Annotated in this window: 113 protein-coding genes and 11 tRNA genes (2 of these 124 only partly in view); 34 read left to right on the top strand and 90 right to left on the bottom strand. The window is 35.6% G+C overall.

Annotated elements, in window-relative coordinates:
• The 8 genes from DW114_RS02010 to DW114_RS01975 form a co-directional block, all read right to left on the bottom strand.
• Positions 1-972: the 5' portion of an AI-2E family transporter gene (locus tag DW114_RS02010; protein ID WP_117451871.1), read on the bottom strand. It extends 234 nt beyond the left edge of the window; 972 of the gene's 1,206 nt are visible here — the first part of the coding sequence; the start codon lies at positions 970-972; the stop codon falls past the left edge of the window.
• 66 nt (positions 973-1,038) lie between these two features.
• Positions 1,039-2,319 (bottom strand): patatin-like phospholipase family protein, encoded by a 1,281-nt coding sequence (locus DW114_RS02005; protein WP_117451869.1) that lies wholly within the window; start codon positions 2,317-2,319, stop codon positions 1,039-1,041.
• A complete protein-coding gene (locus DW114_RS02000; protein ID WP_117451867.1) occupies positions 2,316-2,873 on the bottom strand; it encodes a glycerol-3-phosphate responsive antiterminator in 558 nt (185 codons plus the stop codon). The genes DW114_RS02005 and DW114_RS02000 overlap by 4 nt, the downstream gene beginning before the upstream one ends.
• A 4-nt stretch (positions 2,874-2,877) precedes the next feature.
• Positions 2,878-3,240, bottom strand: coding sequence for a DUF1667 domain-containing protein (locus DW114_RS01995; RefSeq protein ID WP_117451865.1), 363 nt, complete (start codon positions 3,238-3,240; stop codon positions 2,878-2,880).
• Positions 3,237-4,487, bottom strand: a complete 1,251-nt coding sequence (locus DW114_RS01990; RefSeq protein WP_117451863.1) for an NAD(P)/FAD-dependent oxidoreductase — start codon at positions 4,485-4,487, stop codon at positions 3,237-3,239. Before DW114_RS01990 ends, DW114_RS01995 begins: the two co-directional genes overlap by 4 nt.
• On the bottom strand, positions 4,487-5,911 hold the full coding sequence (locus DW114_RS01985) for an NAD(P)/FAD-dependent oxidoreductase (protein WP_117451861.1): 1,425 nt from the start codon (positions 5,909-5,911) through the stop codon (positions 4,487-4,489). The genes DW114_RS01990 and DW114_RS01985 overlap by 1 nt, the downstream gene beginning before the upstream one ends.
• 113 nt (positions 5,912-6,024) lie before the next feature.
• A complete protein-coding gene (locus DW114_RS01980; RefSeq protein WP_117451859.1) occupies positions 6,025-7,746 on the bottom strand; it encodes an ABC transporter ATP-binding protein in 1,722 nt (573 codons plus the stop codon).
• Positions 7,743-9,464, bottom strand: coding sequence for an ABC transporter ATP-binding protein (locus tag DW114_RS01975; RefSeq protein ID WP_117451857.1), 1,722 nt, complete (start codon positions 9,462-9,464; stop codon positions 7,743-7,745). Before DW114_RS01975 ends, DW114_RS01980 begins: the two co-directional genes overlap by 4 nt.
• A 101-nt stretch (positions 9,465-9,565) precedes the next feature.
• Here DW114_RS01975 and DW114_RS01970 point away from each other — a divergent pair, with 101 nt between their 5' ends.
• On the top strand, positions 9,566-10,426 hold the full coding sequence (locus tag DW114_RS01970; protein WP_117452020.1) for a LysR family transcriptional regulator: 861 nt from the start codon (positions 9,566-9,568) through the stop codon (positions 10,424-10,426).
• 288 nt (positions 10,427-10,714) lie between these two features.
• On the opposite strand, the gene DW114_RS01965 is transcribed toward DW114_RS01970, so the two are convergent.
• The 18 genes from DW114_RS01965 to DW114_RS01880 all read right to left on the bottom strand — a co-directional run bounded on the left by DW114_RS01965 (position 10,715) and on the right by DW114_RS01880 (position 22,674).
• A tRNA-Phe gene (locus DW114_RS01965) sits at positions 10,715-10,790 on the bottom strand.
• 3 nt (positions 10,791-10,793) lie between these two features.
• A tRNA-Met gene (locus DW114_RS01960) sits at positions 10,794-10,870 on the bottom strand.
• A 37-nt stretch (positions 10,871-10,907) separates the two neighbouring features.
• Positions 10,908-10,998 (bottom strand) — tRNA-Ser (locus DW114_RS01955).
• A gap of 16 nt (positions 10,999-11,014) precedes the next feature.
• A tRNA-Ile gene (locus tag DW114_RS01950) sits at positions 11,015-11,091 on the bottom strand.
• Positions 11,092-11,103: 12 nt separating this feature from the next.
• Positions 11,104-11,180, bottom strand: a tRNA-Met gene (locus tag DW114_RS01945).
• A gap of 10 nt (positions 11,181-11,190) precedes the next feature.
• Positions 11,191-11,267: transfer RNA gene (locus tag DW114_RS01940), tRNA-Pro, on the bottom strand.
• An 8-nt stretch (positions 11,268-11,275) separates the two neighbouring features.
• Positions 11,276-11,352 (bottom strand) — tRNA-Arg (locus DW114_RS01935).
• A 158-nt stretch (positions 11,353-11,510) separates the two neighbouring features.
• Complete coding sequence (locus tag DW114_RS01930; protein WP_117451855.1) at positions 11,511-12,146, bottom strand: V-type ATP synthase subunit D; 636 nt, start codon at positions 12,144-12,146, stop codon at positions 11,511-11,513.
• A 2-nt stretch (positions 12,147-12,148) separates the two neighbouring features.
• Positions 12,149-13,591, bottom strand: coding sequence for a V-type ATP synthase subunit B (locus tag DW114_RS01925; protein ID WP_117451853.1), 1,443 nt, complete (start codon positions 13,589-13,591; stop codon positions 12,149-12,151).
• Positions 13,592-13,608: 17 nt separating this feature from the next.
• Positions 13,609-15,366: a V-type ATP synthase subunit A gene (locus DW114_RS01920; RefSeq protein WP_117451851.1), complete on the bottom strand. Its 1,758-nt coding sequence runs from the start codon at positions 15,364-15,366 to the stop codon at positions 13,609-13,611.
• Positions 15,367-15,406: 40 nt separating this feature from the next.
• Positions 15,407-16,003, bottom strand: coding sequence for a V-type ATP synthase subunit E (locus DW114_RS01915; RefSeq protein ID WP_117451849.1), 597 nt, complete (start codon positions 16,001-16,003; stop codon positions 15,407-15,409).
• A 10-nt stretch (positions 16,004-16,013) separates the two neighbouring features.
• A complete protein-coding gene (locus DW114_RS01910) occupies positions 16,014-16,322 on the bottom strand; it encodes a V-type ATP synthase subunit F (RefSeq protein WP_117451847.1) in 309 nt (102 codons plus the stop codon).
• 20 nt (positions 16,323-16,342) lie between these two features.
• Positions 16,343-16,786 (bottom strand): ATP synthase subunit C, encoded by a 444-nt coding sequence (locus DW114_RS01905; protein WP_117451845.1) that lies wholly within the window; start codon positions 16,784-16,786, stop codon positions 16,343-16,345.
• 16 nt (positions 16,787-16,802) lie between these two features.
• Complete coding sequence (locus DW114_RS01900) at positions 16,803-18,731, bottom strand: V-type ATP synthase subunit I (protein WP_117451843.1); 1,929 nt, start codon at positions 18,729-18,731, stop codon at positions 16,803-16,805.
• 15 nt (positions 18,732-18,746) lie between these two features.
• Positions 18,747-19,787, bottom strand: coding sequence for a V-type ATPase subunit (locus DW114_RS01895; protein ID WP_117451841.1), 1,041 nt, complete (start codon positions 19,785-19,787; stop codon positions 18,747-18,749).
• Between the two features lie 31 nt (positions 19,788-19,818).
• The gene (locus DW114_RS01890) at positions 19,819-20,130 is read right to left on the bottom strand and encodes a stress protein (RefSeq protein WP_117451839.1); all 312 of its coding nucleotides are present in this window, start codon (positions 20,128-20,130) and stop codon (positions 19,819-19,821) included.
• Positions 20,131-20,351: 221 nt separating this feature from the next.
• Entirely contained in the window at positions 20,352-21,629 is a 1,278-nt protein-coding gene (locus tag DW114_RS01885; protein ID WP_117451837.1) for a cation:proton antiporter, read from the bottom strand.
• Between the two features lie 115 nt (positions 21,630-21,744).
• Positions 21,745-22,674, bottom strand: a complete 930-nt coding sequence (locus DW114_RS01880) for an RluA family pseudouridine synthase (protein ID WP_117451835.1) — start codon at positions 22,672-22,674, stop codon at positions 21,745-21,747.
• Positions 22,675-22,816: 142 nt separating this feature from the next.
• Here DW114_RS01880 and DW114_RS01875 point away from each other — a divergent pair, with 142 nt between their 5' ends.
• Both DW114_RS01875 and DW114_RS01870 read left to right on the top strand, forming a co-directional pair.
• The gene (locus tag DW114_RS01875) at positions 22,817-25,150 is read left to right on the top strand and encodes a helicase C-terminal domain-containing protein (protein ID WP_117451833.1); all 2,334 of its coding nucleotides are present in this window, start codon (positions 22,817-22,819) and stop codon (positions 25,148-25,150) included.
• Positions 25,147-25,914 (top strand): YdcF family protein, encoded by a 768-nt coding sequence (locus DW114_RS01870; protein WP_117451831.1) that lies wholly within the window; start codon positions 25,147-25,149, stop codon positions 25,912-25,914. The genes DW114_RS01875 and DW114_RS01870 overlap by 4 nt, the downstream gene beginning before the upstream one ends.
• On the opposite strand, the gene DW114_RS01865 is transcribed toward DW114_RS01870, so the two are convergent.
• The 6 genes from DW114_RS01865 to DW114_RS01840 all read right to left on the bottom strand — a co-directional run bounded on the left by DW114_RS01865 (position 25,897) and on the right by DW114_RS01840 (position 30,703).
• Positions 25,897-26,547, bottom strand: coding sequence for an HAD family hydrolase (locus DW114_RS01865; protein ID WP_117451829.1), 651 nt, complete (start codon positions 26,545-26,547; stop codon positions 25,897-25,899). The genes DW114_RS01870 and DW114_RS01865 overlap by 18 nt on opposite strands.
• A 58-nt stretch (positions 26,548-26,605) precedes the next feature.
• Positions 26,606-27,139 (bottom strand): hypothetical protein, encoded by a 534-nt coding sequence (locus DW114_RS01860; protein ID WP_117451827.1) that lies wholly within the window; start codon positions 27,137-27,139, stop codon positions 26,606-26,608.
• A gap of 75 nt (positions 27,140-27,214) precedes the next feature.
• The gene (locus DW114_RS01855) at positions 27,215-27,640 is read right to left on the bottom strand and encodes a hypothetical protein (RefSeq protein ID WP_117451825.1); all 426 of its coding nucleotides are present in this window, start codon (positions 27,638-27,640) and stop codon (positions 27,215-27,217) included.
• A 111-nt stretch (positions 27,641-27,751) separates the two neighbouring features.
• On the bottom strand, positions 27,752-28,552 hold the full coding sequence (locus DW114_RS01850) for an acyltransferase domain-containing protein (RefSeq protein ID WP_117451823.1): 801 nt from the start codon (positions 28,550-28,552) through the stop codon (positions 27,752-27,754).
• A gap of 1 nt (position 28,553) precedes the next feature.
• On the bottom strand, positions 28,554-29,336 hold the full coding sequence (locus DW114_RS01845) for a polysaccharide deacetylase family protein (RefSeq protein WP_233511515.1): 783 nt from the start codon (positions 29,334-29,336) through the stop codon (positions 28,554-28,556).
• The gene (locus DW114_RS01840; protein WP_117451821.1) at positions 29,333-30,703 is read right to left on the bottom strand and encodes an aldehyde dehydrogenase; all 1,371 of its coding nucleotides are present in this window, start codon (positions 30,701-30,703) and stop codon (positions 29,333-29,335) included. Before DW114_RS01840 ends, DW114_RS01845 begins: the two co-directional genes overlap by 4 nt.
• Positions 30,704-30,864: 161 nt before the next feature.
• Between DW114_RS01840 and DW114_RS01835 the strand changes: the two genes are divergently transcribed.
• Both DW114_RS01835 and DW114_RS01830 read left to right on the top strand, forming a co-directional pair.
• Positions 30,865-32,379: a 4Fe-4S dicluster domain-containing protein gene (locus DW114_RS01835; protein ID WP_117452016.1), complete on the top strand. Its 1,515-nt coding sequence runs from the start codon at positions 30,865-30,867 to the stop codon at positions 32,377-32,379.
• A gap of 106 nt (positions 32,380-32,485) precedes the next feature.
• Entirely contained in the window at positions 32,486-34,414 is a 1,929-nt protein-coding gene (locus DW114_RS01830; protein ID WP_117451819.1) for an NAD(+) synthase, read from the top strand.
• A 58-nt stretch (positions 34,415-34,472) separates the two neighbouring features.
• On the opposite strand, the gene DW114_RS01825 is transcribed toward DW114_RS01830, so the two are convergent.
• The 5 genes from DW114_RS01825 to DW114_RS01805 form a co-directional block, all read right to left on the bottom strand.
• Positions 34,473-36,701 (bottom strand): EAL domain-containing protein, encoded by a 2,229-nt coding sequence (locus tag DW114_RS01825; protein ID WP_117451817.1) that lies wholly within the window; start codon positions 36,699-36,701, stop codon positions 34,473-34,475.
• A 160-nt stretch (positions 36,702-36,861) separates the two neighbouring features.
• On the bottom strand, positions 36,862-38,133 hold the full coding sequence (locus DW114_RS01820) for a diguanylate cyclase (protein ID WP_117451815.1): 1,272 nt from the start codon (positions 38,131-38,133) through the stop codon (positions 36,862-36,864).
• A gap of 162 nt (positions 38,134-38,295) precedes the next feature.
• A complete protein-coding gene (locus tag DW114_RS01815) occupies positions 38,296-38,709 on the bottom strand; it encodes a peptide deformylase (protein WP_117451813.1) in 414 nt (137 codons plus the stop codon).
• A gap of 165 nt (positions 38,710-38,874) precedes the next feature.
• Positions 38,875-40,962, bottom strand: coding sequence for an SdrD B-like domain-containing protein (locus DW114_RS01810; RefSeq protein ID WP_117451811.1), 2,088 nt, complete (start codon positions 40,960-40,962; stop codon positions 38,875-38,877).
• Positions 40,943-41,260, bottom strand: coding sequence for a hypothetical protein (locus tag DW114_RS01805; protein WP_233509537.1), 318 nt, complete (start codon positions 41,258-41,260; stop codon positions 40,943-40,945). Before DW114_RS01805 ends, DW114_RS01810 begins: the two co-directional genes overlap by 20 nt.
• Before the next feature lie 137 nt (positions 41,261-41,397).
• Between DW114_RS01805 and DW114_RS01800 the strand changes: the two genes are divergently transcribed.
• Positions 41,398-42,381, top strand: a complete 984-nt coding sequence (locus DW114_RS01800) for a hypothetical protein (protein WP_117451809.1) — start codon at positions 41,398-41,400, stop codon at positions 42,379-42,381.
• Positions 42,382-42,403: 22 nt separating this feature from the next.
• On the opposite strand, the gene DW114_RS01795 is transcribed toward DW114_RS01800, so the two are convergent.
• From DW114_RS01795 to htpG, 10 genes are all read right to left on the bottom strand, one after another.
• Positions 42,404-43,108: a class I SAM-dependent methyltransferase gene (locus DW114_RS01795; RefSeq protein WP_117451807.1), complete on the bottom strand. Its 705-nt coding sequence runs from the start codon at positions 43,106-43,108 to the stop codon at positions 42,404-42,406.
• A 91-nt stretch (positions 43,109-43,199) separates the two neighbouring features.
• Complete coding sequence (locus tag DW114_RS01790; RefSeq protein WP_117451805.1) at positions 43,200-43,856, bottom strand: SIMPL domain-containing protein; 657 nt, start codon at positions 43,854-43,856, stop codon at positions 43,200-43,202.
• A gap of 388 nt (positions 43,857-44,244) precedes the next feature.
• Positions 44,245-44,790 carry a shikimate kinase gene (locus DW114_RS01785; RefSeq protein WP_117451803.1) on the bottom strand — a complete coding sequence of 182 codons (546 nt, stop codon included), beginning with the start codon at positions 44,788-44,790 and terminating at the stop codon, positions 44,245-44,247.
• A gap of 236 nt (positions 44,791-45,026) precedes the next feature.
• The gene (locus DW114_RS01780) at positions 45,027-45,869 is read right to left on the bottom strand and encodes an ATP-binding protein (protein ID WP_233509538.1); all 843 of its coding nucleotides are present in this window, start codon (positions 45,867-45,869) and stop codon (positions 45,027-45,029) included.
• A gap of 119 nt (positions 45,870-45,988) precedes the next feature.
• Complete coding sequence (locus tag DW114_RS21565; RefSeq protein ID WP_233509539.1) at positions 45,989-46,267, bottom strand: AAA family ATPase; 279 nt, start codon at positions 46,265-46,267, stop codon at positions 45,989-45,991.
• Positions 46,268-46,544: 277 nt separating this feature from the next.
• Positions 46,545-47,285, bottom strand: a complete 741-nt coding sequence (locus DW114_RS01775) for a hypothetical protein (RefSeq protein WP_117451801.1) — start codon at positions 47,283-47,285, stop codon at positions 46,545-46,547.
• 212 nt (positions 47,286-47,497) lie between these two features.
• Positions 47,498-48,856: a 23S rRNA (uracil(1939)-C(5))-methyltransferase RlmD gene (gene rlmD / locus DW114_RS01770; protein ID WP_117451799.1), complete on the bottom strand. Its 1,359-nt coding sequence runs from the start codon at positions 48,854-48,856 to the stop codon at positions 47,498-47,500.
• Complete coding sequence (locus DW114_RS01765) at positions 48,850-49,461, bottom strand: HAD family hydrolase (protein WP_117451797.1); 612 nt, start codon at positions 49,459-49,461, stop codon at positions 48,850-48,852. Before DW114_RS01765 ends, rlmD begins: the two co-directional genes overlap by 7 nt.
• Positions 49,462-49,519: 58 nt before the next feature.
• Entirely contained in the window at positions 49,520-49,759 is a 240-nt protein-coding gene (locus DW114_RS01760; protein ID WP_117451795.1) for a hypothetical protein, read from the bottom strand.
• Between the two features lie 283 nt (positions 49,760-50,042).
• Positions 50,043-51,980, bottom strand: a complete 1,938-nt coding sequence (gene htpG, locus DW114_RS01755; protein ID WP_117451793.1) for a molecular chaperone HtpG — start codon at positions 51,978-51,980, stop codon at positions 50,043-50,045.
• A gap of 184 nt (positions 51,981-52,164) precedes the next feature.
• Here htpG and proB point away from each other — a divergent pair, with 184 nt between their 5' ends.
• Both proB and DW114_RS01745 read left to right on the top strand, forming a co-directional pair.
• Positions 52,165-52,968 carry a glutamate 5-kinase gene (gene proB / locus DW114_RS01750; protein ID WP_117451791.1) on the top strand — a complete coding sequence of 268 codons (804 nt, stop codon included), beginning with the start codon at positions 52,165-52,167 and terminating at the stop codon, positions 52,966-52,968.
• The gene (locus DW114_RS01745; RefSeq protein WP_117451789.1) at positions 52,955-54,199 is read left to right on the top strand and encodes a glutamate-5-semialdehyde dehydrogenase; all 1,245 of its coding nucleotides are present in this window, start codon (positions 52,955-52,957) and stop codon (positions 54,197-54,199) included. Before proB ends, DW114_RS01745 begins: the two co-directional genes overlap by 14 nt.
• Before the next feature lie 73 nt (positions 54,200-54,272).
• Here DW114_RS01745 and DW114_RS01740 read toward each other — a convergent pair whose 3' ends face one another.
• Both DW114_RS01740 and DW114_RS01735 read right to left on the bottom strand, forming a co-directional pair.
• Positions 54,273-55,274, bottom strand: coding sequence for an isocitrate/isopropylmalate dehydrogenase family protein (locus DW114_RS01740; protein ID WP_117451787.1), 1,002 nt, complete (start codon positions 55,272-55,274; stop codon positions 54,273-54,275).
• A 2-nt stretch (positions 55,275-55,276) separates the two neighbouring features.
• Positions 55,277-56,611: a citrate synthase gene (locus DW114_RS01735; RefSeq protein WP_117451785.1), complete on the bottom strand. Its 1,335-nt coding sequence runs from the start codon at positions 56,609-56,611 to the stop codon at positions 55,277-55,279.
• Between the two features lie 141 nt (positions 56,612-56,752).
• Here DW114_RS01735 and DW114_RS01730 point away from each other — a divergent pair, with 141 nt between their 5' ends.
• From DW114_RS01730 to DW114_RS01720, 3 genes are all read left to right on the top strand, one after another.
• Positions 56,753-58,675 carry an aconitate hydratase gene (locus DW114_RS01730; protein WP_117451783.1) on the top strand — a complete coding sequence of 641 codons (1,923 nt, stop codon included), beginning with the start codon at positions 56,753-56,755 and terminating at the stop codon, positions 58,673-58,675.
• Between the two features lie 64 nt (positions 58,676-58,739).
• Positions 58,740-59,273, top strand: a complete 534-nt coding sequence (locus DW114_RS01725) for an adenylate kinase (protein WP_117451781.1) — start codon at positions 58,740-58,742, stop codon at positions 59,271-59,273.
• Positions 59,274-59,310: 37 nt separating this feature from the next.
• A complete protein-coding gene (locus tag DW114_RS01720) occupies positions 59,311-60,501 on the top strand; it encodes a serpin family protein (RefSeq protein ID WP_158552193.1) in 1,191 nt (396 codons plus the stop codon).
• Positions 60,502-60,537: 36 nt separating this feature from the next.
• On the opposite strand, the gene DW114_RS01715 is transcribed toward DW114_RS01720, so the two are convergent.
• The 3 genes from DW114_RS01715 to DW114_RS01705 form a co-directional block, all read right to left on the bottom strand.
• Entirely contained in the window at positions 60,538-61,851 is a 1,314-nt protein-coding gene (locus DW114_RS01715; RefSeq protein ID WP_117451777.1) for an MFS transporter, read from the bottom strand.
• A 91-nt stretch (positions 61,852-61,942) separates the two neighbouring features.
• The gene (locus DW114_RS01710) at positions 61,943-62,902 is read right to left on the bottom strand and encodes a 2-hydroxyacid dehydrogenase (protein ID WP_117451775.1); all 960 of its coding nucleotides are present in this window, start codon (positions 62,900-62,902) and stop codon (positions 61,943-61,945) included.
• Positions 62,899-63,441 (bottom strand): metallophosphoesterase family protein, encoded by a 543-nt coding sequence (locus DW114_RS01705; protein ID WP_117451773.1) that lies wholly within the window; start codon positions 63,439-63,441, stop codon positions 62,899-62,901. The genes DW114_RS01710 and DW114_RS01705 overlap by 4 nt, the downstream gene beginning before the upstream one ends.
• Before the next feature lie 223 nt (positions 63,442-63,664).
• On the opposite strand from DW114_RS01705, the gene DW114_RS01700 reads away from it, so the two are divergent.
• Positions 63,665-63,747, top strand: a tRNA-Leu gene (locus DW114_RS01700).
• 262 nt (positions 63,748-64,009) lie between these two features.
• Here the strand turns inward: DW114_RS01700 and DW114_RS01695 are convergent.
• From DW114_RS01695 to DW114_RS01630, 15 genes are all read right to left on the bottom strand, one after another.
• A complete protein-coding gene (locus tag DW114_RS01695; protein WP_117451771.1) occupies positions 64,010-64,492 on the bottom strand; it encodes a prolyl-tRNA synthetase associated domain-containing protein in 483 nt (160 codons plus the stop codon).
• A 167-nt stretch (positions 64,493-64,659) separates the two neighbouring features.
• A complete protein-coding gene (locus tag DW114_RS01690) occupies positions 64,660-65,322 on the bottom strand; it encodes a DUF1648 domain-containing protein (protein WP_117451769.1) in 663 nt (220 codons plus the stop codon).
• Between the two features lie 321 nt (positions 65,323-65,643).
• On the bottom strand, positions 65,644-65,841 hold the full coding sequence (locus tag DW114_RS01685; protein ID WP_117451767.1) for a hypothetical protein: 198 nt from the start codon (positions 65,839-65,841) through the stop codon (positions 65,644-65,646).
• Positions 65,842-65,898: 57 nt separating this feature from the next.
• A complete protein-coding gene (locus DW114_RS01680) occupies positions 65,899-66,291 on the bottom strand; it encodes an SRPBCC family protein (protein WP_117451765.1) in 393 nt (130 codons plus the stop codon).
• A gap of 102 nt (positions 66,292-66,393) precedes the next feature.
• Entirely contained in the window at positions 66,394-66,702 is a 309-nt protein-coding gene (locus DW114_RS01675) for a DUF6881 domain-containing protein (protein ID WP_117451763.1), read from the bottom strand.
• A gap of 65 nt (positions 66,703-66,767) precedes the next feature.
• Positions 66,768-68,339: a ribosomal protection-like ABC-F family protein gene (abc-f, locus tag DW114_RS01670; protein WP_117451761.1), complete on the bottom strand. Its 1,572-nt coding sequence runs from the start codon at positions 68,337-68,339 to the stop codon at positions 66,768-66,770.
• Between the two features lie 105 nt (positions 68,340-68,444).
• A complete protein-coding gene (locus tag DW114_RS21940) occupies positions 68,445-68,576 on the bottom strand; it encodes a hypothetical protein (RefSeq protein WP_255411977.1) in 132 nt (43 codons plus the stop codon).
• Between the two features lie 65 nt (positions 68,577-68,641).
• Positions 68,642-68,932, bottom strand: a complete 291-nt coding sequence (locus DW114_RS01665; RefSeq protein WP_117451760.1) for a hypothetical protein — start codon at positions 68,930-68,932, stop codon at positions 68,642-68,644.
• Positions 68,933-68,944: 12 nt separating this feature from the next.
• The gene (locus DW114_RS01660) at positions 68,945-69,712 is read right to left on the bottom strand and encodes an ABC transporter permease (protein ID WP_117451758.1); all 768 of its coding nucleotides are present in this window, start codon (positions 69,710-69,712) and stop codon (positions 68,945-68,947) included.
• Complete coding sequence (locus DW114_RS01655; protein WP_117451756.1) at positions 69,709-70,641, bottom strand: ATP-binding cassette domain-containing protein; 933 nt, start codon at positions 70,639-70,641, stop codon at positions 69,709-69,711. Before DW114_RS01655 ends, DW114_RS01660 begins: the two co-directional genes overlap by 4 nt.
• A gap of 57 nt (positions 70,642-70,698) precedes the next feature.
• Positions 70,699-71,364, bottom strand: a complete 666-nt coding sequence (locus tag DW114_RS01650; protein ID WP_117451754.1) for a TetR/AcrR family transcriptional regulator — start codon at positions 71,362-71,364, stop codon at positions 70,699-70,701.
• A gap of 70 nt (positions 71,365-71,434) precedes the next feature.
• Positions 71,435-71,800, bottom strand: a complete 366-nt coding sequence (locus DW114_RS01645; protein WP_117451752.1) for a VOC family protein — start codon at positions 71,798-71,800, stop codon at positions 71,435-71,437.
• 97 nt (positions 71,801-71,897) lie between these two features.
• Complete coding sequence (locus DW114_RS01640; RefSeq protein ID WP_117451750.1) at positions 71,898-73,292, bottom strand: family 1 glycosylhydrolase; 1,395 nt, start codon at positions 73,290-73,292, stop codon at positions 71,898-71,900.
• 33 nt (positions 73,293-73,325) lie between these two features.
• The gene (locus DW114_RS01635) at positions 73,326-74,585 is read right to left on the bottom strand and encodes a PTS sugar transporter subunit IIC (protein WP_117451748.1); all 1,260 of its coding nucleotides are present in this window, start codon (positions 74,583-74,585) and stop codon (positions 73,326-73,328) included.
• Between the two features lie 211 nt (positions 74,586-74,796).
• Positions 74,797-75,690, bottom strand: coding sequence for a MurR/RpiR family transcriptional regulator (locus tag DW114_RS01630; RefSeq protein WP_117451746.1), 894 nt, complete (start codon positions 75,688-75,690; stop codon positions 74,797-74,799).
• Between the two features lie 166 nt (positions 75,691-75,856).
• Here DW114_RS01630 and DW114_RS01625 point away from each other — a divergent pair, with 166 nt between their 5' ends.
• Both DW114_RS01625 and DW114_RS01620 read left to right on the top strand, forming a co-directional pair.
• Positions 75,857-77,089: a DUF6070 family protein gene (locus DW114_RS01625; protein ID WP_117451744.1), complete on the top strand. Its 1,233-nt coding sequence runs from the start codon at positions 75,857-75,859 to the stop codon at positions 77,087-77,089.
• Entirely contained in the window at positions 77,086-77,931 is an 846-nt protein-coding gene (locus DW114_RS01620; RefSeq protein ID WP_117451742.1) for a hypothetical protein, read from the top strand. The genes DW114_RS01625 and DW114_RS01620 overlap by 4 nt, the downstream gene beginning before the upstream one ends.
• A gap of 7 nt (positions 77,932-77,938) precedes the next feature.
• Here DW114_RS01620 and DW114_RS01615 read toward each other — a convergent pair whose 3' ends face one another.
• A complete protein-coding gene (locus tag DW114_RS01615; RefSeq protein ID WP_117451740.1) occupies positions 77,939-78,136 on the bottom strand; it encodes a hypothetical protein in 198 nt (65 codons plus the stop codon).
• Between the two features lie 114 nt (positions 78,137-78,250).
• Here DW114_RS01615 and DW114_RS01610 point away from each other — a divergent pair, with 114 nt between their 5' ends.
• The 5 genes from DW114_RS01610 to DW114_RS01590 all read left to right on the top strand — a co-directional run bounded on the left by DW114_RS01610 (position 78,251) and on the right by DW114_RS01590 (position 82,315).
• Positions 78,251-79,129 carry a helix-turn-helix transcriptional regulator gene (locus tag DW114_RS01610; protein WP_117451738.1) on the top strand — a complete coding sequence of 293 codons (879 nt, stop codon included), beginning with the start codon at positions 78,251-78,253 and terminating at the stop codon, positions 79,127-79,129.
• A 143-nt stretch (positions 79,130-79,272) separates the two neighbouring features.
• A complete protein-coding gene (locus tag DW114_RS01605; protein WP_117452014.1) occupies positions 79,273-79,668 on the top strand; it encodes an Hsp20/alpha crystallin family protein in 396 nt (131 codons plus the stop codon).
• Between the two features lie 19 nt (positions 79,669-79,687).
• Complete coding sequence (locus DW114_RS01600; RefSeq protein ID WP_117451735.1) at positions 79,688-80,083, top strand: Hsp20/alpha crystallin family protein; 396 nt, start codon at positions 79,688-79,690, stop codon at positions 80,081-80,083.
• A 53-nt stretch (positions 80,084-80,136) separates the two neighbouring features.
• Positions 80,137-80,547, top strand: a complete 411-nt coding sequence (locus DW114_RS01595) for an Hsp20/alpha crystallin family protein (protein WP_117451733.1) — start codon at positions 80,137-80,139, stop codon at positions 80,545-80,547.
• Positions 80,548-80,644: 97 nt separating this feature from the next.
• On the top strand, positions 80,645-82,315 hold the full coding sequence (locus DW114_RS01590) for a DUF1653 domain-containing protein (protein WP_117451731.1): 1,671 nt from the start codon (positions 80,645-80,647) through the stop codon (positions 82,313-82,315).
• Between the two features lie 17 nt (positions 82,316-82,332).
• On the opposite strand, the gene DW114_RS01585 is transcribed toward DW114_RS01590, so the two are convergent.
• The 7 genes from DW114_RS01585 to DW114_RS01555 form a co-directional block, all read right to left on the bottom strand.
• On the bottom strand, positions 82,333-83,448 hold the full coding sequence (locus DW114_RS01585; protein WP_117451729.1) for a hypothetical protein: 1,116 nt from the start codon (positions 83,446-83,448) through the stop codon (positions 82,333-82,335).
• 5 nt (positions 83,449-83,453) lie between these two features.
• Positions 83,454-84,278, bottom strand: coding sequence for a DUF4097 family beta strand repeat-containing protein (locus tag DW114_RS01580; RefSeq protein ID WP_117451727.1), 825 nt, complete (start codon positions 84,276-84,278; stop codon positions 83,454-83,456).
• Positions 84,265-84,891 (bottom strand): DUF1700 domain-containing protein, encoded by a 627-nt coding sequence (locus tag DW114_RS01575; RefSeq protein ID WP_158552192.1) that lies wholly within the window; start codon positions 84,889-84,891, stop codon positions 84,265-84,267. The genes DW114_RS01580 and DW114_RS01575 overlap by 14 nt, the downstream gene beginning before the upstream one ends.
• On the bottom strand, positions 84,872-85,201 hold the full coding sequence (locus DW114_RS01570; RefSeq protein WP_117451724.1) for a PadR family transcriptional regulator: 330 nt from the start codon (positions 85,199-85,201) through the stop codon (positions 84,872-84,874). The genes DW114_RS01575 and DW114_RS01570 overlap by 20 nt, the downstream gene beginning before the upstream one ends.
• Before the next feature lie 137 nt (positions 85,202-85,338).
• Positions 85,339-85,414, bottom strand: a tRNA-Glu gene (locus tag DW114_RS01565).
• A gap of 141 nt (positions 85,415-85,555) precedes the next feature.
• On the bottom strand, positions 85,556-86,743 hold the full coding sequence (locus DW114_RS01560; RefSeq protein ID WP_117451722.1) for a CapA family protein: 1,188 nt from the start codon (positions 86,741-86,743) through the stop codon (positions 85,556-85,558).
• A gap of 64 nt (positions 86,744-86,807) precedes the next feature.
• Complete coding sequence (locus DW114_RS01555) at positions 86,808-88,124, bottom strand: neurofilament protein (protein WP_117451720.1); 1,317 nt, start codon at positions 88,122-88,124, stop codon at positions 86,808-86,810.
• A gap of 271 nt (positions 88,125-88,395) precedes the next feature.
• Between DW114_RS01555 and DW114_RS01550 the strand changes: the two genes are divergently transcribed.
• Complete coding sequence (locus tag DW114_RS01550; protein WP_233509569.1) at positions 88,396-89,766, top strand: S1C family serine protease; 1,371 nt, start codon at positions 88,396-88,398, stop codon at positions 89,764-89,766.
• Between the two features lie 36 nt (positions 89,767-89,802).
• On the opposite strand, the gene malQ is transcribed toward DW114_RS01550, so the two are convergent.
• The 5 genes from malQ to DW114_RS01525 form a co-directional block, all read right to left on the bottom strand.
• Positions 89,803-91,275, bottom strand: a complete 1,473-nt coding sequence (malQ, locus tag DW114_RS01545; RefSeq protein ID WP_117451718.1) for a 4-alpha-glucanotransferase — start codon at positions 91,273-91,275, stop codon at positions 89,803-89,805.
• A 12-nt stretch (positions 91,276-91,287) separates the two neighbouring features.
• Positions 91,288-93,540: a glycogen/starch/alpha-glucan phosphorylase gene (locus DW114_RS01540; RefSeq protein ID WP_117451716.1), complete on the bottom strand. Its 2,253-nt coding sequence runs from the start codon at positions 93,538-93,540 to the stop codon at positions 91,288-91,290.
• 128 nt (positions 93,541-93,668) lie between these two features.
• A complete protein-coding gene (locus DW114_RS01535) occupies positions 93,669-94,469 on the bottom strand; it encodes a ZIP family metal transporter (RefSeq protein ID WP_117451714.1) in 801 nt (266 codons plus the stop codon).
• 186 nt (positions 94,470-94,655) lie between these two features.
• Positions 94,656-95,159: a PocR ligand-binding domain-containing protein gene (locus tag DW114_RS01530; RefSeq protein WP_117451712.1), complete on the bottom strand. Its 504-nt coding sequence runs from the start codon at positions 95,157-95,159 to the stop codon at positions 94,656-94,658.
• A gap of 56 nt (positions 95,160-95,215) precedes the next feature.
• Positions 95,216-95,905 carry an MBL fold metallo-hydrolase gene (locus DW114_RS01525; protein ID WP_158552191.1) on the bottom strand — a complete coding sequence of 230 codons (690 nt, stop codon included), beginning with the start codon at positions 95,903-95,905 and terminating at the stop codon, positions 95,216-95,218.
• Positions 95,906-96,029: 124 nt separating this feature from the next.
• Between DW114_RS01525 and DW114_RS01520 the strand changes: the two genes are divergently transcribed.
• On the top strand, positions 96,030-96,539 hold the full coding sequence (locus DW114_RS01520) for a flavin reductase family protein (protein WP_117451708.1): 510 nt from the start codon (positions 96,030-96,032) through the stop codon (positions 96,537-96,539).
• A gap of 43 nt (positions 96,540-96,582) precedes the next feature.
• On the opposite strand, the gene DW114_RS01515 is transcribed toward DW114_RS01520, so the two are convergent.
• From DW114_RS01515 to DW114_RS01505, 3 genes are read right to left on the bottom strand one after another with little or no spacing between them, the layout of a single operon-like run.
• Positions 96,583-97,062, bottom strand: coding sequence for a GNAT family N-acetyltransferase (locus DW114_RS01515; RefSeq protein ID WP_117451706.1), 480 nt, complete (start codon positions 97,060-97,062; stop codon positions 96,583-96,585).
• Positions 97,063-97,110: 48 nt separating this feature from the next.
• Positions 97,111-97,344, bottom strand: a complete 234-nt coding sequence (locus DW114_RS01510; RefSeq protein WP_117451704.1) for a hypothetical protein — start codon at positions 97,342-97,344, stop codon at positions 97,111-97,113.
• Between the two features lie 60 nt (positions 97,345-97,404).
• Positions 97,405-98,328: a hypothetical protein gene (locus DW114_RS01505; RefSeq protein ID WP_117451702.1), complete on the bottom strand. Its 924-nt coding sequence runs from the start codon at positions 98,326-98,328 to the stop codon at positions 97,405-97,407.
• Positions 98,329-98,453: 125 nt separating this feature from the next.
• Here DW114_RS01505 and DW114_RS01500 point away from each other — a divergent pair, with 125 nt between their 5' ends.
• The 3 genes from DW114_RS01500 to fumC all read left to right on the top strand — a co-directional run bounded on the left by DW114_RS01500 (position 98,454) and on the right by fumC (position 101,074).
• Positions 98,454-99,014: a hypothetical protein gene (locus DW114_RS01500; protein WP_117451700.1), complete on the top strand. Its 561-nt coding sequence runs from the start codon at positions 98,454-98,456 to the stop codon at positions 99,012-99,014.
• A 292-nt stretch (positions 99,015-99,306) separates the two neighbouring features.
• The gene (locus DW114_RS01495; RefSeq protein ID WP_117451698.1) at positions 99,307-99,591 is read left to right on the top strand and encodes a hypothetical protein; all 285 of its coding nucleotides are present in this window, start codon (positions 99,307-99,309) and stop codon (positions 99,589-99,591) included.
• A 118-nt stretch (positions 99,592-99,709) separates the two neighbouring features.
• Entirely contained in the window at positions 99,710-101,074 is a 1,365-nt protein-coding gene (fumC, locus tag DW114_RS01490) for a class II fumarate hydratase (RefSeq protein ID WP_117451696.1), read from the top strand.
• A 68-nt stretch (positions 101,075-101,142) separates the two neighbouring features.
• On the opposite strand, the gene DW114_RS01485 is transcribed toward fumC, so the two are convergent.
• Positions 101,143-102,315: an NAD(P)-dependent malic enzyme gene (locus tag DW114_RS01485; protein ID WP_117451694.1), complete on the bottom strand. Its 1,173-nt coding sequence runs from the start codon at positions 102,313-102,315 to the stop codon at positions 101,143-101,145.
• A gap of 169 nt (positions 102,316-102,484) precedes the next feature.
• On the opposite strand from DW114_RS01485, the gene DW114_RS01480 reads away from it, so the two are divergent.
• The 6 genes from DW114_RS01480 (at position 102,485) to DW114_RS01455 (ending at position 108,267) form a co-directional block, all read left to right on the top strand.
• Positions 102,485-103,333, top strand: a complete 849-nt coding sequence (locus DW114_RS01480) for a metallophosphoesterase family protein (protein WP_117451692.1) — start codon at positions 102,485-102,487, stop codon at positions 103,331-103,333.
• 125 nt (positions 103,334-103,458) lie between these two features.
• A complete protein-coding gene (locus DW114_RS01475) occupies positions 103,459-103,902 on the top strand; it encodes a potassium channel family protein (RefSeq protein WP_117451690.1) in 444 nt (147 codons plus the stop codon).
• The gene (locus tag DW114_RS01470) at positions 103,899-104,561 is read left to right on the top strand and encodes a potassium channel family protein (RefSeq protein WP_117451688.1); all 663 of its coding nucleotides are present in this window, start codon (positions 103,899-103,901) and stop codon (positions 104,559-104,561) included. The genes DW114_RS01475 and DW114_RS01470 overlap by 4 nt, the downstream gene beginning before the upstream one ends.
• Positions 104,562-104,565: 4 nt before the next feature.
• On the top strand, positions 104,566-106,044 hold the full coding sequence (locus DW114_RS01465; protein ID WP_117451686.1) for a TrkH family potassium uptake protein: 1,479 nt from the start codon (positions 104,566-104,568) through the stop codon (positions 106,042-106,044).
• 38 nt (positions 106,045-106,082) lie between these two features.
• Positions 106,083-107,588 carry a DUF4118 domain-containing protein gene (locus tag DW114_RS01460; RefSeq protein ID WP_117451684.1) on the top strand — a complete coding sequence of 502 codons (1,506 nt, stop codon included), beginning with the start codon at positions 106,083-106,085 and terminating at the stop codon, positions 107,586-107,588.
• A complete protein-coding gene (locus DW114_RS01455) occupies positions 107,581-108,267 on the top strand; it encodes a response regulator (protein WP_117451683.1) in 687 nt (228 codons plus the stop codon). The genes DW114_RS01460 and DW114_RS01455 overlap by 8 nt, the downstream gene beginning before the upstream one ends.
• 50 nt (positions 108,268-108,317) lie before the next feature.
• Here DW114_RS01455 and DW114_RS01450 read toward each other — a convergent pair whose 3' ends face one another.
• The 3 genes from DW114_RS01450 to DW114_RS01440 all read right to left on the bottom strand — a co-directional run bounded on the left by DW114_RS01450 (position 108,318) and on the right by DW114_RS01440 (position 110,849).
• Positions 108,318-108,737 (bottom strand): hypothetical protein, encoded by a 420-nt coding sequence (locus DW114_RS01450; protein ID WP_117451681.1) that lies wholly within the window; start codon positions 108,735-108,737, stop codon positions 108,318-108,320.
• Positions 108,703-109,233 (bottom strand): DUF1836 domain-containing protein, encoded by a 531-nt coding sequence (locus DW114_RS01445; protein ID WP_117451679.1) that lies wholly within the window; start codon positions 109,231-109,233, stop codon positions 108,703-108,705. Before DW114_RS01445 ends, DW114_RS01450 begins: the two co-directional genes overlap by 35 nt.
• Positions 109,234-109,853: 620 nt before the next feature.
• On the bottom strand, positions 109,854-110,849 hold the full coding sequence (locus tag DW114_RS01440; protein WP_117451677.1) for an asparaginase: 996 nt from the start codon (positions 110,847-110,849) through the stop codon (positions 109,854-109,856).
• A gap of 212 nt (positions 110,850-111,061) precedes the next feature.
• On the opposite strand from DW114_RS01440, the gene DW114_RS01435 reads away from it, so the two are divergent.
• The 4 genes from DW114_RS01435 to DW114_RS01420 all read left to right on the top strand — a co-directional run bounded on the left by DW114_RS01435 (position 111,062) and on the right by DW114_RS01420 (position 112,636).
• Positions 111,062-111,137, top strand: a tRNA-Glu gene (locus DW114_RS01435).
• Between the two features lie 76 nt (positions 111,138-111,213).
• Positions 111,214-112,068, top strand: coding sequence for an alpha/beta hydrolase (locus DW114_RS01430; protein WP_117451675.1), 855 nt, complete (start codon positions 111,214-111,216; stop codon positions 112,066-112,068).
• 67 nt (positions 112,069-112,135) lie between these two features.
• A tRNA-Asn gene (locus tag DW114_RS01425) sits at positions 112,136-112,211 on the top strand.
• Between the two features lie 170 nt (positions 112,212-112,381).
• Complete coding sequence (locus DW114_RS01420) at positions 112,382-112,636, top strand: DUF2500 family protein (protein WP_117451673.1); 255 nt, start codon at positions 112,382-112,384, stop codon at positions 112,634-112,636.
• Between the two features lie 45 nt (positions 112,637-112,681).
• Here DW114_RS01420 and DW114_RS01415 read toward each other — a convergent pair whose 3' ends face one another.
• From DW114_RS01415 to DW114_RS01405, 3 genes are all read right to left on the bottom strand, one after another.
• Positions 112,682-113,002, bottom strand: coding sequence for a DUF2500 family protein (locus tag DW114_RS01415; RefSeq protein WP_117451671.1), 321 nt, complete (start codon positions 113,000-113,002; stop codon positions 112,682-112,684).
• Positions 113,003-113,078: 76 nt separating this feature from the next.
• Positions 113,079-115,088, bottom strand: a complete 2,010-nt coding sequence (locus DW114_RS01410; protein WP_117451669.1) for a UvrD-helicase domain-containing protein — start codon at positions 115,086-115,088, stop codon at positions 113,079-113,081.
• Between the two features lie 77 nt (positions 115,089-115,165).
• Positions 115,166-115,343, bottom strand: partial view of an N-acetylmuramoyl-L-alanine amidase family protein gene (locus tag DW114_RS01405; RefSeq protein ID WP_233511352.1) — the 3' end only. The gene runs 404 nt beyond the window's last position; only the last 178 of its 582 coding nucleotides appear in the window; the start codon falls outside the window, past its right edge; the stop codon is at positions 115,166-115,168.

Genomic DNA, 115,343 nt, shown 5'->3' with positions numbered 1-115,343 from the left:
GTCTTCAAATTGTGACATGATCTGATAGAAAATCATAAACCAGATACTCTTTAAAGGATCCACAGACAGCATCATGATCGCACCAACAACCATTGCCATCATTGGTCCAAATACCGGAATAAATGAGAATACTGCAATCAGGGTCGCAATCAATTCAGTATAAGGGAAGCCCAGCAGCTTCATGGATACATAATATAATACCCATAAAATACATGCTTCTACTAACTGTCCACTGATAAAGCTGTAAAAGATTTTATTAACACGGCTGGCATAATAGAATACACTGTTTGCTTTATTGTAACCAAGGCATGCCACCGTTACTTTACGCATCTGACGAATAAAAGATTCTTTGCCACTTAATAGATATAAGGAAAACATAAAGCCAGTAAAACCTACCGCAAAGCTAGACAGGAATGCCCCTGCATTAGATAAGATACTATTGGCTCCACTGGAAACGATATTTAACGCATTTTCTACAACCTTTTCCCATGGCATATTCACAAATTCTCTTACCTGTTCGATATTTTCAATACGATAATCAATATGGAAATATGCCAGAATCGCATCAATGTTTGCGACAATATTCATAAAGAACTTCGTTAAGTTATTGAATAAAGATACAAAACTGTCCACAATGCTTGGTAGTATGATACTACCTAATATGATAATCAAAATAATCGCCAATACGAAGGTTAGCGTCATGGAAATCGCACGTTTGCGTTTTCTTATAAACCCTTTTTCTTTTGTATGTCTGATTAATAACTGCTCAATCTGTTTCATTGGTATATTTAAGATATACGCAAAGATAATGCCGATGATCAATGATTGAAACAAGCCAATCAGATAACCAACAAAGCCACTGATCTTACTGAAATTCCATAAACAGAAAACAAGTAAAATCAAATAAGTGGATAAAAATATCCAAGGTTTCATGGTTTTCCATGAATGTTCATCTATAAATTTTGGTTTCATTTACATCACATCCTTAAAGATGTGTTTATTATAACATGTCTTAACTAAAAAAGACAGGTTTCCCTGTCAGTTCTGTTGCTTGTACATCAAATATAATAGATAAGCAATCAAGAAAGAATCATTCGTCATGGTTGCTAAAAGCCATACTACGGCAATATTTTTTTCATCTTTCAATAGATAATAGAAATTTACACAAATAAGCTCTGCTAAATGTATATCCTTGATATTATGTAATAGACGTTTGATATTATCACTATCACTTAAACCACTTTGAATATCTGGTGTATAGGCTTGAACAACCTTTAACAGTTGATACTTGAAATCCTGAAAATCGTATATTTTATGATAGTCAAAAGAGAATGCCTGTGCTGCTTTTTCCAGCATTGCGGTAAATGGCGCATCATAAATATGAAATTTATTTAATCCAATCAATAAGGATAAGGAAGTAATCTTTTCTGTCAGTAAATGCATTTTATCTGTTTCTATTTCTTCTTTTAAATGGGCAAAGCCCTCCTGCATTTCTTCTTCAAAGTCAAGGATTGCTTCTTCATCATGTAATGGGAAGGTATACACAGAGCCTAATAAGCGATGAAATTTCTTCATTGTATCCAAATAACCCAGCTGCATATTTTGCATAATCCGTTCATGATCAAATAACAAAAAGCTTCCAAGGGATACCTGAGGTTCTATATAGATCAAATGCTCCATCGGTCCTTTTACAACATTGCGACCGACACTTTTTAAATCAACTGCCACAATTTCTTCTGCGCCCATTTCCTGTGCAAGCTTAATCGGCACATTATCCGCATAGCCGCCATCTACATATTTTTCTTCATTGATGATTTTCATGGGGAATGCTGGATAACAAGAGGCAGATGCCATCACATAATCTAACACCGTATCCTTCTTCATATCCTTTTTTAGAAAGGGCGCTGCACTGCGTTTAGAAACATTGACACACATACAGCCATAATCTATTGGCGAATTAAAGAATTTTTCTGGATCATATAAACGATGAATCATATTGTAGAACGGTGTAATATCTGCACCCTTATGTTCCACAAAGCTTTCAAGAAAGGCTTTGTATTTTCCTTTTTGTGACATGATCAATTCAATATCCATATCCAGATCAATACCATTCAACATCACATCATCAATCGTTAAATTTGACCATAATTCATATGCTGTATCATATTCCTGCTGCACATATAAGACACCTATCATTGCGCCAATACTGGTACCACATACGATATCAAAATGCTGATCCAATTCATCAAGTGCTTTCCATACCCCGATTTCATATGCACCTTTACTACCGCCTCCCCCAAGTACCAAAGCTTTTTTCATGTCCTTGACCTCCATTCATCGCATAAGGTCAATCGACTGGTTGAAACGCCAACCATGCCTTGTGCTAAACATGCTTCTATATCCTCCACTGACTGAATAAGTCCTCCGCCAATCACATCCACCTGGGTATATTGATGAAGCTTTTCTACCGCAAAGGGAATAATAGCTGGTAATACTTCTACATAATCAGGAGAAAGCTTTTCTGCGAGTAATCCACTTTTTTCAATGGATCGTGAATCGATGAGGAACACACGTAAAACAGAAATACAGTGATTCTTTTTTGCGGCTTCAATGGCAGATGGCTTTGTGGATATAATCCCATCCACATGAAGATGCTGTGTCAGAAACTGGACACCATATAAATCATTCTGGATTCCCTTGATCAAATCCATATGCACAAAAGCTTTTTTCTTATGCAAATGAAGCTCTTTGATTACATCCTCTAATAAATTGATATGAAAATCCATTAGGATACACCATGTTTCCTCACGTTTTATAAAATGCTTTATCGCTGCCATGTCACGTAATACAGGAATCACCGGCTGTTTTAACATATGCCTACCTCCGATCCATAAAGCGGGAAGCAATTAAATCAGCACCACTATCAGCAATATTATGAACCAAAACATCATGTTCATGTATAGGTGCTTCTACTTCCAGCGTTTTACATACCTCCATTATATCAGATAATTTATCTCTTGGTACACTTTGTGAAGTAATGACCGGAAGTAATGGATGAATCGCATGATGAATGCGTACGGTAGTCGTTAACATACGCATGGGACAGACTACCTCCTGACGAACAAATTTTTCACCTCTTGGGCAGGTATTGCCTTTAACGGATATGATTTCATCATTTGCCATCATCACTTCAATATGACAGCTCATAGGACAGACAATACAATCGAATGCTTTTATCATAATGCTTGCACCTCCACAGACAGTTTCCCGCTTATATTCTGCAAATCTTCTTTCTTTAATTTGATACGTTCCATTTCCGCTGGTAAAAGATAACGTTTGGTTATCTTTTTTATGATATGTGTATCATCCTGTATGATGATTTGACATGCTTTAAATGGCTTACTGCAGCGAAAACTCAAGGTTACATCATGGTTGATGGAATCACTTAATACCTGAGGCAATACATATCCTACGCCTTGTTTTGCGATGGTTTCATGTGCACGATTTCCTCGTTGTTGTTTTAAGATATCCATGGCAGCGAAATAACCGACATCCGCAGATTCTTGTGATACAAAATCCACGATATCATGAACATGCAGCGCATTGCCACAAGCATAGACATGAGGAACACTAGTTTCATAATATTCATTGACACTGGCACCTTTGGTATGTGCATCCAGCTGAATTCCCATTTGATATCCCAATTCATTTTCAGGTATCAATCCAACCGATAATAACAACGTATCGACATCAAAGGTTTTTTCTGTACCTGAGATAGGCTGTTTATGTTCATCCACCTGGGCAATGGTGACACCTTCTACATGGTTTGTGCCTTTAATATCCACAACTGTATGAGAAAGATATAAAGGAATATTGAAATCATGCAGGCATTGTACGATATTTCTAGTTAATCCATTGCTGTAAGGCATTAATTCTGCGACACCTTCCACTTTTGCTCCTTCAAGACTCATTCTTCTGGCCATAATCAAGCCAATATCTCCACTGCCAAGGATAAACACTTTTTTCCCTACTAAAATATTTTCAAGATTTAAAAACCGCTGGGCACTGCCGGCTGTATATACACCAGGAATCCGCTTGCCAGGTATGGATATCGCTCCACGATTTCGTTCGTAACAACCACTGGCAAAAATAATGGTTTTTCCACTTATACTCTGATAGCCTTCTTGTTCATTGACATAAGTTACTATACGCTCTTCATTCACAGATACCACTGTTGTATTTAATTTATATTCAATTTTCATAGCGTCTACTTTTTCTTTATACGTTTGCGCATATAATGGACCGCTCATTTCTTCATGGAAAATCTGAAGGCCAAAGCCATTATGGATACACTGTTGAAGGATACCTCCCAGCTCTTCGCTGCGTTCTAAAATCAATATTTTGCGAATACCCTGCGCTTTAGCAGATACTGCTGCACTCATGCCAGCACTTCCACCGCCGATAATGATCATATCATATGTTTTCATTATTTGCTTACCCCCTTATTTGTCATAAAATAACTGGTTTTATCATAACGAACCTCCGCTAATGGGATATGCAGTTCTCTAGCCAGAATCTTTGCGACTTCTATTTCACAAAAACCACCCTGGCATTTTCCCATTCCTGGTCGAATGCGTTTTTTTATTTCTTTAATTGTACGTGCACCACATGGCTCATGGATACAATCCACTACCTCCTGTTCGCTGATATTCTCACAACGGCAGATAATATGTCCAAAAGCTGATTGTTTTTTGATACGTTCTGCTTTTTGCTGGGAAGAAAGATCTTTCATTGGAGTAATACGTTTATAATGACGATATAATTCTTTTTGTTTCAGCACATGCTGTGGTAAAATCAATTGTTCAATGACATAAGCACTGATGGCAGGTGCACTGGCAAGACCTGGTGAATCGATACATCCCAGGTGAATAAAATTTTGAGATATCGGAGATGCCTGAATAAAGAAATCATTATGATTGCCACATGGTCGAAGTCCTGCATAGCTGTGTATAATTTCTCCATATGGAATATTTGTCACGGTTTTTTGCAGTTTTTCTCTAACTTCTTTCAGTCCTTGTGCACTTGTGCCATTATCTTGCTCCTCTAATATTTCACTGTTTGGGCCAAGCAGAATGTTGCCATGACAGGTTGGTACACATAATACCCCTTTTCCTGCTTTACCAGGTACTGGATATAAGACATGCTTCACAAAATCAGTCGCATGTTTGCTTAAGATAAAATATTGTCCACGCTTTGGAGTAATGTCAAATAATGAGGTATCTTCTATCATGTTCATAATCTTAGCACTGCCAAGTCCTGCGGCATTGATGACGATATCCGCATCATAGTGTGCTTTGTCTGTGATGACATGAAACTGTTTCCCATTACGTTTGATATCCACCACATTTTCTTCCAGCTTTAAAGACAATCCATTACATACAGCTTCCTGTATCAGAGTAAGTCCCATCTCCCATGGTGTAATGATTGCGGTATCAGGTACAGATAAAGCTTTTGTAATCTGCGCACTGATATTCGGTTCTTTTTCAAGCAGTTCATCCCTTGTGAGCCATTCCATGTGGATTCCTCGTTTTGTTCCTCTTTCATATAATATAGAAAGCGTTTCTTCTTCCTCTTCACCAGCTGCGACAACATAGGCACCTATACGCTTGTAGTCAACATTCAATTGTTCACATATTGCAGGATACATATCCGCACCTTTTTTATTCAATAGAGCCTTTAATGTATGTTCTTCAGGATCATATCCTGCATGAATAATTGCACTGTTTGCACTAGATACCTCATCACAAACATCACTCTCACGTTCAATCAATGTGATATCCACATCATATCGTGATAAATCATGTGCCAAAAAACATCCAATAATGCCTCCACCGATAATAACAATCTTCATAGTATTCCTTCCTTTCATCATAAAAAGCGAGCTAAAAACATAAAACATGTTTTGATAACTCGCTTTCTCTATCACAGATTAACTTTTACACCTCTAGTATAACACTCTCATCGCTAAGATGTAAACTGACTATTAAAAAGTGTATAATAGGCACCTTGTTTTTTCATTAATTCCTCATGATTTCCAGTTTCTATAATATCTCCATGCTCCATAACCAGAATCTTATCCGCATCTAATATCGTAGATAAACGATGTGCAATCACAAAACTGGTCTTGCCCTCCATCAATAATTCCATTGCCTGATTCACATGTTGTTCACTCATGGTATCCATATTGCTGGTTGCTTCATCTAATATCAAAATTTTAGGATTCATCAATAAAACACGGGTAAGTGACAATAACTGTTTTTGACCGGATGATAAATGATTAGAATTGGTATGCAGAACGGTATCATATCCTTGCGTAAAACGACGGATGAATTCATGTGCACCACTTTTTTTGGCTGCGGCTATAATTTCTTCATCACTGGCTTCTGGTTTTCCATAAGCGATATTGTCACGAATGGTTCCCTCAAACAGATAGGTATCCTGTAATACGACACCAAAACTGCGTCTTAAATCATCCTTTGACATTTGTTCGATATCAACGCCATCCACATATATATGACCTTGATTAATTTCATAGAACCGCAATAATAAATTAACCAAAGTTGTTTTTCCAGCACCGGTTTTCCCTACGATTGCGACTTTTTCACCCGCTGGTATACATAAATTAATATCCTTCATTAAAAGCTTATGTTTATCATATCCAAAGCTGACGTGAGAAAATTCAATGCTTCCTTTTGTTGGTGTAAAAAAAGTCGTTCCACTGTCACGTTCTTCTTCCATATCTAAAATCGTAAAGATGCGTCGTGCACTTGCCATCGCTGTCTGTAACTGTGTCATGACACCTGTGATTTCCGTGAATGGTTTAGAAAATAAATTGGCATACATCAAAAAGCTGGATATGTTTCCAATGGTAATCATGGATTGAAGTGCTAAGAATGCTCCCGCTGCTCCTGTTAATGCATAAGTAAAATTTGTCACAAAACGGGTACTTGGATTTGCCAGAGAACCATAAAATTGAGATTTTACACCGGCTTCATATAATGTTTGATTCATTTCCTGAAACGTATGGTTGGCAGATTCTTCATAATGATATGCTTTGATTGTTTTCATACCTGATAGCATTTCTTCACTAAAGCCATTCAAAGAACCAAGCGCATTTGCATTTTTGCGAAAATATTGTTGAGAACGTTTGGTAATAAAACTTGCCACAATATAAGTAAACGGTGCGGATAATATGACAATGATACTCATAATCCAATTGATGTTGATCATGAATACGATTGCTAAAACAATCGTTGTTACTCCACTCATCATGGTAGATAGGCCCTGTAAAAAGCCATCACTGATATAATCAATATCGTTGACAAAGCGGGAAATTAAATCTCCGCGAGGATTTGTATCATAAAAAGATATTGGTAAATGGGAAAGTTTTTCATATAGCTGTTTTCTTAATACACAACTGCTGGAAAAAGCAATCTTATTAGAGAAATACATCATTCCCCATTGGAATAAAGAATAGAGAAGATACACAACAACTAAATAACACAATAATTGAAAAGTTGTGGACAAAGGCTTTGAAGTAATCGCATCTAAGATATCTCCAATTAGTAAGGGCGCATATACGTTTAATGCGACAGATAAAATTGCACAGGCTAATGCCAGCAACAGATATAATTTAAACTGAAACAGGAAACGAAGTAGCTGTTTCATCACTTGTTTACCACTCATGCAATACCCCTTTCTACATGCTGACTCTCACAGATGGAATGATAGATTTCACATGTATCATATAATACTTTATGTGGCGCAAAGCCTGCCATCTCTCCATTATCTAACACGATAATACGATCACATGACGCAAGTGTACTAACTCGCTGAGATATCATGATTCTGCTCATCTGTGTATCCATCGCTTTCAGGGCTTTTCGCAAAGCCGCATCACTCTTGAAATCAAGTGCACTGCTGGCATCATCTAAAATCAATAGATCTGGCTTACGCAGAATGGCTCTGGCGATACATAAGCGCTGCTTTTGTCCACCAGACAAATTTGCTCCCCCACGTTCGATTTTGGTATGCATTCCTTTCGGCAGCTCATCCACAAACTCTTTAGCTTGAGAAATGCTTAATGCCTGTTCAATATCTGCTTTGGATACATTAGATAATCCAAAGCAGATATTTTCTTCAATGGTACCAGAGAATAACTCATTTACCTGTGGCACAAGCACGACATGGGATAATAGATCAGATGATCTCAGTGTAGTAATATCCTGTCCATATAATAAAATCCTGCCTTCTGTAGGCACATAAAAATGACATAATAAAGAAATCAAAGTAGTTTTACCAGCACCGGTTCCACCGATGATCCCTATACTTTCTCCTTTTCGAATAGAAAAGGACAGATCACTTAATGCAGCATCCCCTTTTCCATAAGAAAAAGATACATGATCAAAACATACAATTGGCTCATCCTTTTCCTGAAGAGAAGCATTTCCGCAAACCAGACCTGGTGAATAACGCAAGACTTCACTTACACGTTTGCCACTGGCGAATGCTTTGGTAAATATGACGATCAGATTACTAATAGCAATCAATGCTAATAAGATACTGGAAGCATAATTGATAAATGCAACAATTGTTCCAGGCTGTAAATCACCTATTTGTATTTTTAAAATTCCCTGATACATTAAAATCACAACCGCACCATTTACAACAATTGCCGTACTTGGATTCAATAAGGCAGAAAGACGTGCTACCTTCATCATCTGTACCTGTAGTTCATCTACATTTTCTTGAAATCGCTTTTGTTCCCGTTTCTTAGAAACAAAGGTACGAATCACACGGATGCCCGCAAAATTATCATCAAGAATAGAAGAAAATTTATCCAGCAGCTTTTGATATTGTTGATACATTGGTGTCGTAAACCGTATAAACACATAAAGAATCAGGATAATAAAAGGTACACTCGCAATTAAAATCCATGCTAAACGCATATCCAGAAACATTGCCATAATAATCGCCCCAATACAAATAAAGGGAGAGCGAACCACTAAACGAATCAACATCGCAACGGCAACCTGCAGTTGATTCACATCATTACTCAGTCGATTGACTAATGTAGGTGTTCCAAAGTAATCTAAATCCTGATAAGAAAATGCAGTAATATGTGAGAACAATGCATTTCTTAAATCTGTGCCAAAGCCTTGTGATGCTTTTGCGGCTTGATATTGGCAGGTAATAGAAAAACCAAAACCAATCATAACCATAAAAATCATGATAAAGCTATAACGATATACCAGTTGTTGATCCTGTGCCATGATTCCATCATTGATCATATAGGCCATAAGTGTTGGCAGAAGCAGTTCTAATATGGCTTCCATCAACTTACAAAATGGCCCAATGATGCATTGTTTTCGATATGGTTTTAAATATTTTAACAATTCTTTCATTTTCATCATCCTTTTCGCCTTTATTATTATACCCAAGGGGTTGATATATGTATAATATTGGTTTAATATTTAAAATATATAAAAAAAGTATGGTGATAAAAATGGATATTAAACAGTTACAATATTTCCTCACGATTTGTGAGGAAGGACAGATCACAGCAGCAGCAAGACGTTTACATATGGCACAGCCTCCCCTTTCTTATCAATTAAAGATGTTGGAAGAAGAACTTGGTGTAGCGTTGGTACTGCGTGGCAAGCATCATATACAATTAACAGATGCCGGAGAGTTATTAAGAGAAAAAGCCGAACAGATTTGCCGGCTTTGTGAGGATACAAAAAAAGAGGTACAGGATGCGAAAACACAAGTTGCCCATGAGCTTCGTATTGGCATTGTATCAAGTTCCCATCATGCGTTTTTGGAAAATGGCATTCGTAAATTCCATGAAGATTTCCCTAAGGTTTCTTTTGTGTTAAAAGAAGGAAATACTTTTCAGATTCTGGAGCTATTAGAGAAAGGCCTGATTGAAATCGGCGTTGTCCGCACGCCATATCCACAAAAAAATATAAAAGCAATTCCCTTTTGGGAAGAAGGAATGGTGGCAGTATGTGATAAAAGCCAATGTTTATCAAAAGATAATCGTTTAAAACTGCAGGATTTAACTAATGTCCCATTAATATATTATGAGCGCTATGCTTCCTTATTGGAGGATTGTTTTCTTCAATCTGGTCTGTTGCCTACATGTTTTTGTATTAATCAGGATGCCAGAACTTCCCTGTTATGGGCAAAAGCAGGATTAGGTGTTGCGATTGTTCCTAAAAGCGCAATTGCTCTTATCGAACATGAAAATTTAAAAATCTATGATATTGACCATCCACGTTTAACCACTTCCATTCATATTATTTGTATGAAGGATCGATATCTTTCAGAAACTGCACAGACTTTTATCGATTATTATAAATGAAATCTGCGAATATGCAGATTTTTATTTTATTCCATATAATGTATATAGAAACGAGCCTTTCTAATCACAGCAAGGGGAAGGAAACCTTATACCTATCAAATCCTGAGGCACGTTTTTTTTGTCTGGGTAGACGTTCTATATACTCGCCCCCGCCAATTGGAGGCATACCCATGAACTTAAAAACCGTTAGGTCTTATCCCAGTTCCTTAAACCGCAGCCTGAGGACGTTTGAGTCCCCCGCATATAGAAAAAAACCTATCTCTTACGAAATAGGTTTCACGTTCCAAATGGTGGTCCCGGTCGGAATCGAACCAACGACACAAGGATTTTCAGTCCTTTGCTCTACCGACTGAGCTACGGGACCATTTGGTTGCGGGGGAAGGATTTGAACCAACGACCTCCGGGTTATGAGCCCGACGAGCTACCAGGCTGCTCTACCCCGCGATAAATGAGCAATAAATTTTAAACGCCTTAAACTTTTTGGCGGAGGAACTGGGATTCGAACCCAGGCGCCAGTTTCCCGACCTACCGGTTTTCAAGACCGGACCCTTCAACCACTTGGGTATTCCTCCAATTTTGTTATGAAATTGGTGGACCCTGTAGGACTCGAACCTACGACCCACCGGTTATGAGCCGGATGCTCTGACCAACTGAGCTAAGGGTCCAAATTAGTCAATTGGTGGCGGGGGCGAGACTCGAACTCGCGACCTTCCGGGTATGAACCGGATGCTCTAGCCAACTAAGCTACCCAGCCAAAAATATCATGGTCGGGATGACAGGATTTGAACCTGCGACCCCTTGATCCCAAATCAAGTGCACTACCAAGCTGTGCTACATCCCGATATTTTATGGCGCGCCCAGTAGGAATCGAACCCGCAACCTTTTGATCCGTAGTCAAACGCTCTATCCAGTTGAGCTATGGGCGCATATTTTTTTCTTTAGCACTGTTTGCCTCAGTGCCCTAATATAATACCAAACATATCCATAAGTGTCAACAACTTTTTTCGATTTTTTTTACTTTTTTTGAAGAAATTTTATTAACACCTTTTTCCCCCTTTAAATAAGGCCTAAATAAGGAGCACAACTAAATGTGCTCCTGGTTTTGTTTTCGATCTTTTGTAGCCTTTATGACCTTTTGCCTTGAAAATTCCTCACGTTCCTTCTCTTCCAAAGCATCACTAATAAACTTAATGTTACCTTCAAATTCCGGAATAACGATATTCTTCAAAGCATTTGCACGCTTCTGCGCCTTACGAATCGCATTGGCAAGACGATACACACTGTTCTCTACTTCCGCCAGTATAACAGTCATTTCTTTTACCTTATAAAAACACTTATACGCATAATCCAGTTTTGAATTGGCATGCTCCAATCCATAAGTTAATTCCAGACTCTGCTTATCATAATGAATTTTAGGTATCTCCACGCCCATTACACTACGATAGCTCACATGAACACCTGTATCAACAGGTACAGCCTCTACCAAGTCACTAATAACACCCAATGACATATTCGCCTGCTGTAGCGCATAATAAGCCTTCTGGTACGTGATTGTAATTTCATCACGTAATAATCTTACACTATCTAATAAGCTCATCATTTCTCTTGTCAATATATTACGCTTACGATCCATCAGTTCATAGCCCATTTGTGCCAGCTGATTAGATTTCTTTGTCGCAATCAGATTTCCTTTTGTAGGAAACACCTGTTTATTTGCCATAACTATTCACCTGGATTCGCTAATTCTTTGATAATCGGTCCGGCTTTGATTTGAAAACGCTGAACAGCACGTTCATGGTCATAATACTGATCAAGGACTTCATTATCTACACGATCCAATTCACCACGTGGAAGAACGCTTAGTAAATCCCATCCAAGATCCAGTGTTTCTTCAATTGTTCTGTTTACATCAAATCCTTGATTTAAGAAATACTCTTCAAATAATGTTCCAAAAGACATATATTGTTTATCAACATCACTTAATTCATCCTCACCAATAACACTGGCTAGACTTCTGGCATCCTGCACTTTCGCATATGCCGCAAACAACTGGTTACTGACATCAGAATGGTCTTTTCTTGTATATCCTTCACCAATACCATCTTTCATTAAACGTGAAAGGGATGGAAGTACTCCAACTGGTGGATAAACACCCATTTGATTCAAATTACGATCTAATACAATCTGTCCTTCTGTAATATAACCGGTAAGGTCAGGAATTGGATGTGTAATATCATCATTTGGCATGGTTAGAATAGGAATCTGTGTCACAGAGCCATTCGCCCCTTTGACAATACCTGCTCTTTCATATAAGGAAGCAAGGTCAGAATATAAATAGCCAGGATATCCTTTACGACCTGGAATTTCACCTTTACTACTTGAGAATTCACGTAGTGCCTCACAATAGGATGTGATATCCGTCAAAATAACCAATACATGCATATCATGTTCATATGCTAAATATTCTGCGGCAGTTAAAGCACAACGTGGTGTTAATGTACGTTCAATGATAGGGTCATTGGATAAATTGATAAACATAACAACTTTCTCCATAACGCCTGCTTCTTCAAAGGAACGTTTAAAATAATCCGCAACGTCATTTTTTACACCCATGGCCGCAAATACGATACAGAAATTTTTGCCATCTCCATCAGAAATCTTAGCCTGTTTTACCAGCTGTACTGCCAAGTCGTTATGAGGCATACCTGATCCTGAGAAAATAGGAAGTTTCTGTCCACGAATCAATGTCGTCAATGCATCAATACTGGAGATACCGGTATTGATATAGTTACGGGGATATACACGGGAAACCGGATTTAATGGCTGTCCATTGATATCTGCACTTTTTTCAGCATAGATTTCACCTAATCCATCAATTGGTTTTCCACTGCCGTTAAATACACGGCCTAATAATTCTTTTGATAAAGGAAGCTCCATTGGCTTTCCTGTAAATTTTGTTTTTGTATTTTTTAAGCTTAATCCATTAGTACCTTCAAACACCTGAATTGCGGCACGTTTGCCATCCAGCTGTACAACTCTTCCCAAACGTGTGGAACCATCTCCACATTTTATTTCCACCATTTCTTCATAGCTGGCGTTTTCTACGTTGTCTAGGAAAACCAAAGGCCCATTGATTTCACTCAATCCTAAATATTGAAGACTCATATAAGCACTCCTCCTTCTTACGCATTCAAACTTTCGTTCACAGCTTTATCGATCATAGGGAAATAATCATCAAATGCTTCGATATGGTCGTTTGGCACATCATATTTCATCTTCGTGACATTATCAAAGATACCAGAAGCAATAATCTGACTCAATGATTTTCCTTCACTGACGATTTCTTTACAACGTTTATATAAATATAGGATAACATCCATCATTTTCAACTGTTTTTCCAATGGTACATACGTATCATCTTTATGGAATGCATTTTGTTGCAGGTATCCTACACGAATGACTTTACAGATTTCAATAACCAATTTTTGATCTTCCGGCAATACATCACTACCAATCAATTTTACAATTTCCATCAATTTTGCTTCTTCAGCCAACAGACTCATCAGCTCCTGACGATTACGCAAGAAACGAATATCTACATTTTTGTTATACCATTTGGTTAAATCACCAACATATTCTGAATAGCTTTCTGTCCAGTTGATCGCAAAGTAGTGTCTTGCATAAGCCAGTGATTTATCTAATGCCCAGAAACATCTTACAAATCGTTTTGTATTCTGGGTAACTGGTTCTGAGAAGTCATTTCCCTGTGGAGATACGGCACCAATGATAGATACACTGCCTTCCTGACCATTTAATGTTTCCATATATCCAGCACGTTCATAGAATTGTGAAATTCTTGATGGCAGATATGCTGGGAACCCTTCTTCTGCAGGCATTTCTTCCAAACGTCCACTGATTTCTCGAAGTGCTTCTGCCCAACGAGAAGTAGAATCGGCCATGATTGCGACATGATAACCCATATCACGATAATATTCTGCAAGTGTTAAACCTGTATAAATACTAGCTTCACGAGCAGCTACTGGCATGTTTGACGTATTGGCAATTAACACCGTACGATCAGTCAAAGGACGATTACTCTTTGGGTCAATCAGTTCTGAGAATTCTTCCAGAACCTGTGTCATTTCGTTACCACGTTCTCCACAACCTACATATACGATGATATCGGCATCACACCATTTGGCAAGCTGATGCTGCGTCATGGTTTTTCCTGTACCAAAACCTCCAGGTATAGCAGCTGTTCCACCTTTTGCGATTGGAAACAGTGTATCAAAAATACGCTGTCCAGTAATCAATGGAACACTAATTGGCAAACGCTGAGCGACAGGTCTTGCCTGTTTGATTGGCCATTTCTGACATAATGTCAGTGTATGAATTTCATCTTTATCATCTTTTACCTTGATAATTTCATGATTGATATTGTAGCTTCCATCACTTACAACTTCAACTACTTCACCATACAGCGTTGGTGGAATCATACAGCGGTGTTCAATCAAATCCGTTTCTGGCAAAGTCGCAAAAATCTGGCCAGGCACGACTTGATCTCCTACTTTTACTTTCACACTGACATTCCATAATGCTTCTTCATCTAATGGTGCTACATTGCTTCCGGTCGCAATAAATGCGCCGGATTCTTTTGCTATTTCTTTTAATGGACGTTCAATTCCATCAAATATATTTCTTAAAATACCAGGTCCCAGTGTTACGGAAATTGGACTTCCTGTTGGTTCTACAGGTTCACCAGGCTTTAATGAAGTCGTAGATTCATATACCTGAATCGTTGTGACTTCTTTACTGATGCTGATGACCTCTCCCATCAGTTTCTTATCTCCGACAAACACTTTCTCCATCATAGAGAAATCTGTTGCATTTCTTACCTTTACAACTGGACCGTTTATGGAATAAATTACATTTTCACTCACATTATCACCTCTAGCGCATGGAATCCACGCATCATTTGGATTATTTAATAAACAATCCAGAATTTGTATAGAACCATTCTTTCTGTTCTTCAATCGCTGTATCGAAGGTTTCGTCTACGACAATTCCCATCTCAACGCATTCTAAACGAAAACCGCCAAGTACGATATCTGTATCTATCTGTACTTCGCAATCTTTTCCATAGGCCTTCTTGATATCATCCTGATAAGATGCATCTTCTTTACCTATTAAGAAAACAGCATGTGCAAAGTTGTTTTTACCCAGCTCTTGTGCTTTCTTTTTCAGATAATCACGATAATCACCCTGCTTCGTAAACGATTTGATTTTGTCTTTTGCTTCTTTAAACACAAGATCAGCCAGTTCTTTACGCTTGGCCATCAGTTTACGACTGGTTTCTTCATGCGCTTTACTTAAGCGGATTGCATGTTCGCTTTGCAGTTCTTTTAATTCCTGCTCACGAACCATGCCAGCTTCTCTTTGCGCATCAGCTTCTAATCCCTGAAGAGCTTTTTCACGAATATCTGCTATCTCGTCGTCGATCTGCTTGATTTCAATACCGCTAACACGATCGATTTCATCTTTAAAATATTGCTCAAGCTTCATTTTGTCATCTAACATAGCAAACACCTCATAGTTTTACCCCAATTGCTTCACTTACGTATCGATCGATCGTTTCACCAATTTTGGCAGAACCATGACGATCCGGTATTTCCACAATCAACGGTTTTTTCAATTTTAATTTTAATTCAGAAATAACATCTGGGCAAGTCTGAATCAATTTTGTTGTCATTAAAATGATGGCGACATCTTCCATGTGCATCGCTTTTTCCAATTCTTCCAGGACTTCCTGGCGTTCATGTACGACAACTCCTTCGATTCCTGCCAAACGCATTCCCATCTGCGTATCGATATTATCACTGAGCAGGAAAAATCTCATAGGAATTCTCCTTTCTGATTTTATAATTTCATGAAGATAATGAAGATAGAGATCAACAGACCATAAATAGCAACACCTTCACCTAATGCAACGAAGATCATAGATTTACCGAAGTTTTCTTTGTTTTCAGAGAAAGCACCAATAGCAGCAGGAGCTGCAGCAGCTACGGCAATACCAGCACCTAATGCTGATAAACCAGTTGATAATGCAGCAGCGATAAAGCCTAATCCCTGACCAATAGATCCAGCCATCTTATCCGCAACATCTGCAGTTTCTGCAGCATATGCTTTTGTAGCAGAGAAGAATACTGTTCCCAATACTAATGCGAAGAATAAGCAGATATGTGAAACCATACGTACTTTTGCACTCTTTACACTTGTTTTACCTCTAAATACATTGACTAATGGCAATGAGATCAATACTAAAATAATAAATGGTATTAATAATTCTAATGGACTTAACATAATTTGTTCCTCCTGTTTAATTTAGTTCCTTTAATGATTGAAATGCTACACCGTTTCCATTGAAGTAACGTGAGAACATTTCATAAAATTCTAGACGCAGTACCTGAATACCAACGATCATACCTTCCAGACACATAACCAGAATGTTTCCGAAAATTCCAACAAGCAGTCCACCTGCACTACCGACCATTCCCATAATCAAGGTTACGGCCATCATCATTCCGGCATGTGATAAAACGAATCCGCCAACACGCAAATAAGAAATCGTATTGGTGATATAGGATAAGCATACCTCTAGCAGTTCAAAGATACTTTCGATACAGAATGCCCCAAAACCTTCTGGGTACATTGCTTTGTTTTCTAATTTATTTGTGAATGGTTCTTTCATAAAGATCAATACCAATGGAAGAATCAGACAAACAAGTACAAATGGAATTGTGAACAGATTGTTTCCACTTAATAAGGTATAAGCAAGACCACCTACTAAAGATGTGTAGAATACAAGTCCTGCAACACCGTTTTGTGAAAAGAACAGTTCTCCCATATTTTTGTTTTTGATTTGTAGGAAAATATTTACACACATACTGAATATAATCAGAAATGCGCCAATACCAACAGATAAAACCAGAAGAATTGGAATGAATTCACTCGTCATAACTTCAATTGGTTTTTCACTTAATCCAAATACCGTTTGATATACAGGATTCAATAAGGTTTCATTTCCAAATACTGAGCCATAAATAAATCCAAAAATCGTAGAAGAGATTCCAATACGTACGCCTACATCGCCCAGCTGCATGCCTTTATATTTATAGGCTAAATATCCTACCAATATTAGTACAAGCCCCTGGCCAACATCGCCAAACATCATACCAAACAATAAGGTATACGTAACTGCGACAATTGGTGTTGGATCAATTGCTTCATATTCTGGAGTACCATACATCTCTACAAACATTGAGAACGGCCTGGCAAACCACCCATTCTTTAGTTTTGTCGGAGGCGCGAGTCGCTTGTCACTGTGAGCAGGACGCACTTCGATTTCCACCTCCTTCAAGTCTTCAAATGTACGTTTCAGTTTATCCACGTCATCTTCGACTATAAAGCCTGTAATAGAGAATCTTTCTCCCAAACCAACAACATATTTTCTAGCTTCATATGTGTGATTCAAAAAATCTAATTCGCCTTTGATTTCCGCAAAACGTTCTCTGCATTCATCTTTTAATTTCGCAAGCACTTCATTTACATGCTGCAGCTGTTTGTAATCGTTATCGATTTCTTCCTGCAGCGTTTCTTTTGCACGTTCTGGCGTTCCATGAACAAACTCTGGGATACGGATACGTTCAAAGTATAGACTAGAGAAAATGTTATCTACATCTCCTTCATATTTTTCCGTTGTCAGATATACACACCAGCTATAGGTATCATCCTGACTGAAGGATTTAAATACAAATGGACGGTTACGATAATATTGCAGTTTCTCTACACTATCCAAAGGCAGTCGTCCAAAACGAATCTTGATATATTTACATTCAAATAAATCATCAAGATTTAAATCAATGCTTTCGATATTTCTTACCTGTATCAAAGCATCTTTGTTTTCTTGTATTACCGTTTCCAAATCTTTTTGAACAATCGCACCATCCAGATATCTTTTATGGATATCATCGATATATGCTTTGATTTCATCCAGATCATAATCAGGACTTCGCATTTCTTTTTCCGGCACATCTAATTCCATATCGGAAACGACTTCTTTAAAGTGATTCAACACTTCAACGATGGGGTTTTCTTCTACCAGCGTTGTTAATCCATGAACACTGTCCACAAATTTTGTTGCTGGTTCTGGATGAAAGTAATCCAGGTCTACAAATTTCAGAAGCACATCATTCAGGTACTCATTGTCCCCGGTAATATTGATCAGCTTCATCTTTGCAATTGCCATCACACATTCTCCTTTCTAATAAATCAACATCTTGGCGATATCTTCACTATCCACCTGATAGCGAACTCCTTCAATAATGTTGATGATGTTGTCTAATTCCAGTTTCTGCAGATATAAGTAGGAACTGAATACCAACGGTGCACTTTGGGAATAGTATATATTCTTTCTTGCCCGTTTATAACGGTATTTATCCATATACCATTCGATATACAGATGTTTACTGTCATCTGTTTTCAGATGATACCAGCAATTTTCCAGTTTCTTTAGGAAACCTTTTGTTGTTGGCTCAGCCAGTAATTCTTCTACCTGACTCGCACTAATGTGATCATATACAGGAAATAAAGAATCACGGATAATGTCTTCTCGTGCATGGAAGTAACGTTTAAAACGATATATCTTCGTTAAATTAGATAACTCCACATCTACACTAAAAAACTCTTTTACTTCTTTTTTGGTTTTACCCTTCATGACATGATCAATTACATCAAACACATGTCCATAGTACCATTTGTTTAATGCAGTTTCACACGCCGTATAGGCGATCTCGCCTTCTTTTCCTTTGGCGACACGATAAGGCAGCAAAACATTGTAATACATTGTCTTTTTCAGTACATCCAACAACTCATCATACGTATGGACATTTCCAAGACGCAATAAATCAAAACTCGTATATCCTTTTAAGAAAATTGGAAGTTCTGCGATTGCATCCTCATATTCTTCACTGATCAGAACACGGATACGCTGAAGGATCAAATCCATCTCAATTTGTTGCATATGCAACTGATAGTAATCCTTGTATGATGATTCTGCATAACGATACAGCTTCATTGTTTGTCTGAATCCATCACGTCGTAACATAGATTCCAGCTGACCTCGATGAATGTTGTTTTCACGTACATCTTTCAAGGCATCTGCATATTGTGTTTCATTCTTCAGATAACCTGCGATTTCTGAAACACTGCGTTTATGAAGCAGCTCGTTATAATCTTCTTCATTCAGTTGTTTGCCATGCATACTTTTTGCTTTGGAGACAATGACACCTGTTGCCATATTCATAAGGTCTCACCTCCTTGATGATACTGCCGGGCTACGAATTTAAGCAATGCTCTACAATTCTTTCCACCCATGTTTCCCTGTTTGTGTCATACTTCTGCTGCAGGTCCAAAAGTGCTTCCTTAAACAAAGATTCTTCCTGTTCAATTGATTTTGCAAGTTCTTTGTCCATTTCGGCTCGCTTTTCCAAGATACAGCGTTTTGTTTCTTCCTGATACTTGGCTTTGATCTCATCTTTTTGTTCCTGTATCAGATCTTGGACGCTGTTTTTTTCCTGCTTTTTCAATGCGACATTGTTTCTAGCCTTTTTATCTGCCTCTACAATATTTCTGATTAGCTCTTCCAAAAAACGATACCTCCTTTGCCTTTATTATAGCACTGTTCGGTTTATGGTGTTACCTAAAACCTTTTAAAAGTATAAACCTTTTACATATGGCTTGCAAGCAAAATATATAATTATTTTCGCATTTATTAACCTAGGTTAAATTTTAGAATTTTTTTCTTTTTTGAGATATAAAAAAAGTTGCAAAAGCCTTTATTAAAGGGCTTTCACAACTTTTACCTTGCTTAAGAAGCACGGCTTTCTTTTTTACTTTCTCCAAAGATCTGATGAGATTTTTTCTCCAGTTCTTCCGTTTCGCTGTAATCATCAACAAGATCACTTTCTGTATAAACATCAGGATCATTTGCACGATCAGCAAATGCGAATTTCAACAATACTGGCGTAACCACAGTAGTCAATACAACCATGATGATGATTGGTCCAAAGAAATCTGGATTCATTAGTCCCACTGCCATACCTTTGCTGGCAACAATCAATGCGACCTCACCACGGGAAATCATACCAATACCAATACGTAAACTCTGAATATTTTCATAATGGCAGATTTTCGCACCTAGACCACATCCAATAATTTTGGTTAGAATTGCGATAATCATCAATAAAACAGAGAAGATCACAATACTGCTTGTCATTTCAGGCAATACGACCTTTAAACCAATACTTGCGAAGAATACTGGTGAAATCAACAAGTAAGACAATGTTTCAATACGCATTGTCACATAGGTTGCTTTGCTTGTACCTGAGATAATCAAACCGGCAATAAAGGCACCTGTGATATCTGCGACACCAAAGAATTCTTCTGCACAATAGGCAAACAATAAACAGAAGGCAAATGAGATGATAGAGAATCTTCTTCTCACCTTATCATCACGATCAAACCATTTTTCAATCAGTTTTCTTGCGATCAGTCCAATAATGACACTACATACAAAGAAGGCAACGATCTTCATCAATACAACGGCAAGATTTACACTTGTATCCGCCATACCTGTAATAATGGTTAATGCAACAATACCTAAAATATCATCAATTAAGGCAGCTCCTAAAATGGCATTACCACTAGGTGTGCTTAATTTACCCATTTCTTTCAATGTTTCTACACTGATACTAACGGATGTTGCTGTTAAAATAACGCCAATGAACATGTTTTGTAAGAATGCATTATCGCCTGTGTTATAGAAACTTGCCAGGAAATATCCCGCCACAAGAGGCACCAATACCCCAATCAAGGCGATCACAAAACTGCTCTTTCCACTTTTCTTCAATTCACTGATATCTGTTTCCAGACCTGCCGAGAACATCAATACGATGACACCGATTTCCGCTATCTGATCGGTAAAGGCAGATTCGTGAACGAAGTCCAATACTGCTGGTCCTAAGATAATTCCAGCCACCAATGCTCCAACGACCTGTGGCATTTCAATCTTTCTGGTCAATAAACCAAAAAACTTTGTGCTCAACAGAATCAATGCAACATCTAATAAATATCTGTAAGATTCCATGCTATACTCCACTCTCTTTCAACTTAGCCTTGATTATTATACATCGCTTTTTTGAAAATGCAATTCTTTTTGTGAAAAAAATCGAATTTTTCACTATACTATTTTTGCATAACATCTAAAAATATCGATATAATGCTACATCTTCGAGTGTAAACGTTTTTTGATCTAATTGTTTTATAGATGGATAATCCTTTGTAAAGTGAAAGCTTACCTGATATGCGCATAATGCCTGATAAGTAATGACATCCTTTTTCCCGCCATATTTTACATCTCCTAACAATGGATGCTTTAAATACGCCATGACTGCACGTATCTGATGGCTCTTCCCTGTCAATAATGAAACCTCCACAAGACTTTTTCCATCTTTTTCTTTTAAGACACGATACCCTGTTTCAATACGTTGATAGCCTTCTTTCGCATAAGGTATGATATCTGCTTTGTTATGCTCCATCTTTTTATGATATAACACCAGATGATCCTGTTTTTTCTTTAAACTGCCTTCCACAATACATAAATATCGTTTATCTAGCTCTCTTTCACGTATTACCTCATTCATCTGGCGCAGCGCTTCACTGGTTTTAGCACAGATGACGATTCCTTGAGTATTGCGATCGATGCGATGACATAAGGCAGGCGCAAAGCTTTGTTCCTTATCAGGATCATACTCCCCTTTTCTATATAAATAATGCAAAAGACGATCTGCTAGATTATCCTGCAGTTGACTGGTATCACTGTGTGCAAGCAAGCCAACCGGCTTATTCACAATGATAAGGGCTTCATCTTCATATATAACATCTAAGTCTGATGGCAGCTTGGTAAACGCCCGCTCTTTTTTTGACTCAAAAAATTCCTCTGGGATAAAACACTGCATCACATCTCCCTCTTGCAGCCGCTGGGATATTTCACAACGTTTCCGATTCACTTTGATTTTCTTATTTCTTATATATTTATACATCAGACTTTTTGGCATATCTTTCATTGTTTTCATGATAAATTTATCTACACGCTGATCTGCATCATTTTTTCCGATAACGATTTCTCTCATTTATACCACTCACTTTCCCAAGTACCTTAAAAGTATACCACAAAACTTACCATATGCTTTTGTTTCTTACGAATTCCTTATCTCCTCTTTGTTTTTTTCTTTAAATCATATACAATGTAGGAAGTGTGAAAGGGTGTCGCTCATGTATCAAATACAATTGTCTGTTAGAAATCTGGTGGAGGCGCTATATCTTGGTGGTGATTTAGTGTCTACATCACAAAGTATGGAACGTGCCAATTTAGGAGCCAGGATTCATCGACAGATCCAGTCAAAATATGGAGAACATTATCAAAGTGAAGTCTATTTAAAAATCACAAGTGAACTGGAAGATTTCTGTTTTACCATCGATGGACGTGCCGATGGCATCTGTATAGATGATGACAAGGTATTGATTGATGAAATCAAAACCACCTATGTGCCTTATGATGAAATCGATGAATCACATTTTGTCCACTTTGCGCAAGCCTATATTTATGCTTATATCTATGCACTTGATTATGATATCAAAGAGCTGGATGTACAGATCACATATTATCAATTAGAAATCAATGAAGTGAAATGCTTCCTGCATCATAAGACTTTTGATGAACTGGAAAGCTTTTATTTTGATACCCTTAAACAGTATTTAAAATGGGCGAACCTGAAAAAAGATGTGATAGAAACATCACAAGCTTCCTTAAAGCAGTTACATTTCCCCTTTTCTGATTATCGCAAAGGACAGCGCCAGTTTGCTGTTGCGGTATACAAAACCATTCTAGATAAAGATATCCTGTTTGCACAGGCGCCCACCGGTATAGGAAAAACGATTTCTACCTTATTTCCAGCATTAAAAGCCATCGGAGAAAAGAAATGTGAAAAGATATTTTACCTATGTGCCAAAAATATAACCGCATCTGTGGCTTATGATACCATCTCCTTGATTTATGATCAGGGTGTTCGCTTTAAAACCGTTGCCATCACCGCAAAGGATAAAATCTGTTTTTTAGAAGAACGCAATTGTGATTCTAAACACTGTCCATATGCGAAGGGATATTTTGATCGCTGTCAAGATGCATTATATGAACTAGTGTCACAAAATGATTTTATTGAAAAGGATATTGTGTGCAATGTTGCACAGGACCATATGGTCTGTCCATTTGAATTAAGTCTGGATGCTTCTTTATATGCGGATGTGATCGTATGTGATTATAATTATGTTTTTGATCCAAGGGTTTATTTAAAACGTTTCTTTACAGAAAAAGGAAATTATGTTTTTTTGGTCGATGAGGCACATAATCTTGTGGAGCGTGCAAGAGAAATGTATAGTGCTTCCTTATATTTATCTAATTTTGAAGATGCGAAAAAGCTGTTGCCAAAAGATCGTAAACTGGTATATAACAGTATACAAAATATCATCCGGCTCTTAAAGAAAATACGCAAAAGCTGTGAAGAAGAAGATAATTTCCAATATTATCCGGTTCTGGATGAAACCTTATTATCCACGATCAGTAACTTTTGTGAGCATCTGGATGCATATTTTCAAAGTGAACATGATGAACAACATGATGATACGTTAAAACAATTATATTTTGATTGTATCAATTTTGGGAAAATCGCTGATTTCTTTGATGAACACTTTGTTTATTATATCGCAGTGGAAGGCAAGGACTGCATGGTGAAACAGTTTTGTATGAACCCAGTCCATCCAATATCTGATATATTAAAGAAAGGGCGTTCTACGATTTTCTTTAGTGCTACCTTATCTCCCATCGATTACTATTTAACTTTATTGGGTGGTGATGAAAACACCAAACGATTATCACTGCCCTCTCCATTTGATGCGAAGAATTGTTGTTGTATGATCGCCAATCAGATTTCAACCAAATATGCCAAACGGCAAGCCTCTTTGCCAGCGCTTGTTTCCATGATTTATGCCAGTGTATCTATGAAAGCCGGCAACTATATTGTATTTGCGCCAAGTTATGCCTATATGCATCAGATCTATGAGGCTTTTGTGAAATGTTATCCCCATATCAAAACAACCCTACAGGCACAAAATATGAGTGAAAAAATGAAAGAAGAATTTTTATCTTCCTTTGATCAAAGTGATTCCCTGCATGTTTATTTCTGTGTCATTGGTGGTATGTTTTCTGAAGGAATCGATTTGAAACAGGAACGTTTGATTGGTGCGATCATCGTAGGTGTTGGCCTTGCGCAAATCAATCCCCAACAGGATTTGATCATGCACCATTTTGATGAAATCAATCACATGGGATTTTCTTATGCCTATCAATTTCCCGGCATGAACAAGGTCTTACAATCAGCTGGCAGAGTCATTCGTTCTAGTGCTGATAAAGGTATGATTTTATTGATTGATGAACGTTATACAACCAATCGCTATTTATCCTTATTGCCACCACATTACCGTCATTTTAAAACCGTATCTAGGCCAGAAGATGCGATGCATATCTTACAAGATTTTTGGAGGTCCACATGAAATATCATAAATCAATTCCCATCGTTTTTCTTAGCCTGTCTATGCTTTTTATAGGATATTATGCCCTGTTATCCATCAGTTATGGAATCAATGGCATTACCTTTTCCTGGACATGGCTTTGTATGGGCATCCTGTTATTCGGGATTGCTATCTTTGAAATAATCAAAAAGCGCCATCTGTTATCGTATTTTCCTAAAGTTCTTCGTATCCTGTTTATTATCTTTATGGTAACTTCCCTTGGTATATTCACAATCAAGGTGGGGGCGATTGTAAAGTGTGGTCAGCATGTATCCAAAACCCAGTATGATACAGTGATTGTATTGGGTGCTCAGTTAAAAGGCGAACAGATATCACGTTTACTGCGCTATCGTTTGGAAGCAGCTTTAAAATTCCATGAACAATATCCAAATGCGACCATCATTGTCAGTGGAGGCCAGGGGCCATTAGAATCACGAAGTGAAGCAAGCGCCATGAAGGCATGGCTGATACAGCATGGTATTGAAGAATCACAGATTCTTATGGAAGATCAAAGCCGTAATACAAATGAAAACTTTGCGTTTAGTAAAAAGCTGTTAAAAAAAGACACTCCAGTGAGTGTCATATCCAATGATTTCCACATGTATCGTGCCAATGTACTGTGTAAACAAAATGGCATGCAATGTGCATTATACCCTGCGAAAAGTGATTTTGATTTATCTTTTAATTTCTATTTCCGTGAATTCTTTGGTGTGATCAAAGATCAATATCTAACAAAACTGCAGTAGCCATTCCTGGGCTTGTTTCATCGTATCTACGCTTGGACACCCGGTATTCTGCAGTTTTTCTTTATGTTCATGACCATCCGCAATCAACAGACAATGACATCCTGCATTTGCTGCGACTTCACTATCATGTACACTATCACCGATAAAGATGGTTTCTGCTTTACATAAGCCTGCCTTTTCCACAAAGTTCTTTGCTAATTCTGCCTTTGAATGCGCATGAATATTATCTAGTCCCTTGATATCCTCAAAATAAGGAGTGATATCGTATTGTGCCAGCTGTTCCTTTAAAAAGCTGATATCACTTGCACTCAATAAATACTGGTGAACACCTCGTGCCTTCATCATCTCTAGTGTTTCCATTACATCACGATGTAGCTCACAATCAAGTGAATGTGGCTGATAATAATCCATATATTGTTTTGCCAATTGTGAAAATGGCGTTTTATCAAAATCAAATCCTACTTTTTTGTAATATTCAATGACTGGGAATTGAAAATACCGGCGATATTCTTCTTTTTCAAGAACTAATGGCAAATGCTGTGCTTCTAACAGCTGGTTTAATGCTTCCATACTGATATCGATATCATCTAACAGCGTTCCATTCCAGTCCCAGATTATATTTGTAATCTTCATAAATTCACCTCACTCATGTTATTATACCATGTGCAAAGGAAAATATGATAATGAATTCTTAGTGTTTTATTTGTGAAACTGGTGAGTATGTAGATGTCAGCCAGCCATTCATCAAATGATTTACTTCTTCCATGGTTTCCAATTCATCGTCATTGATTCCCAAACCATGTAGATAGATACCATCGTGTATCTGTTGTTTTAAATGGTCCTCATATACATCCTGATGCATGGCATCTAAATAATAAGAGGATACTTGTTTGCCTTTAAAATCATACCAGCTTAAAAACTGTTTCATTGATTCAGAGGTATCATCCTGATGTGCAATATCGCCTAATAATATCAGATCAAAATTGTCCGCATCCGGTACCTGCGCATGATCAATGTCATAAAGTGAGATATCCATTTTTTGATTGATACGCTCTGTAAGAATATGTAGACGTTTTATTTCATCATGATAAAGCACCAATATTTTCTTATCATGGTTTATATTTGTGCGTGTGATTTCTAAATGCCGGGGTTCTTGTTTGGGAATCGTTTGAAAAATCCCTGAAGATACACAAATAATCACCCATATTTGTAGTAAAAGTTTCATATTATCCCTCCATCAAGCTGTATCATATCAGATCAATCCCTCATATTTTGTCAAAGAAAAAGACCTTGCGGTCTTTTATTCATCATAATCAAAGTCAAAATCATATGCATCTCTTTGGTTATCTTCCTCTTCATCATAACGACAGTTTCTTAAACACTGACGATATTGTGCACGACAGCGGTCCTCACATGTTGGACGTTTTGGTGGACATGGTCTTGGTGGGCAAGGTCTAGGTGGACATGGTTTTGGACGACAGTTGCACGCATTGTTTCCACATCCACAACTACACTGGCTGCCACAGCCACAATTTGAAGAATTACCACAGTTTGGTTTCTGATTACAGCAGTGATTATTTCCACAGCCTGGACGGAATGTATTCTGGCACGCACAACGTCTGCGAGAATTGTTACAGCCACATCCCTGATTTACTAAAATACGTTCCCCATTACGATTACAGCTATTCATGTTATCATTTGAACAGTTACATCTTGAACTATACACGAAAGATTCCTCCTTTATCAATGAGATTTTCTATCCATCTCAATTTACTATATGCAAACCCGGTAATTTGCCTTAGGCATATCTCATTCATCAAAAGAAAAAGAGGTACATTTACCTGTGATAGTAAAAAATACCTCTTGCCATACCTAATGTATTGCCTTTTAACAAATATTGTTTCAGATTTCGCTGAAGACTGGTAGTTTCAGGATAATCTGCGATATCCATTACATCGCCAAAGATGCGTTCTTCACCCTGATGACAGGATTCATCAATTTCATAAATATGAAATAATGATTGAAAACGTAAGATATTACAATCCTTTGTCAACATTTTTTGTAAAGCAGGATGTAGTAACCAGCTTTCGCCCCAAAACCATGCGCCTTCCATATGATAAAAGGACAACGCCTGATTTAAAGATCTGATACAATCTTCATACACCAGTGCTTCTCCTTGTGCCACATGAATTTCAATTACCTCATCCCCCTGTTTTTTATGATAAGCAGGGATATCTTTAGTCAAATGAATCTTTTGAAAAGCTAATCGTCCCAAACGGAAAACTTCCATACAAATATGAAACCTTAACCAGATAACTTCATCAATTCCCCATTCATGAAATGTAGCATAACAGTTTTGACACCATAGAGTGATATCATAAAATGTATCCTTATAAACACGTTCCTCGATTCCTAACGCATCATAATCATCTTTGATATCAGCGGCTAATTCCAATATTAAACGTAAAGAAAACAAACGGTGTTGATGTTGTTTTCTACAGTAATCCAGAAATAAAGCTTCTTGTGTACATAGCCTTTTTCCCTCTTTCTTCATCTGTTCCGTAAAAGGATAAGCAAGCGCTGCTTCATAAGCTTCCAAAGGCAGGCTGATTAATTTTGCCAATGTTGAAATCTTCATATCATTCCTCCAGCATAGCCGCAAATACATCTAGTTTTGTATAACGGTTCACACAGAATCTAGGTAATGCGTAATCATCATCCGATATGACTGCTTTTCGATTTTCATTAAACCCAAATGCTAATTTTACACCCTTCTTCTTTAACACCTTTTTCGCAAGTGGATTGCTGTGTCCATAAGGATAGGCAAGGTATGTTCCATCCACAAGTGCATTGCTTTGTGTAATATCTTTGATTAATTCTTTTTCACTTTTTTGATCAATCGCAAATCCTTTATCTTTATGATGTAAATCATATGTATGAGAATAGAAATCAAGAGAAGATGCTTTGATATCAGCTAAGGAAGCGTGCTGACGTTTGGTATGATCATATGGTCCATGTTCTTTGATATCGGAAGCAATCGCAAAAACAGTACCATGAAACCCATAGCGCTTAAGTATTGGCTCTGCATAATGAATGGTTGATAAAAAGCCATCATCAAATGTCAATACCACACTTTTTTCAGGGATTTTTTTACCTTCTTTTTTCCATGCATAGACCTCATCCAGGGTTAAGCTCTGATATCCATGATCATATAAGTACTTCATCTCTTCTTCAAAAGTGGAAAGTTTTGTGACCCACATATTGCCTTTAAAATGGGTTTCAGCCTCATGATCTGGCGCAATATGATGAAAGCCAAGAATCGCAAGCCTTGTATTATCTTTATGCATTCCCGCATAAAATAAATACAATAATAGTGCAGCACAAATAATGATACAGGTCATACGTCTTTGTTTTAACATCATCGCATAACCTTTCTCATCAGCTGTTCTTTCCATTTTTTATATGGATAATAGCGAAATGGCAGATCGATCAGATTTGATTTTTTCACAATGGAGCGCATATGGGAGAACGTTAAAAAGGAATCATATCCATGGTATGCTCCCATGCCACTTTTTCCAACACCACCAAAGCCCATATAGCTACTGGCAAGATGAATGATCGTATCATTGATACAGCCACCGCCAAAACTGCATTCTTTTAAGACTTTTTTCTCGTGTTCTCTGTTTGTGGTAAACAGATATAATGCCAATGGATGCTCCTTTGAATGAATGAAGTGGATAGCCTCTTGCAGGCTGTCATAAGTAACAACAGGCAGAATGGGCCCAAAGATTTCTTCCTGCATGATCTTTGCGTGCAGATCAGATACTTCCATAATGGTAGGTTCTATTTGTAGACGTTCTCGATTCATACGACCACCACAACAAATGGTTCCCTGATGTAGATAAGCGCATAACCGATCAAAATGTTTTTCATTTATGATACGTGGATAATCTGGATGATGAATAGGATCATCTCCTAGTGCTTTTTGTATTTCATCATGCATATAACAGATGAGTTCATCTTTGATGGAGCGATGAACCAATATATAATCAGGAGCGACACATGTTTGTCCGGCATTTAACAATTTTCCAAACACAATACGCTTTGCCCCCCGTTTAATATTTGCACTTTCATCTACGATACAAGGACTTTTTCCACCTAATTCAAGGGACACCGGTGTTAGGTTTTGACTGGCTTTTTCAAGTACCAGTTTTCCCACCTGTGTTCCTCCGGTAAAGAAGATATAATCAAAATGCTGATTTAGCAGTTGAAGATTTTCTTCCCGTCCTCCTTCCACCACCGTGATATATTCTGAAGGAAAGTATGCTTCTATCATTTCTTTGATGACATGTGCGGTATGTGGAGCATATGCACTTGGTTTGATGACGACAGTATTACCTGCTGCGATTGCGCCAATCGTCGGCTCCAAACAAAGCTGGAACGGATAGTTCCATGGTGCCATTATCAAAACCACACCATAAGGCTGTGGCACAACAAAACTAACCGATGGAAAATGTACCAATGGTGTTTTTCTTCTGCTTGGTTTTGAAAAATCATCTATATGACGCAGCTGAAAGGTTAACTCCTCCAACACCAAACCGATTTCACTCATAAAAGCCTCTGTGGAGGATTTATGTAAATCTTTGTATAACGCTTCTTCAATAGCCTTTTGATAGTTTCGAATTGCTTTACGAAGTGTACGCAGGGCTTGTTTTCGATATGCGATATCCTTTGTTTGATTACTTTGGTAAAATGTACGCTGATTTGCGATCGTTGTTTCTATATTCATAAATATTCACCTGTATTCTATAAAAAATAACACATCTAAGTATATCATATTTATAGACCTTTGAACGTAAAGATTTATGTACGTGTGAAAGAAGTTGAATTTTTTACTTACAAACACGAAGAATTAAAGTATAATGAAAGCAAGAGGTGATACAAATGAGTATGAGAGGAATTTATAGTTCTGTAACAGATATCAGAAGAAAGGTCTTTACAGAAATTGCCCGTTTGGCATATGAAGGCGGCGATTATGCGACGAAAATCGAACAGCTGCCTTATAAAATTTTACCTGGAGAACGCGCAACTTATCGTGACTCTATATTTCTGGAACGAGCAATCGTTGGGGAACGTTTACGTTTAGGTATCGGTCTGCCATTAAGAAGAATGGATGAACATGCGCCCCTTTCTGAAGGTATTGAAGAAAGTGCAATCGCAGAAAAATACTATGATGATCCATTGATCAATATTATTAAATTCGCATGTAATGCCTGTCCTGACAACAAGGTCGTTGTGACAGATATGTGCCAGGGATGTCTTGCACACCCTTGTAAAGAGGTTTGTCCAAAAGATGCCATTTCTATCGTGAATGGAAAATCTGTGATTGATCAGGATAAATGTATCAAATGCGGACGTTGTATCAATGTATGTCCATATAGTGCCATTCATAAATTAGAACGCCCATGTGCGAGAAGCTGTGGTATGGATGCCATAGGTTCTGATGAATTTGGACGTGCAGAAATCGATCATGATAAATGTGTATCCTGCGGTATGTGTCTTGTGAATTGTCCATTTGGGGCAATCGTTGATAAAGGACAGATTTTCCAAACAATTCATGCCATCAAAGAAGGCATTGATGTATATGCAGCGATTGCGCCAGCATTTGTTGGTCAATTTGGTGCCGGTGTTACACCAGAAAAAGTAAAGGGTGCTTTAAAAGAACTGGGCTTTAAGGATGTTGTGGAAGTTGCGATCGGTGCCGATTTGTGTACAGTAGAAGAAGCAGAAGACTTCTTAAATAAAGTACCAAATGAACAGCCGTTTATGGCAACCAGCTGTTGTCCTGCCTGGTCTGTAATGGCTAAAAAACTCTTCCCGGATTTCAAGCCTTATATTTCCATGGCTTTAACACCTATGGTATTGACCGGCCGTTTGATTAAAAAAGAACATCCAAATGCGAAAGTTGTCTTTATCGGTCCTTGTGCAGCGAAAAAACTGGAAGCCAGTCGAAAGAGTGTACGAAGCGATATTGACTTTGTACTGACTTTTGAAGAAGTCATGGGTATGTTTGAAGCAAAAGGTGTAGATCTTGCGATGGCACCTGTGGAGGCTCCATTTGAAGAAGGTACTGCCAATGGACGTGGATTTGCGATCAGTGGTGGTGTCGCAGGTGCTGTAAAACAATGTATCCAAAAAGAACACCCAGAGAAAGAAGTTCTGATTGACAGCGCTGAAGGATTGAAAAACTGTCGTACAATGTTAATGATGGCAAAAGCCGGTAAACGTAATGGTTATCTATTAGAAGGTATGGCATGTCCTGGTGGATGTGTTGCTGGTGCTGGTACATTACAGCCGGTAATAAAATCCAGTGCATTAGTTAAAAAATATACCAGTGAAGCAGAAAAGAAACTGGCATTTGAAAGTGAACATTTAGATAACTTGGAATTATTGACAAAAGAGTAAAATGAAAAGAAAGTGATATTTCCGTGTTAAATATCACTTTTCCTTTTTTATGATATGATAAGAAAAGATTGTTCATACTATTACATGAAAAGTGAGGTTATTTCCTATGCAGAATTATGGTTATTTTAAAGTTGCCTGTGCAACTCCTGCTTTAACAATTGGTGATGTACATGCCAATACACAAGAAATATTACATATTATTTCCACATGTGATCAGGATGTCCGCCTTATTGTATTCCCGGAATTGAGTCTTTGTGGATATACCTGTCAGGATTTACTGTATGAAAATATTCTGATGGACAGTATGGAAGAAGCGATTTTTAAAATCTGTCAGGAAAATACATCAGATGCCATCATCGTGATTGGCTGTGCCCTTCGTCAGTATAATCATTTATATAACTGTGCTGTTTTCATACATCAGCATTCAATATTAGGCATCGTTCCTAAGACATATCTGCCTAATTACAACGAATTTTATGAAAAACGCTGGTTTTCAAGTGCAGATTCCTGTATTGATGATGATATCTATCTACATGGACAGCGCATTCCTTTTTCCTCCAGGATTCTGATTCACGATGAAACAAGTGGTGCGATTATTGGCGCAGATATCTGTGAAGATTTATGGGTACCTATTCCTCCAAGCACCTACCATACATTACATGGAGCCAATGTAATTGTGAATTTAAGTGCCAGCAATGAAACCATCGGTAAAAAAGAATATCGCAGAAATATGATTTTATCACACAGTACAAAATGTATGTGTGGCTATGTGTATGCATCTGCTGGCATTGATGAAAGTACCAGTGATCTGGTTTTCAGTGGTCATGCGATTATCGCAGACAACGGCTATTTGGTTCATGAATCAGAAATATTCCATCGTAATAAACTAACCTATGGTGAAATTGATTTAGAAAAGCTAAAAAATGACCGGTTGCGTTTTTCTACCTATATGGAGCTTTCTGAAAAAAAGGACTATCAATTTATCACTTGTCAAACAAAACCTGTTACACAAAAGCTGGAACTTATACGTACCATTGATCCCTATCCTTTCGTTCCAAAAGATGAAGCAGTTAGAAAAGATCGCTGTATGGATATTTTACATATGCAGGCTACCGGATTGGCTCAGCGTCTGAAGAAAATCAACTGCAGCCAGTTGATTATAGGTATTAGCGGTGGTTTAGACAGCACCTTAGCTTTGATTGTCGCAAAAATCGCATTTGATATGAATGGTTATGACACAAAAGGAATTCTAGCTGTTACCATGCCAGGCTTTGGTACCAGCGAGCGTACATTACATAATGCCCAAGCATTAATGGAGGCTTTACATACCACCCAAAAGAACATTGATATTCGTAAAGCATGCGAACTTCATTATAAAGATATTGAGCATGATGCCACATCTTTGGATATCACTTTTGAAAATGTACAGGCAAGAGAGCGTACACAGATATTAATGGATCTAGCGAATCAACATCATGGTATCGTCTTAGGTACAGGTGATTTAAGTGAATTAGCACTTGGATGGTGTACTTATAATGGTGATCATATGTCCATGTATGCAGTCAATGCTTCCATCCCTAAAACACTGATTCGCTATCTGCTGGTTACATATGCACATTACTGTCGTATACAAAGTGATCAAAAACTTGCGGATATTTTAGATGATATCTGCGATACTCCGGTTTCACCTGAATTATTGCCACCAAAAGAGAATGGTGAAATTGCGCAGATCACAGAAGATGCTATTGGTTCCTATACATATCATGATTTCTTTTTATACCATATGCTGCGAAATCATTTTTCGCCTGATAAGATTTATCAGTTGGCTTTACTTGCTTTTGGTGAAGCCCATAAAGCAGATATCAAAAGTACCCTTAAAACTTTTTATCACCGCTTTTTCACCCAGCAGTTTAAACGAAACTGTATGCCTGATGGTGTAAAAGTAGGAAGTGTATGCCTTTCCCCAAGAGGTGACTGGCGTATGCCAAGTGATGCCAGCGCAGATTTATGGCTAAAAGAAGTTGACCAGTTATAAAAAAACAAGAGATTTCTAAAATGACTGTATTTTCCTCAATCATTTAAGAAATCTCTTTTTATAATGAAACATCTTCTTCTTGAAACGTATGATAAAACTCCATAAAATCTTTCATGCATAATGGTTTAGCATAATAATATCCCTGAATTTCATCACAGCCTGCTTCTTTTAGGAAAGCTACTTCCTTTTCTGTTTCCACACCTTCTGCCACTGTATGGATGTGCAAACTTTTCGCCATAGAAAGAACTCCTTTGATAATTTCAAAGCTTCGTTCTTTGTTTTCCTTTTCTGCACGGAAGAATACCTGATCCACTTTCATTTCATCAATTGGAATATCCTTCAACATATTTAAAGAAGAATAGCCGCTGCCAAAGTCATCCATCGCAATCAAAAAGCCATGATGCTGCAGTTCTTTGATAATCGAACGCAGTTCTTCACTATGATCATAAATAACATTTTCTGTGATTTCAAATTCAATCATAGAATGTTCTATATGATGACGATTTACCAGTTCTACAATTTTATTGGCAAAACCTGGTTTAAAGATATACATACGGGAAAGATTGACAGATATACGAATTGGCATTTTTTCTTCTTTCTGCCAGTTCTCTAGCACCCGACAAACCTCTTCTATCATATACATATCTAGTTTTTCAAGAAAGCCGTTTCGTTCAAATAATGGAATAAAGCGATAAGGTGGAATCAATCCATACACTGGAGAATTCCAGCGAACCAATGCTTCTGCCGCATGTATTTTCTTATCTTTCAACGTTACTTTTGGTTGTAGATAAATTTTAAATTCACTTGCTTCCAATGCACTTTCCATTAAACTTTCCATCCGTTTTTCATCAAGCTGCATTTCATACATTTCATGAGAGAAGAAACTAAAGGTTTCTGGTGTATCTTTGATACGTTTTTTCGCATACGCACAACGATCATGACATTTACCAATATCTTTATCACTTTCTTCAATCATATAGATTCCGATCTTATACTCTAAATTAAACATACTGAACATACCTTTGCTGGCATACTTGATAGCTTCGATAATATGATTTATACGTTTGATGATTTCTTCTTCAGTTTTTGTATGCAGTAAAAGAATATAGCGATCCCCAGATATGCGTGAACATGCCTCTTCTTTTGTACATTGTTCCTCACAGGCATTCATGATGATACATAAAAGTTTATCCCCACCCTGATAGCCATAAATTTCATTAAATAATTTAAAATCTCTGACATCTGCTTCAATCAGGGTATATTCATTGCCAACACCTTGATCTAATAACGCCTGAACTTTTAAACGGAAACGATTATAATTGTAATGTCCTGTTAATTCATCATAGAACACCAGCTCTTCCATTTTTTTATCAGCTTTATTTCGTGATATATAAATATATATGATAATTGCGATAAACAATACTGCCAATAACAGCCATGTTACAATCGCCATCTTCAGAAAATAATTGATTTGCGTTGATACCACATTACTTGGCACAATGGATAAAATATACCAGTTATTGATATCTAAGCGATGAAATGCAAGATAACGATGTTCTTTATCAGGTGTAATAAATTCTTCTACACCGGTTTTTTCGTTTTTCATCTGACTTACATCAAAGTTATCCACAAAATTCAATTTTGTGATAGAATCAATACTCTGCTTACGATTTTTACTATGACTGGATATAACAATTTTCCCCTCTTCATTTGCGACATCACTGAATCCCTGATCATTAAACGTTTCATTCAACAATTTCTCTGACAAAGTTTCTGTTTCCATGGATGCAAACAAAACATTGGTGATCTTGCCATCATGATAGATTGGTGAAGCAAATACATTAATATCTTTTTTTCCTATAACATCCGTAAAAGTATTTGAAAACATGGAAACCCCTTGAATGGCTGATTGAAAATACTCACGATCTGCGATATTAAACTTCTGTCCATCGGTTGTATAACAGTTTCCATCTAATCCAGAAATACCAAAACGTAGAAAATCAGAATTTTCTTTGGCATCTTTCACATCTTTTATCAGAACTTTTGCATCTGTTGATGGATTATTTGACAACATACTAGCTATAGAATCGATGGTTTTTATTTCATTATGGATATCTTCTTCGATAATCCGTGCATTCGCTTCCGCTGTCTGCATAAGATTAGTTCTTAATTCACTTAACAACGTCGTTCTTAATTGAGATACATAAAAGATAGCACCGCCAACAAATACACTCAGGCTTATGACAACAATCAAAAGTCGCCTTATCAATGTCTTATGTTTCTGCATAGCGTCCCTCCGTTCGTATTTCTATCTAACATATGTTTTAATCTCTTTCAGGTAAAGGCTTTTTTTCTTTTTATTACAAATTTACATACTTATAGGATAACATAACATTTATTTCATGAAAATATGTAATTTCAAATTTTACCATTACAAACAGTATTTTTTACTCATCCTCCAGAATAATACGGTCCCTTCCTTCTTTTTTACCAATATATAAATGATCATCCGCAATTTCTATCAGTTTATTCAAATCATTTTCATTATCAGAATCACTTATGCCAAATGTAATGGATACATGGATGATTTCACCATTTAGTACGATATCCATATTTCTGATCTCTTGTTGCAGCTCTAGCAAGTGTTCATATGCTTCACTTTTATTCATATCTTCATAAATTAAAACAAACTCTTCACCACCCCAGCGGAAAACAAAACCTAAATGTTCCATATGCGCCGATAAAACACTGGATAATTGCCGCAAGACTTCATCTCCGCTTTGATGTCCATAGGTATCATTAATTTTTTTGAAGTAGTCAATATCTCCCATCGCAAGTGCAAATGTACCATGTCCTTGTTTGGCTTTTTCAAGTAAACTATCAATCACAACATTACAGCTTCTTCGATTATGTAATCCTGTCAATGGATCTTTCCCTACCAGCTCCATAATAGAATCCTGTAGTATAAGTGCAAATTTTCCCATCTCACCAATTTCATCATTTCGCTCTAATACATATGGATCAATTTTCGCTGTCATATCTCCTTGGGCGATATTCCCTAAAAATACTTTTGTTTTATTTAACGCAAAGATTGTCTTTCTGCTATAATAAACAGAAATCAAAATCGCAACTGCCATAACGCCAACTGCACAGGCAATAATGACATAAATTGTTTTCACGATATGGGCAATTACCTGATGACGGGGTTTCCCCACAAACATCATGCCAACCACATCCTGTTGCTGCTTTACTGGGATATAATAGCCATAATACTGCATCCCATTTACCTGTACATCATCAGAAAAATAATCCTCTCCCTGCTTTATTACCTGTTGTTTAACAGCCGCACTCGCATGTGTACCCTTGGCTCTTTTTCCATCTTCATTTAAAATCGTTGTTAAATATCGGGTATCTCCAAAAAACAAAGTAGCGTCTGCTTCAGACATCTTTTTAATACGATCCATCTCATCAATATGCTCATCAAGAAAAACATCCCCTTTTTTCATACGACCATTTTCTTCTGCATATGTGCCAGGAAACTTCGTATCTAAAACATTGTAACTGCTGTATGCCAGCACTTTTAAACTATATTCAACCTCTTCACTTAAGCTGTCATAGGCGACGAATGACATAATAATGGTAATGACTACACCAAATGCCAAAAGTGGTAAGACAGAAAGTGACATAAAATTGATCGTTAGCTTTCGTTTTTTAAACATACTTCTCGTCTCTTTTCCTATTCCCTTAAATATATTCTTATTTTAACATAGGAGTAACTTTCTGTAAAAGCAATTCCATAGAATTCATAAACGGTTCCCTAAACCTTACCAATTTATACATTTTTAAACATCAATTTCAAAAAAAAACAGGATATGCTCCTGTTAGATCAGAATCCCATTACAGTGATCAATTTCGTGTTGAATGATCTGTGCCTGAAATCCGGTAAAGGTTTTTATCTTTATTTTAAAGTTTTTATCACAATACTGAACCTTGATTTTCTCATGACGTTTGACTTCCTTTTCGCCTGTATGACAAAGACATCCTTCCATTGTTTTATACACTTTTCCAGATGTTTTCAAAATCACGGGATTTACCATGATCAAATATTCTCTTTCATCAAATATCACGATAATCCGTTTGGTAACACCAATCATATTGGCAGCCATGCCAACACATGTCTGTGCATGAGCTTTTATGGTATCTAACAAATCCTCTATTACATAACTGTCCTTTACTGTTGCTTCGCTGCATGGCTGACTTAAAATAAATGTATCTTTTACGATATCTTTTATCATACTGCTTCCTCCTCATATTTTTCATATAAATTATATGATTTTAGATATAGAATATCAATGCTGAAAATCCTATACTGTTTTAAAAGTTTATTCCCTCAGCCTTCCTTTGATATTTGTACTGTTATAAGAAAAAGCACCTGATTTCTTAATCAAGTGCTCCTATATCTATAAGATTTCACAATCCTGTAAATGATTGGTTGCGGACTGTAATTTCATTTGTAATATATTTTCCAAACGCGAGATTGCCCCCACCAAACCAGTGACACGACAATTCAATTGAAACAGCTGTTGTGTGGTAGTATTCTCCATTTGAATGACTTCCTGCATTTTGCTTCCTTCCCCCTGTAAGATATTCGCAAGTGCACTTTCCTGTAAAGCGATGGACTCTATAATATCTGTCCATGCCTGACAACGTGCAGTAAATAAAGGTGTTGTAATGGTTGTTGTGTTATTATCCAAATTGGGATCAGGTGTTTGTGATGTGACTTGCGCAGTATTTATGATAGAAGAATTTATTGTTTCTGATACATCTGCACGAATGAAAATGGTGCGGGTTTCCTGATTATTTAAATTCCCCAGATTCAGACTTCCTGTCCATGGCAAAAAATTTGTGCCGCCATCAATGGAATATTCAGGATTTAATAAATCAGCAGGTATCGTATCTGTTAATACCACATTTTCTGAAATAGATGGTCCCGCGTTACGAACGATAATCGTATAAGTTAGTGGTTTCCCTGGCTGTAAAGGACTGGGACTTGCTGATTTTGTTATGGAAATATCAGCTAATTCTCCAGCGATCGTCACAGGTACCTCATTGGTTTCTACTTCAAATTCTTGTGGAATACCACCTTCCACCGGTGTATACGAATATCGCATATTTGCATGATTTAAAGTAGGATTTATAGCTGGTATAGAATCTGCCCTTACAGTAAATGTGATGGTCACACTGCCTTGTACAGGAACATCCGGTACTATAAAACCAGTATTGGGATTTGCCTGTGGCTGAGAAATACCATTCACAATCACACTGCCCTCTACAAAACTTAGTCCTGCTGGTATCATATCCTGAAAGAATACATTTGTAAGAGGATTGCCACAAGGATCCTCCAGAGTAATCGTATATTGAAACTCTTCACCAATAAATGCAGTTGACGTACTGGCTGTTTTTACTGGTATAAATTCTCGTATTAGAATTTCATTAAATGCGATATCATCAATTGCGTAATCATTTCCAACAACTTCAGGTCCTTCACTTAAAAATTCAACAGTTAAACTTGTGTTATTGCGTGAATTTATAACCGTCCCGATTTCTTTCCATTCCGGTGCATTTGTGTTGACAGGTATCAATGCTCCAAGTGTGGCACTATATAATACACCACCATTTTCATCCAATATCTGTACACCTAATTCAGGATTTGGATAGCCATTCACACGAAACAAATTCAATATCCATGAACGAAATAAATAATTTGTATTTGGTTTTACCTGTATCGTATCCCTGAAAAAGACTGCACCTGGGTTGAAGCCATTTACAATCATCATACGTCCGGTTTCATTACCAATCGTATGATCTGCAATCCTCCACCATGCGCCAATTTCTGCACTCATGGAATTATTCATAATATTTTGTACTGTATATTCTCCATCCAGAGGTGTAAATACGGCAGGATTTGGTAAAACATATGTGAAGTCTGGCGTTACATCCGGATATGGTTCTGTTGGTGCCCCTGTATTAGCAGATGTTCCCGCAGGGAATGTGCCAAACGTACCTTCATCTGCGACATTGATAAGATTATCACCTGAAATAATAGCACATTCATCAATAATTGCTTCAATAGGTGTATAAATAACAGGTCCATTATAGAAATTTTGATTTGTTAATTCATTACCAGCTACTGTAACAAAAAGTGTATCTGGTGTTAAAGAATCAATATTGGTAGTTCCTGTAGGAGGATTACTTACTGCTGATACTGGAGGATTGACACCTTCTGGTATATTTCCAACTACAGCATTCGCAAAATCTCCGGGTGAAGTTACACCACCTGTTTCACCATAAGCTTCCACAATTCGATAACTGCCATCTGCTACATTGATAAAACTATAATTCCCATTTGTATCCGTTAATACTACCAAACGCATACCTGATACTGTATTTTGAAGAACAACAGGTATCCCAGCAATCCCTGAATCCTGTGAAGAGATGCTTAAGCTGCGATCTCTATCAAAAATTACGCTACCTGATATTGTTGCCATTGCCATCCACCCCCACTTCATCAAAACATGTGGCATCTATCATATCCACAAGCTCTAACTTTGTCTGTAATATTGTTTCCAGCCTTGTTGCAGTATTGACCATCTGTTCCACAGAACGATTCAGTTGTAAAAGCTGTTGTGCTGTAACACCTTCCATATTGATCACTGTCTGCATTTTTTCTGATTCTGCATTCAGGATATGTGATAAAGCACGTTCCTGCATTGCGATAGATTCTATTAAATCTGTTATGGCCTGTTCACCTGTACGATCTCCAGGCGTAATTACTGGCATTCCCATAGTATATCCTCCTTGTATAAAACATGATTGTATACTTCAGTATATGTTTTTAAACATGATATGGTTCATAAAAAAAGAATGTTCCTTCATATATCGACATACAATACAGAGAATGAAACATAAATGGAGGTATTATTATGGACTTTACATTACAATTTGAAGAATGTATTTACCTATCCTGTGGACAGCCTTATGCATATGAAGGCGTTGCATATGATGGAAATGCATATTATTTTACCTTATCAAATGCTCCTTGTATTCATATCTATCAAAAAGATTTTTCATTTATGGCATCTTATGAAACATGTCGTAATTATTCCGCTATTTGTTATGATTCTGTAAATTATTGTTTTTGGGCAAGTGATCATGCGCATCCAAATATGCTGTATTGTCTTGATGAAAATTTAAATGAACAAAGTATATTTACCATACCTATAGATAAAAATATTGATATTACGGGTTTATCCTGTGATGATATCCATGATACCCTTTTTATTTCCTTTTATGAAGGTGTTATGGAAATCACAAAAGATGGTCAAATACAAAATCAATATGCGCCAATCATTGGTACATTTGCGTCTGTATTAAGTTATGATGAAGCTTTTTTAACACTTCGCGCACATAATGACATGCAGTTTCTTGATTTTCAATCTTTAGATGGCACTCTTTTGGAAAGCTATCCAATTGATTGTCCTTATCAGATCATGAATATTATATGGGATTATGAACGAATGAAAACATGTGATATGTTATGTTTTCTGTTTCTTATCATCGGAAAAGATGGATGTCCATGCTTTATAAAATGCTGTTTAAAACCATGTCAATGTAAGCCTTGTGCTTGTGATCTGGATGATTGTAATCGATCAGACAGTGTTTGCCGATTGCTTTCTTCCATTGCCTGCATAGAAGCTGCACTTTCTCATATTCTAAATGCAGAAGGTGAAAAAATACAAAAGGCGGTTGAAATCGCCGGTAATGTCTGTGAACTCTTGGAAGTAAATGAATCTGTTCGTAAAACAGTAACGGATGTTACCATGCTGGAACAGGTTTTATTTGCTAAATTAAATGCTGTATTAGAAATAGATCAATGTATAAATAATTGTGAGGATTGTAAAAACTAGTGAACGAAATTGTCCACTAGTTTTATTTTTCTATATCTTTTATCTTCTTTGCTCTTACAATGATAATTTCCGGGATTTCTTCATGAGCGAAACATTCCTCATAAAAACCATCAACTACAAAACCACATGCAAAGCAAAGATGGAATATATCCTGCATCGAACGATGATAATAGCACTGTTCTTTTGGTTGTCCAGTAATCGCTTCCCCATAATAACTATGTGGTGTCATGTATTGCTTTGTTAAAGTGACAAAACATGGATGCTGTGTTGCGAATACAAAGGATCCTTGATCTATTAGCATTTGATTTACACTTCTAAATAGTGGTTCTATATCTGAAATATCCATAATTGCCATATTGGAAACTGCTTTTGTGAAAGGCTTCTTTCTTCTTAAAGCCAAAAGACTACTTTCATTAGTCGCATCAGCTACACAGAATTCAATTTGCTCTAGGTATCGGTGTTGACGCTTTTTCGCCAATTCTATCATATTTGCTGAATAATCAAATGCCACAACAGAAATACCTTGATTAGCAAGATATGCTGAATAATTTCCATTCCCACATGCGATATCTAAAATGAAATCATCTGGTTGAATATCTAACAATTCATTTACTTTAGGACGTACTGTTTCTCTATGAAATTTGTTTGACTCATCTCCCATTGCCTCATCCCAAAACTTTGCATTTTCTTCCCATGCTTCTAAACTTTCTTTATTTTTATCATCCATTTTAAAACCTCTCTATTTATTATGGTTAAGCTTTTCTTATCATAAAGTATTTTACTTCAAAATTCATTGATTACTTTTTAATGAAATTCGATTATACAATTTCCCAAACAAAAGTCGCAGTGTCTTGCACATCAATATTGTCTGGCTCTATATCCATAGATGGTATTGCTGATAATTCTCTAAAACTTCTTTCATCAAATTTGTATTTCGTATCAGAATAAACATTCAATTCATCCCAATTGTAATCTATTATAAGTAACTGTCCCAACTTCACGCCTGATGCTTCACAGAGCAGTTCTGCTTTCTTTTTTGCATTTATTGCCGCTTCCCTGAGAAGTGCATCATTTATTTCTGTTGGATTTTTAACTGTAAATACAATATCTAACTCTAGGTGTGTGGGACAAGAAGCAATTGTTACTAATACCTGAGATAATCGTTTCAAGTCAAAATCAAATGCTAACTTTAGCTGGTGGCAACATACAAAGCCAGTGAAAACCCGCTGGTAATGATCATGTTCATCTTTGTAACTATCATAATCGGTGTAAACTTTAAAATTTGTAGTTTTTACTGCATTCTTTTCGAAGCCGATAGATAAAAGACTCTGCTTCAATTCTGCTAATTGCTTTGTCGCAGTATCCATTACCTTATCATATTGCTTATCCTTCGCTTCCAATCTCATCTTCAATATCACATAATCTGAACATGCTGAAACCTTACCAATCCCCTTTACTGTTATTGTTCTTTCCATAGATTTAGCCTCTTTTCTTTTAAACAATCTGTCTTTATCTTAAATCATAATTATACCACCAAATCATTGTCATAGATTTCCTATATTGTTGAAAACTTGTCCATTATCATTTTTTCAGTAGATAACTTTCATAGACATATAATGAAATTGATTTCTCATCTAATATCCTGTGTATAAATCTCAATTACATTTTGCATGAATTGTATCCTGAATTATTTTTCCCATTGTTCCTTTGAAAATATTACTAATTTTTCTATCATATCAAATATCACTTTTTTAAACAGATTCTGATTAATCAATAGAAACACTAAAATATTTTTAACATAAACAAGGTGTATTTATTTTTAAATGATAATTCTGACCAATTCATATCAAAATATCATTTATTTCATTTATTCATTTTCAAAGGATAGCTCTTGAATAAATCTTCAACAACCTCTTGAGGACTACGACCATCTATAAAATATTTATATCCAATATTTTCATAGATATGACCATACCACTCTATATCACTTCTTATTTCATTTAAATAATGATCTTTATACTTTTCACAATAATCTCTATCCTCATAAATAACATCGTTTTCATCTGAAAAAACTAATCGGATAAATATATTTTCCGGAGTATCTCGTAATTCAATCGCCAAAACATTTTTTCTTTTCAATATATCCTGAATAGAATCGATATATGTCATTGGTGTAATTGCAAAAACAATTTTGTCTGTTCGATTCACGATCTTCTTAATAATTTGCCCACGTATTTGATCTCTTTGATAAAGCGTAGGCGTATTATTTATAAAATCTTCAAGTGTTGTATGTAATGCTTTTTTTACTTCTTCATCTAAATCATAAAAAGTATACCCAATTTTTTCTGCTAATAATTTAGCACATGTTGTCTTGCCTACATTAGAAACACCAAATAATAATATTTTCATAACATAATCTAGATTATTCTATTAGCCTTATAACAATAATCTTTCTCCTTTCTTAAGCTATAAATAATTATTCATTATTTTCTCTTTATGTGTAGCTTTATGTCTTTTTCAAAAACCCTTGTTTCTTGCGATTTCTAGTGATCAACAATTAATCGTTCCACTTTTTCCATAAGTGTAGCATACTTTGTTTCATATATATACTTAATCTGAACTATCTTCATCATATACAAGAAATTTTATATAGTAGAAATCTGTTCTATCGCATAAAGAGGTAGATTGATAAGTCCATCTTCTTTTTTATAATCTGCCATGGATGTGCGAACGGAAATTTCAGGTGAAAATTTCTCTCGATATGTTTTAAGACTCTTAGCTTTAAGATTTACTTCTGCTTTTACTTCAACTGGAATAATCTGCTCTCCAGTATCAACGATAAAATCAATCTCACAAGAACCCCGATCATTCGTATAATAATAAATACCTAAATCATCGATTGTCTTAAGTTGCTGACAGACATATTGTTCAGTTAAAGCATCTTTGAATTCAACAAAAAGGGCATTGCCATCAAGTAAAGTACGCTGCCGAAGTCCGCTCATACATCCAAGAAGTCCTACATCAAGCACGAAAAGCTTAAATGCCTTTAAATCTTCATAGGCTTTTAACGGAATTCCTGCTGCATTAACACAGCTAATCTTGTGCACAAGTCCACAGTCTGTTAGCCACATAATTGCAGTTTCATAATCTTTTGCACGCCCACCTTCACGTACAAGACCGTAAATGAATTTTTTATTTTCTTTTGCAAGTTGGGAGGGAATGCTGTTCCATATCATACGAATCTTGGGAACAAGTTCATAAGGAGCATGCTTTGAAAAATCTTGTTCGTAAGCTTCAAGTATCCTCCTTTGAATCGCACGAACCTCATTAAAGTCTTTATTCTCAGCAAAACATTGCACTGCTTCCGGCATACCACCGACAAAGTAGTAAAGTTTTAAAGCATCAATATACGTTTGTTTGAAACTTGTTATCATATCAAAGTCGCGCGTGTTCATCAACTCAGCAAAACGTTCTTTTTCGGTTGCCATTAAAAACTCCTTAAAAGATAATGGATAAAGCTTCAAAAAATCAACTTTACCTACGGGGAAAGATGTCCCTTCGTGCAAAGCGATTCCTAAAAGTGAACCTGCGCAAATGATTTAAAGAATCAGTCAAAAATTAGTAGCGTATTTTCCGGATTGATCTTTCTACCCGAATACAACTCTAATCCCATAATCAAACGTTCTGTATCTAAATCTGATGCAAAGAGTTCCGCCATTCTAGAATTAGAGTCAAAATTAATATATATGGTATTTTCATATGCCTGTTTACCAAACTCTTTCATAATCCAAGTTTTTCCTACTTGCCGCGCTCCTTCAATTATTATTGGCTTACGTCGTTTGCTTTTTTTCCATTGATATAATTTTTCAATTGCAATTCGGTACATATCCACACCACCTTAAATTATTTCAAATTATACAACGATATTTTGTACTATACCAACATTTTTTACAACGAATAAAAGATTTTTCCGTATATATCAAGTTATAATTAACTCAAATCTAGTACATTTCAAGATCAACTGAATATTTTATCATACCTTTATGAGAGTTATCCCAATGGCATTATCCTGTTTATTTTACTATTTTTAATTTACCTCCTCTATGCTAGAGGATTTTTATACGATTTTCAATTTTACATACCACTATATTTTAATTATATCTCTACTCCAAATCCATTGAGAGCCTATACTTCCTATCTTTTTTATCATTTTTCCTATCTAACTCAGAATTAACAAAATTCATATGCCAACAAAATTTTTGATAAGTCTTTTCATCTATGCCTTTTCCCACTTCTTTTTGCATTTTTTTAAAACCATTCATTAACATTTGTCCACAAAAATAACAATCATTAAGAAAATTCAAAAAATAAAGATTATCAAAATCTTTTCTTATAAATTCACACAACTGACTATCTTGTTTGATTTCATTAACAACTTTCTTTTCAATGATAATTCTAGGATAATTTGCAATCTTGTCCTCCAAATAGTACGATTTCAAAAGTGCTTCACCCCAAACCATCGCATCATCTATAAAGAGTTGTCCTATCGAAATGCCTCCACGCAAAAGCCAACCAACACTATCACTTGCGGCTAGCTCTTGAAAATGTCCTGCACACATTAATAAACTTTTTATATCCCGTTTGCGTTGAAAGATCTCATTGGACAATTTTTTTGCTATAATAATATTATCCGAGAAAATCTTAAACTGAATATCCTTATTCTCATCAATTTGAATATCCTTTGTTAAATCTATAGAAAACGTATATAAATTATGTAACTTATTCATTGCCAATTGTTGATCTGCTGCCTTTATTTTATTACTGAATCCTAAAAGATCAATATATGCAACAATGTACGTCCCCGTCTTTCGGTCATAAGCATCCACATTTTGATTTACTAACATTGTAATCTCCCTATTTTTTTCGCTTTGGCACCTAAACTCCTTATTCCCATCTTAACATAATTAGTTTAATCGCTGAAAAATCTGTTCTTATCTAAATTTGCCAAAACTTTCATTTTTTATTACCCCACCTCATTAACACCAAACAAATTTCAGTCCATCCAAACATAAAAACACAACATCATATCTGAACCAAATCTCTGTACTCCTTTGATTTACTGGGCTTTCTTGGACAGCAAGCAGATGGTCTCTACATGATTCGTATTTGGAAACATATCCACTCCTTGCATCGCATCTCCAACATAGCCAAAACGCTTCAAATACTGCATATCCCTAACCTGTGTGATCGGATTACATGAAATATATAAGATCTGTTTTGGTTTCATATTCACTAATGCAGACAGAAACTGTTCATTGCTTCCACTTCTTGGCGGATCCATAATCACAACATCAAAACGTTCCTTACGCTGTTGTGCTTTTTTCATATAGGCAGATGCATCATCACAGATAAATCGAATATTCTTCACATCATTGATTTTTGCATTCACAATGGCATCATTCACTGCATCCTTATTGATTTCTACACCAATGACTTGTTTCACTTTATGTGCCATACTCATACCAATCGTTCCAATGCCACAATATGCATCCAAAACCTTTTCATTTCCTGTTAGTTCCAACATATCAATGCCTGTTTGATACAATACCTGTGTTTGTTCATGGTTGATTTGATAAAACGACTTAGAAGAAATACGATATTTTAAACCACATAGTGTATCTTCAATATATCCTTTTCCATACAGTACACGTTCCTGATCACCTAACACAACACTTGTTTTTCGTGTATTTACATTTTGTACAATCGTTGTGATATTAGGAAACTTATGTAGCAACGCATTCACAAAGTTCTTTCTTGCGGGGAACACATTTTGATTGATTACCAATACCACCATGATTTTACCACTTTGTTTGCCATAACGTAATAATACATGACGAAGTAAGCCACGTCGCTTATCTTCTTCATATGGTTCAATGCGAAGTTTTTCCATCAAGGATACGATTTCTTCTACGATTTCATCACAGATTTCCGGATGCAACAAACATCGTTTATAAGGGATGATCTTATGCGAAAATTCTTCATAAAACCCTGCTTGAATATGTCTGTTTCTATCTTTCTGAAATCCTATAATCATCTTATTACGATAATGATATGGTTCCTCCATTGTTAGAATATCTTTAACTTGTAAAGGCAGTTTTGCATCTTTACACAACTTAATCAATTGATTCTTCTTAAAATCTGATTGCGCTTTTGCGTCCATATGTAACAAATGACAACTGCCACATTTTTCAAATATCGGACAAGCTGGTTTAATTCTTCCCGGATGTTTTTGATCGACACGAATAAGTTCTGCCACATATCCTTTCTGAATACGCTTTTGTATCCTTGCCTGTACCTGTTCCTTTTCAAACACATGACGAACCAATACTTTATCTTTTCCTACATAAAAGACACCGTTGCCATCTTCATCAATAAATTGAATATTACCTTTTACGATTTGCTTTTCTTTTAACATGTTGTTTTCTCCAAATATGTATTCACATATGTTTCTATTTGATCACTCTGATCTAATGTAATCCCATGTATCCCCATTTCTTTTGCGGCGATAATGTTTTTTTCATTATCATCAATAAACAAACATTCCTCTGCTTTTAAATTATATCGTTTTAATAAAATCTGATAGATTCTTGTATCCGGTTTTACGATTTTTTCTTCATAAGATAATACACAGCCATCACTCCAATCAAAGAATGGCTGATTTGCTTTTAAATAATCTGCACTGTCTTTACTGATATTTGATAAAATATAAATATGGTATCCTTCCTTTTTTAATCTTTGCATAAGTGAAAAAGATATTTCCATTGGCTGCATTAATTTCATCCAGTCTTTTAAAATAATATCAATTTCTGTTTGATACTGAGGGTATTCTTTATGGTATATTTCATATAAGTCTTTCATAAACAAAACGCCCTGATCATATTTTAACCATGCATCATGTGAAAATATTGCCTGACATACCTTTTCTGTCAAAGCTTCATCATGAAAAATTTCTTTATAATACGTTACAGGAGAAAATGTCATTAAAACATTTCCAATATCAAAAATAATATTTTTTATCATATCTATCTACCTCACAGATACATTGTACTAGAAATTGTAAATGAAAAAAAGTGATTTCTCACTTTCTTCCTAATGACCATCGATATAATTTCTCTTTTGCCTCATCTACAGAACAAACTTCTATACCATCTTTACAAATATATGCAATTAACTGATTCCATTCACTAACGGGAAACATGTCATCATTAATTTTCATCACAAATACGATATGCATCCGAAAGATTGCTGGAATACGTAAATCAGATAAACAATCTTCACCAGTATGTTTGAATATATATTCCAACAATTCCTCTCTCATATTCACATTCTCCTTTCTGTATAAAAATGTATACTATTTTATATATATCGTTTTTTTATAGAAAACGGCGTTTTTATACCTTATAAACCTAAATTTTATTGTAAACAGGACTATCTCATATTTTATACATTATGAAACAAAATGCTGCTGATTTCCATATTATGTATTTTAAAAGCCCTGATATCAGTATAATTTATATCCCCTATAAAAGTCAATTGAAAAGCGAAAAAAAGAAGTGACAGTAAACTTTTTCTGCCACTTCATTCAACATCATGCAAAACGATTATTTTGTTGCTCTTACCATGAATTCACAGATCTTTTTAGAGAATTCAGCTGGATTATCAATTGGGAATCCTTCAATCAATAATGCCTGATCAAATAACAGGTCTGCATATTCTTTTACTGCATCCTTATCTTCTGCATATACTTTCTGTAATGCTTCAAAGATTGGATGGTTTGGATTGATTTCCAGGATACGTGAAGCTTTCATACCATAAGGATTGCCTTCTGGCATAGCACTTAATACTTTTTCCATTTCAAATGACATACCTTCATCACTTGATAAGCATACTGGATCATCTACCAAACGTGTAGAAATCTTAACTTCTTTTACTTTTTCACCTAAAGCTGTTTTTAAGCCTTCCAGCATATCTTTGTTTTCTTCAGCTTTCTTTTCTAATTCTTTCTTTTCTTCTTCACTATCTAAGTCTAAATCACCCTGAGAAATATTTTTGAAGTTCTTTTCTTTGAATGTGCCTAAAATCTGTAAAACAAATTCATCAACATTATCAGTTAAGTACAGGATTTCATAGCCTTTGTCTTTAACCTTTTGAACAGCAGGCATCTGATCGATTTTTTCAATCTTTTCTCCACTCATAAAGTAGATGTTTTCCTGTCCTTCTTCCATACGTGCAACATATTCATCTAATGTAATCAGTTTTTGTTCCTTGCTGGAGTAGAACAATAATAAATCCTGTAACAATTCTTTATTTGCGCCAAAGCCATTATATACACCAAATTTAATCTGTAGACCGAATGTATTCCAGAATTTTTCATATTCTTCACGATCATTCTTCAACATCAATAACAGTTCAGATTTGATTTTCTTTTCGATACGATTTGCGATTACTTTTAACTGACGATCATGCTGCAACATTTCACGAGAGATATTCAGATTTAAATCCTGAGAATCTACCAGACCTTTCACAAAACGGAAGTGTTCTGGAATTAGTTCATCCGCATTATCCATGATGAATACGCCACGGCTGTATAACTGTAAACCTTTCTTGTAATCCTGTGAATAATAGTTCATAGGTGCTTTACCTGGGATAAATAACAAGGAAGTAAAGCTTACATTACCTTCTACAGAGAAGTGAATTGTCTTTTGAGGGTCTGTGAAGTCATTGAATTTACTCTTATAGAAATCGTTGTATTCTTCTTTTGTGATTTCATTTTTACTTCTCTTCCATAATGGAATCATAGAGTTCAATGTTTTCAGTTCTTTTACTGTTTCATATTTCACATCTTCTGGTTTTTGCTCTTCGCCATCTTCTGGTTCTATACGTTTTTGTTCTTCTACCCACATCTCGATTGGATAACGGATGTAATCAGAGTATTTCTTAATCAAACGTTCAATTTCATACTGCGCTAAATATTCATCATAGTTTTCATCATCTGTGTTATCTTTTAGATATAAAGTAATGGTTGTTCCACAATCATCTTTGCTTGTTTCTTCAATTGTATATCCATCACTTGCATCACTGCTCCAGATATATGCTGTTTCTTCACCATATTTTTTAGATACAACATCTACACGGTTTGCGACCATGAATGCAGAATAGAAACCAACACCAAACTGTCCGATGATATCTACTGCATCTTCTTTTTCATCTTTTTCTTCTAATTCCTGTTTAAATGCGAAAGACCCACTTTTTGCGATCGTACCAAGGTTTTCTTCTAATTCTTCCTTGTTCATACCAAGACCGTTATCACTAATACTTAAAGTACGGTTTTCTTTATCGATTTCCAGGTGGATCTTGAATGCATTCTGATCAATATCACTTAAATTCTCGCTTAGTGATTTATAGTATAATTTATCGATTGCATCACTTGCATTAGAAATCAGCTCACGTAAGAAGATTTCCTTATGTGTATAGATAGAATTGATCATTAAATCCAACAGACGTTTTGATTCAGCCTTAAACTGTTTTTTTCTTGCCATGTTCATTTACCTCCTGTTAGCACTCTTTTCATAAGTCTGCTAATAGTATAGGACTTTTTCTTAGCACTGTCAACACCCTAGTGCTAAATTTTATAGAAAACTTCGCCTTTTCCAATTTATCATTGCCCGTTCATAAAAACTCGTCTATAATATAAGAAACAATTTACAAAGGGGTTGTAAAAGAATGAAAGAAATGAAAGATATAAAACGAATTGTTGTCAAAGTAGGTTCTTCCACGATTACGAGAGAAAACGGATTAAATTTAAGAAAAATTGATCAGCTCGCTATGGTGTTAAGTGATATAAAAAATAAAGGAATTGATGTAGTACTTGTCAGTAGTGGTGCTGTCAGTGCAGGTGCCAGTAAATTAAAAATGAAAACCCGCCCTTCCCTTATGCGTGAAAAACAGGCAGCAGCAAGTGTTGGTCAATGTGAATTAATGTTTATCTATGATAAATTCTTCTCACAATATGGACAGACAATCTCACAGCTATTGATCACAAAAACGATAACTGCCAATGAAACACCACGTGTCAATGTAATCAACACAATGGAAACTCTGCTTCAGTATGGGGTGATTCCTATCGTAAATGAAAATGATTCTATTGCATTTGATGAAATTGCTTATGGTGATAATGATACTTTATCTGCGATTACAGCATACTTAGTACATGCAGATCTGCTTGTGATTTTAAGTGATATTGATGGTTTATATGATAAAAATCCCAGTAAGTATGATGATGCAAAACTAATTCCCGTCGTAGATGGTATCAATTCGCATATACTTTCTATGGCAGAGGATGCTTCCAGCAATGTTGGAACGGGTGGAATGATTACCAAATTACATGCGGCACAATATGCAAGTGAGCATAACATTCCAATGATCATCGCCAATGGTAAACAGCCATCTATTTTATACGATATATTAGAAGACAATTATAAAGGAACATTATTTGATGTAAAGGAGGAGTCATATGGAACTCATTGAATTATGTAAGGCAGTAAAAACAGCAAGCAAGGATATCATGAAAGCATCTACTGCACAAAAGAATGCGGTATTAGAAAGTATTGCGCAAGAAATTGAACAGCATATGGATGAAATCATGGTTGCTAATCAAAAAGATGTGGATGAAGGTGAAAAACGTGGCATGAATAAAGGCCTGATTGATCGTATGCATTTAACAAAAGAACGTTTAGCACAGATTGTTGTCGGTGTTCGTCAGGTGAAAGCATTAAATGATCCTATTGGTGAAATCGAAGATATGAAAACCTCACCAAATGGTCTTCAAATAGGGAAAATGCGTGTTGCCTTAGGTGTTGTCGGCATGATTTATGAAGCCAGACCAAATGTTACGGTAGATGCTGCAGTTTTATGTTTAAAAGCTGGAAATGCTGTAATTTTAAGGGGTAGTAAAGATATTCTTCAATCTAATATCGTGTTGGTAAGACTCATGCGTCATGCTCTTGAGAAACAAAACATGAATCCTGATATCATCACATTATTAGAGGATACTTCAAGAGAAACCAGCAGTCAGCTGATGCGTATGAATGATTATTTAGATGTTTTGATTCCAAGAGGCGGTGCTTCTTTAATTAAGACCTGTGTAGAAAATGCCAGTGTACCTGTTTTAGAAACTGGGACAGGAAACTGTCATGTTTATGTAGACAAAGACGCAAAGCTTGAGGATGCCCTTTCCATCATAATTAATGCGAAAACAAGTCGTACCAGTGTATGTAATGCATGTGAAAGTGTCTTGTTCCATAAAGATATTCCTGATACTTTTATAAAGGAAGTCATTGATGCATTAAAAGTGCACAATGTTATCATTCACGCTGATCAGGATATATGCTTATTAGATGATACTTGTATATTGGCAAGTGAAGATGACTATCACAAAGAATATCTTGATTTGGAAATATCCATGAAAAAAGTTGATTCTTTACAAACAGCGATTGATCATATCAACACCTGCAGTACCCATCACAGTGAAACCATTGTTTCTGAAAACTACAGCAGTATCCAGCAGTTTATTAAAGAAGTAGACAGTGCCTGCGTATATGCCAACGCTTCTACACGATTCTCTGATGGATTTGAATTTGGACTTGGCGCAGAAATTGGTATCAGTACCCAAAAACTTCATGCAAGAGGTCCTATGGGGTTAAAAGCCTTAACAACCCAAAAATATATCATTTTGGGAAATGGGCAGATACGACAATAATGGTACAGGATATTCTCCTGTACCTTTTCTTTATATTGCAGAAAAAACAGAGCATGATTTTGCTCTGTTTTTGTTATGCTTGTAAATGTGCAATGATTGCATCACGGTATTCTTCTGTTGTGGAAGTTCCATGCAAATCAGGTGTCAAGACTTTCGCTTCCTGTAAAACAGCATCTACTGCCTGACGAATGTTAGCGGCACATGCGTCTTCTCCTAAGTATTCCAGCATCATACATGCTGACCAAAGAATTGCAGTAGGATTAGCGATATGCTTTCCGGCGATATCTGGCGCACTTCCATGTACTGCTTCAAACATTGCATAATCGCTGCCTAAATTACAGCTAGGAAGTAATCCTAATCCACCAATCAATCCGCTTGTTAAATCTGATACGATATCCCCATAAAGATTTGGCATGACCATGATATCAAAAGTTTCAGGGCGCATAACTAACTGCATACAAACGTTATCGACGATTTTATCATCTGATGCAATCGTTGGAAATTCTTTTGCGATTTCATGGAAGATATCCAAAAACATACCATCGCTCATTTTTAAAATATTCGCTTTATGTACACAAGTAACCTTTTTACGTCCATGATCTACTGCATACTGGAATGCATCACGAATGATACGCTCACTTGCTTTTCTTGTGATAATTTTAGTCGCATGTACAGTGTTTTCATCAATTTTTTCTTCTACACCAACATATAAATCCTCTGTATTCTCACGGAATGTGACAATATCTACATCTGGAAATGGTGTTTTTACAGCAGTATTGCTTTTTGCGGGACGAATATTTGCATATAAATCATATTTGTTACGTAAAGTAACGTTCAACGATTTAAACCCTTTTCCAATCGGCGTTGTGATTGGTGCTTTTAATAAAATACGATTTTTTTCAAATGAAGCATATGCCTCATCAGGAATCAGTTTTCCATTGCGCTCATATTCGGCTTCTCCTACTTCAAAGCACTCAAATGCAAGTGGTGCTTTTGCCGCTTTTAGTATCTGTAAAGTCGCATCACAGATTTCTGGTCCTATGCCATCTCCCTTAAATACAGTAATTGTTTTCATTTCTATCGCTCCTCCATCTTCTTATATTCTTTTGTTGATCCTACATATTTCGTAGCCGGACGCATGATTCTTCCATCGTACAGCTTGTTTTCAATATTGTGTGCTAACCATCCTATTGTTCTTGCTAATACAAACAATGGGGTATACATATCTTCTGGAATCCCTAACATCTGATATACAAAGCCACTATAGAAGTCTACATTGCTGGAAACATTAATTCCCTTTACATCCAGAATGACTTCTTTTGCACATTGTTCAAAACGCTGATAAAAGGCATATTCTTTTTCTTTACCTTTTTCCTGTGCAAGTTTTGCGATATGTTCTTGAAGCACTTCACTTCTTGGGTCGGATAAAGTGTAGATTGCATGTCCCATACCATAAACAAGCCCACTGTAATCATAGAACTGTTTATGCATGATACGATAAATCAACGCTTTGATCTCTACTTCATTTTCACAATATCCAATTTCATCAATGACTGCTTTCATCATGCCGGAAACCTTCAAATTTGCACCACCATGACGTGGCCCCTTCAATGCCCCGATTGCACCTACCATACTGGAATAAAAGTCAGTACCTGTTGATGAAATCACCACATTGGTAAATGTAGAGTTATTTCCACCACCATGATCAGCATGTACAATTAACATCATATCTAATACCAGGGCTTCCTGATGCGTAAAGGAATGATCTCCTCTGGACATATAAAGGATGTTTTCCGCAATGGACATATTTTTCTGACACTGGTGAATAACTAATGATTCTTTATGATAGTAATGCATCTTGCTTTGGTAGGCATAACAGATAATACTTGGCAGTTTCGCTAATATATTTAACCCCTGTTCCAACGTATTTTCTACACTGATATCATCTGGTGCATCATCATAATCATATAAGGCAAGCACTGCCTGCTGTAATCGATTCATTAGATTTTTACCTGGCATATGCAAAAACTTTGTTTCAAGAAAATCACCAGGCAGTTCATAATGATCCTGTAAGATTTTCACAAAGGTCTGTAATTCTTCTCCATTTGGCAAATATCCAAACAATAGTAAAAAGCATACTTCTTCATATCCATAAGGACGGTTCCAATCACGTCCGTGGATGATATCACGTAATTCTATACCGCGATAAAACAGCTGCCCCTGGGCATCCCGTTTGACTTCTTCTACGTATTTATAACCGACAACATCGGCAATTTTGGTTAATCCGACACGTACACCTGTGCCATCTTCATTACGAAGACCTTTTTTTACATCATATTTGCGAAACAGATCATTGGGGATATCTGTAAATTCCAGTGACTTTTTATATAATGAATTTAACTGTTTATTCATGATGGTACCTCCCTTTTTTATTTATTTTTCAATGTCTTTCAATATTATATCATAATTTTCATAAAGTCAATGAAATATTTTCAGATTTTATGTTATAATAAAACACGTACACTAAAAATATAGCGGAAAGGAAGAAAAAATATGCTAACAATTACAGAAAAAATTATAAAAGCTCATCTGGTGGAAGGTGAAATGCATCGAGGAGAACCAATTGCGATCCATATCGATCAGACCCTGACACAGGATGCAACTGGTACGATGGCGTATCTGCAGTTAGAAGCAATGGGGGTAGACCAGGTAAAAACTGAATTATCCATCAGTTATGTTGACCATAACACACTGCAGAGTGGTTTTGAAAACGCTGATGACCACAAATATTTACAAACTGTCGCTATGAAGCATGGCGTAAAATTCTCTAAACCAGGCAATGGTATCTGTCATCAGGTACATTTGGAAAGATTCGCAAAACCTGGAAAAACTTTATTAGGAAGTGATTCTCATACACCTACAGCTGGTGGTATAGGTGCATTGGCAATTGGTGCCGGAGGACTTGATGTTGCCTGTGCCATGGCAGGAAGAGCATTCCATTTAACAATGCCAAAAGTAGTAAATATCATCCTGCACGGCTCTTTACAGCGTGGTGTCAGTTCTAAAGACATTATCTTAAAAGTGTTACAGCTGTTAAGTGTAAAAGGCGGTGTTGGAAAAGTTATTGAATATAGTGGAGATGGTGTAAAAAACCTGAGTATTCCACAGCGTGCAACCATTACTAACATGGGGGCAGAATTAGGCGCAACAACTTCTGTATTCCCAAGTGATGAAATCACTTATGAATTCTTAAAGAAACAGCATCGTGAAGAAGACTATGTTGAATTAAAGGCTGATGAAGGTGCTGTATATGATGAAACTTATGAAATTGATTTAGATACATTGGAACCAATGATTGCAATGCCTCATTCTCCTGATAATGTTTTACCTATCAGTGAAGTGCTTGGCATGAAAGTTGATCAGGTTGCCATTGGAAGTTGTACAAACTCTAGTTATCGTGACATGATGACAGTTGCCAATATCTTAAAAGGAAAAACTGTTGATCCTGAGGTATCTCTTGTTATTTCACCAGGTTCTCGTCAGGTATTGAATATGCTTGCTAGCAATGGTGGATTATCTACCATGATTACTGCTGGCGCAAGAATCCTGGAAACAACATGTGGACCATGTATTGGTATGGGACAATCTCCTATCACCAACGCTTTATCCTTGCGTACCTTCAACCGTAACTTCTATGGAAGAAGTGGAACCCTGAGTGCTAAAGTATGTTTGGTTTCTCCAGAAACAGCTGCCGCAAGTGCAATTGCCGGATACATTATAGATCCAAGAGTTTTAGAATTTGATATTCCTGAGGATCCTGAATATTTTACTATTGATGATTCTATGATCATTGAACCGGATATGGAATTATCTGCGGAAACAGAAGTTGTTCGTGGACCAAATATCAAGCCATTACCTATCAATACACCATTAAAAAACACAATCACAAAGAAAGTCATGATCAAAGTAGATGATAATATCACAACCGATCACATTGCACCAGCAGGCGCAAAAGTATTGCCTTATCGTTCTAATATTGAAAAGATTTCTGAATTCATCTTTATGAATGTGAAAGCAAGCTTCCATGATGATTGTATCGCGAATGATGGTGGATTCATTGTGGCAGGCAGCAATTATGGCCAGGGAAGTTCTCGTGAACATGCGGCACTTGCGCCTATGTATCTGGGTATTAAAGCTGTTATCGCAAAAAGCTTCGCAAGAATTCATCGTGCAAATCTGATTAACTTTGGTATCATTCCATTCACTTTCGTTAATGAAAAAGATTATAATGATATTGATGAAATGGATACCTTAAAAATAACTGATTTATTAGATATCAAAGAAAATACACCTATCACTGTACAGAACGTAACCAAAGGCAAAACCTTCCAGGTAGAACATAATCTAACACAGTTGGATATTGATACCATCAAAGCTGGTGGAACATTAAATCTAATTCGTCAGAATCAAAAGTAACATAAAGCACTTTCGAGTGCTTTTTTTCATGCCTTATGCTATCATGAACATAAGAGGTGATAACATGATTCTATTGTTGGGCGGTGCGACACATTGTGGCAAAACCAAACTTGCGCAAAAACTTTTGGAAACCTACCACATCCCTTATTATTCTATTGATCATATCAAAATGGGATTAATCCGTGCACATATAAGTGATATTTGTGTTGAAGATGATAAAGCATTAACTTCATATCTTTGGCCAATTATGAAAGAAATCATTCTAACCGCGATTGAAAACAATCAGCATTTCATCATAGAGGGCTGTTACATCCCCTTTGACTGGCAGAAGGATTTTACAGAAGAGGAAAGAAAAAAAATTCATTACTGTTGCCTGATTTTTTCTAAATCGTATATCGAGCAACACCAAAAAGAGATCTTTCAATATGCGAATTGTATAGAACAACGTAAGGAGGAAGCATTGGATATCGATGCATTGATTAAAGATAATCTCAATCATCTACAAAGCTGTAAACAGTATCATTTGCCTTATATTCTGATAGATAACACCTATGCTATAGATATTGAAAATAATTTTGCTTTTTTGAAACAAAAATAAGTATCCTAAGGTATCATTAGTAGAGAGGAGAATGTTTATGAAACATAAATCTAAATTACTCATGATACCACTTTGCTTATCTTTATGCATTGGTTGTACAACACCAAATAAACCGACAAACAATAAGGTGTATATTGAAGAAACCATGCATACATCATTACCAGACAGTCTGAATGCTTTTTCTATATCCAGTTTTTCCAGACTATGGCAACAGGATCAAAATCTGTTGTATTCCCCTTACAGTGCATATCTTGCCTTAGCTTTATGCAGCAATGATGCCATAGATGAAACCCAGCAACAGCTTTTACATGCGTTGTGTTATAAAGGGGATATACAAGATTTGAATCAACAGCTTGTGAAAGAGCTAAACACCTTAAGCCAGCAAAATGTTCAGTCTAATACTTCCATCTGGAATGATCAAAATGTTACACTAAGTCAAAAACTAAAAGATGCATCATCGCTTTATCAATCTGATATCTTCACAAGGGATTTCAAAAAATCGTCATTAACCAGTGAGATCAACAGATGGATACAATCAAATACCAATAAAAAGCTTACCTTCCAGCAGCCAGTTTCTAAGAATACTGCAATTATTTACTTCAATACTTTATATTTACAGGATCGTTGGGATACTCCTTTTGATAAAAAGAACACAAAAACAGATACTTTTACAACTTCTAATCAAAAACAAATTCAGACGTCCTTCATGCATACCAGTCGATCCGGATACTATATGGATAAAGAAAACTATGAAGCAATCAATCTACCACTTGAAAAAGGTGGACAAATGTTGTTGTTTTTACCAAAGGAACATCAAAATCCTTTAGATATTTTAAAAGATCCAGCATGGATTTCTCAATTCTATGAAACGAATGATACGAAAATGTTAAATATTTCACTTCCTTCATTTACGCTAAAACAGGATTATTCTTTAACCAATATGCTTTCTTCTATGGGCGTAAATCGTGCTTTATCAAAAACAGATGCACAATTTCTTTCTAAAAATGATCATGAACCGCTTTATCTTGATGATATGCATCAGGGAACCTATCTAGCGGTCAATGAAGAAGGTATTGAGGCTGCGGCTTATAGTGAAATCGAAATGAAAACCGGTAGTGCTTTTATGGAAAGTGTTGATATCCAGTTTAACAGACCTTTCCTATATACAATTGTTTCCGCTCAGGGTACCCCTTTATTCATTGGTTATATCGAAAATCCAACAGCATAGTCAAAAAAGGATTGGTGATCACGCCAATCCTTTCCTTTATTTTATCTTCTTTTTATGAAACTTTTGTTCACTTTCCGGATCTTTTACAAATGCCAATACCAGTGCACCAAGCAACATCATTGGTATCAATCCAAGTATTCCATAACGTGTTTCCCCTGTAATCATGATAATCACAGATACTGCAATTGGACCTAAAATCGCAGAGAATTTTGAGAATACAGAGAAGAATCCAAAGAATTCATTACTGTCTGCTTTATCAGGAATCAGCTTTGCGAAATAACTTCTTGATACAGATTGAATACCACCCTGAAACAACCCAACCAACAATGCTACTGCCCAGATAAAGGATGGATATGTCTTAATCATCGCACCACATAAAACAACGCCTGTATATCCGATAATGCCAGAATAAATCATCTTCTTAGAACCAAATCTGCCAACCAGTCTGCCAAAGAAAATAGATGCAGGACAAGCCACAATATTAATCAAGATTACAACCACAAGACTCATAGTATCATCAATTCCCATTTCACTTGCAAGTGATACAGCCATTTTAATAACGGTATTTACACAATCGATATAAAAGAAATAAGAAATACAAAACAGGAAAATATTTTTATTTTTCTTAACATCGCGGAATGTATGATATAAGTGTGAAAATGATTCTTTCACAACATGTGGTACAGGTTCATGATAATGTGTTTGTTTTACATTCTTCATAATTGGCAAAGAATAAAATAACCACCATAATACCGCAAGTCCCATTGTAATACCACATGCGACACGATAGGTCAATGTGAATCCGCCTAATACCAAATCACCATTCGTATCTCCAAATAAGGTTACTGCCGCAAATGGAATCACAAAGATCAAGAAAGGCAACACACTGCCAATATATCCCCATGCATAGCCTGCCGCAGACACTTTATCCACTCGCTCATCATCGCACACATCTACAATAAATGCATCATAGAAAATGATAGAGCCATTGTATCCCAGCATGGCAATGACGAATACAACAATCGCTGTTTTATAATCAATAAATGGCAACGCCAGACCAAATCCTCCCGCAATACCAATAAACAGGAAGAACTTAAACATTTTCATTTTCGTATCTTTATAATCTGCCATCGTTCCCAGCACTGGTGAAATAAGTGCCAGAATAATCGCATATACTGCATTTGCCCATCCAACATAGACGCTGCTGTCACCCGGTGTGATTTTCGCAATCAACAATGGAAAAATAACGGTACATGTCGTTAATACCTGTGCGCTGTTTCCTACATCATATAGAATCCAGCTTCCCTCTTCTTTTGTGAAACCCATTCTCTCTAAAAGTTTTAATAACATAATGAATCCTCTCTTTACTTTCTTTCATTATACCAAGTATTTCATATAATTCCTATTCCGTTTATATTTTTTACATTTATTTTACAAATCATCACATGTTATTTGTATTGACGATTACATTGATTGGATGTCCCTCAATATATGCATTTAATGTATTGGAAACCAGCTGTAGTAAGCGCTGTCTTGTTTCTAAACCACGCCATCCCATATGTGGAGTAAGAATCACCTGATCCATTTCGTAGAAAGGATGATCTTCTCTTGGCGGTTCTACTTCTTGTACATCTAATCCTGCCCCCGCAATCTTTTTGTTTTGTAAAGCATGAAGCAATGCCTCCTCATCGATCAGGGCGCCGCGTGATGTATTGATCAAAAATGCTGTACTTTTCATCAAGGATAACGTTTCTTTGTTGATGATATGTTTTGTATCTGGTGTAAGTGGACAGTGTAGAGAAACAAAATCAGCCTGTTTTAGTAATTCTTCTAAAGATACATAGCAAATCCCATCATGATCTTTCTTTGGTGTACGAGTATAAACTAGGATTTTCATATCCAATGCCTGCGCAATTTTTATAACTTCCTTACCAATATTGCCCTCTCCAATAATGCCTAATATCTTATCATTTACTTCCATATGCTCAACCATCATATGCTGTGTAAAATTACGATGATCCTTTTTATGTATCATGTGCAGCTGTTTTGGCATAGAGCTTGCCAGCATCAAAATCAGCATAATTGCTGTATGTGCAACTCTTTTTGTGGAATATGCTGGTGTATTGCAGACCATAATATTACGCTTTCGACATGCTTCTAAATCAATGTTATTATACCCAGTTCCCGCTTCACAAATCATTTTTACACGATCCGGTAGTTGCATAATCATATCTTCACTCACTACATATTCTTTTGTGACGATGATATCTGCCTGCTTCACACGTTCCATAAACTCCGTTTTACTACTATCAGAATAAAAAGTAACTTCTCCCGGTATACATGAGCGATCTAATTTTCCATCATAATCAATTTTATCAATATTTACACAAACGACTTTCATTTTATATTTTTTCCTTTCATATCATAAAATTCTACCTGTACATCTTCTTTTGTGACATTCACAATGGCATAACTTTTATCATTACCATCCATTCCAAACAATAAAGAACCAGGATTCACGATTGTGATTCCATCATAAATTTCCCATACTCGGATATGTGTGTGACCAAAAAAGACGATATCACATTGTTTCTTCTTTGCATAATCAGCAATATGATGATATAAAACATCCATACATACCTGCATGATATCTTCTTTCTCATCGATCATTAAGGAAAAGACTTCCTCCATGACATCTGCTTCAAATATATCTCCATGTACGCATAAAATGCGATGATTTTCTACTTCCACAATTCGCTCTATTGGTAGCTTTAACGCTTTATCATGATTTCCTTTAACCACCACAAAACCATCTAATTCTTTTAACGCAAATCCAATATCACCTAAATCTATTTTTAAATCCACATCCTTATGTTTATGGATCAGTTTTCTAGTATTTTCTAATTCTCCATGCGTATCACTTATTAATAAGATTTTCATAAGACTCACCTGATTTCATTTTTCTATATCTTCATAAAACATATATGTTCCTTTTGTGCGTTTTTCAGAATGCAACCCCAGTATCTTTCTTTCATTATACCGGTGTTGTGATACGATAGCAAGCACAGGAATTATTTTATATAATTATTTTTACGCTATAATGCATAAAATTAAAAAAAGTATTGCATTCTATAAATTTAGATGTTATAATATCAAGGCAAATGCGGATGTGGTGAAACTGGCAGACACGCTAGACTTAGGATCTAGTGCTTCGGCGTGCAGGTTCGATTCCTGTCATCCGCACCATTTTATAAATGAACTTCGAGGAATCGAAGTTTTTTTATATTTCATGCAAGATATCATTTTATCACAAAAGTCTGCATTTCATATACTCATCATATGTATACTCACATAAACGATATTTTTAATTTTATCGACCAACGTTGATAAAAAAAAGATGATAAGAAAAACACAGTAAATAACATCCTACGAATGATTTCTACATTTGAAATTTCCATCATCTATTCTAATTCCTATCTCTTTCATTTTTCAATATTTTTCTCTAAACTTATACTTCGACAATATCAGCTTCATTCCCATGTTCACGAATTAGATGAATAAGCTGATCTGCTTGTATCCATATTGTCGCAGTATTATCATTTGGATGTACGCCAATGATATTACCGGCAAATTCAGAATCCATATAAAAATGTACTTTACAATCTATATCATTCAAAATACCAAGTGGTGTTACAGAGCCAGGAGTTAATCCCATAATTGCCATTAGATCATCTGCCGAAGCGAAAGAAAGTGGTCTTAAACCCAATTGTTTACGAAAGTTTTTTAAATCAACCCTTTTATCCCCTTTAACAGAAATTAAATAATAATTGCGTTTCTTATCATCTCGAACAAATAGATTCTTAGCATCCCATTCAGGATAAAGAAGCTTTACAGAGTCTAATTCTCCCATATTGAATACCGCTTTATGCTCATTTACTTCATAACTTATTTGATGTTTCTTTAGATATTGATATATTTCTTCTTTTTTCATAACTATTCCTCTTTAATTATTTCAATAATAACCTGATACTACATCATCCATTATCAATGTAGTATTTGTTTAATTATACCACATATTAAGCTGAATGCTTTATCGAAATTATTGCCTGTAACCATACATCAAATAGCATAAGAATCTTTCAAATTTTAAACTTCTATTTATTTTTTTCTCATTAATCGAGCTTTTATTGGTCCAATCATAAACTTCAAAACCAACGATAAAAGCAGAACTAATATGAGTAAAAAAGATTTTGTATAGAATAATGCATCTGCAATTATAAGCATCGCTACAACACAACCAGATATCAGAAATAGTAATTTCTTTTTTCTTATATTCAAGCTGCTATCAGCTAAAGTAAATTCTTTCCAATGTAACATCATCAACTCTTCATTATCCATATAAAAGATAGAAAATGATGCAGTTATATACAAAACAGCGATTCCAATAAGAAGGAAAAAATTTAAAGATATATTATTTGAAGTATACAAAAATTCCTGATAGATCCAATATAAATCAAATCCTACAAATAATATAAAGATTATGTTTATTATGATTTTGTTTTTTAAAAGATAAATATTTCCAGCTTTATCTCCAAGTAACTTTGTTTTATCGCTTTTTTGTGACATGAACTTGGGCATAAAAAACCAAAGGATATATGCAATCGCTGGGGCAATAAGATATGTATATTTTGATCCCCACCCATCAACTCCTTCAAAATGTGTATGGGTAGGTACTCTGTCTGGTAAGAAAAACAAACTAACAAAAGTTATTATAAACATCAAAGTAGCTAAAACAAAATTAATGTTATTATATTTTTTCATAAAATTCAGCCCTTTCTATTTCTATGTGATTTTAGTTTAAATTTAGTATCATGAAAACTACGTTAATAGTATAGTTCTTTTGAAAAAAACACAATAATAATTCTTAAATATAAAATCTTCTAATACACACATAAATTCTAACCAAAAACAGCCAGAAGTACTCCACCTCTATACTTAGCATAAATAATGTAAGTTCATACTATGGGAAATTATGAAATGGATTAAAACTTACAGGATTAATTATACATAAAACAACGTAATTTTCTAATAATATCTAAAAAAGTTTCCGGCTTATTTTTTAACGCCAGAAACTTTTTCATTTTACGATTTCTTATATCGTTTATAAAGTATGACACCATACACTGTCAATATCATTCCAAGTACAAGTCCTATGATTCTAAAAATCATGGGGCCAAAAAGATTCAGATCGGTATCCAAAACTTTCTTAGAATAAATATCAGCGACAATACTTGCGAAATCAAAAACCATAATGCCTTCTATGGTTATAATCAGCAACATAATCCTCTTGATTTTTCTTTGATTCACCACCAGATCACCGCTTTCATTTATTGATTACTATTTACACAACGCTTTTTTTAAATCATTCACATAGGTTTCCTGTTGCTTTTTTAAATAACCTTTCACAAAAGGTTTCATAAATACCTTTTTAGCTGTGACATCCTCTGTAAAATCAATTTCTACACCATCCGCTAACTGATTGAAAATACCTGTCCAGTGCCCGCTCATATTGCTGTTGTCCATATCAAATTCATAACGATATGGCTCCTTCACTGTGATTGTAAATGTTGTAGGATAATCATCCTTGGTGTATTCAACAAACTGCTTTTCATTAACGATTTCAATTCGACTAATATCACTTCTCCATGCATAATTTTCTAAAGAAGTCACAATCTCCCAAACATCTTTTATGTTACTATTTAATGTTGTTTTCATATTTGATACTGTCATCTTTTATCCCTCCATTTATCATTGATTATATCATAGATGACAAAACTATTCTTGTAAGATGTGCACATGCCTGTAAATTATCCGTTTGCATAATATATCCCTTTATCTTTTAGAAATTCCAAGGTTTTCAAAATATTCATGTAATTGATATGTTTTCTCAAATTCCTCTTTTGTGATCACCTGTGCTAAAAAATCTTCATCCTGATTGATTTCATCCACTTGGGGTACAGGTGCTTCTGTGACAAATTCGCATCCTTCATCTAATCCTAAAGATATTCTGCCATTTGAAAACACCTCAATCATTCTTCTCGCATAGCGCTCATTTTCTAAATCTACCTCATAGAAAAGGATCACCGGTGTTTCATCATCAATATAGTTCCAATTGCATTTTATGTATTCATATCGTTCCATTGTTATCACCTTATATTAGTTTTATCGTACCATACAGAAAGGCCTATGTAAAGATAGAAAAATTATTATAAAATATATTCTTTCATTATCTGATCCTCCAACATCCAGACTTTTTCACATAGTGCTTGTATAAAATATCGATCATGGGATACCACCAAAAGGGTACCAGCAAAGGCCTGAAGATTTTCTTCGATAATATCAATACTGGTGAAGTCTAAATGATTGGTTGGCTCATCTAAAATTATCATATTGATTTCTTTTGATAACATTTCTGCTAGTTTCAATCTAGTTTTCTCCCCACCGCTTAATGCTTTTAAATGCTTCATCATATCGATGTGATCAAATCCATATTTCATTAGATAACGCCTTGTATCTTCTTCATTCATACAAAGTTCTTTTTTCGCATATTCCAATATCGTCATATCTTTAGGAAAGCTGATCATCTGAGGTAGATATCCAATAGCGATATGATTGCCGTATTGGATACTACCTTCTTGAATTTCTTCAATTCCCATAATTAATTTGATCAGCGTACTTTTTCCTGTGCCATTTTCTCCACATATTGCTACACGTTCTTTAAAACAAAGCGTGGCATTTACATGTTCAAATAATAGCTTATCAAAACAGTGCCCCAGTTCCTTTATTTCCAACACATGTTTAGATGAACGTTTTGCCATGGATAAAGTAAAGTCCATATTCCTTTGAATCAGTCTTGGACGCCTCATGCGTTCTATTTTATCTAAACGTTTTTCTAACATTTTGGCTTTCTTGAAGAATTTTTCATTATCGCCTTCTCTGCCCCATTGACGAAACTGACGAATCGCCGCTTCTAATCGTTTGATTTCATTTTGTTGTGCTTCATAATCTTCCTGCATACGTAAGAAGCGTTCGTTTTTTTCTTTTCGATATACATCATAATTTCCATGGTATACAGATAATTCTCCATAACTGATTTCGTATATTTTTGATACACAATGATTGAGAAATGTACGATCATGTGATACGACGATGATGGTTTGTTTATCATTTGCCAGAAAGTTTTCCAGCCATGCTATCCCTTTAAAATCCAAATGATTGGTTGGCTCATCCAATAATAAAACATCTGGTCTTTCCAATAAACGCCGTGCAAGATTCACTCTTGCTTTTTCTCCTCCACTCAACACTTCATACTCACTGTATAACAACGATGAGAACTGAAGTCCATGGGCAATCTGATCCACAAAGGTAAAGATATGATAGCCATCCAGCTGTTCAAAACGCTCTTGTATGTTGCCATATTTTTTTAATAACTGTTCTAGTTCTACCTCATCAACTTTTTCCATAGCTTTCTCTAAGGCTTCCATCTTTTTTTTCAAATGCATGATATCGCTGTAAGTCTGCATCAGATATGCTTCCACAGTGCCCGAAAATTCATCAAAGTTTTGATTCAAATACGCAATTTTGGTATGTTTTGATACAATGCGTTCTCCTTCCTGAATGTTTTCTATTCCTGCAATTACCTTTAACAGCGTTGATTTCCCACATCCGTTTTCACCCACAATGGCGATATGCTCGCCATCTGTAATTTTCATTGTTAAGTCATCTAATATGATATCCTGTGTATAGGATTTTGTAATATTTTGTAAATGTATTGTCATAAATGTTTTCCTTTCTTTTTTCTATGGGAAAACAAAAAGCCCGCCAGTAAAAAAGCGGGACATCGTCAATACATTATAATGGTATGTTCTTTTGATGGCTGGCTTTTACTCATTGTTTTCCCGAAATATTGACGCACTTGTCCCTATAATCGAAAAAACAGTGAATGTTATCGTACGACAAAAAACATCCTGATTATGCATTTTATCCAAAATGATATCTTTTATCTTACGATTCATAAGCCATCCACCTCCTTTATGCCTACTGTTTTAGTTTATTAGAATTTCAAATGAAAGTCAAGCTTTCATTTTTTATGCACGGTGCATGATAGAATGATATTTGTGGCAAGTGCTACACTTCCTGTGATCAAACATATGTTTGACATGGCTGGATGATAGGTTTGTTTTAATTTTGCTGATGCAAGGATAAATCCAATAGAGCCTCCATAAGAAAGTGTTTTTGCGATTATACGCGCAGGTCGATGTTTCATTGTTGATTCTAAAGTATCATCCAGTTTTTGCGCAGCATTTTCTACTGCCGTTTCAATTTTTTCTCCACCACGTTCCATCATTTCTTCAAATTTTTCTTCTGTCATTTTCATTTCCTCCTATGATGTTTGTAATTTTCGTTTGAATAGTACTTGTGATAAACCAAAACAAATAACAATAAAGACCACACACCACATCATACCTAATAAATAATCCTGTATATAGAACACTTCTCCCATAAATAGAGCCCGTAAAGAATCAATGATGGGAGTCATAGGCTGATATTTCGCAAATACTGCCAATGCTACAGGCATACTGTCCACAGATACAAAACCTGAGCTAAGATAAGGTAGAACAGATATGAATACTGCACAAGCACCGGCACCTTCAGGCCCTTGTGCAAGCAATCCAAATAATATGCTCATCCATGAAATCATTAATATAAACATTGCCAACAACAAAATAATCAGTAACATATTATGCATTTGCATATCCGGACGAAATCCTACAATATATGCAATTCCAAGTATTATCCCCGTTGTCACAATACTCCTGAAAAAAGCCTCAATGATGTGCCCTAACAAAATTGATGATTTCATGATTGGCATCGTATAAAAACGATGGATAATCCCTGAATGGATATCATTATTTATGGCGATTGCTGTATTAGAACCACATTGTCCGATACACTGAATCAAAATACCCGGTACAATATAATTTACATAAGACATGCCTTCCACATGCATTGAGCCACCTAATACATACACAAATAAAATCATCATCAAACTGGGTGTTACCACACTTGTTAATATGGTATCCAGATTTCGTATTGAAATCTTTATCCTTCTACAAGACATAGTTTTCATATCCTTGAATAATTCCATCATAATGTTTCCTCCATCATTTTCATATATACATCTTCAATCGTTGTCTGTTTCAAGTGAAGATCCTGTAATGGGATATCTGCCTGTTTGATACTTTGCAGGATATCAATTACATCATTTACCGTATCGGTGAATGTAATTGAAATGGTAAAACTTTCTTCATTGGATTGTTTTGTATAATGGCTTAAAATATCCCAAGTCTTATTAAATGCCTTTTGATCATTAAGCTGTAGCTCCAACACATGCTTCGGCAATGTCATTTTTAATTCTTGTGGTGTTCCTTCCAGCTTGATTTTACCTTCATGCAGGATGGCGATATGATCTGCCAGAGCTTCAGCTTCTTCTAAATACTGCGTTGTCAGAAATATGGTGACACCACTTTTCTTCAGATTTTTCACAATATCCCACATAGCTCTTCGACTTTGTGGATCGAGTCCGGTTGTCGGCTCATCCAGAAAGATAATAGAAGGCTTGTGCACAAGACTCATAGCGATATCCAATTTTCTTCGCATACCACCAGAATATGTAGAAACTCTTTTATCTTTAGATGAATCTAACGAGAAATAATTTAATAATTTTAGTGCCTGTATTTTTGGATCCTTGATATGGTATAAATTACCCATCATAACTAAATTTTCATATCCACTCAATGCTTCATCTACTGCAGCAAACTGCCCTGTCAAACTGATTTGTTCATGTATCTTTTTTACATCCTTCAAGATATCATAACCACCTGCGTAAGCCATACCTTCATCAGGTTTTAAAAGGGTCGTTAATATTTTGATGGTTGTTGTTTTGCCAGCACCATTAGCTCCTAATAAGGAAAATATCGTGCCTTTCTCTACCTGAAAATCTACGCCGTTTAGTACTGATTTGTCTTTAAATCGTTTTTTCAATCCTTTTACTTCTAATGCATATGTATGATTTTTCATATATCTCCTTCCATAACATACATACAGTATGTATGTTTTATCTTAAAAATAAAATTGCTACTTGGCAATCTTATTTCCTTCTGCAATTTGATCAATCATATGTTCCATATACGCAATGATCTCATCGTCAAATACAGGCAATCCTAATTTTTCATACAATTCTTTACTGAAATACAGCCGAAGTTTCATTTCCTGTGGATCACATGGAAATATTACTGGTGCCAGCCATAAATCGGAAAACATCATCATAAACTCTGAAGCTGTTTTTGTATATTTGGAATCTAATGTAATAGAACCATCCTGAATACCTTCTTCAATCAGCTCTTGAAACATCGGAGCCACCACTCTTTGATTGGTTTCTAAACAATCTACCAAAATTCTTGGATTTTTCAAAAGCGGTAAACTCATCATATTTACATTTTTCACATCCTGATTATGAAACTGATACTTAATGACTTGTTTCAACTTTTCCAAACCATTCAGATTTTTTTCATGGCGTATTTTCTCAAATGGATTGTTCTCTAAAAACATACGATCATTAATCGCATTTAATACTTCTTCTTTTGATTTAAAATGGTGATAAAAAGCACCTCTTGTCAAACCACCCAACTGATCTACGATATCTAATATCGTCGTTTCTTCATACCCTTTTTCAAGAAATAATTTCAAAGAAACATCAAGAATTTTTTGAACAGTTGCTTCTGATCGTTTATATCCTGCCATAATACCTCCATATAAAAACATACACTGTGTACGTTTTTATATTAACATACATCGTGTATGTATTCAACCTTTATTTTTCATCAATTGAAATTTCTACAACTATACCATCCGGATCATTTACTCTGAAATATTTTGGTTTAGGGCCCTGATCAATGATATCTGTAGGTGTGTAGCCTGCTTTTTCTACTTTTTCTCTTAACATTTCAAGTGGTATTTGTGAAGTAAAACTCATAACCATGCCTTTCACGGAAACACTTTCTGTATCATCAAAATGGATCAACTCTAACATTGTTTCATCTTGCCCATTTGCCATAAATACGATTTTCCCATCACCTGGATGCATTTTTCTTATAACCTTTAAACCTACCAGTTCTTCATAAAACATTACTGATTTTTCAATATCTTTTACCATGATGGTAATATAATTTAGTTTCATATGATACCTCCTTGAATGAGATAATGATATCCTATTTTCTAATCCTTTACAAATAAAAAAAGCATAAGCTCTATCAAAGCATATGCTTTTCAACACTTTATATATTATTACCATTTGTTTTAATCACTTGTTGATACCAGTAAAATGAATCTTTACGTTTTCTTTCTAAGGTTCCCTGACCTAAATCATCTTTATCTACATAAATAAAACCATAGCGCTTTTTCATTTCACCTGTTCCTACAGAGATTAAATCGATAGGTCCCCACGTTGTATATCCAATCACATCTACAAAATCATCTTCTATCGCTTTTTTTAATTCTTTAATATGATCTTTTAGAAAATTTATACGGTAATCATCGTGAATTTCTCCTTGTGAATTAATTTTATCAACGGCTCCCAGACCATTTTCAACAACAAATAATGGTATTTGATATCGATCATATAATTCATTTAAAGCAATTCTAAGTCCTATAGCATCAATTGGCCATCCCCAATCAGTTCTTTTTAAATACATATTTTTTCTATCTACCTTACAATCACTATCAGATGTAGCTGATGCAATTGATGAAAAGTAATAGCTAAATCCTATGAAATCAACTTTACCATCCTCTAAAATCCTAGAATCTTCATCACTTATTTTAAAATCAATTTTCATTCTTTTTAATTGAGCTTTACATAAATTTGTATATCTTCCCTTTGCCATAATATCTGTATAATAGAAATTAGGCATCATCTGATAGCGTTGTGCCATGATATCCATTGGATTACAAGTCTTTGGATAGGTAGTCGGATATTGTATCATGCATCCAATTTTAAATTTTGAATTTATTTCATGACCAAGTTTGACGACTTTTGCAGAAGCTAGAAACATATGGTGACTAGCTAAAACTTTGATAAAATCCGGATTTTCTCCTTCATGAAATAAAAGACCAGCTTGATTATATGGTTCTTTCTTATTCATAATTTCATTTATTTCATTAAAAGTCATCCAATACTCTACTTTATCTTTATAACGTTCAAATACTACTTTACAAAATCTCACAAAGAATTCAATCAGCTTTTCATTTCGCCATGATCCATATGCTTGTACAAGATGCAATGGTGTTTCATAATGTGATAATGTGATAATTGGTTTTATATCATGCGATAATAATTCATCAATTACATGGTCATAAAATATTAGGCCATTCTCATTTGGTTCTTCTTCATCACCATTTGGAAATATTCTGGGCCAGTTGATAGAAAGTCTTAAACATTTAAATCCCATTTCTGAAAACAGAGCAATATCTTCTTTATATCGATGATAAAAGTCTATGGCTTCATGACTTGGATAATAAACACCAGCTTTTATTTCATTATGTATTTCTCTATGTCCTTTTCCCAAAGAACATAATTGTACATCCGCAATACTTAATCCTTTACCATTTTCTAAATATGCCCCTTCACATTGATTTGCGGCAATGGCACCGCCCCATAAAAAATCTTTTCTCATATATTTATACACGTGATATAATCACTACGCTCCTTATTCTATATCTTTAGAAACCTGTTTATTAGACATTAATACAAATGGCGTATAGATAATACAGCCAACGATGATAACGATCAGTGTCAATAAAATTGCCTGCCATTGTCCGCTAAATGCTAAGAATTGTTGAATAAACATAGGCATACCTGCTATAGATTCAACATAAGAAGCTTGTAAAAAGCCAGAAGTTATTGCATAATATCCTATATTGCAAGTAATTAATGGTGCTAATACAAATGGAATCAAGAATGTTGGATTCAACATGATTGGTAATCCAAAAACCATTGGTTCTGAGATACCACAAATAATAGGAATCATTGATATTTTTGTAATGTCCCGATATTCTTGACGCTTGGAAAATGCAAGAATGGACAGCGCAAGGGAAATAACAATTCCCCCACCACCAAGGTTTATGAATAAATGAACAAATGCCAGTGTATAAAATTCTTTAGGTACTAATCCTGAAGCTACTGCTGCAATATTAGCAGCTAACGCTGCTGCACGTACAGGTTTAGCTATTACATTCATTGCCATATGTCCATGAATACCGGTCCACCATAATAATTGAGATAAAATAACAATAATACTGACTCCTAATTGTGAACCTACAACTTGATTAAATGGTAATTGTATCACATTATAAATAATCGTATTGATATACATACCTGTTGCTCCATACAATGTTCCTGAAATAAAGCCAAAAACGGTTAAAGTTATCCAAGCAGGAATTAAAGCATTAAAACTATTTACAATCATTGGTGGTACTGATTCAGGCAATTTTATTTTTATTTTCTCAAAGTTCATTAATTTTGAAAATAAAGTTACTGAAAATATACCTACAAAAAAGCTTAAAAATAATGCGGAGGCTCCCATATTTCCTGCAATATTTTCTTGATCAAGCATTACCATAAAACAGCTTGTAGCGATAATAGCACAAATGAGTGGTTTTTGTCCTTCTTTATCACCTAAAACATATCCTACAAGAAAAACTGTCCAAAGTGCCATACATGAAATACAAGCAAAATTCACTGTGGTAAATATTTTAGAATAATTAGATAACCATTTTAAGCTTTCAAATTGTGCTAAGCCAGTAGTAGAACAAATATAAATATTAAATAATAAAGCAAATGATCCCACAATAATAATAGGCATCATCATTGTAAAGGCATCGCGAATTGTACAAATATATTTATTACTATTCATAAAATTGGCGATTGGCAATAAAAATTTTTCCATTGTTGCTGTAAATCTTTCCATAATTTTCCCTTTCTCTCTATGCTTTCTGCATTCATGTCTTAAAGGTTTCTTTCTAATTTATAATTCATCTCCTTTTTGTTATCCAAAATAAAAACCTTCTTTCGACACTTGCATTATACTGAAAGAAGGTTTTAAAAGATATAGTTTCAAAATGCATTGAAACAGTGTTTCAAATTTTAGATATTTTTCAGTATTTATTATGAAACACTGTTTATTTTTCTACTATGGAATCATTAATGATCGGATTATTTGACTTGCGATACCCTTCATTAGCTTTTACACTTTCAAGTTTCATTTGATAATGTTGATCATAATTTTGTAAAAAATATGCTGAATATAATGCATCTAATAAGAAACTAACGGATATATGCGTACTAAAATCTCCCACATTATGAAATAAATTTTCTTTTGTAGAAATGATAAGTTTACATGACGAATAAGTAGATAATGTATTTTCTCCAAATGATGATATGATAATCATAGGTACTTTACGATCTTTACAAATATTAGCAATTTTTAATATTTTCTCTGTTTCTCCAGAATATGATATAAGAATCGCTATATCCCCATCATGTAAAGCATTGGCCTCATATAATTGATAATTTAGATTACTTGATATATACACTGGTTTCTTTATTTTTAACATTTTTTCTCTAAATGATTCCGCAATATTTAATGTTGTTCCATATGAAAAAATATGTATAGCATCACTTTTCTTTAATAAGTTTACTGCTAATTTTAAAGAGTCCTGCTTTAATAACGATAATGTATCTTGTATGGTATCCATATAAAGATTTGATAATTTATTTACAGCTGTTATTTCTGTATCTTCTTTCAGGAAAGGAAAATTTACATCCAATTTTCCATATTGCTGATTTAAATAATCAATTTCTTTTAGATACTGTTCTTTAAAATCATCAAAGCCACGAAAGCCTAACTTTTTACAAAATCGTATCGTAGTTGCAGGTGAAGTATATGTAGCTTCAGCTATACTTCTGGTTGAGCTTTTTTCAATACGTTTTCCTAAAGCTAGAACATAATCCGCAACGCACGTTTCATTATAAGACATATCTTTTTTTTGGTTTAATTTTTCTATAATCAGCATGTTATCCCTTCCATCTTTCTAATAAGCATATTTTATCAACAATAAAAAATATTGTAAATATAAAAGTACTATATCTGATATCCTTAACATATTATTACGATTCTGATAGCTTCATTGACATTCCTTTCCAATTATATAATAATGAATCTATAAAAAGGAGAATCTTATGAAGAAAAAATACATAGGTATCGTGATACTTGCACTTATCTTGTTAGGATTTATACTGTTTTTTTCTAGCCATAAGCCATCCGATATCCACTTACTTGATGATAATTCCATCGATATTTCTGATTCATTAAAACAAACGCTTCAAACGGATTTAAAAAAGAAAAGTGAAAGCTTACAGCCCATCATTCAGAAAGATGCCATGAATGGCACTCGTAAAAATATCAGTACACCTGCTCTATCAAAAGCAGGCGTGAAAGCTATTTATGAAAAGCTTTTGGATGAAAATAGTTGTGTTAATGATGAACAGGGATACTATGATTTACAAGGGCGTGATCATTTTTTATCTTTCTGGAAAGATTATCAGGCGAAAAAAGATACAAAACTTACACACTATACAATATCCTCAACTGGTGGTATTCGTCGAGATGATTTCATCTATCAACATGATGTCTTGTATCTGATTTCCACATCCCTTTATTATGATAATGGAAAAGCGATCATATCAGATACCAATGGATGGAAGATAGAAAAAGCTGACTATGATACATATGGCTATTTTTCATATAAAAAAATCGTATTGGAAAAGCCTTTTGATTTAGGTGATATTACCAATGGATATTTTCGTGTAGATCCTATGGATGAAACATTGCGTACCTATACCAATACTTATATCACCCCTATTGAGTATGACTGTAATAATCTGTTTGTGATGGATTGGGATGAAAACAGTGTGGACAAACTTTGTTTTAACGATTTGGTAGAATACCTGTATCCCATAGAGCATCAACAAGCAATACCTGAAAAGTATATGAAAGATAGTGGTCAACAGTATATCAGCTATATCGATGCAAATGTATTTGAAGACCTCGTGCATCAATATTTTGATATTGATACTTCCATACTTCGATCACAAAATTATTATTGTGAAACCCAGCATGCCTATCCTTACGCAGAATTATATTGTATCGCTTCTCATGTCGCTACACCAAGACTTCGACCAGAAGTTGTCAAAGCACAAAAAGAAAAAAATATACTAACATTAACCATTCATGCGACTGGATATGAAAAAGGATATCCTGTTGCTTATACACACATTGTGAAAATTGAATTGCTGGATGATGGCAGCTATCACTATATATCAAATCATATCGAGCCAGATGACAACAATCAGATACCAAAATATGCACCGGGTATTACAAATAAATCCCAAAAGGAAGGTGGTTGTTTATGAAAAAAAGAATGATTCTATTGGATGTGTTATTATGCATTTTAATAACATTTACAGCTGCTTGTTTTTCTATAAAGCCCCTTGTGGTAAAAACCATATCCACAGATATGAGTGGTACTGCGATTTCGCATCAATTCATGGATTTTGTTTATAAAGAATTTCCGAATGCTGCCTCAAATGATATGCTGATGGTGCAAAATAAGCTTGCGGAAAGTAAAGCCATAGAAAACATTACTGGCAAGTATATTGATCAAATTATCAAAAACCGTGGTAAAACTAGCACATTATATACAAGTCCAAAAGATATTGATCGCTTACGTGATGAAGCGATATCTATTATCGAAGACAATATTGGCATTAAGGTTACAGATACTCAGAAACAATCCCTTCAAAATATGATTGATGAACATAAAGATACTATGATATCCCAGTTAGAATCCACAATCAGTTACTTTAGCTCTATGGCTTCAAATCCACAATACGGCTTTTTATTTCAACTCTATGCGATAGGAACTTCTCTGTTGTTTCAATTTGTCTGTGTCCTCTTGTCAATAGCTTGTGCCTATTTATTGATACGTCAATCCACACTTGAAAAGGCAGTTTATCATATCGCAATCTGTTGTATCATCTCGGCTGTTTGCCTGTATGCTGTAATACCAAATATCGCTGATTCTATCCTTGCGACATTAGCAAATCATATTCTTGGAAGAACGACTTTCTTTAATTTCTCACCTATGAAAACAGCTGGTATGATATTGATCATACTTGCGATAATTGCAGGCATCATTGGCTTATTTCTTCATCATAAAGATGTCAACACACAAGAAACCATTCATCTGGCCTAAAAAGGAATCATGCATTGATTCCTTTTATAATATCTAAATCATGAAAACTTTCACATATCCTATGCGCATCAGGATATAAATATAAAAATTGTATTGTATTTTTCTTGTAGAGCTTTCTTTCAGATTCATGATATGCGTTTTGTTGCAGGTATAAAAGGTTGTTTAATAGTAATTGTAATAGTGTATCTTTCCATTTTCTTGCCATAAGTATACTCCTCTCTATCTTTTTTTACATTATCATTATAACGAAGTCAGATACTTGTTTCTTTCATTAAAACGTCATATACTATAACAAAAGCGACAAGAAAGAAGGAATCAAATGATTACATCTGTAAACAATATATCAAAGAGCAGAGATGGAAGGCAATTATTTCAGGCAGGCACATCTTTATTTCCTTGTAGTGCATACCATTGTGATATTCATGATTTTATAAGTGGAGATATTGCGCCTCACTGGCATCCGGAAATGGAAATATTCTATTTGGAAGAAGGCTGTGTTACTTTGTCTTTGATTGATCAGGAGGTCAGATTACAGGCTGGTGATGGCTATTTTGTGAATGTAAATGTGTTACATGGTATCATTTGTGAAAGTGAAAGTCCCTGTCGTTATCGTTCCATGGTATTTGATCCATCCTTGCTGTCAGGCGCCCCTGGTAGTGCATTTGACCTATTGTATCTTCATCCTTTCATAGAACAGGGTGCTGGTTTTTATCCATTGTCAGATGCTGTGATCTCATCATATTTTGATGAAGCTTTTCATGCATGTGAAAAAGAAATATATGGTTATGAGTTTATTGTACGGGAAGCATTATCGCATATCCTGCTGATTTTAAAAAACAACCAGACAGTGACTTTGAAAAAGACATTATACCAGCAGGAACAGCGAATGAAACAAATGCTTTTCTGGATTGATGAACACTATCAGGAAAGTATCAGTGTAAAAGAAATCGCTGCAATTGGTGGCATCAGTATAAGAGAATGTCAACGCTCTTTTGCATCTTTTTTACATATTTCCCCTATGCGTTATGTCTTGAAATATCGTATCGCAAAGGCTGCAGAATTATTACTCACACAGGATGTTACAATTACAGAAATAGCTTATCAATGCGGTTTTGAAAGCTCCAGCTATTTCACAAAAGAATTTAAAATGATAATGCAAATGACACCTCGTCAGTTTAGACAAAAGTATTTTATATAATCAAAATATCCATTGATGAAAATATTTGAACATTTTAGCACTCTACTATTGACAGTGCTAATTTTTGCGTTATAATATAGGCGTAAAGTTGATAAGAGCTTTACAGGTAGTCATGATAAAAATAAAAAGAGGCGGTTATTATGATGATGAGATTTCTACCTGGATTATTCAATGAAGGCTTTGATGACATGTTTCATGATGTACACAATATGAAATGTGATATTAAAGAAAAAGATGGCAATTACCTGTTGGATATCGAATTGCCAGGATACAAGAAAGAAAATATTCATATGGATTTAAAGGATGGATATTTGACAATTCAGGCTACGCGTTTAAACAACGAGGAAGAACGTAATGAAGCTGGTCAAATCATTCGTCAGGAACGTTTCTCTGGAAGCTGTTCAAGAAGTTTCTATATTGGCGAAGGCATTCGCCCAGAAGATATCAAGGCAGCTTATGAAAATGGTGAATTAAAGATCACAGTACCAAAAGAACCTGTGAAAAAAGTAGAAGAAACAACATTCATTCCAATTGAATGATAGATAAAAGGAGGCAATTATGATGAGATTATTCCCTGGTTTATTTAATGATGCATTTGATGATATGATGCATGATCACAACATGATGAAAACTGACATTCGTGAAAAAGATGGTAACTTTATTCTGGATATGGAATTACCTGGATTCAAGAAAGAAGATATTCAGATGGAATTAAAAGAAGGTTATCTGACAATCAATGCCAGCCGTAACACAAACAAAGAAGACAAGGATGACGAAGGCAATATCATTCGTCAGGAACGTTTCTCTGGTACTTGTACAAGAAGCTTCTATGTTGGTGAAGATATCACACATGAGGATATCAAAGCAAGCTTTGGCAATGGTGAATTAAAAGTAATCGTTCCAAAGGAAGCTCCAAAGAAAGTTGAAGAAAAACGCTTTATTCCAATCGATTAAACGAATGAATTGGTAGGCTTTTCATTCTTAATATTCAAAGTGAGGCGATCGTTATGAAATTTCTACCAGAATTATTTAATGACACGTTTGATGAACTGTTTTATGATCCATTCTTTTCTAAATCAAGCAGCTATATGAAAACGGATATCAAGGAACAAGATGGTTGTTATCTGTTAGATATGGAACTGCCTGGATTTAAAAAAGAGGATATTCAGATGGAATTAAAGAATGGTTATCTGAGTATTCACGCAAAACGTGATGCCAACAGTGAGGAAAAAGATAAAGAAGGCAATATCATTCGCCAGGAACGTTTCTCTGGCAGCTGTTCACGTAACTTCTATGTTGGTGAAGGTGTTAAACAAAGTGATATTAAAGCAAGCTTTTGTAATGGTGAATTAAAAATCACTTTACCTAAGGTTGATCAAAAAGCGGTGGAAGAAAAGAAAGTCATCGCAATTGAATAAAAAATAGACACGGTGTAAAAATAAAACACCGTGTTTTTTTCACTTATTTTGCTCATGAAAGCGTAATTCATGGTATACTAATACCGAGGTGAATCAAATGAATAACTGGACAAAGGATGCTGTGTTCTATCATATTTATCCCCTAGGATTCTGTGGTTGTGAACAATATCATCAGGAAAGCATCAATCATCGTATTTTAAAGCTGAAAGAGTGGATTCCACATCTAGTGGACATGCATATCAACGCTGTATATTTAGGGCCTGTATTTGAAAGCTATGAGCATGGATATGATACAAGTGATTATCGTATGATTGATCATCGCTTAGGCACTAATGAAGATTTTAAAGAGGTTTGTGATGCCTTGCATGAGGCAGGTATACGTATTGTATTAGATGGCGTATTCAATCATGTAGGAAGAAGATTTTGGGCATTTTTAGATGTTATAGAAAAAGGACAGGCTTCCTGCTATTGCAGCTGGTTTCATAATTTAAACTTCTATGGACAAAGCCCCTGTGGTGATCCTTTCACATATGATGCATGGGAAGGACATTACAATCTTGTAAAATTGAATTTAAGAAATGAAGAAGTGGTATCTTATCTGTTGGAAAGCATAGCCATGTGGATGGATGAATTTCATATCGATGGTTTACGTTTAGATGCTGCGGATTGTATCGATCAGGATTTCTTTCGCTGCTTAAAACAGTTCTGTAAAGAAAAAGCTCCTGATTTCTGGTTGATGGGAGAAATCATTCATGGTGATTATAATCGCTGGGCAAATGATGAAATGTTGGACAGTGTGACAAATTATGAGTGCTACAAAGGATTATATTCTTCCCATAATGAGAAAAATTACTTTGAAATCGCATATTCCTTGAATCGTCAGTTTGGAAATGGTGGAATCTATCGTAATCTGAATCTGTATAATTTCGTAGACAATCATGATGTAAACCGTCTAGCAAGTACCCTGAAAGATCCAAATGACTTAAAAAATGTTTATACTATGTTATATACCATGCCAGGTATTCCAAGTATTTATTATGGCAGTGAATGGGCAGTCAAGGGCACAAAACATGATGGTAGTGATGCCGATATCCGCCCATGCCTTCCTTTAGAAGATCCTTCTTATGATGAAGAACTATGTGAACATATTGCCATGTTGGGAAAGATATATGGAGAACTTTCTGCGTTACGCTATGGTGCTTATGAACAACTGGTTGTACGCAATGAGCAATTTGCATTTATGCGAAAGGATGAAAAAACACATGTGGTTGTGGCATTTAATGTCAGTGATGATACCTTCACGATGGAGCTTCCATGTACGGCATTTGCATATAAAGACATGTGTAAAGATGTAGTCTATCTGGCAAAAGATAATCATATCGAATTGGATATGGAGCCAAAATCTGCATATATCCTGATTCCATGCGCAGATAATGAAAAAGGCGTAGTGAAGAAGATGCCTAAAAAAATTATAAAAGAAGAAGCACCTGAACAGGAAATCATGCCATTACCAGAAACCAAAGAAGAACAGGCAATAGTACTGCCTGTGATTGATATGCCAATTACACCTGGTGTCTATGAACATTTCAAAGGTAAACATTATACTGTGCTTTATGTCGCAAAACATAGTGAAACCTTAGAATCTTATGTTGTTTATCGACAATTATATGGTAATGGTGAAGTATGGATTCGCCCACTTGATATGTTCTTGGAAGATGTAGAAGTGGATGGTAAAATCGTACCGCGTTTCAAATACATTGGAAAATAAATTATAAAAAAATGGAACTACAGTGTAACAACTGCCTGTTCCATTTTTTCTTTCATCTCTTTAGATAAGGATTCTATATCATCACTTTCAAGTGGCAATGCCTCCATGATATCTTCTACTAATCGCTTAGGATATAACTGTTTTTGTTGAAGGACACATTGTGCCAGCAATTCATGGCAGCTGTCTTTCACAAAATCTTTAACTTCATGACGAGCACATGGAAAACCTTCCAGTAAATGATCAAAGAAATGCCAGCATTTTTGAAATAATGACGCACGCTGTGCTTTTGTTTTACACATGGTCGCAAGTGTATGATGACCACATGCTCCATCTTCCAATTGATCCTGAATATCATCAACGATCTGTAAAGCAAAGCCAAAATCAACACAGAATTGAAACTGTTCCTTTGACATCTCCCCATTAATCAAATAACCATCCGCAATTACAGATGTACCACCTTTATCAACTGAGATATCATATATTTTTGACAGATCTAAATGCTCACTTTGTTGAACCGATGCAATCTGTGCATTTTGTATCATATACAAGCCTTCATATACATTGGAAAATGTAACTCTTGGAAAGTGTGCTTCTATCATTTGCACAAGTCTATCAATCTTCATACGCAAAAGCTGTTGACTTGGTTCGTAATTACCATGCAGACGCTCGCTAAACCATTGATTAAACTGTCTTTTTTCTTCCTTACTGCATGTTGTATCATCCAATAGATTATCTGAATAAGGATACAACATACTATACGCAAACATGGCTTCATGATATACAAGTGGCAGTTGAAACAATAACTCCAACATCCAGATAATCCAAATATTTCGCAAAGCCTGAAAAATATCTTCATCTTTTAATGTTTCATCAAATGCCCGTGCATCTTTCACAAACTGCTCGCTTAACTTTTGAAAACTTTCTGCTTCTTCTTCCTTCATCCATGATAAATCAAATATCGCATTCTTTTTTTGAAGCTTATCAAGTATCTGTGATTGATCACATTTCTTTAGCATGTTCACAAAGCGCATGTTTTTCATACGCTCTGTATGATTTGCTTTAGGAAATAGGATATCCTTTTGTGAAGTATTCTCAAACTCTTGTTTACATCTTTCTATCGCCGCATCTTTCATTATGTTTACCTAAAATGTACCTTGATGTCACCTAAGTGGCAATCAATTTCTAAACGATTGGCATTGCCATGCTTTTCTTTGATCTTACTCTTAAATTCATAGTTTTGATCTTGTATCAGTGTATCGCCTAATTTGTTTTCTATATCAAAATCAAACGTGTTCTTATTACCAGTAATTTCCATTTTGATATCTCCTAGTTTATTTTCTACTGAAGTTTCTCCTTCATATACCCCAAACATTTTGATATCTCCACAATCATTGTTTACATCTGTCTGTTTACTGTGAATATCCTGTAATGTGATATCTCCCATATTCGCTTCGATATCCAACTTTCTAAAATTCAAATCATTGATATTGATATCCCCCAGTTTATTATCCACTTCTAGATTGTATACTGCATCTTTTCTCAAAGTAATTTCCATACGTGCATTTTTCACATTATGATGGATACCCGGACGCTTGATTTTTATTTCTTTTTCATTACCGTCAAGTTTTGTTGTGACTTCACTTTCTTTGATGTTGTAAAACTTAATCTTTGATTCATTGCCTTCTTTGATTCTGATATCGCCTAAATCCATCTCAATACTTAGCTGTGTATCTTTATTTAATGGCATTTCCCATGTATTACGACTATTATCTGTATATTCATTTTCTTCCAACACATTAATGCCTAAAGAGCCTTCAAATGGCCACCAGCTTGTATTATCTTTCCCAATATGCAGTGTTTGGATATCTCCACCCATCGCAAGTCCTGCGCCTAACAATACAGAACCAATGATGACACAGATTATCGCAATCGTTATAATTATTTTTGTTTTATTCTTTTTCATAGGAATTTTCTCCTTTCAGTTTTGTGTATAAACGTGTAATAAAGCCAGTAAATGCAGGAATCATCATGCGCACCAGCTTGATACATCCCATCATCAATAATAAGCCTATTCCAATGCTCATGAAACCTGCGCCTGCATTCAACAAAGCGTTTCCTGATTCTCCAATGAAAAAGAAAGAATGAATCAATAATGGTATGCCTCCTAAAAGACAAGCCATAAAGCCAGCTATAGCTGCCAGCGCAAATGCAATCATCAAACAGAAAAATACTAATACAAATGCAAACAGCAATAATACTAGTGGCAAGGCAATAGGCAATGCACAAATGCCAAGACAGATTGTCACAATTTTCTTTAAATTTGAAGCGTTCGCTTGTACATGTGACTTATTTTCTGTTGTATTAAAATCTCTTGTGGCGCTGTTTGCTTTTATGGTTGCCGCAAATTTTGAAGGTGAACCTAATTCTTGTAAAACGGAAGAAAGATTTTCTTCTCCGGCCTCATCGAAATACTCACTGACATAATCAATTGCATCTTCTATATCTTCTTCATTTAATCCATTTAACTTTCGTCTTAAAATCCTGATATATGTTTCCTTATCCATTTTCTCCATCATCCTTACCTCCCTGTAATATTCCATCAATCTTTGTGGAAAAATCATCCCACTCTATCACATACTCTTCATACTTCATTTTTCCATCTTCTGTTAATTGATAATATCTGCGATTTCTACCCATATATTCTTTATCATAAGTACACAGATATCCATCTTTGGTAAGCCTTCTTAATACCGGATATAATGTAGATTCACTGACGTTCACAATTTCTTTGACTTCCTGTGTGAGTTTATATCCATATGTATCTTCTTTATGCAGGATTGCCAAAACACAGGCATCCAACAATGCTGATCCTAATTGAAATATCATTGTATCACCTTTCTTCAACAATATTATACGACGTATAATATTATAAATCAACTGTATATTATAAGAAAGATACCGTTTTACCCATCCCGTACGAAAAAAAGGACAATTCTTAATGAATTGTCCTATAATTTATTAAATGGTGACGCGTACGGGATTCGAACCCGTGAGTGCATGCGTGAAAGGCATGTGAGTTAACCGTTTCTCCAACGCGCCATCTTTACTGCTCTGATAGTATACCAAAAACTAAGTTACTCGTCAAGAAAAAAATGAAAAAAGTAAAATTTAACCATACTTAGTATAACAATATTTTTCTACTTCAAAAAAATGAAGCCGAAAAGCTTCATTTTAATATCCTTATTCCCAATCAATTTTCCCATCAAATAAAGAAGCCAGATTTTGTTTGAGATAATCATAGGTAAAATACATACTGCATGCTCGCTGATAATGTTGTGCGGCAAGTTCTTCATTATAATCCTTAAAAGGAATCAGTTCATATTGATCATATCCATATGTAAAATGATTCACAATAGCATGCAATTTCTGGTTTTTGATTTCCACCTGCTTCGTATTTGGATCAAATACCACATCAAGATGAACAATGCCTCCTACTTCATACATATTTTGAAATTGTTCACTCGCTCTTGATACTGCAGCAGCTGAGGACACCAGATTTCCTAAAGAATACATTACAAACGTTTCTTTTCCTTCTTTATTGGTAAGTGTATCTACTCCCTGTAACGTATGTGGATGATTTCCAACAATGATATCTACACCACAATCATTTAAAAACTGCGCTGCCTGCTGTTGTGTTTTTGATATTTGATATGTAAATTCTGTACCCCAATGCATTGCTGCAATCGTCACATCACTGACTGCTTTGGCTTTTTCTACATCTGCTTTGATCATCGCCTGATGTTCTTCATCAAATTCATGATTGGCATTTAGAAATTTATTAACCGCATATTTATGATTTTCATCAATCCATTGATTGGTGTCATAGGTATATGCCAGTATTGCGATACGGATACCGTTTTTTTCAATGATCAAAGGTTCATGATGCTCTTCTTTAAACGCTCCCGTCGTTTTGATTCCGGCATTATTTAATGCATCAATTGTTTTTTCAATCCCGACAAATCCACGATCAAAGCTATGGTTATTTGCGAATGTCAAAACATCAAAGCCGAGTTTGGATAACTGTGGTGCGATTTCTTCTGGTGCATTAAACATAAAATTAATACCTGTAATACCATATTCTCTGCCAGCAATGGGAACCTCCTGATTACCAATACATACATCTCCATCTAACAAAGGCTTGATTTTATCAAAATAATTTTTAAATGAATAGGTATCCTTTGTTTGATAATCACTCATCCAAACATATAAAGGATCTTCTATTAATATATCACCGGTAAAAGTCAAAGATACTTCACGTTTCTCTGCTTTTGGCTGTTCATGTTGCACTTCCTCCTGTTTTTCAGGCTGCGAGCTGCATGCCGTACATAGGCACAGCAATGTGCATAATGTGATCAACATCTTTTTCATATACATTCCTCTTTACATAAGATAAGAGGAGCAATTTTTTATCACTCCTCTTATATCACTTGTTTTATTTATTGATGATATCCATAATGTTCTGATAGTAAGTATATCTACCATCAACGAACTGTAAAGATTCATAAGCCAGCGCTTTTGCTTTGTTGAAGTCAATATCTTCATATACATGAGCAAAACGATAGTAAATATAATCTTTGATCTGGTTATCTCTTAAGATATAGCCATAGCATACATCACCATGCTGGAAATCACCGTGTTTGATGTATAAATCTGCAACATCGATTAGTACACGCAACTGATATTTTGTATATAAATCAGTGTATTGAGATAATACTGCATATGCGAAATCTTCATAGAATTTCACATCATCATACTGCCAGCCAGGTAGGATGCCATAAGCGAAGTTAAAGAAGTGTTCGATGAATGCATCGACATCAACATCTAATAATTTACTTACTTCTTCAGAAGATATAATATTTTTTCTCTGTCCAAGCATCAAGATTTTTTCACAAAGCTTAAATTCTTTCAGATATTCTGAAGCATTTGCTTCTGCATCTTCACCAAGTTCAGCTTTCATAGATGCTTTTACATCTTTTTTGATTTCTTTGAAATCAGCTGCTTTAATATCCATGGTTTCTTTTACCTTATTCAGTACCACTAAAACAAGTTCTTCATCACATCCATCTTTTTCAAATGTGAATCCTTTTTCTTTGATACCGTTACCTTCAATAATATTTTTTGCTGTTACTTTATCATCTGCTTCATCTAACAGAATTCTTGTATAATCGTTATAATCGTATTGCACACCCATTGTCTGCATCTTAGCGATACAATCATCTAAAGAATATGCTTCATATTCTTTGACATGGCTTGCTTTAGCACTTGCTTTCTTTGTTGTTTTCTTTGCAGTTTGTTTTTTAGCTGCTGGTTTCTTTTCTTCTTTTACAGCTGTTGGAGTTTTTTCTTCTGCGGCAACTGTTTTCTTGGTTGTTTTCTTCGCAGGCGTTTTCGCTTCTTTCTTTGCTGATTCTTTTTTTGCTGTTGCTTTCTTTGTTGTCTTTTTAGCTGGTTTTGCTTCTTTTACAGCTTCTTTTGTTTCAATTTTTTCTACTTTCTTCTCTTCAATTTTTTCTGGTTCTTTTGCTGCAGTGATTTTTTCAGGTTCTTTCGCTGCTGTAATTTTTTCAGGTTCTTTTGCTGTTGTGATCTTTTCAGGTTCTTTAGCAGCTGTGATTTTCTTTGTTTCTTCCTTTGCAGCAGCTACTGTTTTCACTTCTTCTACAACTTTTGCTGTTTTCTTTTCTACACCTTTTGTCTTAGCTTTTTCAGCCTTTACAGTTGGTTTTGCTTTCTTACTAGTTTTTGGCATTTTATCATCCTCCACATTTCTTTTTTTCTTGTGAATATACTCGTCGCTAAAAATACACACCTATTATAACACGAAGCCCCCTTATATTTAACACTTCAAAGCATTATTTTGCTGGTTTTGTTGTTTTTTTCGGTATTTTCTTCTAATTTTTCACATATTTTTATTATTTTATCAGAAAAAAGAAAATATTTTCACATATTATTTAAATTTTTTTGCTATATTTTTTTCATATACTTATAGACGTAAAAGATAACAAATGGAGGTCATCAATATGGAAAATAACAACGTAGATCACAATGAAGTAGAAAGAAATAATGAAAACATGGACAATCAGGAGCCAGTACAGGAAAGTGAAAACACACAAAAGGAAATGGAAGAAACCATTTCTTCAAATGAAGAAGAAACTGCATCTTCTAAGGAGCATGTTGAAACAGAAGAAACTTCATCCGATGGACCACATATAGAAACACCACAACAGGATTCTACAACAGCACCAAAGATGAAAACTTCTTTTATCAAGAAGCATAAAAATGCTCTTACATTCACCGGCTGTTTCTTATTAGCAGGTGTCGGTGGCTTTGGCGGCACGTATTTAGCCAATGAAATGACAGGTGCTAATAAAACAGTATTATATCAAAATACAAGCACAAATAATTCTGATAAAAATACTGCCAATACTTCCTCAATGTCTGTAAAAGATGTTGCGAACGAAACAATGAACAGTGTCGTGGAAATCCGAACAGAATCAATTAAAACAAACGAATTCTTCCAACAGGCAATCTCATCTGGCGCAGGTAGTGGTGTCATTTTAAGTAAAGATGGCTATATTGTGACAAATAATCACGTAATTGATGGAGCAAATAAAGTAACCGTAAAAACCAAAGATGGCAAAGAATATAATGCCAAGCTTGTAGGAACTGATTCTACAACCGATCTGGCTGTTATCAAAATCGAAGCTACTGATTTAACGCCTGTAGTCCTTGGCACTAGTAAAAACCTGCAGGTTGGAGATGCAGCAATCGCTATTGGTAATCCACTTGGTGAATTAGGTGGTACTGTAACCAATGGTATCATTTCCGCATTGGATCGTGAGATTACAATTGATGGGGAATCTATGCACTTGCTACAAACAAATGCCGCAATCAACCCAGGTAATTCAGGTGGTGGATTATTTAACGATCAGGGACAATTGATTGGAATCGTCAATGCAAAATCAAGTGGCAGCAATATAGAAGGTTTGGGTTTTGCGATTCCAATTGATATTGCGAAACCAGTCATTACTTCTTTGATTGAAAACGGCAAAGTTGAAGGTCGTGCTGAACTTGGTGTCAGCTTACAAGAATATCAAGCACAAAATCAAAATCCATTTGAAGAAAACAATTCCTCCACTGCTGTGTATATCGTACAGGTACAAAGTGGAAAAGCCGCTGATAAAGCTGGTTTAAAACGTGGAGATCGTATCCTTGAAGTAGATGGCAAAGAAATAAAAGAAGTATCTGATGTAAAATCTGTCATTAGTTCTCACAAAGCCGGAGATACTATTAAAATAAAAATCGAACGTGATAATAAGGAACAAACCGTATCTGTTACCTTATTAGAAGTAAGCGATAATACAACTGAAAAAACAGCTTTTACAAACTAAAAAGAAAGGGATAAGACAAACAAGTCTTATCCTCTTTTATGTTCTGTTAGATGCTGTGATCCATTCTCCAATCTGTGGCAGCAAGGCATAGAATTCTTTTAGATTCTTTACTTTCCATTCCCAGTTAGGAGAACCAATGGTTCCCGGCGTATTCATACGGCCTTCTTTTTTCAGTCCCAGAATATCCCATGCTGGAATGATGGTGATATCTGCTTTGGAATCCATACAATAACGGATGACAAGCTCATGGAAGGTACGATTATCATATCCACAATTATGGAAGAATCGTCGAAGGGCGATTTTTTTATTTGCTTCCAAGTCTAGATAATAGCCTTCTAATGTATCATTGTCATGCGTTGTGGAATACAAAATCACATTCTCTTTTCTTGGTCGTTTTAATAATTTGACTTCCATTTCAAATTCTGCGACATTCATACCCGTTAACTGATAATGATCACGTAATTTACCAACCTGTTTTCTTAATTCGCCTAAATCTTCTACCACGATACGAATAGTTGGCAGTTTTTCAAACATTTTATCGAAGAAATCATAAGCTGGACCCAATTCCCATTCTCCGTTGATGGCAGTAGTGCTTTGTGCTGGTATTACCCAATAGGTATCAAATGCACGGAAGTGATCCAGACGGATGATATCAAAATACTGATCATTCCATGCTAGTCGCTTCATCCAGAAATCATAGTTTTCTTTCTTCATTTGCCGCCAGTTATAAATCGGGTTTCCCCATAACTGCCCTGTTTTAGAGAAATAATCAGGTGGAACACCTGCCACAACTGTTGGTCTTGCGTCCCCATCCAATAAGAAATCCTGTTGGTTTTCCCATACATCAGCACTGTCAAAACCTACATAAAACGGCATATCTCCCATAATTTCAATATCATGTGCATTGGCATATTCTTTTACATCATTCCATTGTTTGAAAAAGATAAACTGTAAGAACATTTCATAACGGATATCATCGTCCAGATGTTTTAAGGAATATGCGTGATCCTTGATCCAGTTACGTTGTTCCATTGGCCATTCCAGCCAGTTTTTCATATCATTCTGTTTCTTTAATGTGATAAATACAGCATAGTTATATAACCAATGTGCACTGTCACAGAACGCCTGATATTCTTCTTCAAATTCCTGATAATACTTTTTGAATGTCTTATAGGCTTTCTTCAGATAAGGAAGCTTAAACTGACGTACGCCTTCGTAATCTACATACTCACAAAACTTGTTATAGTTACGAATTGAGCTTTGTTTCAAAAGTCCATAATCAGCTAATGTATCTACGCTGATATAAATTTCATCACCGGCAAATGATGAAAATGGCTGGTAGGGTGAATTGCCATATCCCATAGGATTTAACGGTAAAATCTGCCAGATGTGTACATGCTGCTTACTCATCGCATCTATGATACGATAACAATGCTTTCCAAAATCCCCTATTCCCTGATTCGAAGGTAACGAAGATATCGGCATTAAAATGCCGGCTTGTCTTTTCATTTAATGCCCTCCTTAAGATAATTTCCAGATTTCTCTGTTGTAGTCTTCAATGGTACGATCACTGCTGAAGAAGCCACTGTGAGCGATGTTTTCCAACATCTTTACACTCCATGCATGACGATCCTCGTATGCTTCCAGCATGTGTTCTTTCACATCGATATATTCCCTTAAATCCAACAATGTCATGAACCAGTCTTTGTTTAATAATTCATGATAGAAACGTGATAAACTTGTTTCATCTCCGATAGAAGTCATTTCCTCACCAATCAGGAAATCTACCAGAGTATGAATCAATTCATCCTGTTCATAGAAGTCTTTACTACAGTAATCCTGTTTTGCATAATGTTCGATAACTTCATCACTGCTCTTTCCAAACATTGTACAGTTTTCTTCACCAGCCAGCTGTGCAATTTCCACATTGGCACCATCCCGGGTACCTAGCGTAAGTGCACCATTCAACATGAATTTCATATTGCCGGTGCCACTTGCTTCTTTACTGGCAAGGGAAATCTGTTCACTGATATCACTTGCAGGAATTACTTTTTCTGCTTCACTGACATTGTAGTTTTCAATGAAACAAATTTGTAGATATGGAGATACCTCTTCATCATTTGCGATAATATCCTGTAGACACAATAAGACATGAATAATGTCTTTTGCAATCGTATAAGCAGGTGCCGCTTTAGCACCGAAGATAAATGTAATCGGTCTTACTGGCTTTTCTCCCGCTTTTACTTTCAGATATTTATAGATGATATAAAGTGCATTCATCTGTTGGCGTTTATATTCATGCAGACGTTTAACCTGAGTATCAAAGATAGAATCAGGATTGATAACAATTCCCTGTTTGCGATAGATATGCTCTACCCATTCCTGTTTCTTTATTTGTTTGATATCTAACAATGTCTGTAATGCTTCTTCATCATTCTTAAGTTTGCTTAACTCTGTTAACTTCGATGCATCTTCATAGAAGTCTTTTCCAATCCATTTTTCAATCTGATGTGTTAATTGTGGATTGCAGGAATATAACCATCGGCGAAATGTAATGCCATTGGTTTTATTGTTAAACTTCTCAGGATACAAGTTATAAAAATCATGCAGCTCGCTTTCTTTCAATATTTCCGTATGAAGCTTTGCGACACCATTGATGCTTTTTCCGAAATGAATGTCAATATGTGCCATATGCACACGTTCATCCTCTCCGATAATCGCAAGGGATGGCAGATCACTTCTTTGGGCTGCCGCTAAATCCAATGCTTCGATAATTTCAACTAACTGCGGTACAACGGTTTTCAGATAAGCCATTGGCCAAGTTTCCAAAGCTTCTGCCAAGATGGTATGGTTGGTATATGCACAACTCTTTTCAACGATAGCACATGCTTTCTTTAAACTCATGCCTTCCTCACGTAGTAAGCGAATCAACTCTAAAATTACCATCGTTGGATGAGTATCATTGATTTGAATCACTACATGTTCATATAGTTTATCCAAAGGATATCCTTTTTTCTTACAATCTGCTAAAATCATCTGCGCTCCACAGGAAACCATGAAGTACTGTTGATAGATACGCAATAATCTTCCATCATCATCGCTGTCATCCGGATAAAGAAACAATGTCAGATTCTTATCAATGGCGGTTTTATCAAAGCTGATTCCATCTTTGACAATTGATTCATCCACACCTTCTACATCGAATAGATGTAACGTATTTTTCTTTCCATGATATCCAATCACATCCATATCATATTGAACAGCCTTTAACGTCATATGAGGAAATGATACCTGAATGTCCGTATCTTTCTTTGTGAACCAGGATGGTTCTTCTATCCAGACATTTGGCAATTCCATTTGTTTATGATTCACAAACTTCTGCTCAAACAAACCAAAATGATAGAATAAACCTATTCCATCACCACATAAATTTAAAGATGCGATAGAGTCAAGGAAGCATGCAGCAAGTCTTCCTAGACCGCCATTTCCTAACGATGGCTCTTTTTCTACATCTTGAATTTCAGCCATCGTATATCCCATTTTTTCCACAAAGGCAACTGCCTCATCATAGATTCCCAGATTAATCAGGTTACTGGATAACATTTTACCTAATAAAAATTCTGCGGAGATATAATACAGCTTTTTATCACCTTCAACATATGGTGTTTTTTCCATACGTTTTTTACATTCTTTCACTAAGATACGATAAATATCCTGTGCAGATGCTTTTCCTTTTACAGCTTTTTGTTTTGTATATTTTAAAAATTCTTCCATAGAACCCTCCTTTACCTTTGTAAGCGTTTTACTTATTCTTATTTTATCACATTTTATGAAAATTTCATGCATTTTCGTAAAAAAACGAAAAAAAAGAAGCAAATCATCGATTTATTCCTTCATTTCAATTATCCAAGCGCAACATCCATGATCATCATAATCAAAAATCCTGCCATAAATCCAAACGTTGCCGCATGTCCATGATCTGAAAAATGCGCTTCTGGAATTAGCTCCTCAACCACAACATACACCATGGCTCCTGCCGCAAAAGCTAGTAACCATGGCATGACAATCGTAGCACTGCCTGTGATTGCCACAACCGCAATACCAGCAATGGGTTCCACAATACCTGATAAAGAGCCATAAAGAAATGCTTTTCCTTTACTACAGCCTTCTTTTTGAAGTGGCAGGGATACTGCCGCTCCTTCTGGAAAATTCTGAAGCCCGATACCAAGGGCCAGTGCCACAGCTGCAGCAAGTGATATAGAACCACTTGCCGTTGTGCTCATCGCAAAAGCTAATCCAACAGCCATTCCTTCTGGAATATTATGCAAAGTAACCGCAATTACCAGCATAGATGTTCTTTTCAAGCTGGAGGAAGGCCCCTCTGGCTCCTCACTACCCGGATGTAGATGAGGAAGTATCTTATCCAGCACATTTAAAAATACTGCACCTAGTATAAAACCAGCCCCTGCCGGTAACCACTCAATCATGCCTAAATCTTTTGCCTGTTCCATTGATGGAATCAATAAACTCCATACACTTGCCGCTATCATTACACCAGCCGCAAAGCCCAAAAATATGGATTGCCAGCTTTGTTTCATTTCTTTTTTGAATAGAAAAATCGTTGCTGCCCCAAGGGTTGTCATCAAAAATGTAAAACCTGTTCCTATGGCTGCCAGCAGATAAGGATTTGTGATGTTTTCCATATCTAACACCTCCTACCCTTATTATATGGGAATTCTTTATAGAATTCCATTCATTTGATTATTTCTATATATCTTTTGGCAGTAAAACATCTTTTGCATGATCTCGTTCATTTTGATCAATATCCATAGCACTTTGCTTGATTTTTTCCATTTTCCCTCCAAAAAAAAGCCGATAAATCATCGGCTTTATGCTTCACTAACATCTTCCCACGCATCTAAATGATAACGTAGTAAATCTTTCAACAACTGAATACTGGAAGTCATTTGATTTTCATTCATTGTCTTGTTTTTTCTATAGTTTTCATAAATCATATCACGGTTGATATGATACTCTTTACTCAGATAATCTGCCCAAATGTCAGCTTCTTCCCATTGCTTTCTTGCTAAGATTCCTTCCGATACGATGACACAGTGGAAATCATGATAATGAACAGGTACTGCCCATTTGATCAATCCTGCATGACAGGAGTAGATACATTCTTTATCGATTTCTCTTGCGTTATCATATGTTTCTTTTGTACACTCTTCACATTTCTCCAATGCCTTTGTGCTCAACTTTAAACATTTACAGAAATAATTCTTTTCAGAAGCACTTTGTATCTCTGTATTATCGTATACAATATAACTTCTCAACCCTGTAATTCTCTGATAATCATCTAATACTTTTTTCACTACATCCTTAATTTCCATAATTCTATATTCCCTTCTTCTTTCATTGCTCTATGAAAAATATAACACACTTTGTGTTAAACTTCTATAGTAAATTGTTGATTTTCTTCTTTGACATCCATAATTTTATCACGATACCCTGCACTTTGCGTAAGCCTTTTCATTTTTTCAACTATTTTATAATTCTTCCACATATGCATTGGAAATACATAATCGATATCCATTTCATGCAGATAGGCATCCATACCATAATAGAACTGTTCTTCCTGTCTTGGATCTAGTACCAGAAAGGCAATATCGATATGACGATGCTTTAATTTTTCTATACCATGATAAAACAATGCTTTGGCTTCTTCATTTTCAGCATCGCTATTCTCATCCTGCCAATGCCACCAGTTTAAATCTCCGGCGTGATAAATGCTTTTTCCATTCACTTCCACAAGATATGCCAAGCCTTCATCACTGGAAGGAAAACTCTCTATACGCAATCCATTAAGATGCAAGATCTGAGAAGCATGCATATGGCATACATTTTCATTGGTATTGATATCATCTGGTAAAATACAGGTCACGTTATGATATGTTTTCATAAACGTAAATATTTTTTTCTGATAATGATCTTCATGTGCGTGTGATACAAAAATATATAATGGCTTGCGATGGTCATAATTGGGAAGCTTTCCTTTATAATAATCAAACAACAAACAGCAATCTTCCATTTCCACAAAATATCCACTATGATATATAAATGTTACTTTACATTTCATCCTTATCACTTCCTTGTACATAGTGTAACACGATTCTTTGAAATAAGAAACCAATAGCCATTTGCAATTACTTGTAAATTCTTGTCAGCGCGCATATAATAGATACCGAAAGAGAGGTCTTTTTATGAGCGAATTTAATATTAGTACACCAGAAGCACTACATGGCGATCCTTTTACCATGATTGGCAAAGAATGGATGCTTGTGACAGCAATGAAAGAAGATGGAAGTGTCAATACCATGACAGCTTCATGGGGTGGTGTTGGTATCCTTTGGAATAAGAAAGTGGCATTTGTATTTATCCGCCCACAGCGTTATACAAAGGAATTTATTGATGCACAAGAACATCTGACATTATCTTTTTATGATGAATCCCATCGTAAAGAGCTGGCTTACTTTGGTAAAGCAAGCGGTCGTGATGAAGATAAGATTGAAAAAGCCGGGTTCCATACGATTAAAGAAAATGGCTATGCGTATTTCTCAGAAGCCAATACCGTATTAAAATGTAAAAAGCTGTATGCACAATATTTAGACAAGGAATGTTTCCTTGAAAAAGATCTGATTGAAAAGAATTATCCACAAAATGATTTCCATATGATGTATGTTGTGGAAATTGAGAATGTACTTGTAAAATAATGAATAAAGTCATGCGATATGCATGACTTTTTTATAATAGATTTTAAGACTCTAATGTTTTAGATAATACAAGTATGGTGATATCCTTCATTTGTTTACTGCGCCCATTTGGTAAAAAACCATGTTTCTTCCAAAAGTTTTGCGCATGTGCGTATCCTTTGATACATCCAAGTTCTATCTTTTGAAACCCTGCCTGTTGTGAACGTGCACATATCATTTCCACAATCTGTGAAGCTATGCCCTTTCCCTGCTGTTGTTGATCAACGATCAACCAACCGATATATGCCGTATCATCACTTGGATATCTTAAGATGAAATCCAATATTGCCACAAGATGATTTTCTTCATAAAACCCCATGAAATATTTATCATCTACCGTTTTTCCTGGTGGTACTGCGGATAGATCAGCTTTTAGATTTTCTATGGTAGGCTGTTCATGAAGATAATCATAATATTCCTTATTGCCTAAACAAAGCGTCAATACTTCATTTAAATCTTCTTCTTTGATTCTTCGAATATCCATATATGCTCCTTTCTGAAAAAAAGAGAACAAATCGTTCTCTTTCCTTTGTTACACATGTTCAATAATTACGACTTCCACTTTCTTATCACTTGGATAGTATTCATATGTGATCTTAGCCAGATTGGTATCTCCTAAGTTCTTTGTCAATACACGAGTAATATTTTCAGTCAATGTCTTGGCATCTTTTTCACTTTCACAAAAATAATCAATAGAGGTAGTAATATGTTTTCTGGCAGAAACATTCTTTGAAATTTCTTCACTTAAACGAATCGTATTTTTCATAAATCAACGTCTCCTTTTTACGATATTCATTCTAACACGTTTCAGGTTTGAATAAAAGTCCTAATACGTTGTCATCTCAAAATCAAAATCATCCATTTCAGGATAATCATCCAATGCTTCTAAATAAACATAGATATGATGCTCCTCCATATCCAGACTTACACGATATGCTTGTGTTTGAGAAATTTCTATAGATATCATTTGTCCACTATAATTCCCTTGCGCATATCCCGCCAGGGTATATTGTAAAATATCATGTAATGCTTCTTCTGATACGCTTTGATCTAACTGATAGATGATTTCATCATCCGTTTCTTCGATGTGATATTCTACATCTGGCTTATGATAATCCAAAGAATAAGAATAATCATATACAATATTGCATTGGTTTATTTTTTCATTATATGCAGATGCCTTACGTGTAGAATGTGGCTGCATATAGGAGATATAACGTATCATTTCCTCCTTTTCATTACGTAGTTCATAGGTAAGAAATTCATCACTATCATTATTTACTACCATCACATCTTCTGCACCTTCTCGTTTTACTTCACATTTTAAATTTTCAGGTGCTTCATCATGATAGGTTGCATAATCTTGAAAATATATATAAGATTCAGGTTCTTCCTCATTGAAATTATCAAACAAACTCGTCACAATGGACACAATAATGATAAATGCAACGACAATAAGCGTGAATCCTTTTTTGATGTTTTCAGGATTTAATTGAAATGGTTCCTTCTTTTTAACTTCCTCGTAGTATGGATGTTCCCCTTCATGCATGTGTAATGCAGGGCGTTTAGAAGATGTAGAACGCCTTGTCTTTTCCTCGTGTTGATCCATACAGATATCATCTTTTACTAAATCCAGTTCCTTTTCGTGCGCAAGCATTTCCATGGGTCTGGTATTTCTTCCACAGATTTCACATGTATGATCATTGGTTTTACTGCCACAGAAGGGACAATAACGCTTTTTTGGGTCCATATTGTATCCCCCTTTCGCTTTGTTCCTTCTATTATACGATAAAAAAAGACAAAACTTCTACATTGTATAGTAAATTATCGTAAAATTGGTATATAATAAAAGAAGAAATGAAAGGAGCAATTCTTATGAAACATGTAATGTATGGAATTGAAGTTGCTGATGTAAATGATTTCGGGGGATGGATTGGCTATGAACCTGTATGCGATGAACTTGCGGAGGTTTTAAATGGACATGTATATCTGTTCTTTCAGAATGAATATCATATCCGCCAATTTGCGGAAGGCAGAAAATTTGTGATCAATGTAAAAGATGATTCTTTTGGCAAGAAGATTGAAAAAGCCAGAATTATTAAAGCAATCGTTGAGATTGGTACACCATTAAGTATGAATGGTTATGAAGTAAGTGCACCATCTTATGCTCGTAATGTGATTAAGCCATTAAGCAGAAAAACTGGCTTTATTCCTGAAAAAGAAATTTATACATTTGCGGATAAAGAATACGCAGAGATGAAAACAGATTTCAATTATATTGCGGATTTGATGAAACGTACGTCTATCGAAGATGTAAACTCATTGATTGGAGCAACAAGTTTTGTGAATAAGAATCTGACATATCACTATCCTCACTATTTCCTGATTGGTTTAGATCAAGTAAATATTCTGGATAACGATTATCAGATTGCATAACGTAAAAAGGAAGTTGACATATACAACTTCCTTTTATAAACGAATGTGACGTTTTTTTCGTGTTAAGGCATAGGCTGCGATCAATGCCGTCACAGATAATAAGATCGTTGATTTTTTCATGTCTGCTCATCCTTCCTTTCTTATCTACAGTATACCCTTATCTTATGTTTTATGCCTTAAGTAAGGCTTACATTTACCTAACACAAGTGTAAGGTTGCATTGTTTTTTCATGTTTTTTCTGTTATACTACACACGTTGAAAGGAATGTAGCAAACTACATACAGGTGATTTCATGGGACCAAAAAATGGTATGGGGATTGCTTCTATGGTATTGGGTATTGTTTCTGTATCCTTTAGTGCTGTAGCGATTCCAATTGGTATCTTTTTTCAGTTATGGGGATGTTTTATATCCGTATGCAGCATCTTATGTGGAATAATCGCCATTGTATTAGGGGCGAAATCAAAAAATCTATATCCCTGTGGTACTGCGATTGCAGGTTTTGTAATGGGAATTATTGGTGTCAGTATTCATACGATCATTTTCCTTTGTTTTTTATTGCTTCATATCTATCTTTGATGAATGCACGCTGCATTCATTTTTTTATATCCTAGTGCTAGGAAGGATTCGTCTTTTTTTATGCCCTTTTTTCTGTTAAAATGGATACTGTAGGATAACGTCAAAGGAGAGATCAAGAATGGAAAAAAGAGTAGAACATGATTCTATGGGTGAAGTACTTGTTCCTGTAGATGCATACTGGGGTGCCCAGACACAAAGAAGCTTTGAGAATTTTCAAATCAGTACAGAAAAGATTCCAATGGAAATCATTCGTGCTTTTGCGATATTAAAATCAGCTGCCGCAATCACAAACAATCGCTTAGGTAAATTAGATGATGAACGCTGTCGTCTGATTACGACGGTTTGTGAAGAAATCTTAGATGGAAAGTTAAATGATCATTTCCCATTAAGTGTATGGCAGACTGGCAGTGGTACACAATCCAATATGAATGTGAATGAAGTAATCGCCAATCGTGGAAATGAAATTGCCGGTATCAAGCTGTTACATCCAAATGATCATGTCAATATGTCACAAAGTAGTAATGATACATTTCCTACGGCAATGCATATTGCGGCCGCAATGGAAATCGAGGATAAATTATTACCTAATCTGAATGCTTTTATTGAAACTTTACAACAGTTAGAAAAAGAAAATGAAGGAATCATCAAAAGTGGAAGAACCCACCTGCAAGATGCTACCCCCATTAAGTTTTCCCAGGAAATTAGTGGATGGCGTGGTATGGCTGAAAACAGTCGTAAACAGATTATCGCATCACTTGATGGTTTACATCATCTAGCGTTGGGAGGTACTGCTGTGGGGACTGGTTTAAATACCCCAAAAGGCTTTGATGTAGAAGTCGCTAAGGCTGTTAGTGAACTTTCCGGACGCAAGTTTGAAACAAATCCTAATAAATTCCATGCCTTAACAAGTAAAGATGATTTGGTATTTGCCCATGGTGCTTTAAAAGGTCTTGCGGCAAATATGATGAAGATTGCCAATGATGTACGCTGGTTAAGCAGTGGTCCACGTTGTGGCTTGGGAGAAATAAAAATCCCTGAAAATGAACCAGGTAGTTCTATTATGCCAGGAAAAGTCAATCCAACACAATGTGAATCTATGACGATGGTTGCTGTACAGGTAATGGCAAATGATACAGCGGTTGGAATTGCCGCAAGTCAAGGTAATTTTGAATTAAATGTATTTATGCCGGTATGTATTCACAACTTCTTACAATCTGTTCGTTTATTAAGTGATGGTATCCATTCCTTTATCATTCATTGTGTATCCGGCATCAGTGCAAATAAAGAAAAAATGCAGTATTATGTTGAACATTCTTTGATGCTTGTTACTAGTTTAAATCCATATATCGGTTATGAGAATGCCGCAAAATGTGCAAAAACAGCATTTAAAGAAAACATTTCATTAAAGGAAGCTGCTGTGAAATTAAATCTGTTGACAGCTGAGAAATTTGATGAAATCGTAAAACCTGAAAAAATGGTATAATAAAACGCTCAAATCGAGCGTTTTTTTTGTATAAGAAAAGCGATAAATCATCGCTTTTCTATCTGTTATTAAATTCTTGCGACGCCGCTTTTCTTTGCAGCTTCTGCGACTTTTTCCGCAACTACTTTTGCGACACTCTTATCTAAAGCACTTGGAATGATATAATCCACACTTAAATCTTCATCACTAACCAAAGATGCGATACCTTCTGCAGCCGCAACCTTCATATCTTCATTGATATCACTTGCTCTTACATCTAATGCGCCTCTAAAGATACCAGGGAATGCCAATACATTATTGATCTGGTTAGGGAAATCACTACGTCCTGTACCAACGATATATGCTCCAGCTTTTTTTGCTAAGTCAGGCATAATTTCAGGAACTGGATTTGCCATAGGAAGAACGATTGATTTTTCATTCATGCTGGCAACCATTTCTTCACTTACGATACCAGGTGCACTAACACCGATAAATACATCGCTGCCCTTCATTGCATCCGCAAGGCTTCCTTTGATATTTTCTTTATTTGTAATTTCAGCCATTACAGTCTTATCTGCATTCATGCCTTCTCTGCCTTTATAGATGGTACCACGGCTATCGCATAATACAACATCTCCAAAGCCCATCTTAATCAATAATTTCGCAATCGCAATACCAGCAGAACCAGCACCATTGATTACCATTTTCAATGTACCCATCTGTTTACCAGTTAGTTTTACAGCATTTAATAAAGCTGCTGCTGTAACGATTGCAGTACCATGCTGATCATCATGGAATACTGGAATATCACAGATTTCTTTTAGTTTTGCTTCAATTTCAAAGCAGCGTGGAGCTGCGATATCTTCTAAGTTGATACCACCAAAGCTTCCTGCCAGCAAGGATACTGTTTTTACGATTTCATCTGTATCTTTGCTTCTGATACATAAAGGAATTGCATTGACACCGCCAAATTCCTTAAACAATACACATTTTCCTTCCATAACCGGCATACCAGCTTCAGGACCAATATCCCCAAGTCCAAGTACTGCAGTGCCATCTGTTACTACCGCAACGCTGTTGCCTCTGCCAGTTAATTCATAAGATTTATTAATATCCTTTTCGATTTCCAAACATGGTGCAGCAACACCTGGTGTATAAGCCAGAGAAAGATCATCTTTATTTTCTAATTTCATCTTTGGCGTCATATCCAGTTTGCCTTTCCATTCATAGTGTAAACGTAAACTCTCTTTTGCGTAATCCATCTTCATTCCTTCTTTCTTTTCCACATTTAGTTTAACATAAACCCTATCTGATAGAAACAGCGAAACCACGTTTTTTACTTTAATTTTCTATCCTAACAATAGGAAATTTTCTACCTTTCTCATAATCTTTTCCATCACATCCATACTAGAGGATAGAAAGGATGATTTTATGAAAACACCAAAAGAAGTTTATCATCAGCGAATCGCCAATGAAAAGCCATTCATCACCTTTGAAATGCTTGCGGATATTCATCAGATATCCTGCTTCAAAGATAAAACCCTGCGCCGTGCTTTTGATGATATCAAACAACGGGATATCCATTATCTTTTTTGCCTAGGCGATCTTACCAATAACGCCTGTTTTTTTCAGTTTCGTGCGTTTTTTTCTTTATTGAATCCCTATGGATTTCATCATTTGATTGCTTTAGGCAATCATGACCTATATCATGCCCATCATGATGAAAGCATGCGCATTGATCCTACATGTAAACGTTATGTCTATCGTCATGAGGTATATTATAAAGAAGAACTAAAGGGTTGTTCCTTTTATGTATTGAATACCCAGAAGCCGCAAAAGGATAATATGTATTTTGAAAAAGATCAGTTAGAATGGCTGCAGGATGCCCTGAATCAAGATAAAAACAACTGGAAGTTTGTATTATGCCATCATCCCCTTGCCAATACCCACCCTGGAAGTGAACGAAGGGATATGCATATTGGATATCAAAATGCCCAGCTGGAAAAGATTTTACTGCATCATCATGTTATCTATATATCTGCTCATTTACATAACAGCTATTCGCTGCCTGCCCTGTATTTAAACAAAGATATCCTGTGTGTGAATGTACCTGCCTTTCATCAGGTTGAACATGGTATCAAAAAGGATCAAGTCGGTATGCAGATACAGGTTTTTACTGATTTTCTATATATTCGTTTTTACGATCATCAAGAACATCGCTTTCTTGACAGCGTTACCTATATCTATGATCATAAACATCGCATCATTCATATTATCTAAAACTGTATGATTACAGTTTTTTTATGGAAATCTTAACACAATCTTTATATCATACAGGATGTGTTTACACTTTCTTTATACCTTTACTGATAATATATAGGCGATATAAGAAGGAAGGTCTTTATATGTTTCAATTTCTAAAAAGTAAAAAGGTTTTTATCGCCGGATGCGGGCGGTTTGGTTCTTTACTGGCAAGTGAATTAAGTCATGAAGGTTATGATGTTACCATGCTGGATATCGATGAACAGGCGTTTTTACGATTGCCTGATTCTTATGATGGTTTTCAGGTAACAGGTGATGCCTGTGATCAGGATGTTTTGGAACAATGTGGTATCGATCAATGTGATATTTTCATTGCGACTACCAATTCTGATAATATCAATTGCATGATTGGAGAAATCGCAAGTACCATTTACCATATACAAGATGTATATGTTCGTTTATATGATCTAAGTAAAGAAGAACTGTTGAAGGATACAAGTATTAAGGCAATCTATCCCACACGATTATGCCTTTCAGCGTTTTTAAAACTGAATAACCATATGCCTGTGGAGGATAAAACTATATGAAAATCGTTATTGCAGGCGGCCGCAATAAAGCGGATTTTTTAATCGCCTCCCTGTTAGAAAAACAACATGAATTGATCATTATCAATGATGATAAAGACTATTGCGCCTATTTGTCTTCTAAATATGATATTCCTGTCTTTATTGGAAACCCATGTAAAGCTTATGTATTAGAGGAAGCCGGTATTGAAAAAGCTGATATTTTAATTGCTCTTCGTCCAAATGATCCCGATAATCTGATTATCTGTCAGATGGCAAAGAAACAGTTTCATGTAAAAAAATCTGTGGCGACGGTATCTAATCCTAAAAATGTATCGATATTTAAAAAGCTGGGTGTAAATACGGCGATATCTGCCACCCATATGATTGCCAAAATCATTGAACAGGCCAGTACGATTGAAAACCTGATCAATTCTCTTTCCTTAGAAAGTGAACACATTGTGCTGAATGAAATTCTATTGCCTCATGAAAGCTCGCTGTTGCATCAAAAGCTGAAAGACTTAAATATCCCTGAACACTTGATTATCTGTTGCATTATCCGAAACACACATATGCTTGTGCCAAATGGCGATACCATGTTATATGCCAATGATAAGCTGTTGATTTTATCAGAAATCAAGAATCAGGATGATGTTTTACACTATTTCGCCAAGGAGTCATGATACTATGCAAAATAAAAATGAAATTGCGGGATTTCCCCTAATTTTTGGTTATATCGGCGTCTTGCTGATTTTGATTGGTACAATCACATTACTTCCCTTGCTGATCCTGTTTTTTTATCCACAGGATATCCATGAAGCAAAATATTTTATTGTTCCTGGTATTGTGGCAATTTTAATTGGATATTTGATGAGTTTTACCATTCGTGGAAAAAAGAAAGGGCGGCTAAAGAAAAATCAGGATGCCATCATCGTTGTCAGTTGCTGGATGCTTGCGATTTTGATTACTGCCCTGCCTTTTATATTCAGTGGAAAATATAATCTGACACAGGGAATATTTGAAACGACCAGTGGCTGGAGTACAACCGGATTAAGTGTGGTAGATGTTTCAAAGACATCCCATTTGTTTCTTATGCATCGCTCAACTGTTTTGTTTTTTGGTGGGATAGGTCTTGTGTTGGTCATATGCAGTGTATTATCCGATACATATGGAATGCGTTTATACAACGCAGAAGGACATAATGACCGCCTGCTTCCTAATCTGATTAAATCTGCACGTATTATTATCACTATTTATTCTGGTTATACACTTGCGGGTATTATCTTGTATGTGTCCTTTGGTATGCCTGTTTTTGATGCAATCATTCATTCCATCGGTGCTTTGTCTACTGGTGGTTTCTCTTCACAGCCAGACAGCATTGCACATTATCATTCCATCGCAATTGAAGTGGTAACCATCGTGTTGATGTTATTAGGAAATATCAACTTTTTCGCACATTTATTCCTTGTGAAAGGCAAATTTCGACATTTCTTTCAATATTGTGAAATCCGTTTTTCCTTTATATTGATCATCATCGCTACCATGATCATTACCATTTTGTTTATGAATCAATTTGCGCAAAATCTGCCAAGCGCTTTTCGTATAGCGATATTTCAAGTCGTATCTGCCTTAACTACAACAGGATTTCAAACACTGCCTAATTTTCATGTCTTATCCAGTGGCGCGCTTTTGATTATGATAGTTTTACAGTTGATTGGTGGAGGTATTGGTTCCACTGCCGGCGGTATCAAACAATATCGTGTATATATCCTATTAAAAGCTATTGTATGGCAAATAAAAGCACAGTTTTATCCTAGCCAGATGGTATGCAGTCATAAGATTCAAAAAGTTGATAAACAAATCGAAATTCAAAAAGCGGATATCGCCTCTGTTGGCACCTATGTATTCTTATACCTGCTTATTTTCTTTGCTGGCTCTTTTCTATTATCCCTGTACGGGCACTCTTTACAAGATGCCATGTTTGAATTTTCCAGTGCTTTATCCACTGTCGGTTTATCCTGTGGTATCATGAATTATAATGCCCCAACGCTTGTTTTATGGACTGGCATCTTCGGTATGTTTTTTGGAAGACTTGAAATTTACGTTATCATTTTGGCGATGATGCAATGTCGAAATGATATCAAACATCATGGAATCCATTGCTGAATCCTGTTATAATACCCATAGCATAAGGAAGTGACATCATGAATTACCCTTATATAAAAAATACAATCATTACTGGCATCATCATTTTGTTATGTACCCTATTGGCCTTTGTATGTAACGATTTAAACATTCGTACTGAAAATATCATTATGATCTATTTGATTGGCGTTGTTTTCATCATCATAGAAACCCATCATCTACTTTGGGCAATTATCAGCTCACTATTAAGTGTGCTGGCATTTAATTATTTCTTTACCGACCCCTATTATTCCTTAAAAATCAATGATTCAAACTATCTGATTACGATTTTTATCTTTTTGATTGTATCCTTTATCACAACATCGCTTGTCAATAAACTTCAACAGCACGCAAGAATATCGAAGCATAATGAAATGCAGACCAAAGCACTGTATGAAATCACACGCAGTTATTTAAATATGTCAGATACAAAAGATATCTTAAAGCATCATATACAGACCTTATACGATTATCAGGGAATCATTACTGAGATTTATTATAAAGAGGATGGACAAGATTCATTTACCTATTATCCCCATCCTGATAAAGCTTTTTCTCAAAGAAGTGATGAACAGCTTGCGAAATGGTGTTTTATGCAGGATCAAGAATGTGGTTTCCATACTGCCTTTTTCGATCAGAGTAAATGGTCATATCATCCTTTACACAATCACCATGAGTGTTTAGGTGTCTACACGATTTATCATGAAGATGATCATGATGAATCTTCCATCTTTATACATACCCTGATTTCCCAGATGCTCATGGCACTAGAACGTGAAAATCTATATGAACAGCACCAGAAAAACAAGGTAGAAATCGAAAAAGAAAAACTTAGAAACAACCTCTTGCGCACCATGTCCCATGATTTGCGTACCCCTTTAACCAGTATTCAGGGCTCCTCTTCTTTGATTATCGAAAACTATGATACTCTGGATGATGATACGATTTTAAATCTTATAAAAAATGTGGAAAGTGATGCTCTCTGGTTAAATCAGCTGGTAGAAAATCTATTGAATATGACCAAAATTCAGGATGGCAGATTATTGTTAAATAAGCAGATTGAAGTGGTGGATGATTTGATTTTAGAAGCAATCCATCGTTGTGAAACAAGAAAAGGCGAACACAGTATTCATGCACATTTACCTGAAACACTGGATACGGTCTATGTTGACGGGCACCTCATTATACAGGTACTGATCAATTTTATTGACAACGCCATCAAACATACACCAGACACTTCGCATATTGATATCTATTATCACAATGAAAAAGATATGGGCGTATTTGAAGTCATTGATGATGGAGATGGCATCAATTCAACTATCCAGCATACACTGTTTGAAAGCTTTGTGACCACCAAAAATGACAGAAGCGACGCAAAACGCGGTGTAGGCCTTGGATTATCTATCTGTAAAGCGATTATAGAAGCACATGGTGGAACGATCTATGCACACAATCAGAAAGAATCAAAAGGCGCAGTCTTTGGCTTTCAGATTCCTAGAAAAGGAGGCACAAACAATGGATGATACAAAAATTTTGGTCATAGAAGATGATCACAACATTACTCGTTTTTTAAAGGTTTCCTTAGAAACCAACCATTATAAAGTATTGCTGGCAGAAAAAGGAATTGAAGGAATCTCACGCTTTCTTTGTGATAACCCAGACTTGATTCTGCTTGATTTAGGACTTCCGGATATCGATGGCACAGAAGTGTTGTCCCAGATCCGTGCACAAAGTGATGTGCCAATTCTTGTTGTTAGTGCCAGAGGACAGGAAAAAGAAAAAGTAGATGCATTAGATATGGGCGCAGATGATTATATCACCAAGCCTTTTCATATCAATGAATTACTCGCAAGAGTACGTGTGGCTTTACGCAAACACACTCCTGATATCATCAAAGAAAAGATATTTACCTTAGATACTTTAACCATCGATTTTGAAAAACACAAAGTATTTATTGAAAACAATGAAATCCATTTAACCCCCATTGAATATAAACTGCTGGTACTGCTTGTGGAAAATAGTGGCAAAGTGTTGACTCACAGCTATATCATCAAACAGATCTGGGGTTATGCCAGCAATGAAGATTCCCAATCCTTACGTGTGTTTATGGCAAGTATCAGAAGAAAAATTGAAAAAGATACTGCCCATCCCCGTTATATTCTGACAGAAGTTGGCGTGGGTTATCGTTTTGTGGATGCATAGAAAAAGTGAAGAACGTGTAATATTCATGTTCTTCACTTTTTTATCATATCTTACGCATTTTCTTTTTGTTTACGCTTTAATTCTGAAGTCTTTGCACTGACTTTATAATAAATCTTATGAAACCTCTGCAGAAATTCCTGATCCGCATCACAGATAGCTTGATAAAACTTTTGTTTAGCATGTTCATCATACATATCAAACAAGAATTTATATGCATCATATAGATCAAAACACTCTACACCATAGGTACCACATCCACCACAAAAACAAATCAGTTCTTCCAGATATGCTTCCATATGCTTCGTAACCATCGCTAATTTCTCACGATTAGAAGAATCAAAGATAGAACGACTTATCAAATGTACGCCGCCTTTTGTTTGATTTTCTACATATTTTAGAAAATCCAAAGAATCTTTTTGTAGCTGAAAGCCTAAATCAATCGTCTTTTCCAGTGTCAGTATCTCGCTCATAATTTCTCACCGCATCTCTCACATATGCTGTATATGCTACAGCCTGTATCGTATTTCTGATCAAATCCACAATCGGACTGCCTTCATCATCACTTGGAATATGCTTTACGCGCTTATGTGTACAAATACTATATAAGCAGCATTCCAGTTCTGCACAGAAATAATCATATGCCTGGTCCTGTGGATACATATCCATTTGTACCCGTATCAAATCACTGATTTCATCCATACGGAATACTGTTTTCAATATACAAACAACAATCAGATAAGCCAAATGCTTACGATTATATCGTTTTTTTACCGGTGGTGTTACGATTCCATGTTTCACATAATTGTTAATCATGGTAGAAGTGATTGCTTTGCCCTGCTGTTCCAGACAGAAGTCTTTTAAGTATGTATTTAACAGTGTCACGACTTGATCCATATAAAGATCCATATCGGGCAGTTCTTTCCATCTTGGACAATGGAACGCCGTGAGTGTCGTATCATTTTTCATTAATATCACCAGTTTTATTTTATCATTGTGGGTATGGCTTGTCAAATGATTAAATACCAAATTATCTGTTTTTCAATACTAGATGATACAAATATCGAAATTAAATGTAAAAACCAAACAATATTCCATGAAATATACAATTTTTTATGCTTTCCCATATAAAAGAACATCTAAAAATTAAAGATTTTTGAACAAAATCATCTTAACGCATATGACTTGTCTTAGTTGACAAGGATGATATCACCAATTTGTATGCCAGATAGAAACAGCCTGCCGCCATACCGATACCTAATATATTAATTATCCAGTTTACCATATCGGATTCCCTCTTTCTTTATACATTTTTTTGTAAAGAATTGTGTCAAGAAAAACGATATGCCTTAAACCTTGGCATATCGCTCACATCATTTTACTGCTATGATCATTTGTTTTAGATACAGATAACATCATTTTTACTACGATCCATATTATCAATATCACAAGAATGATTCCCATCAAAGTCATCAATACTTTCAACATTATGACCACCTTCTTTACAGTTATATGATAATACGATTCATATAAAAACAGTGTAGTTTCTTGTGTCCATACTGTTAAGATTGTATAAAGAAAAAATCACATTATTTCAATGTGATTTCATGAACAAAACTTGTTTCAAATAATTTCTTTACTTCATATGGATTCTGGGTTTTGCCAAGTGCCCACATAAGTTTTGTTAAAGCCGCTTCACTGGTCATATCATAGCCTTGGATCACGCCTTTTTTCAATACTTTCTGACCAGTTTGATAAATTGAAAAATCACTGTTTTCATATAAACACTGAGAGCACACAACAACACTGATACCTTTTTGAACGATTTCTTCTAACTTACTGATTAGATCACGACGGATAAAATTGATACCGCCGGCACCAAATGCCTCAATGACGATTCCTTTAAATTGCATATGTGTTAATGCATCAAAGATACCTGGATTCATTCCCGGTGTCAGTTTGATTAAAAAAACATCTGTACATAATTGATCTTCCAGCTTGAAAGCACCATCTACGTGAATCAACAAATCTTCTCGAAAATGCAGACCTCTGGCATCCACGATTCCTGCAGGTTCTATATTCACACTTTCAAAGGCATCAAAGTTCATCGTGCGTACTTTTACTGCACGTGTTGCTAACATGATTTTACGATCAAAACAGATATAAACACCTTGAATGTTCTGTTGAACTGCCTGAAATGCTATACGGATATTATCTACACCATCACTTAATGGATGAATCAACGGTAGTTGTGAACCTGTAATCATCAACGGTATAGGAAGATTTCTTAACATGAATGACAATGCACTGGCTGTATATGCCATCGTATCTGTACCATGACTCAACACAATGCCATCATAGTCCTGATATACCTGTGCAATCCTTCTGGCTATGATTACCCATTCCTCAGGCTGCATATTACTGCTGTCTAAGCGTAATAAGTCCTCACAATCAATATGGATTGCCTCATCATGCCATCCAAGGTAAGAAAGAATTTCTTCACTTGTTAAGGAGGGCACCAACCCTTCTTCACTTTGAGAAGAAGCAATCGTACCGCCGGTTGTTAATAATAGTATTCGCTTCATATGTATTTCACCTTATCACTTTCCACCCGTTATTATACGAAAAAAATAAGTCTACGTACAGTATTTTAAATATCATTTTATTCAAATGCATATGTGCCATATATGATGAAAAAACAAAAAAATACAAAAAAAGCAAAAAAAGACTTGCCAACTTTAAATTCCTATGCTATTATATTATAGCACTTGCGCTGGTAAGCAAGTTTCATATAGATGGCGCGTTGGAGAAACGGTTAACTCACATGCCTTTCACGCATGCACTCACGGGTTCGAATCCCGTACGCGTCACCATTTAAAAATACAGGACAGTTCAAAGAATTGTCCTTTTTTCATATCCATACGCGTAAGGGATGGGTAAGGAGGCAATATGACAGATACACAATTACAGGCAATGCTGAGCTTTTTAGAAACAAGTACAAAAAAAGCTTATGAAGAAGATGAAGTACCAAAGGATAAAAAGATCATCGAAGATCTTAAATATCTTGATGATCAAGAACCCATGCATACACTTGATGTTATATATCCTGATTACAAACAGGATACATATCCTTTTATTATATATATCCATGGTGGAGGATTTTGTATGCACCATAAAAATGAAATCTATCGTCATCATGCATTACGTCTGGCAAATGATGTTTTTGCTGTTGTGAATATCAATTATCGTTTGGCGCCAAAAGCTTCTTATCAAGATATGATAGATGATCTTCATGCAGTTTTATCTTATCTACAACAATGTGGTAGACAACTGCATCTTGATTTAAAAAGAATGTTTGTGGCAGGAGATTCTTCTGGCGCATATTTAGCCAGCTATCTTCCTTTTCTTGTACAATCATACACACCTTTAGATATGAAAAGTATTGCATGCTGTTGTGGCTTGTTTGATTTTGATACATTCCTTCAGGACAGTACTTGTAAATTCCCTATCAAAAAAGAAATGCTGCATCTTTTATTTCAGGATGATATCCCAAAAGCAAGTTCAATACTTTCTAGAATCACTCCTTCTTATCCCCCGGTATATTTAATGGATAGTGCCTATCAGTCATTTTCAGGTGAAGCAAAACGCATGAAAGCTGTCTTAGACAAGCATGCTGTTTCCAATGCGCTGTATATCATTCCTAAGGAGGAAAAACTTCCGCATAATTTTCAGTTATTATGGAAATATCCACAAAGTGCCATGGTCTTAGAAACCATTTTTGATTTTTTCCATCAGTATTTATAACTTTTTTGAAAAAATCTATTGCATTATATCGGGATATATGATATTATAATCAAGCAATCGACGACATGCCTTAGTAGCTCAGTCGGTAGAGCATCCGGCTGTTAACCGGCAGGTCACAAGTTCGAGTCTTGTCTAAGGCGCCAGATTGCTGAATAAAGTCTGTAACCTTATGGTTATAGACTTTTTTTGTGTTTACTCGAACAAAAACCTAATGTTCGAGTCATAATGCAATGTGATACAACCCGCTTTACAATCCATCATAAAAATGATTTAATAAAAGAAATAAAAGATATCATTGTGGGAGGGATATCACATGAAAAATGAACGTATAGAAATACAGGCTACATTATCAGAAAAAAAGGATGGCGATTATTTTCCAATACCCGGAAAAGTTCCCCAGCCAACCCAGATTTATGAATTGCATTTTGATACAGAAACAGGGCCTGTCATATTAGAGGTCAGTGCTTTTGAATATGATGTAGTAGAAGTTGGAGATCATGGAGTACTTGTCTATGAAGGTAATAAACTAATATCCTTTGGTGACAAAATAAAGGAATTTCACATGTAAGAATCAAAAAAAAGGCAGAAATCCATTTAGGAAATCTGCTTTTTTTTACATTACAAACTCTTTTATTTTATCCGCAAAACTGATGATTTCGTTACAATATTTGTATTCATCATACACCAGTCTGCCTTCATCACCGACAGATACATTGCCAAACTCAAATTCACTGACTGTTGCGACAACTTCTTTTCCATCATCACAGAGAAATGTCAATTCAAAGATTGGTTTTTCTACTGGCATAACATCTCCACTCAACATATCGTCAATTGGCTCATCTGATTTATGAATCAATTTCGCCTGTGTATCTACACGTCGGATTGGTTGAATCGATTTTTCTTTTTTCTTCTCTTTTTTTAGAAAACCAAACATCTTACAACCCTCTTTCTATCCGAGGTTTATTATATCACACAAGTAGGGGTTCTCTTTGTGATAATTTGATGAATTTTTATGGTAAATCAATCAAATCATTCTGAATACATAATTTTGCGTTCAATGTTTTTAATTCATTGGCAAACTGTACATGCATCATACCATCACTGATTTTCATAATACGACCTAATCCAAGCGTCGCATGAACGATTTTCTTGCCACGTTTTAAATCAGATAAACGTACCTTTTTCGGTTGTGAATCCATACTGGTATCTCTAACTGGCTGATTCTCCTCCGGCTGTTGATAGATTTCAAATAAGAAGCCAGATAATTCCATTTTTACCAAAGAAGCCTTTTTAAACGTAAAGAATTCCAAATGCTTAAGTGCACGTGACATTGCGATATAGAACAAAGAACGTTCATATTCATCATATACACCGGTTTTAGGGAATAAGGTATTCATACAATCTAATACATATACATTGTCATATTCCTGTCCCATGCTTTCTTCGATACTGCAGATTTTTACATTCGCCAGATCCATACTGTTAAAATCCGCAATTCTTTGCATATGCATTACAAAATCCTTAGGTTCAGGATATCGTTCTGCCATGGTATATAATGCCAGCAGCGCAGGATGTTTTTCATTTGCCTGATGCTTATCTAAATAATTTCTATAATTAAATTCTTTTAACACAAAAGAAATCATGCCCAATGTGTCTTTCATTGCTGCCAAACGAATCTTTTCCATTCTGCCAGCCAGCTTTTTCTTACTCACTGCACGTAAAGAACTATCCATCAATGCCTGATAGATATCCATGTCCTGTAATTGCATACATTGTGCAACTTCAGGGAAAACACGTTGTGGTATATCTAAGTGGAAATGATCCTGTACCTGAATAAAAGCATCCAGATCATGGGCATTGCTTAATAATCGGATAAAGCCAACCATATCTGCGATTAACGTATCCTTTAATAAGTTTTTCAGACTCTTTGAACAATAGAATGCGACTTCTTTTTCCATGAACATATCAATCAAAGGCAATGCCATTTCTTCATTGCGATATAAAAAGACATGCTCCTGCATCATATCTGCAGACACTGTTTCATATGCATAAGAATATACACGATCCAGATTAGAGAAGCCTTTAAACTTCACTTCACCATCTTCTTCACTCGCACAGACTCTTGTTTCATGAGAGAATTTGTTCATGATTTCCTGTATCATCTTCGCATTACGATAGTTTGTTTCAAGTGTATAATTTTGAAGTCCTGGATATGCAGTATCCAAAGTATCTAACGCTTCAGGGAAAGCACAGGATACTTTCTTGCAGCTTGCTGATTTATCAGCTAACGCAAATAACTGTGCATGATCTCCACAAACAGAGCGAAGCAGCATATGTCCAGCAAAACTGATTTCCTGTGCATCATCTACTTGTAGACAGCTGATTGCCTGATGACAGCCTTCTAATACATCCTGATCACTACGTAGGATACATAAAGCTTCCACCAATACGTCATCCATATCATAAAACTGTTTTGTTTTACGATTTTTTTCATACATCTTATAGATAGCAGGAAAATTCATTCCTTCCATCTGTACTTTATCAATCTGTGATTCACTCATCAACATATTCTTGCAATGAGCAATCTGGTATAAGACTTCATCCAGCTTATCATTTGTAAGTGACAAGGCGAACATGTCTTTGCATATTTTTTTCACAAAGCTCTTCACATTACGGTATGCAGGCCATACGGATATCCCTTTTGCTTCATGATCCATCTTAATGATCTTATATGCCAGCGCATGCAGATCAATAAAATGTGGCATTGCCACCCCATCATAAAAATGACGGAACTCTCTAGTCAGCTGTTTTGCACTTTTTCCATCCCGTGCAATGTTCCATATCTGATCCGCTTCCATCTGTTCACATTCGATCAGATAAGCGCTTCTTGCTTTCAGTAGGGTTGTCTTACCACTTCCGGCACTCCCCTGCACCAGAACATGGGAATGTTGTCTTAGAAGTTGTTTTTTCACGTCTTCTAGTTGTACGTTGTAACTTTCAAAAAATTCTTCAATTTCCATATTCTCACCAATTAGTCATTATACATGATTTTTTCAATAATTTCTAACCTTATTCGAGAAATTTTTCTTGCAAACCCTTACAGTTGATATGGCAGTCCAAAGTATTCCAAAAGTCCGATATAAATGCCAAAAGAAAAGGCAAATTGTTTATCGCGCAATATCTCAACATCATGCAGATTTGTTAAATAACCCAGCTCAATCAGCATTGCTGGCATTCTGGTTCTACGAAGCACAAACAAGCTTGGATTCACACGT

The organism is Absiella sp. AM09-50, from assembly GCF_003433845.1.
GTDB lineage: Bacteria > Bacillota_I > Bacilli_A > Erysipelotrichales > Erysipelotrichaceae > Hoskinsella > Hoskinsella hominis.
This window is presented reverse-complemented; position numbering and strand designations above follow the sequence as displayed.

Bases quoted from the DNA above. Each gene is read 5' to 3' on its own strand.
- DW114_RS01445 (WP_117451679.1), bottom strand. From the start codon at position 109,233: ATGAAAAATGATACGACACTCACGGCGTTCCATTGTCCAAGATGGAAA.
- DW114_RS01885 (WP_117451837.1), bottom strand. From the start codon at position 21,629: ATGGAATCTTACAGATATTTATTAGATGTTGCATTGATTCTGTTGAGC.
- DW114_RS01475 (WP_117451690.1), top strand. From the start codon at position 103,459: ATGTTTCAATTTCTAAAAAGTAAAAAGGTTTTTATCGCCGGATGCGGG.
- DW114_RS01830 (WP_117451819.1), top strand. From the start codon at position 32,486: ATGCAGAATTATGGTTATTTTAAAGTTGCCTGTGCAACTCCTGCTTTA.
- DW114_RS01895 (WP_117451841.1), bottom strand. From the start codon at position 19,787: ATGAATATGGCAACAGGTGTCATTGTCTCCAAAGCAAAAAGTATGCAT.
- DW114_RS01985 (WP_117451861.1), bottom strand. From the start codon at position 5,911: ATGAAGATTGTTATTATCGGTGGAGGCATTATTGGATGTTTTTTGGCA.
- DW114_RS01900 (WP_117451843.1), bottom strand. From the start codon at position 18,731: ATGGCAATTGCAAAGATGAAGCTGATCAATATTACCGGGGACAATGAG.
- DW114_RS01790 (WP_117451805.1), bottom strand. From the start codon at position 43,856: ATGGAAAGAACAATAACAGTAAAGGGGATTGGTAAGGTTTCAGCATGT.
- DW114_RS01580 (WP_117451727.1), bottom strand. From the start codon at position 84,278: ATGAAAAAGAATAAAACAAAAATAATTATAACGATTGCGATAATCTGT.
- DW114_RS01635 (WP_117451748.1), bottom strand. From the start codon at position 74,585: ATGGAAAGATTTACAGCAACAATGGAAAAATTTTTATTGCCAATCGCC.
- DW114_RS01560 (WP_117451722.1), bottom strand. From the start codon at position 86,743: ATGAAAAAGATGTTGATCACATTATGCACATTGCTGTGCCTATGTACG.
- DW114_RS01515 (WP_117451706.1), bottom strand. From the start codon at position 97,062: ATGGATATTCGAAGAATCAAAGAAGAAGATTTAAATGAAGTATTGACG.
- DW114_RS01820 (WP_117451815.1), bottom strand. From the start codon at position 38,133: ATGTTTAAAAAACGAAAGCTAACGATCAATTTTATGTCACTTTCTGTC.
- DW114_RS01430 (WP_117451675.1), top strand. From the start codon at position 111,214: ATGACAGATACACAATTACAGGCAATGCTGAGCTTTTTAGAAACAAGT.
- DW114_RS01415 (WP_117451671.1), bottom strand. From the start codon at position 113,002: ATGTTTGGTTTTCTAAAAAAAGAGAAGAAAAAAGAAAAATCGATTCAA.
- DW114_RS01590 (WP_117451731.1), top strand. From the start codon at position 80,645: ATGAATAACTGGACAAAGGATGCTGTGTTCTATCATATTTATCCCCTA.
- DW114_RS01625 (WP_117451744.1), top strand. From the start codon at position 75,857: ATGAAGAAAAAATACATAGGTATCGTGATACTTGCACTTATCTTGTTA.
- DW114_RS01905 (WP_117451845.1), bottom strand. From the start codon at position 16,786: ATGTTAAGTCCATTAGAATTATTAATACCATTTATTATTTTAGTATTG.
- abc-f (WP_117451761.1), bottom strand. From the start codon at position 68,339: ATGACAATACATTTACAAAATATTACAAAATCCTATACACAGGATATC.
- DW114_RS01630 (WP_117451746.1), bottom strand. From the start codon at position 75,690: ATGCTGATTATAGAAAAATTAAACCAAAAAAAAGATATGTCTTATAAT.
- DW114_RS01615 (WP_117451740.1), bottom strand. From the start codon at position 78,136: ATGGCAAGAAAATGGAAAGATACACTATTACAATTACTATTAAACAAC.
- DW114_RS01680 (WP_117451765.1), bottom strand. From the start codon at position 66,291: ATGACAGTATCAAATATGAAAACAACATTAAATAGTAACATAAAAGAT.
- DW114_RS01570 (WP_117451724.1), bottom strand. From the start codon at position 85,201: ATGATATTTCAATTAGGATCAGCATTGTTGGATGCCTGTGTTTTGGCA.
- DW114_RS01620 (WP_117451742.1), top strand. From the start codon at position 77,086: ATGAAAAAAAGAATGATTCTATTGGATGTGTTATTATGCATTTTAATA.
- DW114_RS01720 (WP_158552193.1), top strand. From the start codon at position 59,311: ATGAAACATAAATCTAAATTACTCATGATACCACTTTGCTTATCTTTA.
- DW114_RS01525 (WP_158552191.1), bottom strand. From the start codon at position 95,905: ATGAAATGTAAAGTAACATTTATATATCATAGTGGATATTTTGTGGAA.
- DW114_RS01795 (WP_117451807.1), bottom strand. From the start codon at position 43,108: ATGGATGATAAAAATAAAGAAAGTTTAGAAGCATGGGAAGAAAATGCA.
- DW114_RS01845 (WP_233511515.1), bottom strand. From the start codon at position 29,336: ATGATGTTAAAACAAAGACGTATGACCTGTATCATTATTTGTGCTGCA.
- DW114_RS01485 (WP_117451694.1), bottom strand. From the start codon at position 102,315: ATGGATTACGCAAAAGAGAGTTTACGTTTACACTATGAATGGAAAGGC.
- DW114_RS01735 (WP_117451785.1), bottom strand. From the start codon at position 56,611: ATGAATAAACAGTTAAATTCATTATATAAAAAGTCACTGGAATTTACA.
- DW114_RS01595 (WP_117451733.1), top strand. From the start codon at position 80,137: ATGAAATTTCTACCAGAATTATTTAATGACACGTTTGATGAACTGTTT.
- DW114_RS01875 (WP_117451833.1), top strand. From the start codon at position 22,817: ATGTATCAAATACAATTGTCTGTTAGAAATCTGGTGGAGGCGCTATAT.
- DW114_RS01785 (WP_117451803.1), bottom strand. From the start codon at position 44,790: ATGAAAATATTATTATTTGGTGTTTCTAATGTAGGCAAGACAACATGT.
- DW114_RS01495 (WP_117451698.1), top strand. From the start codon at position 99,307: ATGGGACCAAAAAATGGTATGGGGATTGCTTCTATGGTATTGGGTATT.
- DW114_RS01685 (WP_117451767.1), bottom strand. From the start codon at position 65,841: ATGTTGCTGATTATAACCATAGAAGGCATTATGGTTTTTGATTTCGCA.
- DW114_RS01835 (WP_117452016.1), top strand. From the start codon at position 30,865: ATGAGAGGAATTTATAGTTCTGTAACAGATATCAGAAGAAAGGTCTTT.
- DW114_RS01815 (WP_117451813.1), bottom strand. From the start codon at position 38,709: ATGATAAAAGATATCGTAAAAGATACATTTATTTTAAGTCAGCCATGC.
- DW114_RS01710 (WP_117451775.1), bottom strand. From the start codon at position 62,902: ATGAAAGTCGTTTGTGTAAATATTGATAAAATTGATTATGATGGAAAA.
- DW114_RS01605 (WP_117452014.1), top strand. From the start codon at position 79,273: ATGATGAGATTTCTACCTGGATTATTCAATGAAGGCTTTGATGACATG.
- DW114_RS01880 (WP_117451835.1), bottom strand. From the start codon at position 22,674: ATGAGAGAAATCGTTATCGGAAAAAATGATGCAGATCAGCGTGTAGAT.
- DW114_RS02000 (WP_117451867.1), bottom strand. From the start codon at position 2,873: ATGTTAAAACAGCCGGTGATTCCTGTATTACGTGACATGGCAGCGATA.
- DW114_RS01740 (WP_117451787.1), bottom strand. From the start codon at position 55,274: ATGAAAACAATTACTGTATTTAAGGGAGATGGCATAGGACCAGAAATC.
- DW114_RS01520 (WP_117451708.1), top strand. From the start codon at position 96,030: ATGAGCGAATTTAATATTAGTACACCAGAAGCACTACATGGCGATCCT.
- DW114_RS01480 (WP_117451692.1), top strand. From the start codon at position 102,485: ATGAAAACACCAAAAGAAGTTTATCATCAGCGAATCGCCAATGAAAAG.
- htpG (WP_117451793.1), bottom strand. From the start codon at position 51,980: ATGGCAAGAAAAAAACAGTTTAAGGCTGAATCAAAACGTCTGTTGGAT.
- DW114_RS01990 (WP_117451863.1), bottom strand. From the start codon at position 4,487: ATGAAAACATATGATATGATCATTATCGGCGGTGGAAGTGCTGGCATG.
- DW114_RS01650 (WP_117451754.1), bottom strand. From the start codon at position 71,364: ATGGCAGGATATAAACGATCAGAAGCAACTGTTCAAAAAATTCTTGAT.
- DW114_RS01610 (WP_117451738.1), top strand. From the start codon at position 78,251: ATGATTACATCTGTAAACAATATATCAAAGAGCAGAGATGGAAGGCAA.
- DW114_RS21940 (WP_255411977.1), bottom strand. From the start codon at position 68,576: ATGAATCGTAAGATAAAAGATATCATTTTGGATAAAATGCATAATCAG.
- rlmD (WP_117451799.1), bottom strand. From the start codon at position 48,856: ATGTTAAAAGAAAAGCAAATCGTAAAAGGTAATATTCAATTTATTGAT.
- DW114_RS01970 (WP_117452020.1), top strand. From the start codon at position 9,566: ATGGATATTAAACAGTTACAATATTTCCTCACGATTTGTGAGGAAGGA.
- DW114_RS01805 (WP_233509537.1), bottom strand. From the start codon at position 41,260: ATGGGAATGCCAGTAATTACGCCTGGAGATCGTACAGGTGAACAGGCC.
- DW114_RS01505 (WP_117451702.1), bottom strand. From the start codon at position 98,328: ATGGACCCAAAAAAGCGTTATTGTCCCTTCTGTGGCAGTAAAACCAAT.
- DW114_RS01810 (WP_117451811.1), bottom strand. From the start codon at position 40,962: ATGGCAACAATATCAGGTAGCGTAATTTTTGATAGAGATCGCAGCTTA.
- DW114_RS01455 (WP_117451683.1), top strand. From the start codon at position 107,581: ATGGATGATACAAAAATTTTGGTCATAGAAGATGATCACAACATTACT.
- DW114_RS01470 (WP_117451688.1), top strand. From the start codon at position 103,899: ATGAAAATCGTTATTGCAGGCGGCCGCAATAAAGCGGATTTTTTAATC.
- DW114_RS01640 (WP_117451750.1), bottom strand. From the start codon at position 73,292: ATGAGAAAAGATTTTTTATGGGGCGGTGCCATTGCCGCAAATCAATGT.
- DW114_RS01760 (WP_117451795.1), bottom strand. From the start codon at position 49,759: ATGAGAGAGGAATTGTTGGAATATATATTCAAACATACTGGTGAAGAT.
- DW114_RS01410 (WP_117451669.1), bottom strand. From the start codon at position 115,088: ATGGAAATTGAAGAATTTTTTGAAAGTTACAACGTACAACTAGAAGAC.
- DW114_RS01660 (WP_117451758.1), bottom strand. From the start codon at position 69,712: ATGATGGAATTATTCAAGGATATGAAAACTATGTCTTGTAGAAGGATA.
- DW114_RS01675 (WP_117451763.1), bottom strand. From the start codon at position 66,702: ATGGAACGATATGAATACATAAAATGCAATTGGAACTATATTGATGAT.
- DW114_RS01865 (WP_117451829.1), bottom strand. From the start codon at position 26,547: ATGAAGATTACAAATATAATCTGGGACTGGAATGGAACGCTGTTAGAT.
- DW114_RS01550 (WP_233509569.1), top strand. From the start codon at position 88,396: ATGGAAAATAACAACGTAGATCACAATGAAGTAGAAAGAAATAATGAA.
- DW114_RS01585 (WP_117451729.1), bottom strand. From the start codon at position 83,448: ATGAAAGATGCGGCGATAGAAAGATGTAAACAAGAGTTTGAGAATACT.
- DW114_RS01825 (WP_117451817.1), bottom strand. From the start codon at position 36,701: ATGCAGAAACATAAGACATTGATAAGGCGACTTTTGATTGTTGTCATA.
- DW114_RS21565 (WP_233509539.1), bottom strand. From the start codon at position 46,267: ATGTACCGAATTGCAATTGAAAAATTATATCAATGGAAAAAAAGCAAA.
- DW114_RS01460 (WP_117451684.1), top strand. From the start codon at position 106,083: ATGAATTACCCTTATATAAAAAATACAATCATTACTGGCATCATCATT.
- DW114_RS01705 (WP_117451773.1), bottom strand. From the start codon at position 63,441: ATGAAAATCTTATTAATAAGTGATACGCATGGAGAATTAGAAAATACT.
- DW114_RS01645 (WP_117451752.1), bottom strand. From the start codon at position 71,800: ATGAAACTAAATTATATTACCATCATGGTAAAAGATATTGAAAAATCA.
- DW114_RS01500 (WP_117451700.1), top strand. From the start codon at position 98,454: ATGAAACATGTAATGTATGGAATTGAAGTTGCTGATGTAAATGATTTC.
- DW114_RS01510 (WP_117451704.1), bottom strand. From the start codon at position 97,344: ATGAAAAATACGATTCGTTTAAGTGAAGAAATTTCAAAGAATGTTTCT.
- DW114_RS01745 (WP_117451789.1), top strand. From the start codon at position 52,955: ATGGAACTCATTGAATTATGTAAGGCAGTAAAAACAGCAAGCAAGGAT.
- fumC (WP_117451696.1), top strand. From the start codon at position 99,710: ATGGAAAAAAGAGTAGAACATGATTCTATGGGTGAAGTACTTGTTCCT.
- DW114_RS01800 (WP_117451809.1), top strand. From the start codon at position 41,398: ATGGACTTTACATTACAATTTGAAGAATGTATTTACCTATCCTGTGGA.
- DW114_RS01840 (WP_117451821.1), bottom strand. From the start codon at position 30,703: ATGAATATAGAAACAACGATCGCAAATCAGCGTACATTTTACCAAAGT.
- DW114_RS01915 (WP_117451849.1), bottom strand. From the start codon at position 16,003: ATGTTAGATGACAAAATGAAGCTTGAGCAATATTTTAAAGATGAAATC.
- DW114_RS01980 (WP_117451859.1), bottom strand. From the start codon at position 7,746: ATGAGTGGTAAACAAGTGATGAAACAGCTACTTCGTTTCCTGTTTCAG.
- DW114_RS01975 (WP_117451857.1), bottom strand. From the start codon at position 9,464: ATGAAAGAATTGTTAAAATATTTAAAACCATATCGAAAACAATGCATC.
- DW114_RS01450 (WP_117451681.1), bottom strand. From the start codon at position 108,737: ATGAGCGAGATACTGACACTGGAAAAGACGATTGATTTAGGCTTTCAG.
- DW114_RS01535 (WP_117451714.1), bottom strand. From the start codon at position 94,469: ATGGAAAACATCACAAATCCTTATCTGCTGGCAGCCATAGGAACAGGT.
- DW114_RS01600 (WP_117451735.1), top strand. From the start codon at position 79,688: ATGATGAGATTATTCCCTGGTTTATTTAATGATGCATTTGATGATATG.
- DW114_RS01575 (WP_158552192.1), bottom strand. From the start codon at position 84,891: ATGATGGAGAAAATGGATAAGGAAACATATATCAGGATTTTAAGACGA.
- proB (WP_117451791.1), top strand. From the start codon at position 52,165: ATGAAAGAAATGAAAGATATAAAACGAATTGTTGTCAAAGTAGGTTCT.
- DW114_RS01765 (WP_117451797.1), bottom strand. From the start codon at position 49,461: ATGATAAAAAATATTATTTTTGATATTGGAAATGTTTTAATGACATTT.
- DW114_RS01690 (WP_117451769.1), bottom strand. From the start codon at position 65,322: ATGAAAAAATATAATAACATTAATTTTGTTTTAGCTACTTTGATGTTT.
- DW114_RS01540 (WP_117451716.1), bottom strand. From the start codon at position 93,540: ATGGAAGAATTTTTAAAATATACAAAACAAAAAGCTGTAAAAGGAAAA.
- DW114_RS01555 (WP_117451720.1), bottom strand. From the start codon at position 88,124: ATGCCAAAAACTAGTAAGAAAGCAAAACCAACTGTAAAGGCTGAAAAA.
- DW114_RS01530 (WP_117451712.1), bottom strand. From the start codon at position 95,159: ATGGAAATTAAGGATGTAGTGAAAAAAGTATTAGATGATTATCAGAGA.
- DW114_RS01930 (WP_117451855.1), bottom strand. From the start codon at position 12,146: ATGGCAAATAAACAGGTGTTTCCTACAAAAGGAAATCTGATTGCGACA.
- DW114_RS01850 (WP_117451823.1), bottom strand. From the start codon at position 28,552: ATGAAGATTTCAACATTGGCAAAATTAATCAGCCTGCCTTTGGAAGCT.
- malQ (WP_117451718.1), bottom strand. From the start codon at position 91,275: ATGAAAAGACAAGCCGGCATTTTAATGCCGATATCTTCGTTACCTTCG.
- DW114_RS01910 (WP_117451847.1), bottom strand. From the start codon at position 16,322: ATGAGATTTTTCCTGCTCAGTGATAATATCGATACGCAGATGGGAATG.
- DW114_RS01665 (WP_117451760.1), bottom strand. From the start codon at position 68,932: ATGACAGAAGAAAAATTTGAAGAAATGATGGAACGTGGTGGAGAAAAA.
- DW114_RS01925 (WP_117451853.1), bottom strand. From the start codon at position 13,591: ATGAGTCTTCAATATTTAGGATTGAGTGAAATCAATGGGCCTTTGGTT.
- DW114_RS01870 (WP_117451831.1), top strand. From the start codon at position 25,147: ATGAAATATCATAAATCAATTCCCATCGTTTTTCTTAGCCTGTCTATG.
- DW114_RS01695 (WP_117451771.1), bottom strand. From the start codon at position 64,492: ATGAAAAAAGAAGAAATATATCAATATCTAAAGAAACATCAAATAAGT.
- DW114_RS01775 (WP_117451801.1), bottom strand. From the start codon at position 47,285: ATGTTAGTAAATCAAAATGTGGATGCTTATGACCGAAAGACGGGGACG.
- DW114_RS01730 (WP_117451783.1), top strand. From the start codon at position 56,753: ATGCTAACAATTACAGAAAAAATTATAAAAGCTCATCTGGTGGAAGGT.
- DW114_RS01420 (WP_117451673.1), top strand. From the start codon at position 112,382: ATGAAAAATGAACGTATAGAAATACAGGCTACATTATCAGAAAAAAAG.
- DW114_RS01995 (WP_117451865.1), bottom strand. From the start codon at position 3,240: ATGATAAAAGCATTCGATTGTATTGTCTGTCCTATGAGCTGTCATATT.
- DW114_RS01780 (WP_233509538.1), bottom strand. From the start codon at position 45,869: ATGGCAACCGAAAAAGAACGTTTTGCTGAGTTGATGAACACGCGCGAC.
- DW114_RS02005 (WP_117451869.1), bottom strand. From the start codon at position 2,319: ATGAAAAAAGCTTTGGTACTTGGGGGAGGCGGTAGTAAAGGTGCATAT.
- DW114_RS01715 (WP_117451777.1), bottom strand. From the start codon at position 61,851: ATGTTATTAAAACTTTTAGAGAGAATGGGTTTCACAAAAGAAGAGGGA.
- DW114_RS01440 (WP_117451677.1), bottom strand. From the start codon at position 110,849: ATGAAGCGAATACTATTATTAACAACCGGCGGTACGATTGCTTCTTCT.
- DW114_RS01655 (WP_117451756.1), bottom strand. From the start codon at position 70,641: ATGAAAAATCATACATATGCATTAGAAGTAAAAGGATTGAAAAAACGA.
- DW114_RS01860 (WP_117451827.1), bottom strand. From the start codon at position 27,139: ATGAAACTTTTACTACAAATATGGGTGATTATTTGTGTATCTTCAGGG.
- DW114_RS01725 (WP_117451781.1), top strand. From the start codon at position 58,740: ATGATTCTATTGTTGGGCGGTGCGACACATTGTGGCAAAACCAAACTT.
- DW114_RS01465 (WP_117451686.1), top strand. From the start codon at position 104,566: ATGCAAAATAAAAATGAAATTGCGGGATTTCCCCTAATTTTTGGTTAT.